Raw genomic sequence first — 108,492 nt, forward strand, 5'->3', positions numbered from 1 at the left:
ATGTCGGGGGGACGTCCAACGGCACCTTCACGCTTCTGGGCCACTTCACCTATGACGGCGACCCGGCGGTGGTTGGGGGCGCTTATGCCTACCGGCTCTACCAGGGCGGCGTGACCAATCCGAATGAAGCTGGCTGGAGACCTTCCTTGCCCACGGCAGCGGGATTACCGAGCCAGAACTGGTCGATGAGGACTATGAGGAGGAAAATCAAGCCTTTACGCAATGAAAGCCACTCCGGAGCGCCGAGAACTACACGCTCAGATATTTACCACTATTTCGCCGAGCGAAGACGGATAGTCCCTAGACGTTGCGACACTCGTGAACACCGCCATTGCGGCGCTCTTGCTTGTCGGCATGCTCATGTCCCTTGGTCAGCGGCGACACAATCGGTGAGAGCCGAATTTCGCTAGATTAGCGCGCAAGGCGCTTGCGGGCCGATCCGCGGCATCCATTTCGATCGTGTCGTCGCCACGTTTGAACGTGTAAGATCAGGCCTGCGGTGGTCAAGATTGCTGAGCGACTGGCCGCCAGAACGCCGATGCGAGCTTAGCCTGGTGAGATTCTTCGAACGCAAGAAACTGCCCCTCGCCACAGGCTACAATGAGGAGATTACCGCTGACACTGGGTCCGGCAGAGCACAGTCGGCCGCTGGGCTTTTGATAGGATAGTCACATGGTTTTCCTGCAAACGCCCACGAGCTTGGAGCAGGGGCATGCGGCGATGTTCGAACTGCTTGAGAGCCCGCGCCCGCCGGACGCGGTGTTCTTCCAAACGGACAATCTCGCTCCTGGCGCGACGATGGCCTTCCTCTCGCGCGGCGTTGCCGTGCCATCCGAGGTGGCGATCGCCGGCTTCGGCGATCTTGCCATGTCAGCCCTCCTGCCGGTACTGCTTACAACTGTGAAGGCGCGCCTTGAAGCGCATGGCCGTGAAGCGGCTTCGCTCATTCTTACGCAATTGCGGGCGAGAGGCCCATTTCACCAGTACACGACGTCGGTCACGAGTTGCTGGTCCGGGAGAGCACATGAACGCTTACGTGTGATCTTTGCCTGAACCGCTCTCTTATTCGTCATTCGCGTCAGGCTCGCCCCCTCTTTTTTCCATTTCTGGACATCTTCGATGCGCGATCCCTAAATCAGGCGGAGGTAAAATTTGGTTCACGGCCGTCGAGCTGCATTTACGGTCCTGGTCTGCCCCCAGAAAAGTGGTCCTCCTTGAAGTAGGCTGTTTAGCCTTAGAGAGGACTTTGGAATGCCCAGAAGGAGCACAAGCCGAAGAGAACGTTGCGAAGCTGCGCGAACTGCTTAACGGTAAGATCTTCTAGCCTCGCCGAAGCGAAGGTCATCGTCGAGGCATGGCGGCGCTATAACACCGAGAGAGCGCACTGGTCGCTCGGATATAAGCCACCGGCGCCGGAGGCAATCGTCATGCCCGCGGCACCACCCAGATCGCCTCCGGCATTGGCCCAGAAGCCGATAATGCACTAAGACTGAAACCGAACCACCTCATAGGGCGGGTCAACGAGCTGCTCCTGTGAGCCGAAATGATAGCTCACCGCAGACGCCGTTTTGCCGGCGACTTTAGCAACCCGGCGCGCGGTCAGCTCTTCGATGCTGCAGATCTCGCACAGGAGTTGCTCACATGCGTCTATGAGCCTGGTCTCCCATGGGGTTGACAGAGGACACCCAGGTGAAATTGTGACCTGAAGGTAAGTTGCAAACATTGCTGCTGGATGACACACGCGCCGGTCGAGTAGTCGGTCAAAACTATCCCGTAATCGCCATGTGTACGTGGCGCACGAAGTTCATCCTGCCTGGCATCCTGCCGCTCTTCCAGTCGGCAAGCTGGCTAGGCTGCGATAGCCACATTAAAACGTTTAACAAGCGGCTTGCTCGATGCAGCGGCGCGCATGCGCGGCTTGTATAGGTAACAGGCGAGGAAAACCGCACCTAGCGACGCAGAATGCGATACAAGCTGTGATACAGTTTCATGCGTGACGAAGAGAAAACACAATGAGTTCAGAGTTTATATAGGACATACCATTGCGTCTCGACCGCACCATCTAATCTCCACGCCATCGACATTGCTTCTCTTTTTTTTGGGCGTTTCCCCGCACCTGATGGTCAGGGTGCGGGCGTTGGGCGTTCTTGATCTTTTCAGAGGCGCCCTGCGAGCAGCATTCGGTCGCGCTGCGCGTGTACAGGCTGGCCATGTTCCCGTGGCCGACCGAAGCGCGTCCAGCTCCGTCAGTCGCCTCCGCTTCGGTGGCTTACGTTGCTCCGATCTTGGGGGCGCCATGGGCTGACTTGCCTCCTTTATTACCTGCGCGGCGAAGAAGTTCCCGTCGGCGGGCACCTATCCCCCAACGATGAAGGCGAGATCACCAGTAGGTTCCTTCGCGAAGAGTTTCCTCGAGCGCGGGAAAGATCAGGATGCTAACCTCTATCTTGTCTTCTCGCTTCGGGCCGTTCCCGCCGGTCAGAGGTATTGTCCAAGCGACTTGATGCAGAGGTCCGGACTGGACAGCACTGGAACAGGTGTCTCCTGCTGCAGGCGCTCGGCAAGATGCGCCAGGGAAGCCTGGGCAAGAACGATCACGTCGCATGTCTCCATCATGCGGCGCGCAGCATTGCTGGCGATGCGATCATGCTCATCCCTCTCTCCGCGCATGAGCGCATGGTATGCGTCCTGCTCCAGCGCCGTCACGATTTCCACCGTCCGCCCCAGGTCTTGCGCATGGGTGCGGATCAGCCCGGAGCTGGGCTCCACCGTGCTCGGCGTCGTGCAAAGCAGGCCGATGCGGTTGCCGCGGGCCGCGGCTTCACGCGCCATGGCGTCGTCGATCTTGACGATCGGTATGCCCACGGTCTTGCGGGCGGTGTCGATCGCCGGCGATGTCGAAGAGCAGGTGAAAAGAATCACCGTGGCGCCCGCCTTTTCCGCGAGCTGGGCATGTGCCGTGACGCGGGCGACCAGGCCAGGCGTCTGGCCGTGGCGGATCAGGTCCTGCAGAAGGCTCTCATCCAGCATGTGAAAGGCGTCGGCGCCCGGATAGGCCTCCGCCAGCTTCTGCTTGAAGAGGGGAAGAAGGGTGCCGACGGTGTGCACAACCGCCAGCCGCGTGGTCTTCTCAGTCATCGTGTCGAGCCTCGCTTCTTGCCACTATGATTTCGACGCCCGCCCGGCGGAAAGGCTGAAGCATCTCTTCCCTGGCGCCTTTGGATGTGACGAAAACGTCCACCTTCTCCGGTGTGGCGAAGGCCGCAAAGCCGCTGGTCGTGAGCTTCGTGTGATCCGCCACCACCACCACCCGGCGCGCGATCGCCATCATGCCGCGCTTCAGTTCGGATTCGAACGGGTCCGGGCTGGTGAACCCGCCGGTTGCCGACACTCCCGCCGCGCCGAGGAAGGCGATGTCAACCGCCACGTTCTGCAGCCCTTGCACGGCGCTGAGGCCGACAAGGCTCATGGACAGGGGCGAAAGCTCGCCGCCGATGACATGCACCCGCCAGCCCGGCCGGCGCCCGATCTCCTGCGCAACGAGAAGATTGTTCGTCACCACGGTCAGGTTGCGCCGGGGCTTCAAATGCCGGGCCACGGAAAGCGTCGTCGTGCCGCCGTCGAGAAGCACGACCTGGCCGTCGGCAACAAGCTCTGCCGCGTGCCGCCCGATCGCGTCCTTCTCCGCCTCATTGGAACGCACGCGGAACTCGACCGAGGGCAGCGCCTCGCCCTGCAGGGCGGGGGAGGTGCTGCTCCGGGCAAGGATCGCTCCGCCGCGTACGAGTTGCACCCTTCGGTCGGATGCGAGCAGCTTGAGGTCGCGGCGCACCGTCTCGGCCGAGACGCCGAAACGGGAAGCCGCGTCCGTCACCGTGATCCGCCCCTGCGTCTCGATCTCCGCCAGAACCGCGGCGAGCCGCTCGCTTTGCATGAGTGCTTTTGCGTCCAGGTTCACAGCGCCACCGTTCAACTTCCGTCAGCGGAAAAGATCTGCCTTGCCCGCGCTCAACAGGAAAGATTCGATCTTGTCCGCCACGACATCCTCCACCGCCTTTTCCGCTTTCCGGCGTTGCTCATCCGGGAGCGCGGAGCACTCGGCATTGCTCATCCGGCTCTCGCGGCCAAGCGCGGCGAGCAGGCCCGCCTCGAGATCGGTGGCAATGTTGACCTTGCTGATCCCGCCGCCGGGTAGCGCAATGGCGCGCCGGATCATCTCCGCCGGGACGCCCGAGCCGCCATGCAGCACGAGCTGGACCGGCGTCGCCTCCCGGATGCGCCGGAGGCGCTCGAAATCGATCTTCGGCTGGCGGACGATATAGTGCCCGTGCGCGGTGCCGACCGAGACGGCAAGCGCGTCGACCCCGGTCTGCTCTACGAAGTCGGCTGCCTCCTGAGGGTCCGTGTAGAGCTCGACATCGTCATCCGTCTCCACGTAATCCGTGGTCCCGATCTTTCCGAGTTCCGCCTCGATCGAGACGCCGCGGTCATGCGCCAGCTCCGCCGCTTCCCGAGAAACCGCGACATTCTCTTCGAACGGCTTGGCCGAGCCGTCCATCATCACGGATGTGAAGCCCGCGTCGATTGCCGCCGCGATGACGCTCAGCTCGAACGTATGGTCGAGATGGAGCACGACGGGAACGGTGGGTTGCACCTCGTCCATCCCGCGCCGGAAGGCCTCGCCGAATTCGTGTGGCGTTATCCCGTATCGCTCCATCTCCCGCTGCGAGATCTGGACGATTAGGGGCGAGTTGAGCTTTTCGCCGGCGCGCAGGATCGGGCGGATCATGCTCGTGTAGCGCGGGGCGAATGACCCGACCGCAAAGCCGTTCCTGCAGGCCGTGGCAAGGACCGGCGCCAGCGGAAGGACAGACGGTGCGGATGTGGCGGGAGTGGGCATGGAAAACCTTCTGGCGGCTAGAGGAGGAGGTCGGGCAGGATCGTCACGATCTGCGGGAACAGGACCAGCAGCAGATCGACGATCAGCAGCGGGATCAGGAAGGGCAGGGTCGAGCGCACGATGGCGTGGAGCGGCAGGCCGGAGATGCGCGCCATCACGAACAACACCATGCCAAAGGGCGGCGTGAGCAGACCGATCATCATGGTCAAGACGACGACGACGCCGAAAGCCAGCGGATCGATGCCCGCATTCAGCATGATCGGCAGGAGGACGGGCGTGAGGATGATAATGGCGGCGGTGCCCTCCAGAAAGCAGCCGACGATGAGGAGGAAGCCCACGATCAGCAGCCCGACGACCAGCGGGTCGCTTGAAATTGCGGCGATGCCGTCGACCATGGCATCCGTGAGGCCGGCGCGGGTGACCAGATAACCGTAGATCATGGCCATCGATACGATGAGCATGATCGTGCCGGTGTCGACGGCGGTCTCCCGCATGATGCTGAGCACCTCGCGCCAGGTCGTGATGCGGTAGACGATGACGGCGAGGAAGGTCGCGTAGATGCAGGCGACCGCGGAGGCTTCCGTCGGCGTCGCCACGCCTGAGACGATGCCGCCGATGATGATCACAGGCGTGAGCAGCGCCGGCAGACCGTACCAGAAGCTCTCGGCGAGTTCGCGCACCTGGAAGCGCGAGCCTTCTGGAAGGCCGCGGATACGGGCATAGACGGCGATGTAGACCATCAACGCGGCGCCCATCAGCAGGCCTGGCAGCAGCCCTGCCAGAAGCATTCCCCCGACGGAGACGCCCGTCATCAGCGCATAGATCACCAATGGCACTGAGGGCGGGATGATCGGCCCGATGGTCGAGGAGGCGGCGATGACGGCAACCGAGAAATCATCCTTGTAGCCATTGTCGCGCATGCCCTTCAGTTCGACGGGACCCATGCCCGCCGCATCGGACACGGCGGTTCCTGTCATGCCGGCAAAGATGATGCTGGATATCACGTTGACATGGGCGAGACCGCCTCGCACCTGGCCCACAAGCGCGTTGGCGAAGCGGAAGATCCGCAGCGTGATGCCTCCCGCATTCATGATCTTGCCGGTGTAGATGAAGAAGGGAACCGACAGCAGCAGGAAGTTGTCGAGCCCGGAGACCGCCCGCTGGACCATGAAGCCGGGATTGAAGTCGAAACCCCGCTCCATGAGGGTGACCAGGATCGACGTGCCGGCGATCGAGAAGGCGACCGGAACAGTAAGCGCGAACAAGATGAAGAGATAGCCGACATAGGCAAGGCTCATGATGCCGCCCTCCGGCCGATCAACCACAATGCCACATGCGCGCCGCTGTGCAGCAGCATCAATCCGAAGCTGATCGTGAAGGCCAGATAAGCCCAGCCATTCGAGATCCAGCTCACGGTGGGAAGCGAGGTGTTCCAGCTCGATGCCACCATCGGAATGCTGGCGTAGAAGAGGAAGGCGGTGACGAGGGCGGTTACCACGGACGAGATCAGCGCCAGCCCTCCCGCGGTGCCCGGCCAGAGCGACGGCACGGTGTCGATCACGATCATGGCCCGCTCGTGGAATGCAGCCGAAGCGCCGAGATAGACGACATAGATGAAGAGGAGCCGGCTCACGTCTTCCGTCCAGGGCACGGAGACCTGCAGCCCAAACCGGAAGAAGATCTGCGCGGTAACCAGGAGGAGCATTGCGCCGAAGAGGATACCGATCAGAGTCGATATCCAGCCGGCCACCGTGGCTATTCCGGCGGTGAGCGCATTGTGCGCCCTGCCTGCAGCCGCGCCGGCTCCGTTGATCCTGCCTGCGTCTGACAACCTGGTCCTCCCTCGCATAATAACCCGTCCAGTGACGCTAATCTCACAAAAAACCACATAAAACAACACACGCCCGCGATAATTTGCCTGTACATGAATGTAAATGTTGCCTTTCGTGGATTCAGCGCCTAGAAGAGGACAGGCGCCACGGGAGGTGGCGTGCAATGCCCACGGGCTATCGGGAGGTGAAATATGAAGAGAGGATTCCTCAGGACGATCGGCGCGATCTGCCTTGCCGCCACAGCACTGGCAAGCATTGCCCAGGTGCAAGCTGCAGACGTGACGATCCGTGTGGCCAGCGCCTTCAATGACGGCACGGACATGATCCGCGCAGCCATGCGTTTCGGCGAAATCGTCGAAGAAAAGAGCGGAGGCGCGATCGACGTCCAGTTCTTCGCGAACGGCCAGATGGGCGGCGAAAAGGACAATCTGGAAGCCCTGAAGATCGGCGAGATCGAGATGGGCGTCTTCGGCACTTATCCGATCGTCACGCTGGCGCCCGCCTATTCATTTTTCGACGCGCCCTTCGTTTTCCGCGACAAGGACCACTTCTACGCCGTCTACAAGGGTGAGCTCGGCGACGGGGTAAGAAAGATATTCAAGGAGCAGAACGGCATCCACGAGCTCGGCATCATGGGCCGCGGCTATCGCCACATAACATCGAACAAGCCGATCGAATTCGTTGACGACCTGGCCGGCGTGAAGATGCGCATGGGGCAATCGAAGCCATTCATTGAAGCCTTTGCCGAAACCGGCGCGGTGGTGGTGCCGATTGCCCTGCCGGAGCTCTTTACTTCTCTGAAGCTCGGCGTGGTCTCCGCCTCCGAGGGGCCGTACGATCAGATCTACACATTCAAGCTGCACGAGGCCCAGAGCCATCTGGCAATCACAGGTCACCTCTATGCAACGTCGCTCTGGCTGATGAACCAGGAATTCTATGACGGGCTCTCGGAGGAGCACCGCAAGATTGTCGATGAGGCGGCAGCGGAGGCGCTCGCGCTGGGCGACAAGATGTCCGAGGAGAGCGCGGAGCAATTGCTGGCAAAGCTCCAGGAGGAGGGCATGACCGTCACCAAGCCGGACTATGCTGCTTTCATGCAGAAGGTACGCCCCGCCATCGACAGGCTGTTCGCCCAGGACTGGACGGTCACGACTGCGGCCGCAATCGAGGCGGTGAAGTAACCCAAGGAGGCCGGTTGACGGGGATGGACGTGCTTTCCCGACGGGTCGCATGATGCTGCGACGGCCGCTGCATCCAGCCCGCATCATGTGCCTCGGAGGCATGACGCTCGATCGAGTCTTCCTCGTCGAGACGCTTCCTTCGGGACCCTCCAAAACGATTGCGCACGATTTCATCGAGCGTGGCGGGGGAATGGCTGCGACCGCCGCAGTGGCGGTCGCAGCTCTCGGGGGAGCCGTCAGGCTTCTGAGCCGGGTGGGCGAAGACCTGGCCGGCCAGGCGCTCGTGACCGAACTGGAACGGATTGGGGTCGACACGAGGGGTGTCCTGCGCGTTCAGGGGGGCAGGACCTCCACCTCCGCGGTTCACATCGATTCCGCCGGCGAAAGAATGCTGACGAATTTTCCCGGCGATCTCCCGAGGGATGCCGATTGGCTGCCGCTTTCGGACGTGGCCGCCCAGTCGGCCGTGCTCGCGGATATCCGCTGGCTTGAAGGCGCCGAAGCGCTGCTCGACGCGGCGCGGCGCTGCCGCGTCCCGAGCGTGCTCGATGCGGATGCGGGCGACCCCGCCAGCCTGCGCCGCCTTTGCGCGCGTGCAAACCACGCGGTCTTCTCCGAACAGGGGCTGCGGCAGCTTAGCGGATCGGACGATCCGGAAACGGGTCTCCGCAAGGTGCTGGCAGATGCAGAGCAGGTTATTGGCGTCACCCTCGGCGACCGGGGTTCGCTATGGGTTGCAGGCGGCGACCTGTTTCACGTTCCGGCGCTGAAAGTCGAGGCGATCAATTCCAACGGCGTTGGCGACGTCTTTCACGGCGCCTATACTCTCGCGATCGGGGAGGGCGCCACCGTGCGTGAAGCTGCACGTTTCGCCACTCTTGCCGCAGCGGTCAAGTGCCGGGACATCAGGGGGTGGAACGGAATGCCGAGCCGAGCCGACATCGAGGAACTGCAGGCTGCTCGCGCCGGTGTTGACTGGGCTTCCCCGTGATAGAGAGCTAAACCATGCTGCTTGGCTGCATCGGCGACGACTTCACCGGCTCTTCCGACCTCGCCAACACCTTGGCAAAGGGCGGTATGCGCACCGTGCAGTATACCCGGATTCCGACCGAAAGGGCTCTGCCCGGGGCGCAGGCCGCAGTCATTTCGCTGAAATCGCGCACATGCCCGCCCCCGGAGGCAGTGGCGATGTCGTTGGCAGCCTTGCAATGGCTGCAGGAGCAGGGCTGCCGCCAGTTCTTCTTCAAATATTGCTCCACCTTCGATTCGACGCCGGACGGCAATATCGGCCCGGTGGTCGAGGCGCTTGCGGACCGACTTGGCGTCGACCGCACCATCATCTGCCCCGCTTTTCCCGCGACCGGGCGGACGCTTTACCACGGTCACCTCTTCGTCGGTGACCGTCTGCTCAGCGAGTCGGGGATGGAGCGCCATCCGCTGACGCCGATGACGGATTCCGACATCAGGCGCTGGCTCGCGCGCCAATCCCGCAGCGGGGTTGGTCATATCGACCACAGCATTGTTTCCCAGGGCGCAGAGGCGATCGAGGCCGCACTCGAAGCGCAAGCGCGGAAGGGGCGTCGGCTGATTGTAGTGGACGCCCTTCAGGACAGCCACCTGATGGCCATCGGCGCGGCCTCCAGGAACCTGCGCCTGGTAACCGGCGGCTCAGGCGCGGCTCTGGGCTTGCCGATGAACTTCCGCCGAGCCGGGCTTTTAGGAGAGGGTGGCTCCCGCGCATGGGCAGGAACGCCCGGACCAGCCGCCGTCCTGTCGGGCTCCTGTTCGACGGCCACCCGCAAGCAGATCGCAAGTCACAAGGCCGCATGCCAGCCGACATTCGCGATCAGCGTAGACCAGATCATGGCCGGATCTCTCGAGGCCCAGCATCTGGCCTCCTGGTTCGCCCGCCACCAGGATGCGGTACCGCTTGCTTATTCTTCCGCTGAACCCGATGCGGTGGCCGAAGTGCAAGCCAGATATGGCAGGGAAGCTGCGGCCTCGAAGCTGGAGGCGTTCTTCGCCGACACGGCGAAGCATCTCGTCGCGCAGGGAATCAGGCGGCTCGTAGTGGCTGGCGGCGAAACCTCCGGAGCGGTGGTCGGCGCCATTGCCGGCGAGACGCTCGAGATCGGACCGGAAATCGATCCCGGCGTTCCCATCCTGAAAGTCAGCGGCGCCACCCTTTCCCTGGCGCTCAAGTCCGGGAACTTCGGCAGCGACGACTTCTTCATCAAGGCGGCGGAGATGATGGCGGGATGACGAGCGAAGTCACAAGGCTGCGGGAAGAGATCTGCCTTCTTGCACGATCCATGTTCGACCGCGGCCTGACGCACGGGTCTACCGGCAATATCAGCGCGCGGCTCGCAGACGGCGGCCTGTTGGTTACACCGACGGGGTCATCGTTCGGCAGGCTCGATCCGGCCCGCTTGTCCCGCTTTGACGCGAACGGCCGCCTCGTTGACGGCGACCCGCCGACCAAGGAGATGCCGCTTCACACCGCCTTCTACGAAACGACCGCCGCCGGCGCGGTCGTTCATCTCCACGCGACTCATTCCGTCGCGCTCTCGATCCTTCCCAATACCGATCCCGATGATGTCCTGCCGCCGCTGACGGCGTATTCGGTGATGAAGCTCGGCAAGGTCAAACTGCTGCCGTTCTTCGCGCCCGGCGATCCCCAGATGGGGGCCGCGATCCGCGAGCTCGCCGGCCGCCATCCGGCCGTGCTCCTTGCCCACCATGGCCCGGTCGTCGCCGCCGGCGATCTCAGCGCCGCAGTGGAGGCGATGGAGGAGCTGGAGGCTACCGCGCGTCTGGTCCTCCTGTGCCACGGCCTGAATCCGCGGCGGCTTGCACCCGAACAGATCGACGCCGTGCGCGCCAGGGCTTCGGGTCTCTAGGCGCGATCGGAGCGCGCCGTGGGTGCCTGAGGGAAAGGGACGCTGGCCGCAATGAGTACTGCGGCGGTCAGTAGAATGCGTAGCAGGATGCCTCTCATTGTCCCCTTCGCACTTGCTTTCTTCGGATCGTATCGCCCTGGACCCGGGCCGTACTGTGCAGTCACTTCCAACCGAATGTGGCCGCCTCGGAGGAGTGAGCCGATGTTGCCTCCCTAGGGGAAGCGCTCAGGGGACCGGCTGCGACAGAATTCGCCGCAGCCCAGCGTCGGCTGCGGCACCCCAGTCCTCTAGCTCTGGTGGCGCAGCCAGATCGGGTCGAACTTTCTCCTTGCCGGGAAGGAATTCATAATAGCGCGTCGAGACGCTGACGCCGAGGCCGGAATTGGGCAGGTGGAAACGGCGGACCTCCTGCCAATTGTTTGGCGCCGCGCCGGCTGCTTCGCCCACAAGCAGTGCATTGGTCGTGCGCATGAAGTCGACGGCATTCGTCATGGCCGCCGAGAAAGTCGACCGCCCGATGATGACATACAGAACGCCCCGTCTGTTGAGCCACGGTCGGCGCGCGATCTGATCTATGAAGGCCCGTCCCTTGCTGTAGTCGCCGCCGCTGTTGTCGCGAAGATCGATGATCAGCCGGCGCGGGTGTTCTCCGTCGAGGCCCCGCAACAAAGCTTCCGCCTCGCTCGCCAGATTGCCATAGGAGCGCCAGTTCACGTAGACGCTGCCGTCAGCGAGCCCCTCGGTCCAGAATCCCTGCCCAGCGTTGCGACGCCACAAGGGTAGTCGGGGCTGCGGCGTCGCCAACAGCTTGACTTGGGGTTTCAATTGCAGACGGGTGCTGGTGCCGCCGGGCTTTTCCAACGTGAGCCGCACCGGTCCCGTGCCGCCTGCTCGTACCCCCTCGAGAATCTCGGGGTTGCTCAGCAGACCGGGAATCTCGGCGCGGACATGCTGCCGCGTTTCACCCTGCGGGATGAACGCGCGCATGCGTTCGATCACCTGCGCGATAGGCACGCCGTTCACGGCGATCAAACGCGAGCCCAGCAGGCTTTGATGTGGCGCCGAGATGCCGACAATCCGCACCCCATCCTCGAACCAGTAGAATTCGACCGGCAGGCGTACCGTCCCACTTGGCAGCGCGACCGCGGTATGGCCATCCCCTATGAGGGCGCCGAGCTTGCGAAACTCCAATGCAACTTGGACGCCGCTGAGTCGCGGAATCGCGTTTCGAACGCGTTCCAGCTCGCGCTCGAACTCCTTGCGTGATATGCGGTGAAAGGGCGATCCGTGCTTAGATCGCAAAATTGCGGCCAGGCGATCCAGATCCTCCAGCCATTGCGCACTGGAAATCGTCAGGTTCTGTTCAGGAGCAGCAAAGAACGTTTTGGCGTCAACCGTGGTGAGCCGGGCGGAGATGGTCCCTGGCGCACCGTCCAAGTCGAACGTCCCGGTCAGCGTCGATCCATCGATCCGTAAGAATACCACGCCGCTGCCGCCAACCCCGCGGAACCGTCCTACAATAGTGTCGCCGCCCTGAGCCTCCAGCAGCTCGAACGTGGCATCGGGTATGGACAGCCTTCCAGTGACGGCTTCATCGGATTGGTGTAGCTCGACATGCAACGGCAATGGCGGCAGGGACAAGATTTGCGCTGTGCCCCCGAAGCGAGTGGTGCCGTTCATCTCACCCTGCGCGATAGCGGGATTCGTTACCTTCGAAACGAGCGCAAGAAGTGCCGTCACGGCAATGACGATACGCAAACAACCCTCCTACTTTGTGCTGTGGCATCGATCATCCGGCAACTGCCGCGATCATCGCCCTCCTGATTGATGGAAACTCGGTGCTCTTACCCGACCATTGCAGGGCGCCCTGCGGTTTGTGCAGCAGGGACTAAGGATTCGTGATGAGAGGCCCTGGTGGAGTAGATAATCCCTCAGGCTGGGATCATGCCTCCAGCCATTATTCGTGAATGGGCCAATGGGCGCGCACGAGCTGGCGAATGGACAGGCACGGTCGACTATGACGCGTCAAAGAATTGATCGCCTCAATTCTCTTCAGGGGTGGGCGGCCGACATGGCCGCGTGCATCGTGGCCGGCCTCGCATTTGGCATCGTGGGGCCGTTTGGCACGTTCTTGAACGGGTCTCTCCCAACAGTCATGGCCTATTGGACGGCTGTCCTGATGCTCAGCGGCATCGTGCTAGGTCTCTTCGTAAGGTTTGCCTGCGCGTGGGCTCATTACCGGCGGCTACCCCCCTGGATCTGGATGGCAGGCATACTGATCGTGTCCGCGCCGCCGCTGGCCATCATGAGCCGGACGCTGGCGGTCACGTTGTGGCCGGAAGTAGACACGTCGGTCGGTTGGATCGAGTGGCACGGACAGACCTTGGCCATAAGCGCAATCTGCCTGTTACTGTATGTCGCCTTTCGTTTCCGGACGTTATGGCCACTGCCCAGCCGAGAGGGAGTAGCAGTCGCCCCCCATTGGACCGCGCGCCTGTCGCCTCAACTGCGGCGTAGCGTAATCTGTCTTCAGATGGAGGATCACTACGTCCGCTTTCATACGCGAAGCGGTTCGAAATTGCTGCTCATGCCGCTCGGCCAGGCGATCGCTCAATTGGACGCGGTTGACGGCCTGCAAGTTCACCGATCATGGTGGGTGGCGCGCCATGCTGTCGAGGGCGTCATCCGTGACGGACGCAACCTGCGCCTCCGCCTGACGACAGGCATCGAAGCACCTGTCGCACGCGCGAAAGTTGCCACGCTGCGCTCGGCGGGCTGGCTCCCGCCTGTCCTTCCTATGAGCAACCACCAGGAACGTGACACGGCCTGACTGCTCATGCACGAGTGACCGCCAGCCGGGCAATCGAGAGACGATCCGCATCAATCTCCCGTCACCATAGTCCGAGCGAAGGTCTCGGCTATGGCGAGAACGGCCGCGTGAATGGGCCCTGCGGTGAGGCTGGGCATGACCGAAGCATCCACGACAAACAGATTGTCGAGCGCCTTTAGCCGCAGATTCGCATCCACGACGGCGTCTGCATCCCTACCCATCCTGCAGGTACCGCAGGGGTGATGGTGTGTGATGGCCGCCTGCGCGATGAAGTCGTCCATCTCGGCCGCGTTGTTGAGGGTTCCTGGCAGGAGTTCCCGCTCTCGCCAATCGGCGAGCTCGTCTCGATGCCCGATTGCCCGCGCCGCCTGGAGAGCTTGGCGAAACAGCTCGCGGTCCCGGCGGGTTTGCAAGTAGGCGGGATTGATAATCAGTCGGTCCCCGAGTTCCGGCCCACTTATGCGCACGCTGCCGCGGCTTGTGGGGTGGGTGATCCCAAATAGCAGCGAATAGGCCGAGCCGACAGCAGGGGCCTGAAAGCGCTCAGACACGATCGGGGCTATGCCGCAACCGACGACGATTTCAGGCTGCCCTGTAGCGGTGAAGTCGGCAGCGCGCATATAGGCCATCGACTCCGAGTGCTGGAGACGCGATGGAGGAACAGGCCTGCGGGCCGCATAAAGATTACCAGCGCCGAGCAAGTGGTCCTGAAGGTTGCTGCCTATGTCCGGTACATGAATCAGGCAATCAACGCCTGCCTTGCTCAGCACAACTTGCGGCCCGATGCCCGAGCGCATCAACAAGGCGGGACTTTCCAGCGCGCCTGCGGATAAGACAATCTGGTCTGCAAAGACATTGACCAAACCTTCTCGCCCCACGACTTCGACGCTGCGGACCCGACTGCCATCGAGCTTAACTCGTCGCGCCCGGGATCCCGTGACGATGCGCAGGTTATCGCGCGCCCGAACGGCCGGCGTCAGCCAGGCATCCGCTGCCGTTACGCGCCGCCCGTTGCTGATGTTCAGGGAATTGGGGGTGACGCCGATCATCTCTCCGCCGTTGTGACCTCCAAGGCGGGGCAGCCCCAGAGAAGCGCCTGCCTCCATGAAGGCTCGTGCGACCGGGCTTACTTCTTCCGCCGGCACATGAACGGGCATTGGCCCGCCCTTGCCGTAAAGGCCGTTGCCGCCAAGAGGGTGGTCTTCGATCGCCCGGAAAGCAGGCAGAAGTTCCTCCCAGCTCCATCGGGAATCGCCGGTTGCGTCGACCCAAGCCAGGAAGTCCGAAGGGTGGCCGCGCATATAACCCATCGCGTGCAGGCAACTCGATCCGCCGATCACCCGCCCGCGAGCCCAGTGATGCACCCGGCCCGCGGTTCCGGCTTGCGGCTCCGTGCGATAATCCCAATCGTAACTGCGGCCCTGAAGCGCCGGCCATGCAGCGGGCTTCCAGATGTCGGGGTCGCTCGCCTCTTCGCCTGCCTCGATCAACAGGACGCGACGAGCCGGCTCCTCGCTCAATCGCCCTGCAAGCAAAGCGCCAGCCGAGCCGCCGCCGATGATGACGACATCGGCAGTCATTTTGCTTTCAACCTCAGCCTTGGTCATCGCCACCCTATACGGCACGTGCCGGTTTCGATGTCCGGATGTTCGACACGGAAAGAAGCCCCGCGGTGATTTATGCTCGTCGGTCACCTCGTTCAAAACGTCATGAAGGATTTGGAACCCTTCAAACGAGCACCGCCTTCCGGAAAGACTAGGCGCCGCCTTCCATGGATTTCTTCGCCGCCGCTTTCGCCCTTAAGAGGTGCTTCTTCGAAGCTTTGCGCGCGGCCTTTTCGTCGCCAGCGGCGATGGCTTCGAAGATCTCCCTCATCTCAGCCAGGCTGCTTTGTGCTCTGCCTTCCAATGACATCGACCGTCCGCGAAAGAAGCTGATTCTGGCTACGAGACCGCGGTGGACTTCCTCCAGGACAGGGTTTCCGCAATTGCCGAGTATGGTCGAATAGAAGTCTGCGGCGGTCATGACTTGGGCCAGGCTGTCATTGCTGGATGCCGCCGCTTCGAACGCCAAAAGGGACTTCTCAAGTTCATGCAGCTGCTCCGCGGAAATCCTCAACGCGCATCGTCCAGCAGCCTCCACTTCCAGCAGCTCTCGAACCTCGTAGATGGCTGTTGCCTCCTCCCACGAAAGCGCCGGTATCGACGGACCGCGATTGGGTACAATTTCGATCAGGCGTTCAGCTTCAAGGCTACGCAGCGCCTCCCTTAATGAGGGGCGGCTGACGCCGAGTTGCGCACATAACTGACTTTCGACAAGGCGGCTTCCCGGCGGGAATATTCCAGAAAAGATGGCGAACCGTAGCTTGTCGACGGTCTCCTGCTGCACCGTTCTTGGTGAAATCCGCAAATTCAAACCTGGCGTCATCGGTCGAATCTCGTGGGCTCCCGCGTCGCAATCTATCGCATCTTACGCGACGCCGCAGCAAATGGACATCAGCGAACCAGTAGATTGTCAATTATCAAGATTGAAAGACTGTCAGACAATCCTGTTGACGCGCTGCGGGGAATGTGATCCCTTGGGATGAGAGGGGAAACGGTCTGGGGGGCGTTGAACTTGGCGGCAAATGCATCTTATGGCCAATTGAACTCGCGACGGATCGATACGGGTGGAATCACCTTGAACGTCCGCGAGGCCGGCAACGGCCCTTTGATGCTGTTCTTTCATGGCATCACCGCCAACTCCGCCGTCTTTGCACCCTTGATGACTCGGCTCTCGTATCGCTTCACCACCATAGCGGTTGATCAAAGGGGCCATGGCAAGAGCGGTAAGCCGGAAAGCGGCTACAACGCGGACGATTTCGCAAACGACATCGCTGCCCTGATACGCAGTCTCGACAAAGGTCCTGCCATTCTCGTGGGACATTCGCTGGGTGCGAGAAACTCGGTCACGGCTGCCGCGAAATACCCGGACCTGGTGCGGTCGGTCATAGCAATCGACTTCACGCCATATATCGAGCCTGAAGTGTTCGACGCGTTGGAGGCCCGTGTAAACGCTGGAGATCAGCTTTTCGAGAATTTACAGGCCGTCGAGGCATATCTGGCCAACCGGTATCCGAACATTCCCGCCGATGCCATCAGAATTCGGGCCGAAAGCGGATATCAGCCGGTCGATGGCGGGCTGCGTCCACTGGCGTCGCCCACTGCCATGGCTCAAACCGCCAAGGGCCTGCGATCAGACCTGACGCCTGCCTATCGCGAAGTGAAGAAGCCCGTCCTCATCATCCGCGGTGAACTCAGCAAGTTGGTTTCGGCCGCGGCGCTGGCAAAGACAAGCCGGCTGCGCCCGGACCTGCCTGTGGTCGTCGTCCCGAACGCTGATCACTACGTCAATGAGGTGTCTCCCGACATCACGCTGAAAGCGATCACGAATTTCATCGATGCCTGACGGCCGATCACGCCGTCTTCTTGTACGCAATAGGATCTGAAAATGGCCAATGTGAACAAAACATCCGGCAAGTCGCGTCGCGCGGAAGTCGCGGGTGGCGGCTTTGCGGGTCTGACAGCCGCCATCGCTCTGAGGCAGAACGGTTGGGATGTCAGGTTGCACGAGAAGAGCTCAGAACTGCGGGCATTCGGCGCAGGCATCTACCTCTGGCACAACGGGCTTCGCGTGCTCGAAGGCATAGGCGCCCTGGACGACGTTCTCCAGGGCTCCCACACGCCTCCAACCTATGAGACCTGGCTGCACAACAAGTCGATCTCGAAGGAGACGTTCAACGGTCTTCCCTGGCGCATCATGACCCGGAGTCACCTGCACAATGCATTGGTTGCTCGTGCCCGTGCCGTGGGTGTCGATATCCGCGTGAATTCGGAGGCCGTTGCCGCCGACCCGGAAGGGCGCCTGACCCTCCAGACTGGAGAGGTTCTCGAAGCCGATTTGATTGTCGGCGCCGACGGTGTTGGATCCAAGGTCAGGGATTCCATCGGTTTCGAGCAGGACCGGTGGATTTCCATAGACGGTCTGATCCGACTGATTGTCCCACGCAAGAAGAAGGAACTTGGCCATGGCGAGTGGGATAACACCATCGACATGTGGAACTTCTGGCCGCGCGTGCAGCGGATTCTCTATTCTCCCTGCAATGAGAACGAGCTCTATCTGGGCCTCATGGCCCCGGCCGCGGATCCACGCGGATCGCGGGTCCCGATCGACCTGGAAGTCTGGGTCGAGATGTTCCCCTTTCTGGAGCCGTGCCTGATCGAGGCGGCGAAGCTGGAAACTGCCAGATACGATAAGTACGAAACGACCAAGCTGGCTAGCTGGACGAGGGGCAAGGTCGCCCTTGTGGGAGATGCCGCACATGCAATGTGCCCGGCTCTTGCCCAAGGCGCCGGCTGCGCGATGGTGAACGCTTTCAGCCTGTCGCAAGACTTGGAAACAGGCTCCTCCGTCGAAGACGCGTTGGTCGATTGGGAAAAGCGCATTCGCCCGATCACGGATCGCTGCCAGGCCCTGTCTGGCGAATATGCGGCGAACCGTTCGCTCTCGAAGGGAAACATGTTCACGCCGGCAGCCTTGGAGGCTGCTCGTTACGATCCGCTGCGCCGCGTGTTCTCATGGCCCCAGTAGCGTCGGTCAGCCGCTCAACAAATGAATTGGCGCGCGCGGGAGCTGCGCTCTGCCTAGGAGATGAGAATGGACTATTCGGCTGAAGTTGAAAAACACTATGAGGTGCGCGGCTGGTATTCGACCGTTCATGAAATCCGGCATGACGGCGGACAACCTGGCGATACCCTCGTCAAGGCGGCGGTGGGCGTCGTCATACGCAATCCTTTTGCTGGCAAATTCGTCGCCGATTTGTCCCCTCTCATAGATCCCAGTCCGGCCATCGGTCATGCGCTCGGCCAGCGAGTCGTGGCCCTGCTCGGCAACAGGCCGGTCGAAAGCTATGGCAAGGGCGGTATCGCCGGCACAGCCGGTGAGCAGGAGCATGTCGTCGCCTGCATCACCACCGCGTTTGGAAACCCACTGCGGGAACAGGTAGGTGGCGGGAAGGCCTGGATCTCGTCGGCCAGCAAAGTGGCCGCCGCCGGCGCATCCATCGACATACCGCTCGCCCACAAGGATGAGCTCTACATCCGTTCCCACTATGACGCCGTCACCTTCTCCGTACCGGATAGCCCGCGCCCGAATGAGCTTTTGATCTGCGTCGCCGCCGCAACCGGCCCGCGCGTGCATCAGCGCGTCGGCGGCAAATCCGTCGCTGACCTAAGGCCGCCATCTAGTTCGATCGGAACCTATTAAAGGACCAATTCCATGCCTCTGAACATCAAGGACCTCAAGATTACATCCGCTGATTTCCAGCCGCTCGGGAAAATGCGGGATGAGCATGCCGGCGACAAGGGCAACGTCCTGCCCAAGCTGACGATAAGCGGCGTCCCGGCGGGTGCAAAAGAACTCGCGGTTATTTGCCATGACCCCGACGCGCCCTTGCCCAACGGCTTCACGCATTGGGTCGTCTACGGCATCGATCCGTCGACGACCGATCTTTCTGACGCGCAGGAGAAGTTTCGCGTGGGACCCAATGGCGTCGGCGACAAGCAGTACTACGGGCCTCAGCCGCCGGCCGGCCACGGAGTGCATCACTATTATTTCTGGGTCTACGCCCTGGACACAAAGGTCGAGGGAACGCCTACCCGCGAGGAATTCCTCCAGAAATATGCCGGAAACATCATCGAGCAGAACCGGATTGTCGGCACTTACGAGAACAAATGAAAGCAGCGGCCGCAGCGATCAATAACAAGAACAAGAACGAACGTGCTCGCTGTGCAATGGGAGAATTCGAGAGTGACAAACAGCAACTCCGCTCGCCAGACGATCTTCGAGGAGCTGGTGACAGCGACGAAGATCCTGCTAAACGAGGGCATCCTCGATACGTTCGGGCACATCAGTGCCCGTGACCCCGAGGATCCCCAGAGCTTCTATCTGGCGCAGAAGCTTGCTCCGAGCCTGATCACGGCCGATGACATCCTGCGTTTCAACCTCGATGGTGAGACGACGGACAATCGGCCGGCCTACCTGGAACGCTATATTCACAGCGAGATCTACAAGGCACGGCCGGACGTTCATTGCGTTCTGCACAGCCATTCTCCGGCCGTCCTGCCCTATTGTTTCACCGATCAGCCGCTGCGGCCCGTGACCCATATGGGCGCGTTTCTGGGCGAACGGGTTCCCGTGTACGAAATACGCGACAAGCACGGTGATGAGACCGACCTCTTCGGCGGTGGCCGCGATGTCTGCCGGGATATCGCCGAAAGCCTGGGCGATCAGGCCGTTGTTCTCATGGCGCGCCATGGCGTCGTGAATGTCGGGAAGTCGATCCGGGAAGTGGTCTTTCGCGCCTTCTACACGGAACAGAACGCTGCGGCGCAGACGGTTGGCCTGCAGATCGGCAACATCAAGTATTTGTCGCCGGGCGAGATCAAGACCGCAGGCAAGCTCGTCGGCGCCCAGATCGATCGGGGATGGGATCACTGGTCGCAACGCCTCAAGGAGGCAGGGTTGGCCTAGGGCCGAAGGACCATGAGAGACGCCGGAGAACGCCGGTTCGGCGCGAGGCGTTGGAGGAAGGCGGCCAAGCGTAACATGCAGCACGCGGAAAGCTACGACTACATCATCGTTGGGGCCGGATCGGCCGGCTGCGTGCTCGCCAACCGGCTGAGCGCGGATCCCAGATGTTCGGTGCTGCTGCTCGAGGCCGGCGGCTGGGACCGTGACCCCATGATCCATATTCCGCTCGGATGGGGCAAGATTCTGACCGAGCGTCGCCACGACTGGATGTATTTCTGCGAGCCTGAAGACAATGTCGGCGGACGCAGGGTCGAGTGCGCGCGCGGCAAGGTCATCGGCGGATCATCCTCGACCAACGCCATGGCCTATGTGCGGGGCAATCGCGGCGACTACGACCGCTGGGCAGCAAGCGGGCTCAGCGACTGGTCGTATGAGAAGGTCCTGCCCTATTTCCGCAAGCAGGAAAGCTGGGAGGGGGGCGAAAGCCACTATCGCGGCGGCTCCGGACCACTCAACACCCAGTTCTGCCGCTACAAGGACACGCTGATCGACGCCTTTGCGCAGGCCAGCGAGCAGGCGGGCTATCCGCAGACAAAGGACTACAACGGCGAGCAGCAGGAAGGCTTTGGGCGCCTGCAGATGACGATCTCGAAAGGCCGTCGGTGCTCAACCGCGTCCGCCTATCTGCGGCCGGTCCTGAAGCGGTCGAACCTGACCGTCCTGACGGGAGCGATGGCGACGAAGATCGTTATGGAGGGCACGCGCGCCACCGGCATCACGATGTGCCATCGCGGCGCCGAACGCACGGTTCTCGCCCGCAGGGAAGTTCTGCTCGCAGGCGGCGTGATCAACACGCCGCAACTCCTGATGCTCTCCGGCATAGGCGCGCCGGAGGAGCTTGCGGCCCATGGCATTCAGACGCGAGTCAATCTGCCGGCCGTCGGCAAGAACCTGCAGGATCACGTCTCGGTCATCCTCATGTACCGGCGCCGGAGTCCCGGCCCCTTCCTGCGCAAGATGCGTGCGGATCGGATCGCGTTCGATTTCCTGAAGACCTACCTTACCGGAACGGGGTTTTCGGCAGACGTCCCCGGCGGCGTGGTGGCATTCCTGAAAAGCGGGCCTGAGCGGCCGTTGCCGGATGTGCAGCTTCTCTTCACGGCTGCTCCGCTCGCTGCCTGGCCTTATTTCAAGCCCTTCAAGGAGCCCTTCCCGGATGGCTTTGCGACCCGGGTGGTGGCGACACAGCCCGAAAGCCGGGGGGCGGTGAAGCTCGCCTCGGCCGATCCTGCCGCCGCACCGCTGATCCATCAGAACTTCCTCGCCTCGCCCAAAGATTGGGAATCACTGCGGGCCGGCTTTCGGGTGGCAAGGGATCTCGCGGCCCAGCCCGCCATGCAGCCCTTCATCCAGGCGGAATTCTTTCCTGGCACAAAATGCCAGAGCGATGACGAGATCGACGAGCATATCCGCCAGACCTCCATCACCGTGCATCATCCGGCAGGGACCTGCCGGATGGGGGCGGACGCGGCCTCGGTCGTCGACCCGGAGCTGCGCGTTCGCGGCGTTGGCGGCCTCAGAGTGGTTGACGCCTCCGTCATGCCCGACCTGGTCTGCGGAAACATAAACGCGGCAGTCATCATGATTGCCGAGAAAGCCGCCGACCTCATCGCCACATCAAAAGCAAGCGGGGCAGCGTGATGATCCAGCGCATCGCCATTATCGGTCTGGGTACCATGGGGCCGGGCATGGCCGCCAGGCTCGCCAGAGGTGGCCTCCAGGTTACCGCCTGCGATGTCGCCCCGGCGGCCATCGAGCGCGCGAAAACGATGTTGAGCGCGGCAGAGACCGTTCTCGACGCGTTGGGGATCGCCACACCGGCAACGGGTGCAGGAACGGTGCGCTTCACCGGCGATATCGCCGAGGCGGTTGCCGGCGCCGACCTCGTCATCGAGAACGTTCCGGAAAACCTTTCGATCAAGGCCGATGTCTATCGCGCGATCGACGGCCTGATCGCGGCGGACACGATCGTTGCATCGGACACCTCGGGCATTCCGATCACGCAGCTGCAGGCGCACATCTCAAATCCTGCACGGATGGTCGGCATGCACTGGTCGAACCCGCCGCACATCATCCCGATGATCGAGGTCATCGGCGGCGAACAAACCGCTCCGGAGACGGTGCAGACCATTCGTGACCTCATTCGCTCGCTCGGTCTCCTGCCGGTCGTGGTGAAAAAGGACGTTCCGGGCTTCGTCGAGAACCGGGTGCTCTATGCGCTGCTTCGCGAGGTGGTCGACCTCGTCGAGCGCGGCGTGATCGAGCCTGAGGACATCGACACCTGTGTGTCCTGGGGCATCGGCTACAAGCTCGCCGTCGTCGGGCCGATGGCGCTGCTCGATATGGCCGGGCTCGACATCTACAACTCGGTTTCCTCGTTCCTCAATGCGGACCTTTCCGACCGCAAGGATGTCGCGCCTATGATTGGCCGGAAGATCGCGGCCGGCACGCTTGGGATCAAGTCGGGCGAAGGGATCTACGCCTACACGCCCGAGCGCATCGCCGAACTCCAGCGCGAACGCGCGCGCAAGCTGGTCGCCATCCGGCGCATCCTTGAGGGACGTGACTGACGCCATGGCGATCGAAGGCGAGCCTCTGAAGCAGACAGCACGGGAAACTGCCCCGTCGCGTTTGACCGGGTGGGCGATGAACTCGCTGCACACTTTGCTCGGCCTGACCCTGCTGTTCGTTGTTGGCGTCAACGTGGTGAATGCCGTCAGCCGCTACCTGTTCGGCATCTCGCCAGTAGGGGCCGACGAGCTGATGGTCTACGTGGTGATCTGGGCAGTCATGATTGCCGCCATCCTCTCGTTGATCCTGCGGTCCCACATCAACGTCAACCTGCTGCCTTTGTACACCAAGGGGCGGGTGCGCCACCTGCTTCACGTCATCCATGATGGCGCGGCGATCCTCGCCTGCGGATACGCGACCTACGCGTCCTGGCTCTTCATCGGCCGAATCGCGAAACTGGGTGTCACGAGCATGGGGCTCGGTCTGCCGATGACCGTCCCGCACGCGGCGCTGCTGATTGGCTTTGCAGGGCTCACTGCGGTGGGAGCCCTAATGCTGGCGCGCGATCTTATGGCGCTGATCCGCAATGCGCCGGATGCGGAGGCGGAGCAGTGATTGCGTCCCTCGCCCTCCTCCCGCTGCTTCTCCTCGCAGTTGGAACGCCGGTTTTCATCGTGTTCCTGACGGCGGCCGCGGTGACGATGATGTTCGTCACGCCTCTGCCGCCCGTAACCCTGCAGCAGGTCCTCTTTGGCGGCCTCGACAATTACGCGCTGCTGGCAATTCCCTTCTTCGTGTTCGCCGGCGAATTGATGAGCACAAGCGGCATCGCGCATCGATTGATCAACTGGACGATGGCAATGGTCGGCCGCGTGCCGGGCAGCCTGGGGGTCGCCACCGTCGGCGCCTCGACCGCGATCGGTGCGATCAGCGGATCGAGCGTGGCAGCGGTCGCAGCACTCGGCAAGACGCTTTACCCGAAGCTGGTGGCCTCGGGCTACGGCAAGGAGCGGGCTGGCGGGCTGCTTGCTTCTGCCGGAGCGATCGACATCGTCATTCCGCCCAGCATCGCCATGATCCTCTACGGCTTGGCGGCGGAGCAATCCATTCCGAGGCTCTTCATGGCCGGGGTGCTTCCCGGCGTTTTGATGGCCGCGATGATGGCAGGGTTCGTGGTCCTCGTTGCGGTGCGGCGCGGCATCCCGAGCGAAGGCCGCTTCGAACCCAGCCTCGCCTTGCGAGCGACAAAAGAGGCGTTCTGGGCGCTGCTGATGCCGATTTTCGTGCTTGGCGGCATCTATTTCGGCATGTTCTCTCCGACGGAGGCGGGCGGGTTCGCCTGCGTCTACGCGATTCTGATAGCGCTGTTTGTTTACCGGACGATGACAGTTCTCCAGGTCATCAAAGCGGCCGGCAATGCGGCGATCCTCTCGGGCCAGATCCTGATCATCGTGGCGGCCGCCAGCGTCATTACCTGGATGTTGACGACGCAAGGCGTGCCTCAGGCGATCACCGCGGGCATCAATGCAATGCAGCTCGACGCGCTGACCTTCCTGCTTGCCGTTAACGTCGTCCTGCTGGTGATCGGCTGCTTCCTCGACCCGACCTCCGCCATCCTTGTCTTCGCGCCGCTGCTGGTTCCGATTGCGATTTCGCTCGGGATCGATCCGATACACTTCGGCATCGTCATGACGGTAAACCTGGCCATCGGCATGTTCACACCACCCTTCGGCCTGAACATCTTCGTGGCGCAGTCCGTCACGGGCCTTCCGGCTCACTCGCTCTACCGCGGCGTAGCGCCCTTTGTCCTGGTGCTCGTGCTGGCGCTGCTCATCATCACCTACGTCCCGGCGTTGTCGCTCACGCTTGGTTCGCAACTCTAGAAAAGGGGAACCCGATGCTTTCCAGATTTCTCAAAGCCGCGGCGCTGACCACCGCACTCGTGCTGGCGCCATTCGCAGCCGCGCATGCGCAGTCGACAATGAAGCTCGCATCGGCAACGATCAATGACGTCCAGCATGAATGGCAGAAGGTATTTGCCAGGGAACTTGAGGCGCGTGTCGGCGGTGCGGTGAAAACTGAGATCTATCCCGCAAGCCAGCTCGGTGCGATTCCCCGTCTGGCGGAGGGTGTGTTGCTCGGCACCATCGAGGCCTTCACGACACCCACTTCCTTCATGACCAATGTCGACCCTCGCTTCCAGGCCTTCGATGTCCCTGGGCTCTTCAAGACGCCGCAGGATGTGCAAGCGGCCATTCACAATCCGGAATACCGCCAGCATCTGGAGGAAATGTTCCTGGACAAGGGCCTGCGCGTCATCGGCGCGATCTATAACAGTCCCACTGTCGTGTTCACGATGAAGGAAGTGACGACGCTTGCCGGCCTGCGCGGGCTGAAGATCCGCACCTTCGCCTCGCCATTGCAGATCAAGCCGATGGAACTGGTGGGCGCCACGCCTCTACCGCTGGCTCTGACCGAGGTCATCCCGCAGCTCGAATCCGGCGGCCTGGATGGAATGCTGGTGGGCATGCCGATCCTGACCGCCTTCAAATACTACGACGTCGGCAAGAACATCCTCGACCTGCGCTTCGCCGAGATCGTCTCCGTGACCGTTGTCAACGACGATTGGTTCCAGGCGCAGACCGACGAGGTCAAGGCCGCCATCATCGAAGCCGGCCGCGCCGCCGAGACGCAGGTTTTCCCTTGGGGCGTCGAGAACGTCGAGAAAACCTACAAGGTCTGGACCGACAATGGCGGCAAGGTGAACAAGCTGTCGCCCGAGGAGCAGGCCAAGATGGAAGCCGACTTCGCGAAGCTTGCCGCTGACCTGTTGGCGCAGGAGCCGGAGGTGAAGGCTGAGTACGACCGGCTGCTCGAATTGGTTGAAAAGGCGAAGCAGTGAGCGCGGTCGACCGTCTCGGCTCAGCGGCAGCTCAGTCCTGCGCTTTCGGCGCGGCAGTCAAGCTGTTGGGGCTGCGGGCGGGATCGGCCGAGCTTGAGATCCCAGCGCGTCTCATATGCGTGGCCTTCGACGCCGCACCATGCGCGCTCGACCGGAAGGGCCTCGCCCCGGGCGTTCATGGCCGCCCAGGTTCCGCTTTGCGTGTCGAAACGCAGATCGAGGCTGGCATTCTCGCCCGGTGGAATTCGGGCGAGATCGAGAGAGAACCAATGCGCGATCTCGGCCTGGCACAGGATCGGTGCGGAGCCCGAATTGCGGACATCTATGGGCATGGCAACCAGGCTGTCGGCATCGACGGTTTTTCCGCCAGCCGCCGGAACGGCAAGGCCCAGGAATATGGAAGTGCAGAGGAGGAATGATCTCATAAAGCAAGGACCCCAGAGCCAGTTCACGCTGAAAAGAACAACACTGGTGAAGACATATCGGGAATAATCAAGCAACGGGAGAAGTGAAATGACAGGTTTGATCAAACGCAGCATGCTGGCTGCGCTGGCTGCGACCTTCCTGGCAGGAGCCGCGGTTGCGGCCGAGGTGAAGTCGATTGCCATCCTGACGCCCGAGGAAGGCACCGACTTCGGCTGGAATCAGCAGGGCGTCGACGCGGCAAAGGCAGCCGCCGAGGCGGCCGGCATAGAGGTTATCGTGGCGTCCGGTCTTGGCTACGGTGACGTTCGCCCGGCCATGCGCGAGATCGCTGCCGACGGGGCGAGCTTGATCATCGCCCATGCCAGCGGCTACGCGACCTCGGCGCCGGAAATCGCCGCAGAAACGAACGTGCCGGTGGCGATCGTCGACTCTCCGCAGGCGCTGCAGGCGGGTCTCGTTGCCGATTACACGCTGAGCGGTCATGAAGGTGCCTATCTGGCCGGCCGCCTCGCAGCGAAGATGAGCCGCTCCAAACATGTGGGCATTGTGGTGTCGGGCGAGCCGCCGTCCTGGAACTCGCAGTCGGCCGGCTTCGCCGAGGGCGTAAAGGCCGAGAACCCGGATGTGAAGATCACCTACGCGGTGATCGGACCTGCCGCCTACAGCGACGCTGCCGGTGGCCGTCGCGTGACCGAAAGCGTCATCGCGGCGGGCGCCGATATCATCTTCGGCCAGGGCAACGGATCGAGCTTCGGCATGCTGCAGGCCGTCGAGACGACCAAGGCTGCCGATGGCGGCAAGGTGCTGTTCATCGACGTGATCGGCGACAAGACGTCCGTGGGCAAAGGGTTCCTGCTCAGCTCCGTCGTCTGGGACATCACGCCCGTCTACTCGGCCATGATCAAGGATCTGCAGGACGATACCTTCGGCACCAAGCGATACGCGATCGGCCTCGCCGACGACTCGGTGAAACTGCTCAAGACCGACCAGATCCCGGACAATGTGTGGGGCGAGGTCCAGAAGATTCGCGAGCAGATGATCTCCGGTGAGATCAAGGTGGAGCCCGTTTTCGAGGCCACCGCTGTGCGCGCGCTGATGACCGACGTCTCGGCGGCGGCCCAGTAGGGGGCCGACTCGCGGAAGGGGTCCGAAGACCCCTTCCGCCGTCCGGTGCCAGGTGGAGCGGAACGATGGAACCCATCAAGGATCATTCAGGACCGGCGATCGTGACGCTTGACGGCGTGACGAAGCGCTTCCCCGGCATCGTTGCCAACGACAGGATCGATCTTGAAATCCGCGCCGGCGAAGTGCACGTCCTCCTTGGTGAGAATGGTGCCGGCAAGTCGACGCTCATCGGCATGCTGTCAGGTCTCCAGCAGCCGGACGAAGGCCGCATCCTGGTTGACGGCAGGGAGATGCCGATCCGCTCGCCCAGCCATGCCTTGTCGCTCGGCATCGGTACCGTATTCCAGCACAACATGCTCGTGCCGACGCTCACCGTTGCGGAAAACCTCGCGCTGGGCGGCCGATGGTGGCAGCGGCCGAAGATTGCCGAGCTTGCCGCGCGTGTGGCCGACATCTCCCGGCCGCTCGGTATCGAGATCAATCTTGCCGCGCGGGTGTCCGAACTCTCGCTTGGCGAACAGCAGCAGGTGGAGATCGTCCGCGCGCTGCTGCGCGAAAGCCGCCTCCTGATCCTCGACGAAGCGACCTCCATGCTGACGCCCCAGGGTATCGCGGAACTCGGCGCGCTCATGCGGCGCCTGGTGGAACGCGGACTTGCCGTGGTCTTCATCACGCACAAGCTGGGCGAGGCAGCCGATTTTGGCGACCGTGTCTCGGTGCTCAAGCTTGGCCGCAAGGTGGGCGAGATCCCGCCGGAACACCTGCGCACCCGCGATCGAGCCGAGTTGATCGATGAGATCGTCGCCATGATGTTCGGGCGGCAGGCAGGTGACGACGCGGTTTCCGTTCCGCTGCGCGCCGCCAATGACGACGGTCTGCTTGAGGTGCGTAACCTCAGCGTGACGCCAACCGCAGATGCGCAGGGTCTCGACGCGGTCTCGCTCTCGGTCGGGTCCGGCGAGATCCTGGGCATCGCCGGCATCGATGGCAACGGCCAGAAGCAGCTGGCCGAAGCGCTTGCCGGACAGCGGCCTGCCACCGGCGGCAGCGTGATGCTCGCAGGACAGCCACTCGATGACCTGGACGTCGGCGGGCGCCGCAGGCAGGGACTGCGCTATCTCACCGACGACAGGCTGGGCGAAGGGACAGTGGGTGCCTTCCCCGTCTCGGTCAACTATTTCCTCAAGCAGATAGGCGAGCCGCCGCTCTGGCGCTCCGGCATCGAGCGCTCCGGCGAAATAGTAGCACGCGCCCAGGACCTGACGCGGCTCTATGATGTCCGCACACCGGCCGTCTCGACACCGGTTGGCAGGCTTTCCGGCGGCAATATCCAGAAGGTGCTCATCGCCCGCGAACTTGCCGACGGCGCTCGAGCCGTCATCTTCAACAAGCCGACCTATGGCCTCGACCTCGCCAACACGCTGGCCACGCGCCAGCGCATCCGTGACATCGCCGGGCAAGGCCTCGCGGTGCTCCTGATCTCAACCGACCTGGAGGAACTGCTCAGCATGTGCCACCGCATCGCCGTCATCTCGCAGGGGCGCCTGGTGGGCATCGTCCCGAACGGCGCCGGCGCGGGGGAACGGGTGGGCCGCCTCATGATCGGACTTGCAGCATGAGTGGGGAAGCCGTACGCGCTGCCACCCTCGACGGCTCCGGAAAAGATGCCAGCCGCCGCGACATCAGACGCCGGCTTGCGATCACGCTCGGACCTCTCCTGGTCTCGCTTGTGCTTGCCGGATGCGTGCTCCTCGTTCTGGGTGTCGATCCCCTCGCCTATTATGGGTTTGTCCTTGATCGGGGACTCCTGTCGCCGCTCGGCGTCCAGCAGACGTTGACGCGCATGGCGCCGCTGCTTTTCATCGCGGCCGGCCTCATCGTCGCCTTCCGCGCGGGCATGTGGAATCTTGGCGGCGACGGTCAGTTCCTGCTTGGCGCTGTCACCGCAGCCGCAAGCGCGCCGCTGCTCGTCCAGGCGCTGCCGCACTGGCTTGCGCTGCTCGTGGCATTCCTCATTGCAACATCCGTCGCCATGCTCTGGTCGCTCGTGCCGGCATTGCTGCGCGCATACCAGGGAGTCAATGAGATCATCACAACGCTGATGATGTCCTTCCTTGGGGTCTCGCTGGCGAACGTGCTCGTCAAGCTCCTCTTCCTGGACCCTGCCACGACTGTGCCGCAAACGCGGACGCTGGCGGTTCCCGACCGACTGCCGCGCCTGTTTGAGACGACCATCACCAGCGGCCTGGTTTTCGGGCTGGCGGCCATCGTCATCGTCCACTTTGTGATGACGCGGACGGCGTTCGGCTTGAAGCTGAGGACCGTTGGCGCCAATCCGCGCGCAGCGATTCATGCCGGTCTGAACGTGCCGCTGCTGACAGTCGCCGTTTTCGCCATTTCAGCCGGGCTGATCGGCATCGGCGGTGCGGTGGACATCATCGGTATCCAGGGCAATGTCCGGGCTGACTGGAATCCCGCCTACGGCCTGGCCGTGATCCCGGTCGTCTTCCTGGCGCGCATGAACGGCTTGGCCGCGATCGCCTTCGTCTTCCTTCTGTCGGTACTGTCGATCGGCGGCGAGAGCGCGGCGCGGCGGCTCGGCGTTCCACAGCATTTCACGATGGTTCTTGTCGCGATTGTCCTGATCACGCTGGCGATTGCCGAATATCTCGACCACCGGTTCAACCAGGCACGGAAGGTCTGATCGATGGGCGGCTTCCTCAGCGACACCTTCCTTGCAGCTCTGCTTTTCGGCGCGGTGACGGCGGCGGTTCCGCTGCTTCTGGCCGGACTCGGCGAGCAGATGTCGGAAAAAGCCGGGGTGCTCAACATCGGCATTGAAGGCATGATGATCACGGGTGCCTATCTCGGCTTCGTCGGAGCCTACTACTCCGGCTCTTTCTGGCTTGGCTTTCTCACCGGCGCTGCCGGCGGCATCGCGGTTGCTGCCCTGATGGCGCTGCTGTGCGTCCGTATCGGATTGAACCAGATCGTGATCGGCATAGCGTTGACCCTCGGGCTGGATGGCCTGACAGCGCTTCTGCACCATTTCCAGTTCTCGCGCAGCTATCCGCGGCTGCCGGCTGCCGAGGTCACGCCCATCCCGCTGCTGGCAGACATCCCGGTGCTCGGGCCGGCGCTGTTTCGCCATCACCTGATCGTCTACCTCGCGGTCGCGATGGTTGGCATCATGATCTGGGTCTACAGGCGTACACAGCTCGGCCTCAATCTGCAGGCGGCAGGCGACAAGCCGGCGGCTCTCGATGTGGCAGGCATCGACGTGATCCGCACCCGCACGGTGGCTGTGCTCTTTACCGGCGGCATGGCGGGTCTGGGCGGCGCTTATCTCGCCAATGTCGGCGCAGGGCTCTTCATTCCCTTCATCACCAATGGCGCCGGTTTCCTCGGCATCGTGCTGGCGATGCTGGCCCGCGGCCGGCCGCTCTGGGTACTCGTCGGCGCGCTTATTTTCGGCGGCTGCCTTTCGATGACGACGGCGGCGCAGGTGGCTGGTATCAATATTCCGACCGACGTCATCCAGATGCTGCCCTTCCTGGTGGTGATGGCAATGCTGGTCCTTTTCGGGCGCCGCGCCAGCCTGCCGGCCGCCCTTGGAATTCCCTACGAGCGCGGTGCGCGCTGAAGATCAAAACAGGAGGAGAAAATGGCCGATACTAAAGTCTACCTGCTCGACGGCGGCTCGCTCGTGATTGACGGGTTCCACGTCTTCTGGAACCGCGGCCCCGCTGGAGACGTGCGCTTCCCGGTCTACTCGATCCTGGTGGAGCATGCGGAGGGCCGCTTCCTTTTCGACACCGGCTTCGATTACGACCATGTCATGAAGGTGCTTCCCTTCGAGAAGCCGATGCAGACCAAGGAGCAGACGATCCCCGGCGCTCTCGGGCTGATTGGGCTCGAGCCGAAGGATGTGGGTGTGGTCTTCAACTCACACTTCCATTTCGACCATTGCGGCGGCAACAAATACTTCCCACACGCCAAGAAGATCTGCCACAAGCTGGAAGTGCCGCAGGCACGCAACCCGCAGCCTTTCGAGCATCTCGGCTATTCCGATCTCAGCTTCTCGGCCGAGGCGGCCGAAGCGCGCGGCGTAACCCACCAACTCCTCCCCGGCACCACGCGGGAGAACTCGACCTTCGAGGGGATCGAGGGTGATGTGGAGCTCGCCAAGGGTGTCCACCTGATCTTCACGCCGGGCCACTCGATCGGCCATTACAGCCTGCTGGTGGAGTTCCAGACCCGCCGGCCGATCCTGTTCACGATCGATGCCGCCTACACGCAGAAGAGCCTGGAAACGCTGTGCCAAGCCTCCTTCCATATTGACCCGGTCGCGGGTGTCGAATCCATGCGGAGGGTCAAGAAGCTGGCGGAGGAGAAGGATGCAGAGCTGATGTTCTCCCACGACATGGAGAACTACAGAAACTACCGCACCGGCACGCAGTTCTACAGTTGAGGATCGGGTGATGCGCTACACCGATAATATGGAGCCCGTTTTCACCCTGACCTCCGGGCCGGTCAACGCCTATCCCGACGTGCTGCGCGGTCTCGGCCGCACCGTTCTCTACGACTATGACCCCGCCTTTCAGCTCTTCTATGAAAGGATGGTCGAAAAGGCGCAGAAGGCCATGCGGCTCTCCACCCGCCCCGTCATCCTGCACGGTGAGCCGGTGCTGGGTCTGGAGGCAGCGGCAGCTTCGCTGATCACGCCCGAGGATACGGTGCTCAACCTGGCCTCCGGCGTCTACGGCAAGGGCTTCGGCTACTGGGCCAAGCGCTATTCGCCGAACCTGGTGGAGATCGAAACTGCCTACAACGAGGCGATCGATCCGCAAGCCGTCCGCGACATGCTGGCGAAGCATCCGGAAGTGACCGTTGTCTCCGTCTGCCACCACGACACGCCTTCGGGCACGATCAACCCGATCGATGAGATTGGTGCCGTGGTCGCCGCACACGGCGCGTACCTCATCGTCGATGCTGTATCTTCCTTCGGCGGAATGAAGACTCATCCGGAGGAATGCCGGGCCGATATCTATATCACGGGTCCGAACAAGTGCCTGGGAGCACCACCCGGTCTGACCATGGCCGCAATCAGCGACCGCGCGTGGGCAAAGATGAAGGCGAATCCGGCCGCGCCGCGTGCCTCGATGCTGTCCATCCTCGATTGGGAAGATGCCTGGTCGCGGTCACAGCCGTTCCCGTTCACGCCATCAGTCGCCGAGATGAACGGGCTCGACGTGGCGCTCGACCTCTATCTCGGCGAAGGACCGGAAGCGGTCTGGGCGCGGCATGCGCTGACCGCGAAGGCCGCGCGTGCGGGCATCAAGGCCATGGGTCTCGGCATCTGGGCAGCGCGCGAAGCGATCGCCTCGCCGACGACCACCGCGGTCCGGACGCCGGAAGGGATCGACGAGGCGAGGCTGCGGCGTGAGGTGCGCGCCCGTTACGGCGTCGTTTTCTCGTCGGGTCGCGGTGAGACGCTCGGGAAACTCACCCGCATCGGGCACATGGGCCCGACCGCTCAGCCAATCTACGCGGTCGCCGCGCTTTCGGCCCTCGGCGGAGCATTAAACACGATGGGCTTCCGTGGGGACACTGCCGCTGGCGTGGCGGCTGCCATGGCCGTGATTGATACAGACGCGTGAACCAATTTCGAAACATAGGAGGGGAAGAATGAGCGGAAGACTTTCGGGACGCACCGCACTGGTCACAGGCGCAGCGCAGGGCATCGGCAAAGCGATCGCCGGGCGGCTGGCGGCAGACGGAGCGACCGTCATCGTCAGCGATGTGAACGCCGACGGCGCGGCGGCGGCGGCCACGGCAATCAGCAAGGGCGCTTTCGCCATAGCCGCCGATATTTCGCAGCCGGACGCGGTCGCGTCGATGTTCAGGGAGATCGAAGAGAGGACGGGCGGTGTCGATATTCTCGTTAACAACGCCTCTATCGTACCCTTTGTGGCATGGGACAATGTGGATCTCGCCCACTGGCGCAAGATCATCGACGTCAATCTGACCGGCACTTTCATCGTCACCCGCGCCGCGACGGACCAGATGCGGGCGAAGAAGAAGGCCGGCCGGGTCATCTCGATTGCGTCCAACACCTTCTTTGCCGGCACGCCGAACATGGCCGCCTACGTGGCGGCCAAGGGCGGCGTCATCGGCTTCACCCGTGCGCTGGCGACAGAACTTGGCCAGTATGGCATCACCGCCAATGCGGTGACGCCCGGTCTTATCGAGAGCGACGGCGTCAAGGCGAGCCCGCACAACCAGGCGTTCGAGTTCGTGGAAATGCTGCAGGCCGTGAAGGGCAGGGGACAGCCGGAGCACATCGCCGACGTGGTGTCGTTCCTAGCCTCGGACGACGCACGCTGGATGACTGGCCAGACGATAAACGTCGATGCGGGGATGGTACGCCACTAGTTCGCAGTCGCGACACAAACGCGCAGGCGGGCTGGGAGGCGTAGCAAAAAGCGCCGCTCGGCTTCCGTAGGAAGTCCGGCGACAGGCGCGCGGAGGCGTTGACGCTTACGCGACGCTGATGCCGATTGCGCGCCCCCGTGCGCGGGTAGGCGCGACCTGTTCTGGAGAAGCAGCTGGACCTGCCGTGGCGGGCTCGATCGCGCGGCCCGATAGTTGCTGCCGGCGAGGGGCCGTCGTGCTTCGCATCTCTAGCGCCCTCCTCTGCGATGGCGGCGGGACCACTACAGGCCGAGACCTGCAACGGCCGCAACGATCATCTTGCGCAGCCAGATATGTCTCGGGGCGTCGTGATGGCGCGCATGCCAAGCGAGGCTTATGACTACGTTGCCCAAATCGAGTGGCGGCGGCGCCATCACAAAGCGCCGCATGTCGGCGGCTGTTCGAGCAAGGCTGGACGGCAGCGTCATAACCAGATCCGAGCGCGCGGCGATCTCGACTGCCGCGAAGAAGCTCGGCACCCGTACCTTGACCCGGCGTTGCCTGCCCGAACGAGCGAGGATTTCGTCGACCCACGCCCGGCCACTTCCAGTGATGCTGACGACGACATGATCCAGTTCAAGGAACCGTTCCAAGGTGAGTGCCTTGCGCGCGGCAGGATGTTCGGCGCGCATCAGGGTTACGAAGTCGTCCTGGTATAGGCTGCGTTTCCGGATTCCGGCGGGCGCGTCTTCGACGACGCCGATCAGAACATCCACGGCGTCGGCTTCAAGTGCCTCGAGGGGTCGCGGACCTGGCGGCACCACCTGAAGATCGACAGACGGCGCCTGCTCCGCAAGTCTGGCGATCAGCCGCGGGGCGAGGACGGCTGCCTCAAGGTCCAGCATCAAGAGGCGCACTGGTCCGTTCGCCCGCATCGGATCGAACGTCCTGCCTTCCAGAAGTTCGCTGACACCTGCCAGGGTGTTGCGCAGCAAGGGGCGCATCTCCTCGGCGCGCGCGGTAAGCAGGTATCCGCCGGTTCCGTCCACCAGAAGCGCATCGGAGAAAAGAACCCGCAGACGCGCAAGCGCCCGGCTGGCAGCGGGTTGGCTCATGCCGAGCCGTGTGGCAGCCCGCGTCACGCTCCTCTCGTCGAGCAGCGCATTGAGCACGACGAGCAGGTTGAGGTCGGCATTTCTCAAATCCACTTCACGCATGCTGGCAATATAGCTCATGCATTCGACGCATAACAATCCGCGCCGTAGTCTCCTGGGGTATCAACCAGAGAGAAGTGACATGTACGTAGTGCTTGGAGCAAACGGGCGAGCCGGGAGCGATACCGCTCATGCCTTGATCGAAATGCGCAAGCCTGTCCGTGTTGTCCTACGGCGACCGGAGCAGGCCGAAAAGTGGAGAAAGCTCGGCGCGGACGTCGCAATCGGAAGCATCGAAGATGTGCCTAGCCTCGCTGCGGCGTTGAAGGACGCGTCGGGTGCCTTCCTGCTATCCCCTCCGCCCGTGAGCGGCGATCCTTATAGACGCGCGGAGGAGGTCGGCAGAGCGCTTGCGGAGGCGGTGCATCAAGCCAGGGCGCCGAAGATCGTCGCCCTGTCCTCCGTCGGAGCCCAGCACGAAACGGGTACAGGCATTATCGCGACGCTCAAAAGGTTGGAGAAACATCTCGATGGAGCTGCGCCTTCAACCACCTTCCTGCGGCCAGGCTATTTCGTCGAGACCTGGGGCGAGGTAGCAGCGGCAGTCATCGCCGATGGCGTGCTTCCGAGCTTTCTCGATCCCTCGAAGAAGATCCCGATGGTGAGCACGATCGACGTCGGACGCACCGCTGCCCGTCTGCTCAGCGACGATTTCATCGGCAAGCGGGTCATTGAACTGCGGGGTCCGCAGGACTGGAGCGCGGACGATGTCGCGGCCGCATTCAGCTGGGTGCTCGACCGCCCTGTGGAGACGGCATTCGTTCCGCCGGAGGCTCGCGCTGCGGTGCTCGCAAAGGAAGGAGTGCCTGCGGAAGTCGCCGATGCGCTGCTCGGGATGTATGACGGCATTGCCAACGGCAGGGTCGAGCACGAAGAAGGGAACGAACAACGCCGCGGCTCCGTGGCATTGGCCGACGCGGTCGAAAGAATTGTGAGGAGAATGAAAAAGGATGCCGGCAACCTGGCTGCTTGAGCCCGCGCTGCCTCAACAAACATCGGATATCCTACCGAAATGCCGAAGACACGATCAAGCTCGTGAACGAAGCAGAAACCGCATATCGTTCCATCTCAGAAGCGGCCGGCGTGCAGAAGGCGTCGCAGTAGGCGAGACGACAGGGACGCGCTCCCCCATCCCGGCTCGACAGAAACGGCGGGCAAAGCCCGCCTTTTTTGCGCATAGCACACAAAAACGGCTCGATTGGAACCGAAAGCAGACGGGCGGCTCCCAGCTTCCGGAGAGCGATGACAGACATTCAGCCCGACGGTACTGAAGTCTCTGACCAATTGACACACATGGGCGCCCCGCCGAAGATGCCTGCACATCTGCCGAGTTATGCAGGCAGCAAGTCGTAGACAGGGGCTACAAGATGGGCCTGCAGCATTTCTCGACAGCCGATATCCCGGCCGAAGATGCCGTCGCTTCGGTTCAGGACACGTTCGAATCAATTATCAACATGTTCATTGACACGGTTGATGACAGCCCACTTACCGTCCACATGTCGGTGCGGGTTCTGCCGAATGCGGCGGCTGCTTCGAGCACATTTTCTCCGCTGAAAGGTACGCGCACACCTTCGCGGATCGCTGCCGATGGAAACGACGATTTCACGCTGATCATTCTGAACAGCGGGCGGATGCACTTTTCCCAGGCCGGCCGCCACGAGGTCGTGCTTCGTCCAGGCGAGGCCTATCTGTGGGACAACGACCGGCCGGGGACTGGTACCTCCGACCGACTCTCGTCGGCGGTGAACGTGGTGGTCCCCCGGAATGTGCTCTCCTCGGCGGTCTCTGATCTGGACCCGCTGCTGGAGAACGGTCTCCCCGCGACGGCCGGCCTGAAGCTGCTTGCCGGCTATGCACAGACCTTGTCGCGCGATGTAGGCGTTCTCTCGGCAGCCGAAGAGGCAATAGCCGCTGCTCACCTGTACGACCTCACCGCGCTTGCGCTGGGAGCAGCACGCGATATCGGAGCCGCCGCAGGACGAGGGCTGCGCGCCGCGCGACTCAGAGCGATCAAGGATGACATCATTGCCAACCTCGCCGACGAGAGCCTGTCGCTGGAGGTGATCGCGCGGCGGCACGGGATCTCGCCGCGCTACGTGCGGGCCCTCTTCGAGACGGAGGAGACCAGCTTTACCGAGTTTGTGCTGAACGCACGCCTTGCGCGGGCATACCGGATGCTAACCGACCATCGTTTGGCGCGGCACGCGATCAGCACTATCGCTTTCGATGCGGGGTTCAACGACCTGACCTATTTCGGGCGGACATTTCGCCGGCGCTACGGCATGACCCCTTCGGATGTAAGGGCGCAGGCGATCGGTGGCCGCGGCGGAGCATAGGACCCCGCACGCGTACACGCGTCGTTTGTACCTTTCCGTCCTAGAGTTTGTGGCGCTCAAGCCGAGCCGAGGAGCCGTTCTCACCGCTAGAAGGATGCCCAAGCTGGGGGATTCTTCGCGATGAGAGACAGTGTGACTTCGGCTGCACGCGCGGCACTTCAGATGAGTACATCCGTCGCGGTTGTTGCTTTGGCCGCCTCGACATCGCCTGCTCTGGCTCAGACGGTCTGGACCGGCGCTGTTTCGGAAAATTGGTTCGATAACAGCAACTGGACCAATGGAGTCCCAGTTAACATACAAGACGTGATCATAGACATTACTGATCCGGCTTTCCCTGTTCTGGACAATCAAAACGCCTCCGCCGGTGATCTAACCGTAGGGGAAAGCGGCTGGGGGCGATTGATCGTCCACAACACCAGCAATTTGCAAACCCAGACGATTAATCTTGGAGGCAACGAGGGCTCGCGCGGTGAACTCTACGTCAACTTCGGCTCGACCTTAAACGTCGACGTCTTGACTGTCGGGGAATCGGGTGAAGGAGTGCTCGGTTCCACCGACGGACACATTATTAGCGAGCAGTCGGTTCTTGGGTCGGACCCTGGTTCGATTGGGTTCTTCGGGCTTCACGATGGCGCCCTTTGGGAGAGTGGCTCGTACCTCGTGGTTGGCGAGAGAGGCCAAGGCAATCTGACGATCGAGGGCAGCAGCGTCGTTGTGACGGATGGCGACGCTACGTTGGCCGAATATGCTGGCTCCGCCGGCTCGGTTAACCTTTTTGGCCTCGGCTCAGCGTGGAATGTCTCGAATCTGCTGACGGTCGGCTACGGTGGGACTGCCTCGCTGAGGATCGGCTCCGGCGCCGAGGTGAACAGCGCCGCGGGCATCATAGGGACAGAAATCGGCTCTCTTGGACAGGCATATGTCCACGGCGGCGAATGGAACACGACCAGCCTCTTTAGGCTCGGTGTATTCGGACGGGGCGAGTTGTACATCTCGGGCGAAGGAACAGTCATTAGCGACGGCCTAGATATCGGCCTTCAAGGCGGGTCAGGATTTCTCAGGGTTCGGCATCTGGCATCTTCGTTGGAGAGCACCGCTGATCTGACAGTCGGCTTCGACGGAACGGGAACGATGGTCATTGACGAGGGTGGTCGTGTCCAAAACGTCAATGGGTATCTTGGCTACTCTGCTGGAAGCACGGGCCAGGTAACCATCGCCGGTATTGGCTCGCGCTGGGACAACTTCAACGAACTAACCGTTGGACGCGAAGGTAGCGGCCATCTTGAGGTCACGGGCGGCGGTCTTCTGAACAGCGCCTGGACGGCGCTTGGACACCTTGAAAGTGGCGTAGGCTCCCTCACAGTAAGCGGCGCCGGATCTACATGGAACACCGGCAGCGACGTCAGCGTAGGATACGAGGGCCTCGGCACCCTGACAGTCACAGACGGCGCTGAGATTAGTACATCTCATACATTCATTGGCCGGTCGGCACGTTCGCAAGGGCACGTCACCATTGATGGCCCGAATACCACCTGGACCAACATCTCAACCCTGACCGTCGGGAATGAAGGCAGAGGGAGCCTCCTGATAACCGGTGGCGCAACGGTTACGGATCAGGCAGCCATGATCGGCCGCCATCTCGGCTCGGAAGGCTCTGTTCTCGTCGGTGCTGGTTCGACCTGGAATACTGGCGATCTTCTCGTTGGGCAATTCGGGAGCGGCTCGCTGATCGTTGGCGCGGGGGGGATGGTCACAGCGAATGCAGTGTCGATTGCTGCTGAGCCTGGTTCCGCAGGGTGGCTGCTTCTGAACGGAACGCTTGCTGGTACTGGTGGATTGGCGGTTCAGGCAGGCGGCTGGCTTGGCGGCAACGGAACCGCGGCGGCAGATGCGGTCTTGTCCGGCGTGCTGGCACCCGGCGAGAACGGGATCGGCACTTTGCATGTAAATGGCAGCTTCACGGCCGAGGCTGGCTCCCGTTACCAGGTAGAACTAGGTGCGGGCGGATCCTCGGACCTCGTCCAGATAACGGACGCCGCAACTTTGAACGGTGGTACCGTCGCGGTGTTGCCGCTGCCAAACCTCTCCCCCTCCGCGACATACACCATCCTCACTGCGGCCGGCGGGGTCACAGGCAACTTCGATGAAGTTTTGGAGAATTTCTATTTCCTCTCGGCGGAACTTTCCTATCAGCCAACCAGCGTGCTTTTGTCCTTCCAATTGGATCACACTCTTGAGTCGGCCGCTCTCACGCCCAACCAAAAGGGGGCCGCGGCGGGAATTGAAAGCTTGGGGCCGGGGGCAGAGCTTTGGAACGCCGTCGCGCTGCTTGGCTCGCCAGAGGAGGCAAGGGAAGCCTTCGACGCGACCTCGGGTGAAATTCACGGTTCTGCCAAAACGGCATTGATCGAAGATGCGCGCTTTGTTCGGGAAGCAATGCTTGCCAGGGTCGCCGCGGCATTCGATGGGGATGTCGGCAACGGGCTCCCCGTGATGGGCTACGGGGCTGGGGGCCCGGAAAGAATTGGCGCGGAGACGGAACGTTTCGGCCTGTGGGCGCACGGTTTCGGAGCTTGGGGAAAGATCGACAGCGATGGCAATGCGGCTGAACTTGAGCGTTCGACGGGCGGCTTCCTTGTGGGTGGCGATGCACCCGTAGGTGAAAGCTGGCGCCTCGGCCTAGTCACGGGCTACAGCCGCTCGAGCTTCGACGTAGATGGACGCGCTTCGTCTGGCGACAGCAGCAATCTTCATTTTGGCCTATACGGTGGCGGTGATTTCGGCGCGATCGGCTTGCGGTTCGGTGCTGCACATAGCTGGCATGACATTGAAACCTCGCGGGCTGTCGCATTTACCGGTTTTGCGGACACGGTCACGTCAGAGTACGATGCCGCGACGGCACAGCTTTTTGGCGAGGTGGGCTACAAACTGTCGATGGGCTCCGTCGCGCTCGAGCCGTTTGCGGGCGTCGCATATGTGAACCTGGACACCGACGGATTCACTGAAAGGGGAGGCGCGGCAACGGTGTCGAGCCCGGGAGGAACGACAGAGGCGACCTTTTCCACGCTGGGACTGCGCGGCTCGGCTGACCTGGCACTTGGCGGGATAGATGCTACGGCTCGCGCGATGCTAGGCTGGCGCCACGCCTTCGGCGACATCACCCCGGAATCCATTCATGCCTTCGCCGGTGGCGAGCCGTTTACCATCTACGGTGTGCCAATCGCAGAGGATGCGATTTTGCTGGAGGCCGGGCTCGACTTCAGCCTTACCGAAGCGGCTACCCTTGCCATCTCGTACCATGGCCAGCTTGCATCCGAGGGCAACTATCACGGCGCCCGTGCCACGCTCGGACTAAGATTCTAGGGAAGGCGGAAGTTTGCAGCAGCTGTGCTATTCCGCAGGAAGCGCTCTCGGCGAGGGCTCTCGGCTGTAGACGATGACGGCGAACATCAGGACGCCAAGCAAAATAACCAGGGAGCTTATCGCAGTCAACGGTTCGAACGCGGTGTAGCCGAGATAGAGCAGGTACAACGACGGTACCATCACCACGACGCCTGCGGTATAGACCCAGTATTGAAGCTGTGCCAGCTTGCTTTCGGCCTTCGAAGGATTGAGCGCGTAGTAGCCGCCGAAGATCGCCATGGTCACCCAGCCCAGAAGATTTGCGTGAGTATGGGCGGCGATGACGTTGTGGTTGCCCGAGATTGCCATCTGCAGGCCCATCGCGATGCCGATGATCAGGATGACGATTGCAGTCTTGAAATAAAGCGAAGCTATGTGTGGCATTGTATTCCCCCAATGACCTCTTCCCCTCGAAGAGAGAGGACATTGTACTTCAAAACCCGGTCAGCGGAAAGCGCGTGGCTGCTCAAGCTCAGCACTTGATACGCGCAAGAGGGAAGCACGGTCACGCAAAAAAGGATGAGCCGCCTCAGGACTAACCGGGCGGCTTCATTTCTCATGCAGAAAGGCTCGGCTCTACTCGGGCCCATGCTGAACCTGGGAGTAGCTTAGCGTGCCTCGATTTGCCGCCGTCTAAGCGAATGCGGCATGAAGCGGAAGCCGAAGCGATCTTGAGCGGCTCACTAGTGACTCACCTCGAATGAGAGGGCCTTGCCTGTGTCGGGGTCCAATCGGCAGGTGAAGGTGAAGTCGTCCCAGTCACTTCCTACCCTCACCTGGCCCGAGCCGGTGAGCGTTTGGCTCGACGTCATCTCGAGCGTGCTTGGATCGTCCGTGCCGAGGAAAACCCGGTCAGCCTCCTTTTTCCACTTGCGGAGTTCCTGCAGCGCCAATGGCCGACAGATGAATTCCGCGACCTTCTTCGCGTCGCTCCAGGACGAGGCCATCTCTCGCTCCTCATTTGACCGAAGCTCGGCAATCTGCGCAGCGATGACGTCCTGTTGCGCCTTCGAGAGCAGGGTGGCGGCGACGGCGGATTGACCAGTAAGAATGAGCATCAGAAATATCGCCCAGCCGCAGCTGGCTCTAGATTGTCGATGCATATGGCCCTCCTTCGGGTGCTAGGGTGCGATGGTGAGGGCCAACTGTTAAGATTGGTTGATCGCGGGATGTAAAATCTTCGGGGCTGTTGATCGCTGGCCCGGAGAACTGGTTTGTCTCGCCTGCCTCGGGAGCAGGAAATCGGTCCTCAATCCGGCCACCGCAGCCGGATCGTTAGTGATGAAGGCGCTAGCGGACGGTGTCGAGGTTCCATTCCACAGTGGCCGGCATGCAACCGCCAGCGCTCAGCCACGTTGTAGCAGCATGTTCTTCTTTTTCTCCAATCGCCTCGGGTGCCTTGGCTCGGTCGTTGTTTCCATCGCCATCACGGTTGTCGTGCTTGCACTGCTCGGGGTGTTCTAACCAAAGACGACCGAGTGCATTATCCGCCCGGGAAGCAGTGTGAACAGTCCAGTCAGGATTAACGCCAGACCATACAGTTTGATCATCCCGGCGCGGTGCTTGTCCACGCGGTGCTGATGAGCGTTCCAAACGCCTATAGGCACGGCAACGAGCACGAGCATTGAGAGCAGGTGGATCGGGCTCCAAGGCCCGAGAAGGCGCCACTCGTGGATCCAAAGGCTACTGCCGGCGACGACGAGCATCAAAATAGCCCACGAATAACCGAAGAGCCGGTGGGACGCGGTCCCCTTGGTTCTGAAGAGCTGAATGGCGCCCAGCAATATTGCAGCCATCGCAGCGATGGCGTGAACGCGGATTACCAGTGGCGCATCGTATAGAGGCTCAAGCGACATGTACGTCGTCCCCCGCGGCCGGGGCATCTTTCCTTATGTTGCCCGAGCTGACAAGGCTTGAACAAGGAGATCGTGGGCGCGCTGCTGGCGGCAGGGAAGGGCGCAGTGGCGCAGTGTACTTACAATCCCCGGCACTTCAGGGGAGCAACACCGCGACGGGCTGTTAAGGCCCGAGACTGTCAGTGCAAACCGAAGCAGTGACAACCTGTCATCAGACATAAGCGAGCCGAGGTCATTCGGCGAGAATGACCTCGGGCTAGAGCTGATCCATCCGGGATGCGCTATCGACTATAGGGGGACACGCACTGCCGCCGCGGACCGTTGTTGGGCTGATATGTGTTGTCCGATGCGCGATACGACCGCCATCGATCATAGCACCACTGGACGTGAGCGTTGCCGGAAGGTCGGACTGCCTGCTGGCTCATGGTCCCGCCAATGATGGCCCCGAGGGCAAAGGCGGCAGGTGGAAACCACCAGCCGTCGTGGTAGCGGTATCCCGGGCGGCGATCGCGAAAGCCCCGATGACCGCGCCAATGCCTGCTGCCGGCTCGACGTTCAAAATGATCACGGTCCCGGTCCCGATCCCAGCCCCGATTGCCCCGGCGGTCGCGATCCCAGTGCCGCTCCAGATCGCGGCGATCAAAGTTCCGGTCGTTGTCGCGAAGCAACCGGCGCCACGCGTCTTCCTGTACGCGCAAGACTTGCGGTGTGGCTTCAGGCGCCTTGGGCGGAACCAATGGAGCGCTGGCCGCTGAACCCATGGTGGCCAAGGCGGTCGCAAGGGCAATAGCGGCGCAGAGCGGCTTACTTTTGCTGAGTTTCATTTTGGCGCCTCAAGTTGGACGGTTTACACGCAAACCAGCACCGTGCCCGTAATGTTCCGAAAACGGGGGCAGGCTCGGAGCCGATCCTGGCGTTCCTCCCGTCTGGTTGGCGAATGGTACGGCGTCCGCCTGCACACGCAATCTACATGGCGCTCGCCTTGGTGGTGTTCCGATCCTTCTTCCACTTCCGTCGTAGTGGTTGCCCCGTGGCATCATCGCTGGCGTTCTGCAAATTTGGTGGACAGGCAGACTCCAAGCTGGCCGCTGACATCGCTGATGAAGGTAACGCCCAAGCCTTCGAAGACAGACCTGAATGTCCGCACCACATCTTCGGGGCAGGATGTATTGCCGTTCTCAAAACGCGTGACGGTGAGGCCGGAAACTCCGGCCAACTTGGCGAACTCCCGGACCGACAGCCCCAAGCCCGCCCTTGCCATGCGGCATTGAACGGGCGAGATCAGTTTTGAGGTATGGATGGACGCCTTGCTATTGGGAGCACCTCTATCGAGAGCCATCGTCAAGCGCCCAACGCCGCAGGAGCCTCCCCCTCATCGTGGCGCAGCAGCGTCTTGCTGGCGATGAAGGTGTAGAACATCGGGACGACGAAGAGCGTGAACATTGTTCCAATCAGAATCCCCGAAAAGATGACGAGGCCCATGGAGTAGCGTGCGGCCGCACCGGCGCCGCCTGCAAGGATGAGCGGCACCACGCCAAGCGACATCGCCGCCGTGGTCATGAGGATGGGGCGAAGGCGGACTTTCGCCGAGGCGACAATCGCCTCGCGCCGCGAGAGATGGTGCAGTTCGCGCTGCTGGTTTGCGAACTCCACCAGCAGGATGCCGTGCTTCGTGATGAGGCCGATGAGCGTGATGAGGCCCACCTGCGTATAGATGTTCAGCGTGCCGAGCCCCAGATTGAGCGGAATTATTGCGCCGAAGATCGACAGTGGGACCGACATCATGATGATCAGCGGATCGCGGAAGCTCTCGAACTGCGCCGCCAGCACCAGATAAATCACGATCAACGCCATTGCGAAGGCGATGAGGATGGTGTTTCCCTGCTCCTTCTCAAGCCGCGACTGCCCCGAATAGTCGACGAAGAACCCCTCGGGCAGGGTCTGCCGGGCAATGTCCTCGATCGTCTGCAGGCCGGTGCCGGTGGTGACGCCTGGCAGCGGCAGCGCCGAGATCGTTGCCGCGTTCAGCTGGTTGAACTGCTCGATCGAGGCAGGTGAGGCAGCGGTCGAGATGGAGACCACCGCCGAGAGCGGCACCATGTCACCCGTGGTGCTGCGCACGAAATAATGCCCGAGGCTCTCCGGGTTGGCGCGATAGCGCTCCGGCACCTGGGTGATGATGTCGTAGCTGTTGGAGTCACGGTCGAATTGCGCAACGGCGCCGCCGCCCACCAATACGCCGAGCGTGGTGCCGATGTCGCGTGCGGGGATGTTCAGAGCCGCTGCGCGGTCGCGATCGACGGTGATGGTCACCTGCGGCGCGTCGAAGGCAAGTGAGTTCTGCACCACGATGAAGCGGCCGCTCGCCTGCGCCTTCTGCCTGATCTCCTCGGCGATCTCGTACACTTGGCTCGGATCGCCGGTCGACTGGATAACGACCGAGATTGGCAGCCCACCGCCGGCGCCTGGGAGCGAGGGCGGCGCAAAGACCAGCGCCTCAACGCCCGCCACCTTGGTCAGGCGTTGCTGGATATCGGCCTGGATCTCCTTTTGGGAGCGGTCGCGTTCGGCCCAGTCGTTGAAAGCCCAAAGCGCGATCGCGCTGTTGGTCTGGCCGCCGAAGCCGACGATGGAGAAGTTGGTGCGCAACTCAGGGAGGTCCAGCGTCAGTTCGCGCATCTGATCCGTATAGAGCTTCGTGTATTCGGAGGTTGCATAGCGCGGCGCGTTCACCAGCGAAAATAGCGCTCCCTGGTCCTCCTCTGGGGCCAATTCGCTTGACGTTTTCATGAAGAGAAAACCCGTCAGCGCAACCAGCGAAAGGACGACGAGCAGCGTGACTGGGCGGTAGTTGAGGGAGCCGGAAACCAGCCTCTCGTACCGGTTTTCGATACGCGTGAAGGTGCGGTCGACAGCGGTCTGGAACCTGCTGTGGACGCCGGCTTTCAGGATGCGCGCACTCATCATCGGCGTGATCGTGAGCGCCACGACGCCAGAGATGATCACCGCGCCGGCCAGGGTGAAGGCGAATTCGCGGAAAAGCGAGCCGGTAAGCCCGCCGGTGAAGGCAAGCGGCGCGAACACGGCTGCAAGCGTGATCGTCATTGCGATGACCGCTGTCGAGATTTCCGCCATTCCGGTGAACGCCGCCTGGCGCGGGGTCATCCCTTCCTCCATGTGGCGGTGGATGTTCTCCACCACCACGATCGCGTCGTCGACCACCAAGCCGATGGCAAGCACCATGGCCAGCAGCGACAGGAGGTTGATGGAGAAGCCCACCAGATAAAGCAGGAAGCACACTCCGATTAGCGAGAGGGGGATGGTCACGATCGGCATCAGGACCGAGCGGAACGAGCCCAGGAACAACAGGATGACCAGGACGACGATCACCACCGCCTCGGCGATGGTCTTAAAGACCTCCTCGATTGAAGCGCTGATGGAATCGGTCGCGTCATAGACCATCTCCATCGTCATCCCTTCCGGCAGCGTTGCCTGGATGGCGGGCATTTCGGCAAGCACGGCCGCAGAGGTGTCCAGCGGGTTTGCCGCCGGCGTCGGGAAAATGCCGATGAAGGTGCCCGGATTGCCGTCAAAAGTCACGATCGTGTCGGTGCTCTCCGCCGCAAGCTCGACATCCGCCACATCGCGCAGCCGCACCACCTCGTCACCTTCGGATTTGAGGGGCAGGGCGCCGAACGCTTCCGGCGTCTGCAGCGTCGTCTGCGTGGTGATCGCGTAGGCGACATATTCGTTCTTCGTCTTGCCGGGCGCCGAGAGGAAGTTCGAGGAGTTGATCGCGCTCACCAGTTCGGCCGCCGTGACGCCGCGCGCGGCGAGCCGCACAGGATCAACCCACACCCGCATGGCATAATTTGCGGCGCCCAGAACCTGGACTTCCGCCACGCCTTCGATCGTCGACATGCGCGGCCGGATCACGCGCTCGATATATTCGGTGAGCTGCTCGGCCGTCATGTTGGGGTTCTGCAAGGCGATGTACATGATCGCGAATTGCATGCCAGTGCCCTTGACGATCGTCGGGTCCTCGGCCTCGGAAGGAAGCTGCCCACGCACCTGCTGGACCTTGGACATGACCTCGGTTAAGGCGGTGTCAGGGTTGGAGCCGAGCTGCATCTGCACCGTCACCACGCTGGCCGAAGGGCGGCTCTGGGAAGACACATATTCAATATTCTCGGTCGTCGAGACGGCAGCGGCGATCGGAGACGTGATGAAGCCCTGGATCAGGTCAGCGCTTGCGCCGGGGTAGGTGGTGGTGATGGTGATGACCGTCTCCTCCACCTCCGGATATTGCCGGACAGGCAGATTGAACAGGCCCTGGAAGCCCAGCAGCAGGATCAGGAGGCCGAGAACGGTCGATAGGACGGGCCGCCGGATGAAAAGCGCCGAGATGCTCATGGTACGGTGCTCCCCACCTGTAGCGGCTGAACTGTGTTGTCGATCGTGACCTGCGCGCCATTCGTCAGGCGGTTCTGCCCTGCATTCACGACGAGGTCGCCCGCGGAGAGGCCCCTCTTGATCTCGACGGAGCCCTCGCTGCGCCTCCCAACCTCAACAAAGACCTGTTCGATCACATAAACCTTAGGGGCCGCGCCCGGCTGCGCCGCGGCTTTAGCGGCGGCTGAGCCCGGCTGTTTCTCCGCGGCAGGCTCGCTTCGCTGGGCCAGCTTTGGCGTGGCAGGCTCCGCTCCGGACTGGGACGCATCCGGTTCCTCCTGTGGCCCTGCGGAAGGCGCCGCCGCTTCAGCCGGCGCTGGGTTGGCTCCTTCCCCCTGGGGGCGGAGGCGATAGACATAGTCGCCGTAAAGGCTGGTCACGACGGCGGTCTGCGGCACCGCCAGGACATCCTGCTCGGCGGGAAGCTCGATCATCACCCGAACGAACTGTCCTGGGTTCAACCTGCCTTCCGGATTTGCGATCTCCGCCCGGACCGAGACCAGCCGTGTCGACGGGTTGACCTTGGGGTCGATGCCGATGATCGCGCCCGTGAAGGGCATATCGCTGTCCGTCAGTCCGGCCCGCACGGGCTGCCCGATCTTTAACGCCTGGAGCTCTTGCTCAGGAACGGTGAAATTGACCCGCATCCGTTCCAGATCCTGCAACGTGGCTACAATGGTGCCCGGCGTGAGATACTGGCCAAGCTCGACCTGTGGAATGCCGATCGTTCCGTTGAACGGCGCCCGCAGCTGTTTCTGGCTTAATGCTGCGCCGGCCTTCATGACCTGCGCGGCCGAAGCCGATGCCGCCGCTTCGGCCGATTCCAGATCAGATGTGGTGCCGACGCCGCGCCGCTGCAGCTCGCGCGCGCGCTCCAAGGTTTGCTGATCCAGCGCCGCCTGCGTTTGGGCCGCCGCAAGGTCGGCCTTCTGCATCTCGTCATCGAGCCGCACGAGCACATCTCCCTGCTTCACCCGCCCGTTCGGGGCGAAGGTGATCTCCTCCACGAGGCCGGACGTTTCGACGGCGAGATCGACGCCGTTGGCCGCGCTCACCGTACCGATCGCCGCAATGCTGGGCTTCCATTCGATCGGTTCAACGATGGTCGTGGAGACGGTGAGAGTCGGCGTCGGCATGTTCGCGAAATACTGTTCGATCATGCGATCGCGAAACATGTTGTAACCAACCAACCCCCCGGCGATTAAAGCAACGAGAACGAAGGCAATGATGAAGCGGACGATCATGGAGAATGGTTTTCCGTTGCGGACACAGGCCTATGCGCGTCCCCAGCCGCCGAATCCGCAGGTCCCGACCGGCATGTTGCGGGAACGAGGCAGTTACTGTACCGTCCGGACGGTTATGTCAATCCCGGCGACCAGGTCTGATGCCCCGCAGTGCGAACTCAAAGCAGAGAATACTAGATGCCGCTTCCGAGCTCGCACGAACGGAAGGTTCGGCGCACCTTTCTCTCGATGCCGTTGCGGCGCGGGCAGGTATCTCCAAAGGGGGCCTTCTCTATAATTTCCCGACAAAGACCGCACTGCTCAAAGCGCTGGTGCAGCAGTTCATTGAGCATTTCGAAGCGACATTGAACGCGGTCGGCAACGCTGCCGGCGGTGGTCCGCTGGCCAGGGACTATTTCGAGGTGGCCTTGGAGGATCTCCAGAATGCGAGACCGCCGTCCTCTGGCTTGCTCGCCGCGCTTTCGGAGGATCCAGAGCTGCTTTCGCCGGTACGACAGTTCAATCGCAAGCTGCTCGACAGGATGAAATCAGGATCGACGGACTACACCGCCGTCCTCATGCTCTTCATGGTCTTGGAGGGGATGCGCTGCCAAAAATTGCTCGGCACAGAAGTTCTCACCGCTGATGAACGCAATAACCTCCTAAAGAGGCTCGAGGCAATGCTGGGGTAAGTAGCGCTTCCCAAAGGTGGAGCAGCTGGACGCTCGCATAGAAGGCTACCGGTGGATTGGCAGAAGTTGCCGTATCTTTGTCATTTCTGCCGTAAGAACCGACTGCTAGGTTCAATCGTCCGTCGGAAGCGCGACGGGCTCTGCAAGCGCCATCAACTCCCAGGCACAAAACGGGCCGGTGCATATGACAAAGGCAATCGCAATCCTTGTGGCCCGCCTGATCTTTGGCGGCGCATTCCTCCTGGCGACCTCCATGAAATTCACCGGTATGGACGCAACAGCGGGCTATATCGCCTCCATCGGGCTTCCGTTCCCGCTCTTCTTCGCTTGGGCCGCCGCCGTGTTTGAGCTTGGCCTCGCGCTGGCATTCTTCACGGGAGCGTTCTTCGCCGAGGCAGCGATCCTCGCCATCGTCTACGTGTTCTTCTTGGCGTTTGCGTTTCATGGGCCGTCGCGATGGGAGGAAAACCCGATGGAGTTCGGCTTCTTCATCGACCACTTCACCCTCATTGCGGGACTTCTGTTTGCCGCGGTTCATGGACCTGGCGAGAAGCTGGCGCTCGACTGGCGCCTGTCTCGCGCTCGCCGCAGCGGCTGACGGAGGCGACGATGACGATGACTAGGATCGACGTCGCAGCGCTTGCGCCGGCGGTGGCAACCATTCACGAAGAAAGGACATGAACATGCCAAGCACTATCAAGCTGCACCGCGTTCTCGCCACGCGGCCCGAGAAGGTCTTTAGGGCCTTCGTCGAACCTGATGCCGTTGCGAGCTGGCTTCCGCCTAACGGGTTCACCTGCACTGTTCACGAGCTCGACGCCGCGGTCGGCGGCGCTCACCGGATGTCGTTCCGCAATTTCACGACCGGTGGCAGCCATTCCTTTGGGGGCACCTACACGGAGCTCGTTCCCGGCGAGCGGCTCGTCTACACGGACAGTTTCGACGATCCCAACCTGCCCGGGGAGATGACGACGACCGTGGTGCTGAAAGCCGTTTCGGTTGGCACCGAGGTAAGCATTGAGCAGCAGGGAATTCCAGACCTGATTCCGCCCGAGGCCTGCTACCTCGGCTGGCAGGAATCCCTTCGCAAGCTTGCGAAACTCGTCGAGCCGGAGATCAACCAGTAGGTCGGGAATGGCCTCGATCAACTTGCTCCACCAGCGCGGCATCGCCCCAAGGCAGTCCGTTACGCCAGAACCTTCCGCCGTGGAACTGGAGAGCCGCGCCGATGGCCGATCGGAGCGACCACCCGTCATCCATCCGATCCATCATCATCTCCAAGACTACCTCGCGACCGGCGGCAAACCGGAAAAATCGTCGCGATCTTCCCAATCACTGTCGAATTCGCTGGCTGTTGTTCGTCATAGAAGCAAGCGCGAAGGGCGCGCACTCTCAAAGGGGGGAATGATATGAACACATCCGCAATGCTCTGGACCGGCCGTGTCCTGACGGGTCTCTTTGCCCTATTCATGCTGGGCGCATCGATCGCGCCGAAGCTGCTCGGAATGCCCATAGCCGAAGAGACCATGGCGCAGCTCGGCTGGCCCGAAGGCTATGCTTTTCTGATTGGAGTCATCGAGCTGACGTGCCTCGTGCTCTACCTCATTACCCGCACCAGCTTGCTAGGGGCAATCCTAATGATGGGACTGCTCGGAGGCGCGATGGCGACGCAGATCCGAGTGGAGAACCCGCTCTTCAGCCATATTTTGTTCAGTGTCTATCTCGGGCTGTTCATGTGGGGCGGCCTGTGGCTTCGCGATCAGCGCCTTCGGGCGCTGTTTCCGGTCGCCCGCGAGAGCGGCGAAACGGGCAGCCAGCCGGCTGCACCCTAACAGGCAGTCCTAACCCGCGCAGATGCAGAAGCGGAATACTTTCCTTGTGAGGTACGGCGTTCCGAAAGAATATTCCAGACCGTTGTCATCTCCCGCTAGGGTGTACTGCGACTTTGCGCCCCGCGAGGAGTAGAACGAACGACAAAGGCTTTCCGCTGAAGCTCGACAATACAATAGGAGTCCATTCAATGCGCGTTGCGCCTCTGGCATTTTCGCTGTCCCTCCTGGCCGGGTCCGCACTTGCAGCCGATATTCGTCCCCTGGTCGATGCCGAGTGGGTGAAGGCAAATGCCGGAAAGGATAACGTCGTCGTGCTCGACATTCGCGACAAGATCGCGGAGACCGATCTCGGCGAAAAGCCCTACATCGAGGGTGCTGTCGTCGCGCCCTACGCCACGGCCGGCTGGCGTACCGAGTTGAACGGCGTGCCGGGTATGCTTCCGCCGCTCGAGCAGATCACAAAACTGATCGGTGATCTCGGCATCGATGATGACGATCACGTGGTCATCGTCCCGTGGGGCACTGACTCCAGCGAGGTGGGCGGCGCGACCCGCGTCTACTGGACTTTCAAATATCTCGGCCACGACGAGGTCTCGATCCTCGACGGCGGCTGGCGTCAGTATGACGCCGCCGGCGGACCGCGTTCGCTCGAGCCGGCCAAGCCGGAGCCCGCCAAGTTTACCGCGGCGCCGCGCGAGGAACTGCTCGCCACGACCGACGAAGTCGCCGAGGCGCTGAAATCCGGCGTGAAGCTGGTCGACGGCCGTCCCACCGACCAATACGAGGGCAGGGCGAAGAGCCCTGTCGTCGCCGCCCATGGAACTCTTCCGGGTTCGGTGAACATTGAGCATTCCAAGCTCTACAGTGCAGAGTACGCGCTCTTTGCCCGGCCCGAGACGGTGAAGGCGCTGACTGAGGCTGTCGGTCTCAGCGCTGACGAAAAGAACATCGCATTCTGCAACACTGGCCACTGGGCGTCGGTCGCATGGTTCGGCCTCTCCGAGGTGCTGGGCAACAAGAACACCAGCATGTATGACGGCTCAATGGCCGAGTGGACCGCCGATCCTTCGCGTCCCGTCGAGAACAAGTCGGGTACCTGATTTGCGCTGACGGGGTCCTGTTTTCCGGAGACCGAAGGGAAACAGGTGAATGTCCGGATCCTTCCGGACATTCGCCGTTTGAGAAGGGTCGCTGACAGCGGCCGGAATGAAAAATGAGTGACATCTCCTTTGACCGTCCCAAATACCTGCCGCTGGCGGTGATCGACCGTGCCCCGGCATTTGTTGCAGGCGGCGCCCTGCTGGTCGGATTCTTTGCAATCGCGCAACTGATCGACCTGCGGCAGGCTGCCTTGTTTCTTGTGGGCGGGCTGCTGGGCGCTGCTCTCTATCACGGCTCCTTCGGCTTCACGGGCGGCTGGCGCCGCTTGGTCGTCGAGCGCCGCGGGCGCGGAGTGCGCGCCCAGATGCTTATGATTGGCGTCGCGGCGGTGGCGATGATCCCGCTGCTCTCGGCCGGCAGCCTCGGCGGCCAGCCGCTGGTCGGCGCGCTGGCGCCGGTCGGCGTCTCCGTCCTTGTGGGTGCAGCCATGTTCGGGCTGGGCATGCAGCTCGGCGGCGGCTGCGGCTCTGGCACGCTGTTCACCGTGGGCGGCGGCTCCTCGCGCATGCTGGTAACCCTGGTCTTTTTCATCATTGGCGCGTTGGTCGGTACGGCCCATCTGCCCTGGTGGTTGGAGCTGCCGTCTTACGGGACGATTGACCTCGGCCGGCAGTTCGGCGTCGGCACCGCCATCCTCGCCACGGTTTGCGCGCTTGGCCTCGTCGCGCTGGTGACGGCGCTGATCGAACGTCGCGCGCATGGCGATATCGAGCGCGAGCCGGCGCCCTCGCGTCCGGGCTGGACCTGGTTGCTCTACGGCCCGTGGCCGCTGGTCGGGGCGGGGCTGCTGCTCGCTCTGCTCAACATTGCCACTCTGCTCCTTGCCGGCCACCCCTGGTCGGTTACCTTCGGCTTCGGCTTGTGGGGCGCCAAGGCCGCGCAGGCGGTCGGCGTGCCGGTCGAGACTTGGGCGTTTTGGAACTGGCCCGGCCCGCGGACGGCGCTGCAGTCGAGCGTGCTCGCAGACGTCACCTCGGTGATGAACTTCGGCATCATCTTGGGCGCCGCGCTAGCAGCCAGCCTTGCCGGCAAGTTCGCGCCGAAGGCAAAGATCCCGCTCGGCTCCTTCCTGGCGGCCGTCATAGGGGGCCTGCTGATGGGCTACGGCGCCCGGCTCTCCTTCGGCTGCAACATCGGCGCGCTGTTCTCCGGCATCGCCTCGGGCAGCCTGCACGGCTGGCTGTGGTTCGCCGCCGCCTTCGCCGGTTCCTTCATCGGCATCTGGGCACGCCGGCTTTTCGGTCTCGACGGGTTCGCGAAGAAATGAGCACCGCGCGCAACACACTCCTCTTCGGCGCCGCGCTTGCCGCCGCAACCGCCGCTGTCGCCGTCGATCACTACTCCAATCCGGTGCCGCGCGCAGGCACGGCGGCGGCTACCGCGTCGGTCTCCGCCGCACCCTGTTCGGCAGCGGCCCCGTGCTCTGCTGGAGCCCCTGCGGCGGCTCCGGCAACGAGCGAGGCCGCTCCAGTCGCGGCTCCCACGGCACCCTGCGCTGCCGGCGCGCCATGTTCGGCAGCGGCACCGAAGCTCGCGCCGCCGGCTCCCCCTGCAGCGCCGCCGGCCAGGCGGGCAAAGCTTGCTCCGCCTCCGCCGCCGGCTCCGCTTCCCTCCGAGACGAAAAAGCTCCCGCCGCCTCCGCCGCCGGCGCCACTGCCGGCAAAAGGCCAGGTGAATGGCTGAAAGTCATAAGGAAATCGCGCTGCGCGAGATCGCATTCTGCGAGAGCCTGCTCGCCAAGGGCGGGCTCAACATGCTCAGCGAGACGTTCCGCGGCACGGACGAGATCACCGCTTGGCAACACTATCCGCCAGGCGACGTCTTCGACCCGGTCAGCGGTGCGCAGTGGTTCTACCACTGCCATCCTTCCGATGAGGGCGCGGTGGAACATGGCCACTTCCACTGCTTTCTGCGCCCACAGGGGATCGAGGGCCCGATCCATCACCTAGCGGCGGTGGGAGTAGACGCTTATGGGCGCGTTCGGCGGATATTCACCGTGAACCAGTGGGTCGTCGGTGACGACTGGCTGGACGCCGAAGGTACAATCCCGCTGCTAGCGCGTTTCGACGTCCAGATGCCGCGTCCGTCCTATCTCGTTAATCGCTGGTTGACAGCAATCTTTACGGCTTATGAGGGAGAGATCGCCGGATTGGTCCGCAAGCGTGACACGGTGCTTGCAGCGCACCGTCCGCCGGACGGTGTTGATACGCGTCAGGACCGGGCACTCGAGGTCGTTTCCGAGTTCAGGTTCCCGGATTTATAGGTGCGACCGACGGGGCCGTGGCAGGCGAACACGAAGTTGGTATCGTAGATGAATGCGTAGTGGTATCCTATTTGGGTACGGCAACCGGGCGCCTGATGGCGGCACGAGACGTACTGGTTGAGTTCTAGTCATAGCGACGGGTGCCCAACCGATCATGGCTGTAGTCCTTGCCCGCGTGACGAGCGAGATCATGCCTACCACCAGCAGCCCCGCAGTTTAGCGGCGTCTCCCGCCGCGAGATCCGGCTGTCGGTTGGCCGCCTCACAGCCTCACAAATCTTTAAAAGATTGGCCTTCGTCTTGCTCGCTTCACAGAGAGGTTGAAGTAGGTTGGCGGCATCAGCCGCACCTCGTGGCCAGCTTTGTAGCCAGCACGCAGAATGAGGTGAATTGGGCGGCAGCGGTGACGTCACGCCGCCCTTTTCCGGCATGCAGCGTTCCACGCAGGTAACAATCCGCGCCAGTGCGCTCTCCGATGCTGCCTATTCGGCCGCCCGCAACGTGACAGGCCTCAGCGAAGCAAGTTCCCGCGCCTTGGCGAGGCTTGCGGGCAGTTCCCGGCGGTAGCGCCGGCCAATCTCCATCATGAGCACGGTATCGGGCAGGAAATCGAGCTCGGCAAAGATGTCGTCCCAGGCAATGTTCCCCCAACCAAGCGGCATGTGCAGATCCCCCAGCCCCAGCGCGGTCGCTTCCTGCGGGTAGTGGAATTTCGAATGGCCGGTCGGCAGGCCGAAGGAATCGTGCACATGGAGATGGCCTGTGACGGGCGCCATGGCGCGCAACTCCGCTTGGAAGTCGAGCCCGCGGAAGGTGCTCTCGATATAGGCGTGGCTGAAATCGATGAGCGCGACCAGATTGGGATGGTTCACCGCCTTCACCGTCGCCGCCACCTCGGTGGGCGTCTGCCGATATTGGCCGAAATCGGTGGTGAAGATGTTTTCCAGTGCAATCCGAACGCCATAGGGCCTTGCGAATTCGGCGAGCTCGAAGAGAGCGTCCCGTTCGCGCTTCTCCGCCTCGGCGCGGTCGGCGACCTGATCGGCGCGCAGGAAGCCGCTATGTTGCACGATGACGCGCGCATCGACGCGGTCGCAAAGCTCGACCAGAGCCTTGGCGGCGGCGAGCTGGTAGCGCACCGTAACAGGATCCATGAAGTTCGAGGAGACGAGCCCGTGCACCGTGTAACGGAAGGGGTATTTCTTGGTGAGCGCCACGAGCGTCTCGGCGCGCTCTTCGACGATGCGGCCGCCGGCAACGACATCAAGGCTGGTCAGGCCGAGTTCGACCGTATCGACCCCAATCTCGGCCAAATAGCGCAGGTCCGATTCAAAACTTTCCAGTTCTCCGTCCACCGACCCTGCGGTAAAGCCGACACCCGTAATATTGCTCATCTTCTTCTCCTCGATTGAGCTGGGAATTCTTGAATTCACGCATGCGCGTCGATGCGGCGGCCGTCCTCTGCTGAGAAGACGTGCAGGGCATCGTCGTTGAATTCCAGGTGCACCGGAGCGCCGGAAGGGATATCGACATTCTCGGTCTCGACGGCGACGATGCGCGTTCCGCTTGCATCGGCATGGATGAGCCGAGCAGCGCCGAGCTCCTCGATATACTCCACCAGAGCCGGAATTGCCCCCGGCTTTTGCTCGTTCGTCCGGCGCACGGCTTCCGGGCGTACGCCAAGCACGAGTTTGCGCCCTGGCCTGCGCTGGCCGTTGAGGGGCTCGGCGGCAAGCCGGCCGCCGCGGCCATAGACGAAGTGGCCCTGCTCATCGAACATGCCTTCGATGAGGTTCATGGCTGGTGAGCCGATGAAGTCCGCTACGAAGCGGCTGGCCGGACGGTTGTAGACCTCCGACGGCTTTCCGATCTGCTCAACGCGTCCGGCATTCATAATGATGAGCCGGTCCGCGAGCGTCATGGCCTCCGTCTGGTCGTGGGTGACGAAGACCGAGGTGACGCCGAGGTCGCGATGGAGCCTGCGCACCTCTGCCCGCATGGCGACGCGAAGCTTGGCATCGAGATTGGAGAATGGCTCGTCGAACAGGAAAACCTTGGGCTCGCGCACCATTGCGCGCGCCATGGCCACGCGCTGCCGCTGTCCGCCCGAAAGCTGTCCCGGTCGCCGGTCGAGATAATCTTCAAGGCCGACGGACTTCGCCACGGCGCGGACACGCTCGTCGCGCTGCGCCCGCGGCACGCCGGCCACTTTCAGCGAATAGCCGATATTCTGCGCCACCGTCATGTGCGGATAGAGCGCGTAGTTCTGGAACACCATGGCGCAGCCTCGGTCACGCGGCTCCACCTGGTTCACAAGCCGATCGCCGATATGGATCTCGCCTGCGGTGACTTCCTCCAGGCCGGCGATCATGCGCAGAAGCGTGGACTTGCCGCAGCCCGACGGGCCGAGGATGACGATGAACTCTCCAGCCTCGATCTCCACGTTCACACCGTGGATCACCGGCGTTTTGCCGTAGTTCTTCTTGACGGACTTCAGCGTGATAGCAGCCATTTTTCGATCCATTCACTTGTCGCGGGAGATGAGGCCGCGCACGAACCAGCGCTGCGCAAGCGCAACGATGACGAGCGGCGGCAGCATGATGATCAAGGCACCCGCCATGGTGACGTTCCAGTCCGGCGTGCCGTTCTGGGCCGGGATCAGCGCCTTCAACTGCATCACCACCGTGCCGTAGTTCTCACGGTCCGTAGTGACCAGGAGCGGCCATAAATACTGGTTCCAGGACGACACGAACATGATGGTGGCGAGCGCCAGCATGTTGGTCCGGGAAAGCGGGATGAGTACGTCGAAAAAGAAGCGCATCGGCCCGGAGCCGTCCATCTTCGAGGCCTCTACCAGTTCGTCGGGCACGGTCATGAAGAACTGGCGGTAGAGGAAGGTGCCGGTCGCCGTGGCCACCAGCGGCAGGATCAGCCCGGTATAGGAGTTGAGGAGGTTCCAGTTGAGGCTCACTTCCACACCAGTGAGCGCTGAGATGAGGCCCGTCAGGCCCAGCGTATCGAGCAGGGTCTGAAAGGGCGAGAGCGCGTTGGCGGCGATCGAGTAGGTCGGCACGATTCGCACTTCCAGCGGCAGCATCAAGGTGACGAAGATCATCCAGAAACAGACCATCCGCGCCCGATAGTTGAAGAAGACGATCGAGAAGGCGGAAAGGGCGGCAATGGTGATCTTGCCGAAGGTCACGCCCAGCGCCACGATCAGGCTGTTCAGCAGTTTCGGACCCAGATCCGCCCGGTTCCAAGCAGCCTCAATGTTCTCCCAAAGGTGGGCGCTCGGCCAGAGGCTCATCGGCACCCGGGCGATCTCGGAAAGCGACTGCGAAGCGGCCACCAGGACGACCCAGAAGGGGGTGACGACGATGAGAAAGCCGATCACCATCATCGCATAGCTGATCGCGTTGAAGAGGGGGGAGCGCTCGATCATCGTCTTCTCCTACGCGTAGTGGATCCGCCGCTCGATCCATTTGAACTGGACGAAAGTGAGCGCCATCACGAGCAGCATGAGCACGATGCTCTGAGCGGCGGCCCCCGAATAATCGAGGCCCCTGAACCCGTCGAAATAGATCTTGTAGACCATCACCTCCGTGCTTCCGACAGGACCGCCCTCAGTCATCACGTCGATCAGCCCGAAGCTGTCGGTGAAGCTCGAGATGATGTTCATGATCAGAAGGAAGAAGGTGGTGGGAGCTATCAGCGGCAGCTGCAGGTCGATCATGCGTCGCGCCGGGCCGGCGCCGTCCATGGCGCCTGCCTCGAACATCGAGCGCGGGATCATCTGCAGGGCGGCGAGGAAGAAGATGAAATTGTAGCCGATGCCGAGCCAGGCATGGCAGACGATGACCATCAGCAGGGCATGAGCGCCGTTGGTCGCCGGATTCCAGATGCCGGGCCACATTCCGTTGAGCGTTCCGACAAGGCCGGCCTCGGGCGAGAAGATGAACCGGAAGGCCACGCCCGCCGCCGGCGCCGCAATTGCGTAGGGCCAGATATACACGTCTTGGAATATCTTAGTGCCACGCAAAGACCGGTCGACAAAGAGCGCGAGGACGAGCGCCAGGGTCATGGAAATGCCGGTCGCCGCGAGCGCGTAGAGGCCGCTGCGCATAACCGTGTTCCAGTACCTGGCGTCGCCAAATACCTGGCGAAAATTATCGAAACCCACCCAGACATTGCCTCCGCCCCAGGCCTGTTCCAGCGTGAAGGCCCAATAGAGCGCCTGCGAGGCCGGCCAGTAGAAGAAGACGAAGATCAAGATGAGCTGTGGCGCGATCAGCAGCCAGGGCAAGAGCCGGTTCCGGTAGTATGCGCGTCGTTCCATAGGGCTGCGGTCCCGAACGTTCGATGATGAGCGAGGGGCATGGGCGGGAATGCAGCCATACCCCATCTTCGCTAGTTCAGCTGAGCGCCCTGATAGGTCTTCTCAAAACGGCGCAGCACCGCGTTGCTGCGTTCGGCAGCGCCGTCCAATGCCTCCTGCACAGGCACGTTCTGGAACAGCACCTGCTGGATCGTGTCCCCCATCTCCTTGCGGATGGCGGTGAAGTTGCCGAGACGGATGCCGCGCGTATATTCCGTCGGCGGTGTGTAGGTCAGGCTCTCGATCGCTAGCTCGCGGCCCTTGTAAGGAGCCTTGTCATAGAAGCCCTTGGCCTTCATCGCCTGGAAGCCGGTATTGGTGACCGGAATGTAACCGGTGACGGTGGACCACCATTCCACCTGGTCCGGCTGGGCGATGAAGTTGTAGAAGGCGGCCGCGCCCTTGTATTCCTCGTCCGATTTGCCCTTGAGCGTCCAGAGCGACGCGCCGCCCACCAGCGAGTTCTTCCGCTCGGTGCCGGCCCAGATGGGCAGCATCGCCACTTCCCAGTTCATGCCTTCGACCGCCTGCTTGGCGAAGGTGCCGTGGTCGGCGATCGAGCTGCTCACGATCTGGCACTTGGCGTTGACGAAGGCAGCGTTCGACGTCTCGCCCGTCGCCTTGCTCTTGTGGACCAACAGGCCTTCGTCATGCAGCTTCTTCAGCCAGGTGAGCTGGTCGACGAATTTTGTCTTGTTGAACACCACCTCGGCATCGAGGCCCTCATAGCCGTTGCCCTTGGTCGCGATCGGCTGGTTATGGATGGCGGAGAATTGCTCGAACCACTGCCAGACACCGGTGGGATCGAAAGCGATCGGGCAGTCATAGCCGGCGCCCTTCATGGCGCGCGCGACCTGTTCCACTTCTTCCCAGGTCTCCGGCAGGCCTTCGAAGCCGACCTTCTTCAGCGCGTCCGTGTTGTAATAGATCATCGCCGTCGAAGAGTTGAAGGGGAAGGAGAGCAGCTCTCCCTGGCTGGTCGAATAGTAGCTGGCGATGCCGGAGAAGTAATTGCTCCAGTCGATCTGGTGCCCATTCTTCTCCATCAGCTCGCGCGCCGGCACATAGGCACCCGAAAGCATCAGGTCCAGCGTCCCGCCGTCATAGATCTGGGCAATGGCCGGCTGCTTGTTGGCGCGGAAAGCGGCGATCGTGTTCTGGAGGGTCGCCTCATAGGTGTCATGGCCGACGCAGACGATCTCGTACTCGTTCTGGGAGTCGTTGAAGCGCTTGCACATCTCCTGGACCCGTTCGCCGAGATCGCCGCTCAGGCCGTACCAGAATTCGAACTTGGTGGAGGCCGCAAAGGCCGGTGATGCGGTGAGCGCCGAAACGCTTGCTGCTAGGGCCGCAGCGAGCAGCCTGGTAAATGTCATCTGCCGTTCTCCCGTGTGGACGTGAACGCCTTCCCTTCGAGGCAGGCACCCACTAGCGGGCGAAGATGACGTTTGCTTCACGTCCAGATGAAGCTCGGATGACATTTGTGGATGAGGCACGCTGCCAGCCGCGCGAAGCGCAGCGGGTGCCGCAGCACCAGCCGCGCTGATCGCACTACTCTGCGGCTTCTCTCATCGGGATCAGCCGCCGTTCCACCTGCTGGAGATGCAGGCGCATCGCCGTCGCGGCGCCGGAAAGGTCGCGCTCGGCAATTGCCTGCACGATGCGCTCGTGGTCCTCAAAGCTGTGATGGTCATCCGGCGGCCGCGCGCCTTCCGAGCGCAGGCGGCCCCACACAACTGTCCGGCGTACGGCATTGAGCACGTCGAAGAGACCAAGCAGCACGCTGTTTCGGCTTGCCTGCGCAATCTGCCGGTGCAGGAGGTTGTCGAAATTCTCGTATTGGCGCCAGGTCTCCGCCGCGCGCGTCTGTGCCATCGACTGCCGCATGGTGGCGATATCATCGAGCGTGGCGTGCAGCGCCGCCTCCCGCGCGATCTCCGGCTCGATGATGAGCCGCGCCCGCATCACGTCGGCGGGGCTGGTGCGGCCGGCAATCTCGGAAATGCCGATCGTCTCCTCGACGGGGCCGCTGCCCACGAACGTGCCTTTGCCGACATGGCGCCAAATGCGCCCGTCCTTCTCCAGCACCGCGAGCGCCTTGCGCAGGTCACCGCGCGAGACACCCAGGCCCTCGCACAGCTCGCGTTCTGGCGGCAGCCGCGTTTCGCCCGACAGGTCCATCTGCGCCAAATACGCCTGTAGCTGCACCAAGGCAGCGTGGCCGCCGCTTCCCAACCTGTCCATTGGTTTAACCAATCGCCACGTGATTTTCCTCATCTGCCTCTAGACGCAACCAGCCGCTTCGTCAATCTCACCACGGTTTTCGCCCTGCGAGGCACTTGCTTCAGATTTGCCGCTTGACCAATGCTGTTCGGAAGCCTAACCATTTTGAAGATTGGTTATAGGGAGGAGATACCATGACCATGATGTTCAAACGTGCCGTACTTGCTGGCGCTATTGCTGCCGTGGTGGGAAGCGTTTCTGCCGAGGCGGAAGCGGGGGATATGAGGATCGCCTTCGGCGACCTTCCGGGCATCGAGTCGATCCAGACGCTCGCCGCCATCGAGCGCGCCAAGGAGCGCGGCGTCAATGTCGAGCTAATCGTGCTCAATGATGAGGATCTCGCTGCGCAGGCCATCGTCGGCGGCCAGGCCGATGTCGGCATCGGCGCGCCCTACACACTCATCCAGAAGGTCGGGGTGCCGATCCGCATCTTTGCCCAGATTTCCACGCTGCGCTTCTTCCCCGTCGTCAACAGCGAGTTCTACAAGGACTGGAAGGATCTCGACGGCCAGGAGGTGGCCGTGCAGGCGCGCGGCTCCGGCACGGAGGCCGTCATGGTCATGATGGCCGAAAAGCACGGGATAAAGCTCGGCAATATCAGCTATGTCCCGGGTTCCGAGGTCCGCCGCAACGCGCTTCTGCAGGGCACGCTCAAGGCCTCGATCGTCGACGCCGCCAATCGCCGCGCGCTGGAAGCCGAGGCGCCTGGAAAGTTCATCGTCCTTCCGGTCGAGGACCTCGGCGCTTCGGACGAAGCTGTCTTTGCCACCGTCGAGTATCTGGAGAACAACGCGGCCGATGTCGACATGTTGGTGGAGGAACTGCTTAAGACCGGTCGCGAAATCACCGAGAATCCGGCCGCCGCGGTCGAGCTGCGCAATAAATACAAGCTCCTGCCTGACCTCGGCGCCGAAGCCGACAAGGAAATCGAGGAATATTACAAAGAGACCGCGGAGGCAGGAGCGCTGGCGCTCAATGGCGGCGGAGCGGAAGCGGCGGCCGACGATTTCGCGTTCTTCAGCCTCTCCGGACAGCTGGAGGGCGACCCAGCCTCCCTGAAAGTCGAGGACTTCTGGCATCTGGCGGCGCTCGACCGGGCGCTCGCCAAGCTCGGCAAGAAATAGGCGCGCGGCTGATGGCGACCAACATCAGACTTGAGGGGGAGGCAGGGGGGCTCGCTTTGCCTCTACGGCGCGATGCGGTGGGGTGGCAGGACCGCCCCATTCTTCTCCGCCTCATCTCCATCGCCCTTTTCGCCGCCATCTGGGAGATCGCAGGGCTCATTCCGGTGAGCTTTGCCTTCCCAACCTTCTCCGACACGCTTGTCGCCTTTTTCGGCCTGCTCGCCGACGGCAGCCTGCCCTCTGCTTATCTTTCGACGCTGCAGCCGCTCGTCGTCGGTGTCGTGCTCTCTGCCTTCCTGGGCGTCGGCATCGGCACGATCTGCGGCCTCTCGCGCACGGGAGAATGGCTGATCGTCCCGGTCTTCATCGTCCTCCAGTCGGCGCCTGTCGCGGCCTTCATTCCGCTCGTCACCTTCGTCTACGGCATCGGCATGACGGCAAAGGTGCTCGCGGTCATGATCCTGGCGCTGCCGGTCATCGTGCTCAACACCTACAAGGCCGTGCGCAACGTCAACGGATCGCTTCTGTCAATGTGCCGCTCCTTCCTGGGCACGCGCTGGCAGAGCATTTCCAAGATCATCCTTCCGGATGCGAGCCCAGTCATCTTCGCCGGCCTGCGCCTCGGCGTGGCGGCCGGCTTTGTGGGCGTCGTGCTCGCCGAGCTTCTGATCACGCCGACCGGCATCGGCGACGTCATCACCTTCCACCGCTCCCGCGCCGACTACGCCGAGATGTACGCAACCATCGCTTCAATCATCGCGCTTTCCACCCTCACTCTCGTCTTCCTGCAGTGGGTGGAGGTGCGCGTCTTCAGGCCCGAGAAGAGGGGACGCTGACATGGGCGCCACAGCACTGCGAAACAAACCCGCGCCCGTCTCAGCACCGAACGACGCGATCGTCGAGGTGAGGGGCATTTGCAAGACCTACGGCAATGTGGAAGCACTGCGGGGCGTGGACCTCGACTTCCCGCGCGGCAAGCTCACCTCGCTGCTCGGCCCCAGCGGCTGCGGCAAGACCACGCTCCTGAAGATCATCGCAGGGCTGATCGAGGCCGATGCGGGCACCGTCACCATTGACGGAAAGCCTGTGAAAGGGCCCGGTCCCGAGCGCGCCTTTGTCTTCCAGGATTTCGCGCTGATGCCCTGGGCGACCGTTCTGCGCAACGTGGCCTTCGGCCTGGAGCTGCGGAGAAGGGCAAGGGCGGAGCGCGAGGAAATCGCCCGGCGCTATATCGCCCAGGTCGGCCTCGCCGGCTTCGAGGACAAATACCCGCACGAACTTTCGGGCGGCATGCGCCAGCGCGTCGGGCTCGCCCGCGCGCTCTCGGTCGATGCCGAGGTGCTTCTGCTCGACGAACCCTTTTCGGCCGTCGACGAGCAGAACCGGCGGAAGTTCCAGGAGGACTTGATCCGCCTGCGCACGCAGGAAAACAAGACCTTCATCTTCGTCACCCATTCCATCGAGGAGGCGGTCTACATCTCCGACCGGATCGTGCTGCTTTCGCCGCGGCCTGGCCGTGTCTCACGCATTATCGAGCCGGAGATCGACCGCTCGGGCGACCCCGACCGTATCCATCGCGACAAGCACTATCTCGATACGGTCGAGGAGATCTGGCAGGGGCTCAAGCAATATGTGGAGTGACCGGCCATGACCATCTTAGGTTATCGCATCCCCATGATGGCATCGCTCGTCGTGTGGTGCCTCGTCTGGGAGGTTCTGGGCAGGACGGGGCTCATCTTCATTCTCCCGCCCTTTTCGGACGTGCTCGCAGCCGCCGTCCAACTGGTGCAGACAGCCTCATGGCAGAGCGCCACGGTCACCACGCTGCGCGCCTTTGCGATCGGGATGGTGCTCGCAATCCTCTGCGGCGTGCCTCTTGGCATCCTCATGGGCCGGGTGAAGCTTGCCGACGATCTCCTGGGCATGTGGGTGAACATCTTCTCCAGCGCGCCCCTTTCGGCCCTGGTGCCCGTGCTCATGATCCTCTTCGGCTTCGGCGAGAAGACCATAATCGCAGCGGTCTTCCTCTTCGCGATCTGGATCATCGTGCTGGACACGCGCGCAGGCGTGCGCCACATTTCGCCCTCGCTTATGGAGATGGCGCGCTCCTACGGCGCCTCGCAGCCGGCGCTCTACGGCAAGATCATCCTGTGGGCGGCACTTCCAGAGATCCTCGCCGGCATTCGCCTCGGCCTCATCCGCGGCGTCAAGGGCGTTGTGATCGGCCAGCTCCTCGTGGCAATCGTCGGCTACGGCGCGCTCTTCGAAACCTTCTCGCGCAACTTCCGCATGGCCGAATTCTGGGCCCTCACCATCATCCTTTTCGCCTTCGCTATGCTCATGGCCGAGCTGATCGAGCGGGTGGAAGCCAAAGTCGAATATTACGCAGGAGCAAGACAATGAACATCGCGGCCCCGGCCTATGTCATCGAGCCCACCGCCATCCCGACGCTGCCCGTGGCCGGGTCGGACAAGCTGTTTCCCGTGCGTCGGGTCTATTGTGTGGGCCGCAACTACGCGGCGCATGCGGTGGAGATGGGGCATGACCCGAACAAGGAGCCGCCCTTCTTCTTCCAGAAGAACCCGGACAACCTCGTCACCGACGGCAACTTCCCTTACCCGCCGGCCTCGAATGACGTCCACCACGAGATCGAGATGGTGGTCGCGCTGAAGAGTGGCGGCAAGGATATTCCGGTCGAACGGGCGCTCGACTGCGTCTATGGCTATGGCGTGGCGCTCGACATGACGCGGCGCGACCTGCAGGGCGTCGCCAAGGACATGGGTCGTCCATGGGAGGTCGGTAAGGCTTTCGAAGCCTCCGCCCCATGCTCCGCGCTCGTGCCCGCCGAAAGGATCGGCCACCCCAAAGACGGCGCCATCTGGCTCGACGTCAATGGCGAGCGGAAGCAGACCGGCGACCTCAACCAGATGATCTGGAAGGTGCCGGAGATGATCAGCTACCTTTCCGGCCTCTTCACGCTGAAGCCGGGCGACATCATCCTGTCCGGTACGCCCTCCGGTGTTGGCGCAGTGAAGCGCGGGGACGTGCTCAGGGGGCACGTGGACGGCGTGGGCGATATCGAGGTGCGGGTTGTCTGACAGGGGATGGGTGACCGCTGGGGCTGACGAAGCCTCGGCAATTGCCTCGGGCCTCGGCCGCGGGCACCGGGTCGCTATCGTTCTGCCCAACGCGCCGGAGATGGCGACCGCTTTTCCCTCCGTCGCCGCTGCCGCCACACCCCCTAAACTCAGCCTATCGGACCCTGCCGGCCGCTTCTGCCGCTCAACCATGCCGATCTTGCCGATTCGGCACGGCACGTTCGGCATCACCTAGAACTCACCGACGCCTCGTATCATACCGCCCTTCCACATCCATGGCTTGGTAGTGGCGGACGCTCCCCCTTAGAGCCTACGGCAGCGCCTAACACACGCCCGGCTTCAACGCGCTGCGCGCTCAAAAGAGCGGACCTGTCGCGTATGTCTGCGTATCATGTGTAAGTGTTGCCGGCGATTCGGTCCGGCCCGGCATTTCTGAACCCGGGCGGGGCGCGATATCCTGGCCGGGCGCAGCGGCCGAGCGCCGGTGCCTCCATGTTGTGCGTACCGGCCGCGGTTTTCCGGCAGAGATCCCACCCCAGCCTCTCGCTGGGGGCGTCGCGTTAACTATTCGTTAACCATACCACGCCTAGACCCGGGAAAGGGAAAATTAACGAAAATGACCGAAGCGTTAACCGAGACTCGACCGATCCGCCTCAAAGGTCGCTCCTTCCTCACGCTGGTGCTCACGCCGGAGCTGCCTCTGGACGGGTGGCTGCAGCGGCTCGATGATCTGGCGGCGCGCTCGGCTGGTTTTTTCCTGCGGCGGCCAGTGGTGCTCGATATTGACGGTCTCGATATCGACCGGCCGACATTGAAGGAACTGCTCGGCGCACTCGACAAGCGCAGCGTGCGAATCATGGGCATCGAGGGCGCGCGGGCGTCGCTACTGGGATTTGATATGCCGCCCGCCATGGCTGGCGGGCGACCCGCCCCTGATTTCGAGGCTCCGGACGCGGAAAGCGCGGCCGAAGCGCAGGCCGGCAAGGGCGCTGCTGCCGCGTCCGCCCATCATCCGGATCCGCAGGTGGCGAGGGCCATTCCTTCCATCATCGTCAACCAGCCCGTGCGCTCCGGACAGTCCGTCTCCTTCCCGGAGGGCGACGTGACCATCATCGGCTCGGTCGCATCGGGCGCGGAGGTTGTCGCCGGCGGCTCCATTCATGTCTACGGCGCGCTGCGCGGGCGGGCGATGGCGGGCTCCATGGGCAATTCGTCGGCGCGTATCTTCTGCCGCAAGTTGGAAGCGGAGCTGCTTGCGATCGACGGCTACTACAAGACTGCCGAGGACATGGAGCCTCAACTTCGCGGCCGGGCTGTCCAGCTCTGGCTCGAAGGCGATGCGATCAGGGCTGAAACACTCATTTGAGCCGGCGGGCGGCCATAGATAGGAGAGGGAAATGGGAAAAGTAATCGTGGTCACATCGGGCAAGGGCGGCGTCGGCAAGACGACCTCGTCGGCCGCGCTCGGTGCCGCGCTGGCCTTGCGGGGCGACAAGGTGGTCGTGGTGGATTTCGACGTGGGGCTGCGCAATCTCGATCTCGTCATGGGTGCCGAGCGTCGGGTCGTCTATGACCTCGTCAATGTCATACAGGGCGATGCCAAGCTGTCGCAGGCGCTGATCCGCGACAAGCGCGTCGAAACGCTCTACCTGCTGCCCGCCTCGCAGACCCGGGACAAGGACAATCTGACGGAGGAAGGGGTCGAACGGGTGATCGGCGCCTTGAGGAAGGCCTTTGACTGGGTCATCTGCGATAGCCCGGCCGGCATCGAGCGGGGCGCGACCCTGGCCATGCGTCACGCCGATGTGGCTGTGGTCGTGACCAACCCGGAAGTCTCCTCAGTGCGGGACTCCGACCGAATCATCGGCCTGCTCGATGCCAAGACCGCCAAGGCAGAGCGGGGCGAGCGAGTCGAAAAGCACCTGCTCCTCACCCGCTACGATCCCAACCGGGCAGAGCGCGGCGACATGCTGAAGGTGGACGATGTGCTGGAGATCCTGTCCATCCCGCTGCTCGGCATCATACCAGAGAGCATGGACGTCCTGCGCGCCTCCAATGTCGGCGCGCCGGTTACCCTGGCCGACAGCCGCAGCGCGCCGGCTGTTGCCTATCTGGACGCCGTCCGCCGCCTTACCGGCGAGACCGTGCCGATCACCATACCCGGTGAAAAGCGCAGCCTGCTCGGCAAGATATTCGGACGGAGGGCGGCATGAAGATATTCCGCATCTTTGCAAAGCAGGCTTCAGCCCCGGTGGCGCGTGAGCGCCTGCAGGTGCTTCTGGCCCACGAACGGGCGTCGGTGGGCAATTCCGACCTGGTGACGCTCCTGCGCGAGGAGATCCTGGCCGTCATTGCCAAGCATGTGCAGATCGACCGCGACAAGGTCAATGTGAAGATGGAGCGGGGCGCGAAGGTCTCGACCCTAGCGGTCGATCTGGAGATCCCGCTCGACACCGGTGCAAAGGCAGCTTGAGAAAGGCCGCCCGCGAAGCGGCGGCTCCTGCCGCCGCCTTCCGTAAAGGAGATGTCATGACCCGCGTCGCTCTTCTCGAACGGCTCAAGCAACTCCAACAGATGCCGAAATTCCAAAAGCGCGACATCACCACCGTCAGCGCGCTCCTATCCAACGAAGCCTTGGCCAGGCACGGCAGCTCTGCGAGGAGGCCGCGGGCGCGCAGGACCGGCCCGGCCCGCGAAGCAACTGATCAGGCATGCGGCCGACGGTGGCTGGGCAAGCGGTCTACGTACCTATCCATCCGCCCGCGGCGGTCCAGCATCCGCACCTCGCGCATGCTCGCCCTCTCAACCCCCGCGGCCGTCCGGTGGCATCGATTTTTTTAGCGAGATCGTCGGCTGCGTAAGGGAAGCTGTTAACCTTCATTTTCTATTGCCGGAAGGGCACTCAGGCTACTCTCGAGCTTCCGGCAAACCATGCGTTTTTCACGTACAAACCTTTCGGCGGCCGGCCCGCAGGACAGTCGTCGGACAGAACGATTCCACCACCCCGGACCTGGTGTTGAAGATGGCCCGCGCCCTGCTCGTCCGGCAAGTGAGCACCGCTCCGCTCCCTCTCGGTCCCTTCAGCAAAGCGGCGCGGCCCAGCAGGCGGTGAGCGGCATCGCGGCCCAGCCGGGGACGGCCAAGCGTGCCCTGCGGGATGCGGTGACCCGCAGCAAGCAGGCTAAAAGTGTTGCGCCGGCGCAGCCTCATCCCGCCAATCTTGAGAACGAAAAGGACGCGGACGGTAAGCCGCTGCAGAACTACTTCTTCCTTGCCCCCAATGTGCGCTTCACCCGCACGCCCGACACTTTCATCAAGAAGCAGCGCTCGTCGTCCGATCCTAACGGGGAGGGGCAGGGCGAGCCGTTGGACGCGGGTGGGAGACCTCCCGCAGCCGGGATTACGCAGAATGCCGCACCGCCTCCAGTTCAATCGCGCCATGCTCCTGCGCCTGCTCCGCAGTCCCGCGTACTCCCGCCGCCGGAAGCCGCTTCCCCGACCGATTCCGAGCGACCGGCGCGCCCCGGTGAGCGGAATGCACCATGGTCTCACCTCTCGGACCACGCCTTCTTTGAGGCCATGCCAGTCGGGCTGATGGACACCTTGGCGACAGTAAACGCTCCGGACGCCTCTGCGAGGCCGGTGAACCCGCCGGTGGCGGCGACTGCCGTTGCAGGCCCTCTCGGGCCTACAGACGAGATCACGGCGCATTTCCGCGTCATCGAGTGCCGCCCCGTGGTGCCGACCTCGAGAGCGGAGCCCAAGGCCGCCTCTCCTGCTCCCGGGCCCGCCCCTGCGCCGGAGGCGGGGGTCAACCTACCTGAAGAGGCGGCAATAACAGCGGAGCTGCAGCCCCCGCCCGTGACACGCCGCCCCGCGCATCGGACCAGGCCTTTCCGGCCTGTTGCAGAGCAGATCCCTGCGGAAGGGGCCTACGAATTTCCCCCGGAGGCCCTTTTGCAGGAGCCGCCCCAGGGCCGGGGTGTCTACATGTCGCAGGAGCAGCTGGAGCAGAATGCCGGGCTGCTGGAAAGCGTGCTGGAGGATTTCGGCGTGCGCGGCGAGATCATCCATGTGCGGCCTGGCCCCGTGGTCACGCTCTATGAGTTCGAGCCGGCGCCTGGCGTAAAATCCTCCCGCGTCATCAACCTCGCTGACGACATCGCCCGCTCCATGTCGGCGATCTCGGCCCGCGTCGCGGTCATCCCAGGTCGCAACGTCATCGGCATCGAGTTGCCCAATGCGGAGCGCGAGACGGTCTATCTGCGCGAGCTGATCGAATCGAGCGATTTCCGCCGCTCTGGCTGGAAACTGGCGCTCTGTCTGGGCAAGACGATCGGCGGCGAGCCGGTGATCGCCGAGCTGGCCAAGATGCCGCATCTGCTGGTCGCGGGCACCACCGGCTCCGGTAAATCCGTTGCCATCAACACCATGATCCTGTCGCTGCTCTATCGGCTGGCCCCGGAGGAGTGCCGGCTGATCATGGTCGATCCCAAGATGCTGGAGCTCTCCGTCTATGACGGCATCCCGCATCTTCTCACGCCGGTCGTCACCGACCCGAAAAAGGCAGTGACAGCGCTCAAATGGGCGGTGCGCGAGATGGAGGATCGCTATCGCAAGATGGCGCGGCTCGGCGTGCGCAACATCGACGGCTACAACCAGCGCGCTGCCGCCGCACGCGATAAGGGCGAGCCGGTGCTTATCTCTCTCCAGACCGGCTTCGACAGGTCAACGGGCGAGCCGATTTACGAAGAGCAGGAAATGGACCTCGCGCCCATGCCTTACATCGTCGTAATCGTCGACGAGATGGCCGACCTGATGATGGTCGCCGGCAAGGAGATCGAGGGCGCGATCCAGCGGCTCGCGCAGATGGCGCGCGCCGCCGGCATCCACCTCATCATGGCCACCCAGCGCCCCTCGGTCGATGTCATCACGGGCACGATCAAGGCCAATTTCCCGACCCGCATCTCCTTCCAGGTCACATCGAAGATCGACAGCCGCACGATTCTCGGCGAGCAGGGCGCGGAGCAGCTGCTCGGCCAGGGCGACATGCTGCACATGGCCGGCGGCGGCCGCATCTCCCGCGTGCACGGCCCCTTTGTCTCGGACGCGGAGGTGGAGCAGGTGGTGGCGCATCTGAAGGCGCAGGGCCGCCCCGAATATCTCGACACCGTCACCGCGGACGAGGAGGAAGAGGAGCCGGAACAGGAAGGGGCCGTTTTCGATAAGGGCGCAATCGCCTCCGAGGACGGGGACGACCTCTACGACCAGGCGATCAAGGTCGTGCTGCGCGACAAGCGCTGCTCCACCTCCTACATCCAGCGTCGCCTCGGCATTGGCTACAACCGCGCGGCTTCGCTGATCGAGCGGATGGAGCAGGAAGGCCTTGTCGGCCCGCCCAACCACGTCGGCAAGCGCGAGATCCTCCTCGGCAACCGCGACCGCGCCGGCCCGCAGGAGGACGAGTGAGCCCCTGGCCTGTGGAGACGCGCCGCGGCAAACATCTGTCAGTGAAGACAGTACCATCGCGCATGATGTGCGGTAGGCTATGCGCTGCCGTCTATCGCGCTACCGCTCGAGTGTCAGCAGGTGGCTTCGCCCGGCCTTTAACCGCGGCATGATCGTGACACCGCTTGACCGGTGACCGGCGCTTTTTAAGCCCGGAGGGTCTCCCATACCAAGTGGCCGCCGCCAATGTCGCGAGCTTCCTGCCGGGGCGGCACGTAGCCCAGCGGATGGATGGGACTAGGCAGGTCTTCCGCCTTTTCCACGAAGGCGCGGCGGGGCCGCGAGGGGTCGGCCACGGGCACCGCTTGCATCAGCTTGCGGGTGTAGGGGTGCTGCGGGTTTTCGAAGATCTGCGCGCGCGTGCCCATCTCCACGAAGCGGCCCATATACATCACCGCCACTCGGTGGCTGATCTGCTCAACCACGGCCATGTCGTGCGAGATGAAGAGATAGGAGATGCCGGTTTCGTCCTGGATGTCCTGCAGGAGGTCGAGCACCTGCGCCTGAATTGAGACGTCCAGCGCGGCCACGGATTCATCGGCCACGATCAGCTTGGGCGAGAGCGAGAGCGCCCGGGCGATGCAGATGCGCTGGCGCTGGCCGCCGGAGAATTCGTGCGGGTAGCGGCGCATCTGCTCCGGCGACAGGCCGACGCGGCGGAAGAGATAAGCCACCCTGTCGGTGAGCTCGCTGCCCTTGGCAAGGCCATGGATGACCAGCGGCTCGGCGACGAGGTCGCCGACGCGCATGCGCGGGTCGAGCGAGGCGTAGGGGTCCTGGAAGATCATCTGCACGTCGCGCAGGATGGGCCGCATAGCCGTCGGGCGGAGTCCCTTGGTCGAGCGGCCGGCGACGCGGATGTTGCCCTGCCAAGGGATGAGGTTGAGCAGTGCCTTGCCGGTGGTGGATTTTCCGCAGCCCGATTCCCCAACAAGCGACAGCGTCTCGCCGCGCCGGATGGTGAAGTAGATACCTTCCACCGCGTGCACGCGCCGCACCGCCCGCTGCAGGATTCCGCCCTTGATGTCGAAGCGTACCGTTAGGTTCTCCACCTCGACGAGCGGCCCATCCTCCTGCCGCGCCGGGCATGCCTCGGCCGGCCGCGCCAGCACCCGCTTGGGCTGAAGCGTTCCCTTCATCTCGCCGAGGCGGGGAACGGCGGCGAGCAGGCGCCGCGTGTATTCCTCGCGCGGGGCGGAGAAGATCACATCCACCGGGCTGCGCTCTACCATACGCCCGTGCTGCATGACGAGCACATCATCGGCCATCTCGGCCACCACGCCCATGTCGTGCGTGATCAAGATGACGGAGATGCCGCGGTCGGCCTGCAGCTTGCGGATGAGCGCCAGGATCTGCGCCTGCACGGTGACGTCAAGAGCGGTGGTGGGCTCGTCGGCGATCAGGATTTCCGGGTTCTGCGCCAGCGCCATGGCGATCACAACGCGCTGGCGCATGCCGCCGGAAAGCTCGTGAGGGTACTGCGAAAGCCGCCGCTCGGGCTCTGGGATCTGCACCTGATCGAGGAGTTCCAGCGCCCGGCGCCGGGTCTCCTTTTCCGAACCTGCGCCGTGGGCGATGATGGCATCGCCCAGTTGCCGGCCAATCGAGAGAACCGGGTTGAGCGAAGTCATCGGCTCCTGGAAGATCATGCCGATATGGCGTCCACGCACCCGCCGCATCTCGGCTTCGGGCAGGGCGAGGATGTCACGGCCGGCAAGGCGCGCGGTACCGGCGGTCACACGCGCCGTTGGCTTCGGCAGGAGTTGCATGAGCGAGAGCGCGGTCATGGACTTGCCCGATCCGCTCTCGCCCGCGATGCACAGCGTCTTGCCGCGCGCCAAGCGGAAGGAAAGACCATCCACCACCGTCTGCGCGCCGGCAGGTGTGGCGACCTGAACGGTCAGGCCATCCACCTCCAGAAGGCTGGGCGGGGTCTGCTCCGTCATGCGGCGCGTTTTCTCCGCAGGCGGCGGTTCACGAGAAGACCACCCGCGGGAAGTAGTACGAGACCACCCAGTTCGGCTGGTCGACGATCTCGCTGATGCGCAGGTCCGCGCAGACAGAGCAGAGCATGTATGCGTCTTCGGGCGAAAGCCCGCGTGTGGCGCAGAGAAGGTCGATCATGCCGCAAACAGCGGCCCTGGTCGCTTCCATGAGGTCGGAGCCGATGCCGGTCGTCACCTCGTAGCCGTCGCTATCCAGATGCCGCGTCACCGGCCCCGGCGTGGTGAAGCGCGGCATGGCGAGGTTCGCGTCCTTGACGAGGTCAAGCCGCACCACGACGTCCATGGCGCTCTCGATCGCCGTGCCGCAAACTTCGCCATCGCCCTGCGCGGCGTGGGTGTCGCCGATGGAGAAGAGCGCGCCTTCCACTTCGACCGGCAGATAGAGCGTTGTGCCGGCGGCAAGGTCGCGGATGTCGAGATTGCCGCCCACACGGCGCGGGGGCACGACGGAGTGCAGCCCCGGCTCGGCCGGCGCTAGGCCGATCGTGCCAGCGAATGGTTTTAGCGGCACCTTACCATGCTTACCGAAAAGGGCAGGGGCGAGGGTATCCGCATCATAGGTCCAGAGCGCCAGCGCCGGTTCCTTGAACTGGTCGGCTAGAAGCCCGAAGCCCGGGATGTTCGCCGTCCAGCCAAAGCCGCAGGGCTTGAAGGAAAGGATCTCCACCTTCAGCGCGTCGCCGGGCTTGGCCCCATCCACATGGATGGGGCCGCTCACCGGATTGACCTTGGTGAAGTCCAGCGTGGAGACGTCGGCCACCATGCTTTCGCGCGAAAAATGGCCGTTGCCCGAATCGAGGCATTTGAACTCCAGCGTTGATCCAGGCGCCACGTGCTCGGCCGGCGGGATCGAATTGTCCCACCCGAAATGGTGCTGGCGTCCGTGGATCGTATAGTCGCAGTTACTGCACATCTTTCGCATACACCTCGTCATAGTGGACGGGAATGTGCACCGGATCGACGAACAGCTTGTCGTCGCCACCAATGCGCTCGGAACGGATGGTGAAGCGCTCCTCGTTGAAGATCGGCGCCCAGGGAGCATCCTCCATGACCTTCAGGTAGATGTCGCTCCATTTGGCGATGCGCTCCTCCGCCCTTGCGGGGTCGACGATCGAGTCGGCCTCGGCCGCCGCCGCATCCAGTTCCTTGTTGCAGTACCAGGCCCAGTTCCAGCCGCCGGGCACGGCGCCGCCGCAGCCGAGGATCGGACCGTAGAAGTTGGACGGGTCGGGGAAGTCGGCAATCCAGGCCATGCCGCCCGACCATATCATCGGCGCCTGGCCTTCTTCGCCGCCGGCTGCGATCACATTGGCCTGCGCCAGCGACTTGATGGAGACGTTGATGCCGATCTCTTTCAAATCCTGCTGGATCGCCTGGGCGATGCGCGGCTGCGGATCCGTGTTCATGACGTAAAGCTCGGTCTCAAAACCGTCAGCGAGGCCGGCCTCGGCCAGGAGTGCCTTGGCGCCCTCAGGATCGTAGGCGTAGCCTTTGTAATCCTTCGCATAGCCGGGCATGGAGGGCGGCAGAGGCTGGTTCGCCGCCACGGCGCGGCCGTTGATGATGCGCAGGATACGATCCTTGTTGATGGCCATGTTCACGGCCTTGCGCACTTCGACCTCATCGAAGGGCGGCATCTTCACGTTCATGGTCACATAGCCGGTATGCAGCTGGCCGCCCTGGATGATGATATCCTTGAACTTGGGATCGTTCGTCACCTCGACGAATTTCGCCGGCGGGATGCCATCTCCAGGCACGTCGACCTCGCCGTTCTGCAGGCGCAGAAGCGCCACCACCGGCTCCTGGCCCACTTCAAAGACGATCTGGTCGAGCTTCGGCAGGCCCTTGTTCCAGTAGTCTTCGAAGCGTTCGAACACCAGGCGCTGGCCGAGCGTCCACTCGCCAAGCTTGAAGGCGCCGGTGCCGACCGGGTTCTTGCCGAAATCGGCGCCGTGCTTCTCTACCTCTTCCTTCGGCACCACATGGGCGAAGTTCAGCGCCAGCACGTGCAGGAAGGTGGCGTCTGGCCGCGAGAGGTCGAAGCGGATCGTATGGGGATCTTCGACGGTGATGCCGGAGAGCCCTTCGGCCGCGCCGGACGAAGCCTCCTCAAAGCCTTTGATCGAGCCGAAGAAGCCGGCGCCGGGGCTCTGGGTATTAGGGTTTACCGTGCGCTCGATGGAGTATTTCACGTCTTCGGCCGTCATCTCGCGGCCATTGTGGAATTTTACCCCCTGGCGCAGCTTGAAGGTGAAGACGGTGCCGTCCTCAGAGATCTCGTAGGATTCGGCAAGTTCCGGGCGCAGCTCCGTGGTGCCGGGCTGATAGTCCATCAGCCCGTCGAACAACGACTTGATCATCGACCAGTTCTGCCAGTCATAGCCGATGGCAGGATCCAGGGTGGAGACGTCGTCCTTGTAGGTGACGGTCATGGAGCCGCCCTGCTTGATCTCCTGTGCAAAGGAGGGAGCGGCGGCGGGGAAGGCGGAGAGGGTGATGGCGGCGACGCCCGCCAAAAGAAGCTTTCTCATCTCAAGTGTTCCTTTCTCTGGTTGCTGCACATCTTTTTTTCGAGCGCATCAGCGCAGCTTGATGCGGGGGTCGATCAATGGGGTGATGAGATCGGCAATGAGGTTGCCGAGCACGATGGCGCAGGCGGAGACCAGGGTGACGCCCATGATGATGGGGATGTCGACCCGCTGGATCGCCTGCCAGGCAAGCTGGCCGATGCCCGGCCAGCCGAACACGCTCTCCACCACGACGATGCCGGACATGAAGAGCCCGATATCGATGCCGATCATGGCGATGATCGGCAGGATGGCGTTGGGAAGCGCATGGCCGAGCAGCACCTTCGTGCGCGACATGCCGGTGGCGCGGGCAGTGCGGATATAGTCCTGGCGCAGCACATCGATCAGCGACGAGCGCATCATGCGCGCATACCAGCCCGCGCCCAGAAAGCCGAGCGTGATCGACGGCAGCACGAGATGGGCGAAGGTGCCGTAGCCGCCGATCGGGAACCAGCCGAGCTGCACCGCGAATACGTAGAGCAGCAGGATGCCGATGACGAACTGGGGCGCGGAGACGCCGATGAAAGAGGCGATCATCAGAGTGTCGTCGGTGCGCGTGCCGCGCTTCAGCGCCGCGATGACGCCCATGGTGAGGCCGAAGAGCAGCTCGCACAAGATCGCGCCGGCCATCAAAAGGAGGCTCGCGGGCAGCCGCGAGGCGATCAGCGTCGAGACCTCCGTCCTCTGCAGGTAGGAGCGGCCGAGATCGCCGTTGAGGAGCCCGCTGAGATAGCGCAGATACTGCTCGTGGAAGGGTAGGTTGAGCCCCAGCTGCTGGCGGATGTTCTCCACCGTCGCCGCCGTCGCGCTGCGGCCGGCGATCTGGCGCGCGGGATCGGCTGGCACGAGATAGAGCAGCACGAAGGTGACGAGGCTGATGCCGAGCAGGATCAGCACGGTCTGGATGAGGCGACGGGCGATGTAGGCGAGCATCAGTGCCGCCCCTGCTGCGTCGGGTCGAGGATATCGCGCAGCGCGTCGCCCACCAGGTTGAAGGCGAGCGCCAGCGCCAGGATCGCAGCGCCGGGAATGAAGACGAGCCAGGGCGCGGAGGTGAAATAGGTCTGGTTCTCGAAGATGATATTGCCCCAGGAGGGGGTCGGCGGCTGCACGCCGATACCGAGGAAGGAGAGCGTCGCCTCGAGGAGCACGGTGGTGGCGATGCCGAGCGTCGCCCAAACGATGATCGTGGACAGAAGATGCGGCAGGATATGGCGGAAGAGGATCCGTCCGGCGCCGGCGCCCATGGCGCGCTCGGCCACCACGAAATCGCGCTCGGCAATGGAGCGTGTCTCCGTATAGGTGACGCGGGCGATCTGCACCCAGTTCACCATGGCGATGACCAGCGCGACGATCCAGAGGCTCGGCCGGAAGGTGGCCGCCAGCACGATGGCGAGCAGTAGCGCTGGAAACGCCATCATCAGGTCCGTGAGCCGCATCAGCACCGTGTCGACCCAGCCGCGGAAATACCCCGCGGTGATACCGACCAGCGAGCCGATGATGACGGCGATACCGTTCGCCACCACACCGATGATCAGCGACGTCTGCGCGCCATAGATGAGCCGGCTCAGGAGGTCGCGGCCAACGAGGTCGGTCCCGAACCAGAACTGTGCGTTGGGCGGCAGCGGCGCGCCCTCAAGCGTCAGCCCCTCGAAGAACTGCTCGTAGGGGTCGTAGGGTGCAAGCCAGCGAGCAAAGACGGCCGCCACCACGACGACGGCGATGATCACGAGCCCGGTCAGCGCCAGCGGACGGCGCAGGAGCCGCGCCAAGACCGACGGCGTGCTGACCGGCGCTTCTGTCTCAACGGCCGTTTGTGACATTCTTCCGCCCGTCTGTGTCGAAGCCAGCAACGATGCCGGCCGCCGCATCTTCGATCGCGCGCCGCTCGGCCATGGCAGTCCGCCGCAACTCGTTGAAGGCTGTTCCGGCATCGCAATTGTGCTTCAGCATCAGTATGGCCGTGGCTTCAGCCACGACCTGACGCTTCGCGAGCCGCTCGCGGAGCCCGGCGATCTCCTCAGCATGCGCGCGCCGCTGTGCAAAGCCATGGCTCGCCACCACGAGGGCGCTGTAAAGGCCGGCGCTGCCGATCGGCTTCAGGAGCTGGGCGTCCGCACCCTGGCTTATCGTCCAGGCGATGCGGCCCGGCGCCTCCGAGCCGATGAGCGCGATGACCGGCATTGGAGCCAGCCCGGGCGACCAGGGGAACTGCTCGTCATGCCCCATGTCGGCATCGATGAGCAGCACGTCGTAGCCGTACATGGCTTGGCTGTCGTCGAGCGTCGGCCATGCCTGTTCGCCGGCAATGCCGATGCGTGCGCACTGCGCCAGAAGCGCATCCACGTTCTGGTGTGGCCGGTGTAGGATGAGGGCGCGCCAGCCGACGAAATTGGGCGTGTGATGCATCGCCGGGCTCACCGCACCACCCGCAATCTCTGCGTCCCGGCCATGCCGGCATAGGGGCGCTCGAGCACCGTCGCCGTCAGGAACGGGTCCGGCGCGATGGTGCTTTCGCTCAAATGGACGACGTCGAAATCTCCGTCCCGCCGTGCGCGGCCGATATGCGCGTGCAGGTTCACATGATTGGTCGCCCGGTCCACTTGAACCGGGCCGAGCGGCGTCGATGTGGTCTCAGTTCGCACATACTCCAGCACGGCCTGCGCACTGTCCGTGCCGATGTGCCGGATCGCCTCCGCGATCATGGTCACCGCCGTATAGGCCTGTACGAAGAAGGCGTCCGCCAGGAAACCCGGCTTCTCGGCCTTCACGCGCTCGGCGAAAAGGCTATTCTCGCTGCCCGCGAGCGAGCGGAAGTAGCTGGAAACTGTATAATGGCCGGCTGCGACCTCGCCCAGAAGCGCGGTCTCGCTTTCGCACAGGTTGCAGCTGATCACGGGGCAGTTTTCCGGCCGAAACGCCTCATCCTCCTCGCCCAGTGCGCGAAGGGCTGCGAGGAAAGTGTAGGAAGAGGGGCCGATCAGATTGTTGAGAATGAAGTCCGGCCGCTTGGCGCGGATCTCCTCGATCAGATGGGCGATGTCCTCGTCGCCGATCGGGACATACCGCTCCCCCAGCACGCTGCCGCCTGACCGGCAAAGGACATCGCGGGCAATGCGGTTCGTCTCCCAGCCCCAGATATAGTTCGATCCAGTCAGAAAGGCGCGGGCGCCGAAGCGCGGCACGATGTAGTCGAGCAGCGGCACCAGATGCTGGTTGGCGCAGGCAGCGATGTAGACAAGATTGTCGGATACCTCGAAACCCTCGTAGACGCAGGTGTACCAGAGCAGCGCGTCGAGCTTCTCCACGACGGGGATGACTTCCTTGCGGCTCCAGGAGGTCGTGCAGCCGACGACATGCTGCGCGCCCGTGTTGCGGATCAGGTTGCGGCAGAGCGTGGCGTAGCGATCGGCGTTGCCTTCCGGATCGGCGTGATGCGCCTCGAGCTTGAACGGGTAGCGCGGATCGGCATTGACGTCGGCGATCGCCGCCATGGCGCCAAAATAGCCTTGCCCGGCCGGCCGGCTGTAGCTGCCGCTGCGCGAAAACAGGATTCCGACCGGATACGCGGACAAACGCACCCCCAAAAACGCAATGAGCCCCGCGGGAACAGCGTCATTCCCGGCGAGGCCCATATGCCCAAAGCTCTACCACCTAGCCTAAACCCCAATCCGCAGCTGTCAAGATCGAAGCCGCGAGAGGTGGGAACGTTACCGTCTGAGTCGAGTTGTGCGATCAGGCGCGGTTCGCCCGGGCCGGCCACCGGCTCGGTTGACTTCACCTGTCCGCCGTCCACCAGAACATCCAAACGGCGCTACGCAGAGGTGGCATCGTGTATCGCATCCTTATTTCTGCTGTCCTTGTCCTTCTTGGAATTGTGCTAGCCGCAGGCGGCGTCTGGCTCGCCACCCTCGGCGGCTCCTTGTTCTATGTCCTTCTCGGCGTCCTGCTCGCTTTTTCGGGCGCACTGCTGATGGCGCGGCGCGCCATTGGGCTTGGTCTCTATGCCGCCACCATTCTCCTCACCTTGGCCTGGGGCCTGTGGGAAGTCGGGTTCGACTGGTGGGCGCTTGCACCGCGGGGAAGCCTGGTTCTCGTGCTCGGTGTGCTCCTGCTCCTGCCGCCAATGGTGCGCGCCATGCACGCACCGGGCAGGCCGAGAGCCGGCTATGGCGTTCACAGCATCGCCCTTGCCGCCGCCGTGGCCGCCGCCGCCGCCGTGGGCGTCTATTCCATGTTCCAGGAGCCGCACGAAATCTCAGGTGCCTTTCCTGAGGACCGGATGTCCGTGGATAACTCGGTGGATGCGGATGTGCCGCCCGGGGAATGGGTCGCCTACGGCCGTACGTCCCATGGCCGGCGCTATTCGCCGCTCGACCAGATCACGCCCGAGAATGTCGCCGATCTCGAAGTGGCCTGGACGTACCAGACTGGCGAGCTGCGCGACGAGAACGATCCCGAAGAGACGACCTATGAAGTGACGCCGCTGATGGTGGACGACACCGTCTACATCTGCACGCCCTTCAGTACCGTAATCGCGCTCGACCCGGTGACTGGCCAAGAGAAGTGGCGATTCGATCCGCAGTTGCGGCAGCCGCCGACCCAGACCACGCAGCACATGACCTGTCGCGGGGTATCATACCACGAAGCCTCTCCCGAGGATCTGCCTGCGGGGAACCCGGCGGCGGCGGTACCGGCAGGTACGGCGGGCGCGACGGCGCCGGGGGAGGGGGAAGCCCCTGCGGCTCCTGGCGGGCAGGAAGCCGGCGCACGAGAACCCGCGGCGCCTCAAGCCGGCCAGCAGCAGACCGGGACGGCCGCCGAAAGCGCGGCCGAGGTGACGACCCAGGCTGCACCCGTGCCGGAAAACATCGTGACGGGGCAGGCCGAGCCGAATGCGCCCGTTCCCATCGTGGAGAGGGAGGAGCCGCCTGCGACGGTCACTCTCAGCCCGGAATGCATGAACCGGCTATTCGTACCGACCTCCGACGGCCGGCTGATCACGATCAGCGCTCAGACAGGCGAGGTGTGTCCCGGCTTTGGCGGAGAGGACGGCACAATCAATTTGTGGGCCAACATGCCCAATGTCACACCCGGTTCATTCTACTCGACCTCGCCGCCGGTCGTGACCGAGACCGTTGTCATTGTGGGCGGGGCGGTGAACGACAATTCTGCCACCACTTCGCCGTCTGGTGTCATCCGCGCCTACGATGTCTATACGGGCGCCCTGGTCTGGAATTTTGACAGCAAGAATCCGGAAGCGACGGAGCCGATCGCGCCTGGCGAGACCTATTCGCAGAACGCGCCGAACTCCTGGAGCGTTGCGAGCTACGATCCGGAATTAGGGCTTGTCTATTTGCCGATGGGCAATGAATCGCCCGACCAGTTCGGCGGCAATCGCGGCGAGAACACGGAGCGGTTCTCCTCCTCGATCCTTGCGCTGCGCGCCGACTCAGGCGAGGTGGCGTGGGTCTTCCAGACCGTGCATCACGACATCTGGGACTACGACATGCCGGCGCAGCCGAGCCTCGTGGACCTCACCATCGATGGCCGGCCGGTGCCGGCATTGGTCGTGCCAACCAAGCAGGGCGATATTTTCGTGCTCAACCGCGCCACCGGGGAGCCGGTGCTGCCGGTCGAGGAGCAGCGCGTGCCCCAAGGCGCCGTCGAGGGGGATTTCACAGCGCCGACCCAGCCTCGCTCCGCCGTCTCCTTCCGCCCGGAACCGCTCACGGAGGCAGATATGTGGGGCGCGACACTGATCGATCAGCTCTACTGCCGGATCCGCTTCCATCAGCTCAGATACGAGGGCGCCTTCACACCGCCTTCCACCCAGGGCACCATCGTCTATCCCGGCAATTTCGGCACCTTCAATTGGGGCGCAGTCGCGGTCGATCCCAACCGAGATATCATGTTCGGCATGCCCGTCTACCTCGCCTTCGAGGTGAGGCTGATCCCGCGCCAGGACGAGCTTTCGCGGGTCGTCACCGAAGAGGGGGAACCTGTCTTCAACGAGAATCTCGGCGCACCGTACGCAGCGGAAATGGGCCCCTTCTACTCGCCGCTGAACCTGCCCTGCCAGCAGCCGCCATGGGGCTATGTCGCCGGCGTCGACCTTACCACTGGCGAGACTGTCTACAAGCGCGTCAACGGCACTGTCCGCGACCTCGCGCCCATTCCGCTGCCCTTCGAAATGGGGGTGCCGGGGATCGGCGGCCCGATCGTCACGGCTGGGGGCGTCGCCTTCCTGAGCGGCACGCTGGACTACTATGTGCGCGGCTACGACCTGCGCACCGGTGAGGAGGTCTGGCGCGCGCGCCTGCCCGCCGGCGGACAGGCGACGCCGTCCACCTATCTCGGCTCGGACGGCCGCCAATATCTCGTTGTCGTTGCCGGTGGCCACGGCTCGACCGGAACGAAGGCCGGCGACTCCATCATCGCCTACGCCTTGCCCAAATAGCCGGTCACCCGTGGCCTTTCGTACCGCAGCGGGTCGCTCCTCGCCCGCTGCCTTGTCGGTCGCGGGCTCGGCTATGCGCTGCTCTTCCAGCGGCCGGTACCGGCGATCACCTATAACGGTCACACCGTCGCGATCCTGGAACTCGACGAGCGTGTGCCGCGCAGGGTGGTCGGCCTCGCGCGGCCGGCAGGCGCGCCGCGGACGGCACGTTATACCGCCCTCTTTGACCATCTCGTTTCAACCTCCGCCCGTTGAAGCAAGAGGAGAGCTCCTAGGATTGGGCGAGGAGCCAATCCGTGAGCGCGCGTGCGGCTCCGCTTGTCTGCCGGTTCGCTACCAGCCAGTAGCCGCAATCGCCGCGCTGAACCTCCGGGCCGACGCGCACCAGTGTTCCGCTTGCGAGAAGCGCATCCACGAGGCCGATCCAACCAAGGGCGATGCCTTGCTCGGCAAGCGCTGCCTGGATGACGAAGCTGTAGGTGTTGAGGCCGAGATCGCCCTGGGCTGGCTCGCGCGCGATGCCGTGCGTGGCGAGCCAGGATGTCCAGGTGAACCAGCGCGGTTTGCCTGTCGTGTCGAGATGGAGAAGGGGCGCTTTGGAAAGGGCGGCGGCATGCTCGAACGGACCGAAGCGGGCGAGAAAAGCCGGGCTGCAGACAGGCACCACCCGTTCGGGCATCAAAAGCTGGGCGCCCTCGGGAAAGTCCTCTTTCCTGCCGAACAGGACGGCAGCGTCCATATTGCCCTCGCTCAAGTTGCCTAGCCCTTGCGAGGCGACGATATGCACCTCCACCTGCAGGTGCAGGCGGCGGAAATCGGCCACGCGCGGCATCAGCCAGAAGGCGGCAAAGCCGTAGTCGGTGAAGATGCGGATAGCGGGGGCGCTGGCGTCGCGGCGGATTTCGCGCGCCGCCTCGTCGATCCGTTCAAGCCCGGAATGGACGGCGCGATAGAGCGTCTCTCCCGCTTCCGAGAGCCGGCTGCCGCCATGCAGGCGGTGAAGGAGCCTGACCCCTAGCTGCTCCTCTATGCGCTTGATCTGATAGCTGACGGCGGGCTGCGACAGGCCGAGTTCCTCGGCCGCCCGCGTCAGGCTGCCGAGCCTCCCCACCGCATCGAAGATGCGCAGCCAGCCGACGTCGAGTATCCGCTCGGGCATAAAGGAACTCTATGGGGTCGATTAAAAATTACCGGCTTTAAAGATAGCCACATATGCGGATTTAATGGAAGCCGGCCTGGTGCATGCCGCACGCAAAACAAGGGGAACTCCGCCATGACACATCGTTGCTTCGGCCTGGCAATGGCCGCTTTCTTGCTTCTGGGCGCTTCGGCTTCCGCCGACGATGCGCAGAGCTGCAGGACCATCCGCCTTTCCGATCCCGGCTGGACCGACATCAGCTCTACCAATGCGATCGCCTCCGTCATTCTCGAGGGCCTTGGCTACGCGCCGGAGGTCCAGACGCTCTCTGTCCTGGTCGGCTACCAATCCTTGAAGAACAAGGACATTGACGTCTTCCTCGGTAACTGGATGCCGGCGCAACAGAGCTTTATCGACGACCTGAATGCGGCAAAGGCCGCCGAGGTGCTCACCAAGAACCTCACCGGGGCGAAATTCACCCTGGCCGTGCCGAACTATGTCGCAGAAATGGGCGTGAAGGACTTCAAGGATCTCGACGCGCATGCCGATGCCTTCGGCAAGGAGATATACGGTATCGAGCCCGGCGCTCCGGCCAATGAGAACATCCAGAAGATGATCGATGCGGACGATTTCGGACTGGGCGATTGGAGCCTGGTCGAGTCGAGCGAAACCGGCATGTTGGCCCAGGTGGCGCGCGCCGAACGGGCGAAGGAGGCAATCGTTTTCCTGGCCTGGGCGCCGCATCCGATGAACACCAAGTTCGACATCACCTATCTGTCCGGCGGCGACGCCTATTTCGGCCCCAATTTCGGCGGCGCCGAAGTCTTCACCCTGGCGCGTACCGGATGGTCCGAGCAATGTCCGAACGCGGCCCAGTTCTTCCGCAATCTCGTCTTCACCATCGAGATGGAAAACGAGATGATGGGCAAGATTCTGGATGACGGGCAGGCCCCGAACGACGCTGCAAGGGAGTTTCTCAAGGAGCACGCCGAGGCGCTTGACCCTTGGCTGAAGGATGTCACGACGCTGGACGGCCAGCCCGGCCTCGCGGCGGTGAAGGCCTCCCTGGGGCTCTAACCGATATGCATACAGCGGCCGCATCGCGCGGCCGCTGCCGGCTGGTCACATGCCTTCGAACTCGTAGCGAGAAGACCGCGCGTCATGAAGCGCCCCAACATACTCATCCTGATGGTGGACCAGCTGAACGGAACGCTGTTTCCCGACGGCCCCGCCGCATTCCTGCACGCGCCGCACCTTTCCGCCCTTGCGGCAAGGTCCGTCCGCTTCACCAATACCTATACGGCAAGCCCGCTTTGCGCCCCGGCGCGCGCGTCCTTCATGTCGGGCCAGCTCCCGAGCCGCACGCGGGTCTATGACAATGCGGCCGAGTTCGCTTCCGACATTCCCACCTACGCCCATCACCTGCGCCGCGCCGGCTATCAGACCTGCCTTTCGGGCAAGATGCATTTTGTCGGGCCCGATCAACTGCACGGGCTCGAGGAGCGCCTGACCACGGACATATATCCGGCCGATTTCGGTTGGACGCCGGACTACAGGCGCCCCGGCGAGCGCATCGACTGGTGGTATCACAACCTCGGCTCGGTCACGGGCGCGGGCGTCGCCGAGATCACGAACCAGCTCGAATATGACGACGAGGTCGCCTATCACGCCACACGCAAGATCTACGATCTGGCGCGCGGGCATGAGGCGCGCCCATGGTGCCTGACGGTGAGCTTCACGCACCCCCATGACCCTTATGTAGCGCGCCGCCGCTTTTGGGATCTTTATGAGGACTGTCCGGCGCTCGACCCCGCGGTTCCGCCCATCCCCTTCGATGAGCAGGATCCCCATTCGCAGCGCCTGATGCTGGCGAGCAACCATGCCGCCTACGCCATCAGTGACGAGGATGTGCGTCGCTCCCGGCGCGCCTATTTCGCAAACATCTCCTATATCGACGAGAAGGTCGGAGAAATCCTCGATGTCCTGGCGCGCACGCGCCAGGAGGAGAACACGATCATCGTTTTCCTGTCCGACCACGGCGACATGCTTGGCGAGCGCGGCATGTGGTTCAAGATGAGCTTCCTTGAAGGCTCCGCGCGCGTGCCCCTGATGATCGCAGCGCCGCAGCTTGCGGCCGGACGCATCGATGCGCCGGTGTCGACGCTTGACGTGGTGCCGACCCTTGCCGAACTCGCCGGGGTCAACCTCCAGGAGGTGCTGCCCTGGACCGACGGCGAGAGCCTGGTCGCGGTTGCATCGGGCGCGCGCCGCCATGCGGCAGTGCCGATGGAATATGCGGCGGAAGGATCCTATGCGCCCATGGTGGGGCTGCGCGAGGGCCGTTTCAAGCTGGTGCTCTGCGATCTCGATCCGCCGCAGCTCTTCGACCTGGAGGAGGATCCGCAGGAGCTGTCCAATCTCGCCCCGCACCCCGCATATGCCGAAATCCTCGCAGCCATGACGAAGGCGGCGAGGGCGCGCTGGGATCTCGGCCGGTTCGACGCCGAGGTGCGGGCGAGCCAGGCCCGCCGCCATGTCGTCTACGAGGCGCTGCGCAACGGCGCCTATTATCCATGGGACTACCAGCCTCTGCAGCGTGCTTCCGAGCGCTATATGCGCAACCACATGGATTTGAACGTGCTGGAGGAGGCTCAGCGCTTTCCGCGCGGCGAGTAGCGGAAGCAGGGGATCGAATGGCGCTGCGCCGACAGCCCGTTGCGCTGTCACCCCAGCCATGCATGAATGGTGCGGACGAGTATTCCTGCTGGCTACGGAGCGATTCCCATCAGATTGGCGCATTATCGGAAGGCAGGCCTCGACGGTCGGAGGAACAGATGAAGCTCGTCCTTGTGACCTTCGGATGCTTTCTGATCTTCGTCACGTTCCTCTCGCTTTCGCGTAGCCCGCGATGGTGGATTCGTGTGACGGATTTTCCGCGCCTGCAGATCGCCGTCTGCCTTGCTGCAGTTCTGCTTTGCTATGCGCTGCTCTACGGCTTTGACGGCGGCGGCAATGGCGTCTTCTTGGCCGCGGTCGCTGGTGCGCTTGGGTACCAGGGCTTCCGGATTTTTCCCTATACGATTCTGGCGCCGTGCCAGACGAAGAAAGCTGCAAAGGCGAGGCCGGACGCCTCGATCCGGCTATTGATCTCCAACGTGCTCATGGAGAACCGGCGTGCCGACGCATTCCTCGCCCTCGTGCGCGAGGCGGGGCCCGACCTCGTCCTGGCGGTGGAAACGGATGCCTGGTGGGGAGAGCAGCTGAAGGCGCTCGACCGCGACTACCCGCATTCGGTCAAGCAGCCGCAGGGCAATTATTACGGCATGCATCTGTTTTCGAAGCTGGAGCTTGAATCGCCGGAAGTCCGCTTCCTGGTCGAGAAGGATGTGCCCTCGGTCCGCACGGCGGTGCGTCTGCGCTCGGGGGATTGGATCGACTTCTTCGGCGTCCACCCGCAGCCGCCGGTGCCGCATGAGGACACCGAGGAGCGGGACGCCGAGATCCTGATCGTGGCAAAGGAGGTGAGGGCGGACGACCGGCCGGCGATCGTGGCCGGCGACCTCAACGATGTCGCCTGGTCACATACGACGCGGCTTTTCCAGCGGGTGAGCGGCACCCTCGATCCGCGGCGCGGCCGCGGCATGTTCAGCACCTTTCATACCAGATACCCGTTCTTCCGCTGGCCGCTCGACCACATCTTCCACGAGGCCTCGTTCACGCTGGTCCGGCTGCAGCGCCTCCGCAGTATCGGCTCGGATCATTTTCCCGTGCTGGCGGAACTGCACTACGAGCCCGGCGCGGCGAAGCGGCAGGAGGCTCCGGAAGCCGATCACGCGGATCGCAAGGAGGCGTGCGAGAAGGTAGCCGAGGGCAAGGAGACCGCAAGCTGAGCCGCCGAGCGCGGCCGCTGCGCCGGCCTGCTTTCCTGATCGGGACTGCCTCCTTTGTCGAACCGTAGCCCAGGCTATCGCCCGGCCTGAACGCCTCCCGCCTATACCCCTCTCGTCCACGCGCCACAGACCCTAGGAACCATGGCCGCTGGTCGCCGTTGTGACCCCAGTGCCAAAAGGCGTGGCCGCGGCCGCGCGTCGCCATCAATTCTGATACGGAGCGCCGATGCCGAAGATTGGCTTCCATGCCTCGCACGAACAGGTAGACCCGAGGTCGCTTCTCCTGGCCGTTGGCCAAGCGGAGGCTGCCGGCTTCCAGGCCGCCATGTGCTCCGACCACTTCGCGCCCTGGGGCAAAAGCCAGGGGCAGTCCGGGTTCGCATGGTCGTGGCTCGGGGCTGCGCTGCAGTCGACATCGCTCCCCTTCGGGGTGGTCACGGCCCCGGGGCAACGCTACCATCCGGCGATAATTGCGCAGGCTGCCGCCACGCTCCGCCAGATGTTTCCCGGGCGCTTCTGGATGGCGCTCGGCACCGGCGAAGCCGCCAACGAGCATATAACGGGCGACAGATGGCCGCCGAAAGACGTCCGCAACGCGCGGCTCGCCGAATGCGTCGATGTGATGCGCGGCCTCTTTTCCGGCGAGACGGTAAGCCATGACGGTCTCGTCAGGGTCGACCGGGCAAAGCTGTGGACGCTGCCCGACGATGCGCCGCGGATGATCGGCGCGGCGGTGAGCGTCGAAACTGCGCGCTGGGTCGGCGGGTGGGCGGACGGGCTGATCACCGTCAACCAGTCGCACGAGCATTTGCGGCGGATGATCGAAGCCTTCCGCGCGGGCGGTGGCGAGGGCAAGCCGCTTTATCTCCAGGTTCACCTTTCCTATGCGCCTAGCGAGGAGGCTGCGCTCGACGTCGCCTACAGCCAGTGGCGCACCAATCTCTTCGCTCCGCCGGTGTGCTGGGACCTGGAACTGCCGGAGCATTTCGACGAGGCCGCGCGCTTCGTGCGCAAGGAGGACATGCACCGCGCGGTGCTCATCTCTTCCGAACCGGCCCGCTTTGTCGACTGGATCGGCGGCTTCGCGGATTTGGGTTTCGATGGCATCTTCCTGCATCACGTCGGCGCTGAGCAGCAGGAATTCATCGAGGCTTTCGGTGCCCGCGTGTTGCCGGCCTTTGCGGAAGGGTGAGCCGATGGATATCAGCCGTACGAGCGACGTCTGGTGGAAGAACGCCGTCTTCTACTGCCTGGACGTCGAAACTTTCCGCGATGGCAATGGTGACGGGGTAGGTGACTTCCTTGGGCTTTCCCAGGAGGTCGACTACCTTGCGGGTCTGGGCGTCACTTGCATCTGGCTGATGCCCTTCTATCCCAGTCCGAACCGCGACGACGGATATGACATCACCGACTACTACTCGGTCGACCCGCTTCTGGGGACGCTCGGCGACTTCGTGGAATTCGTACGGATCGCCCGCGACAGGGGCATCCGGGTCATCGCGGACCTCGTGGTGAACCACACCTCCAAGGAGCATCCGTGGTTCAAGTCGGCTCGCTCGGACCGCAATTCGCCCTACCGGGACTGGTACATCTGGAGCGATGAGATTCCCGAGAGCGGGCCGGATGACCTCGTCTTTCCCGACAAGGAGAAGAGCAACTGGGAGTGGGACGAAGAGGCCGGCCAGTACTTCCTCCATCGTTTCTATAAGCACCAGCCGGACCTCAACATCACCAATCCCAAGGTCCGCGAGGAGATCCGCAGGATCGTCGGCTTCTGGTTGGAAATCGGCCTTGCCGGTTTCCGCGTTGATGCAGTGCCGTTCCTCCTAGAGACCGCTGGTATCACAGGATCGATGGAGATCGCGCCGCATGACTGGCTGCGCGACCTGCGCAGTTTTCTCGGCCGCCGCCGCGGCGATGCGGTTCTGATGGGCGAGGTCAATCTGGAATATGAGGAGGTGCGGCGCTTTTTTGGGGACGAGAGCGGCGACGAGCTCCATATGTGCCTCAACTTCAACCTCAACCAGGCGCTGGCGCTTGCGCTGGTGCGCGAGGATGCGGGAGCGTTGGTGCATAGCCTCAGGGCCATGCCCTCCCTACCGGCCGACGCCGCCTGGGCCAATTTCGTCCGCAATCACGACGAGTGGTCGCTCGACAAGCTCACGGAAGCAGAGCGGCAGGAGGTCTTTCGCGCTCTCGGTCCCAGGGAAGAAATGCAGCTGTTCGGGAGGGGCTTGCGCCGGCGCCTGCCAACCATGCTGGATGGAGACCAGGCGCGCATCCGCATGGTCTACAGCCTCATCTTCGCCTTGCCGGGAGCGCCGGTACTCTTCTATGGCGAAGAGATCGGAATGGCGGAAAACCTGGACATCCCGGGGCGCATGAGTGTGCGCGCGCCGATGCAGTGGTCGGATGGTCCCAGTGCCGGGTTTTCCTCCGCCCAGCCGGAAAAGATCTGCCGTCCCATTGTCGAGGGGAAGCGGTGGGGGCCTGCGGCAGTCAATGTCGCTGCCCAGCAGCGCGAGCGGGACTCGCTTCTCAACTGGATGGAGCAACTGATCCGCAAGCGGCGGGAGATGCCGGAGATCGTCTTTGGCAGCTGGAGCCTGGTGGCGGTTCCGGAGCCCTCTATTTTGGCGCTGCGCTATGATTGGGGCAGCCGTTCCGCCCTCGTCATTCACAATCTCGGCGAAAAACCCGCAACGACATCCTTCAAGCTGCGGCCTCAAGACCGGCCAGAGGCGACGGCCGACATCCTCGGTCATGGCAAATTCTCCGTCGGCAAGGACGGGACCATGACCGTCGAGCTGGAGCGCTACGGCTACCGATGGTTTCGCCTTGCTGCCTGACATCCAGGTAGTCCAAGCTCACCTCGGAACCTCAGGAAGGACGATCGAGAAAGCGCGACCAGCTGGTATGGCGGCCGGATTCCTCCCCGGCGTTTCTGATATCCAGGAATCCGACGTCGCGCTTCAGGTGGTCCGGCAGTGTGCGCGGATCGAGACGATAGGAGAGGGGTTGGACCAGATAGTGCGCCAGCCGGAGCATGAGAGCTGGGGAGAAAAGAGCGCGCGATCGCGCAAGAAGTGACGTCATGGCACCAGCCTTTGCATCATTCGCCTTGATGTTCCCCATTCAATTTGTGCCGGGAAAGCGCTAGATTCCAGTCGAATGTCGATTGGGTCGCATAAGGAGAGCTTATGCAGATGCGGATCCCGCCTCTCTCGGCGGTAAGGGTCTTCGAGGCTGCGGCGCGGCATCAGAGCTTCACCAAGGCAGCGGCTGAACTCGGCATGACGCAGGCGGCGGTAAGCTATCAGATCAAGGTACTTGAGGATCGGGTCGGGGCGCCCCTCTTTCTGCGGCGGCCGCGGCAGGTCGCTCTAGCGGAGACCGGGCAAAGGCTGGCGCCGGCGATCACGGAAGCGTTCGAGATGATCGGACAGGCCTTTGCCGCTGCGCGCGGCGGGGCACGGGGGACCCTGTCGATCACAACCGTCGCGACCTTCGCCACGAATTGGCTGGCGCAGCACCTCGGCTCGTTCCAGGTCGCCCATCCTTCGCTAGCGGTCCGCCTCGACCTGTCGCCTCACTTCGTCGACTTTGCGCGCGAGGAGATCGACCTGGCGATCCGCGCCGGCGACGGGAATTGGCCGGGTCTTGAGAGGCACATGCTGATGCGCGTGCATTTCACGCCGATGCTTAGCCCGCAGCTTGCGGCAAGCATAGGGGGTGTGAAGGAGCCGGCCGATCTCCTGCGCCTGCCCATCATCGGCCCCGACGATCCCTGGTGGGCGCAGTGGCTGACGGAAGCGGGGCTCTCGCCCGCCGCGCTCGTGGGCCGGCCGCGCAACAGCATGGGCTCCCAGTCGGTCGAAGGAGGCGCAGCCATTGCCGGACAGGGTGTGGCGATCCTCACGCCGGCTTTCTACAAGGCGGAACTGGCCTCCGGCCGCCTCATCCAGCCCTTCGACTTGGTGTGCAGCGATGGCAAAGCGTACTGGCTGGTCTACCCGCAGGCGCGGCGCAACTCCCCGAAGATCGCTGCCTTCCGCGCATGGATTCTCGCCGAAATGGCCGCCAGCACCGAACGGTAGTGACTCGGCCCGCATCTCGTTTGTATTGATGTCAAAGAACGCACGTGTGGTTGGGCGCTCCTCCTCGAGGGAGAGGCCGGCGGCGCATGCTTTCTTGATTGTCGCAATCGGAGCTATGTCCAGTGCTACAGTACCAGACGGTACGGATGGAAATTTCGGAGCACCCTGAAGCGGGGAAGCTCGCCACCGTCACCATCGACAACCCACCGGTGAATGCGGGCTCGCGGCAGGTCCGCGAAGATCTTCTCGGCGCCTTCGCGGCATTGCGTGAGGAGCCGTCACTCTCCGGCGTAATCCTGACGGGCGCGAACGGCAACTTCGTCGCCGGGGCCGATATCCGGGAGTTCGACGCCCCGCCCCAGGCGCCGCACCTGCCGGAGGTGATCGCTGCGATCGAAGCACTTCCGACCCCGGTCGTCGCGGCGATTGAGGGGGCTGCGCTGGGCGGCGGCTACGAGCTTGCGCTCGGCTGCGACGCGCGGGTGGCGACGCCGCGCGGCGTCCTCGGCCTGCCGGAAGTGACGCTCGGCCTGATCCCGGGCGCCGGCGGCACGCAGCGCCTGCCGCGGCTGGTCGGCATCGCCCGCGCCATCGAACTCGTCACCTCGGGCCGCCGAGTGAAGGCAGATGAGGCCCTGCGGCTCGGCATGCTCGACGCGGTCACGGCCAGCGACCTCCTGCCGGCAGCTGTGGAGCATTTGATGACGATGCGAGGGCGCAAGCGCGTCCTCATCGAAGCGAGCGTTCCCGCGGAGCCGGCGGATCGGATAGAGGCGGCCGAGAAGGAGGCACTCGCCGCTGCCAAGGGGGCGGACGCCGTCCCTGAAGCAATTGCGGCCGTTAAGTTCTCCGCCGAACTCCCGGTGGAAGAGGCGCTCCGCCGCGAGCGGGAGAGGTCGCTGCGCCTGCGCGTTGGGCCGCAGGCGAAGGCCCTGCGCCATCTCTTTTTCGCCGAGCGCGCGGCCGCGCGCATGCCGGATGGCGGGGAGCCGAGGTCTGTGCAGCGAGTGGGCGTGGTTGGGGCGGGGCGCATGGGGCAGGGGATCGCGCTCGCCTTTGCCCTGCGCGGCCTTCACGTCCGCCTGTTCGAGAGCGACCCTGCCGCCATGGAGCGAGCGATCGCCGCATTGCGGGAGGAGGCCGACAAGGTTGCGAAGCGGGGCCGGGCATCTTCCGGTGAGGAACTGATGGCGCGCATCAGCGCTAGCGCCTTGGAGGAAATGGCTGACCGGGATCTCGTCATCGAGGCGATCACCGAAGACATGGCGGCCAAGAAGAGCCTCTTTGCGCGCGTCGACGGGATCGTCGGTAGGGACGCCATCCTCGCCAGCAACACCTCCTATCTCGATCTGAACGAGATGGCAGCGGCCACGACGCGGCCGGAGCGGTTCGGCGGCCTGCACTTCTTCAATCCCGCGCATGTCATGCGCCTCGTGGAGGTGATCCGCACCGACAAGATGGCCCCGGAAACGCTGGCCACACTTTTATCGGTATCGAAGCGTCTCGGTAAAGTGGCGGTCGTCGCGCGCGTATGCGAGGGATTCATCGGCAACCGGATTTTCAGCGCCTATCGCCGCCAGTGCGAGTTCCTGCTGGAGGAAGGCGCTCTGCCGCAGGATATCGACCGGGCCATGGTGGATTTCGGCATGGCCATGGGGCCGTTTGCCGTCTTCGACCTGGCGGGCCTGGATATCGCCTGGGCCACGCGCAAGCGGCTCGCGCCCACCCGCGACCCGCGTGCCCGCTATGTCGAGATCCCGGATCGGCTTTGCGAGATGGGACGGTTCGGCAGGAAGACCGGAAAGGGCTGGTACGACTATACGGCATCCCCGCGCGGCGCACCCGATGCCGAGGTTGAGGCGATCATCCTCGACGCGTCCCGGCGGAAGGGGATCAAGCGGCGCAGGATCGGCGACGAGGAGATCCGGCGCCGGCTCCTTGCGGCAATGGTCAACGAGGCGGCGCTCCTGCTCTCCGAAGGCATTGCGGAGCGGCCGGGCGATGTCGACCTCGTCCTCGTCAACGGCTATGGCTTTCCCGCGCTGCGGGGAGGGCCGCTCCATTGGGCTTCGTGCCAGCCGCGCGGGCAGATCCTTGCCGATATCGATGCGATGGCGGAGGCAAGCGGTTTCGGCGTCGAGCGTGCGGGGAACCTGGAGGAAGTGCTCGCCCAGTCGGGGTGACGTTCGCAGGCAGGTTGGGGGAGGAGTTCGATGGCGGAGGGGCAACCGTCTGAAATCTACGACTATATCATCGCCGGAGGCGGCTCCGCGGGCTGTGTGCTGGCAAACCGCCTCTCCGCAGATCCAAGAAATCGCGTCCTGCTTCTGGAAGGCGGCGGGAAGGATAACTGGATCTGGTTTCATGTCCCGGTCGGCTATCTCTTTGCCATCGGCAATCCGCGCGCCGACTGGCTGTTCAAGACAGCCCCCGAGCCGGGACTGAACGGCCGCGCGCTCGCCTATCCCCGCGGCAAGGTGCTTGGCGGATCGTCGGCCATCAACGCGATGATCTATATGCGCGGACAGGCACGCGACTATGACGGCTGGCGCCAGATGGGTCTCACTGGTTGGGGCTGGGATGACGTGCTTCCCTTCTTCCTCAAGCATGAGGACCACGAAAACCCGCCAAACGAGTTCCACGCGGAGGGCGGCGAGTGGCGCGTCGAGCATCCGCGCATCCGCTGGGAGATCCTCGACAGGATAAGGGATGCCGCCGAGCAGGCCGGGATCCCGCGTATCGAGGATTTCAACTGCGGCGACAACACCGGCTCGTCCTATTTCCAGGTGAACCAAAAGCGCGGGCGTCGCTGGAGCGCCGCACGCGGCTTTCTGAAGCCCGTGCTGCACCGCCCCAATCTGAGGGTGATCACTGGCGCCGTGGTGGACCGCGTGGAGATCGCCGAAGGCCGGGCGCAGACCGTCCGCTACTTCATGGACGGCGCAGCCCATTTTGCCGCGGCGCGCGGCGAGATCATCCTCTCCGCCGGGGCAGTAGCATCGCCGGGCATCCTCGAACGGTCCGGGATCGGCGATGCCGATCTTCTGAAGGAGCGCGGGATCGAGCCGAGGCTGCATCTGCACGGCGTCGGCGCCAACCTGCAGGACCACCTGCAGATAAGGCCCGTTTACAAGGTGACCGGCATACGGACGCTCAACGGCGACTACGCCAATCTCTTGCGTCGCGCGCTGATGGGACTGGACTATCTGCTGCGCCGGCGCGGGCCGCTGACCATGGCACCCTCTCAGATGGGCGCCTTCGTGCGCTCCTCTCCGGAATACGAGACGGCCAATCTCGAGTTCCACTTCCAGCCGCTCTCGCTCGATGTATGGGGGGAAGGGCTCCATCCCTTCGACGCTTTCACTGCCAGCGTCTGCAATCTGCGCCCGACGAGCCGCGGCACGATCCACATCTCCGGCCCTGGCGTGGCCGATCAGCCCGACATCCGGGCGAACTATCTATCGACGGAGGAGGACCGGCGGGTGGCGGTGGAATCGCTCAAATGGGCTCGTCACATCGTCTCGCAGCCCGCGCTCGCTCCGTACAAGCCCGAGGAATACAAGCCCGGCCCGAATGTCACCTCGGACGAGGATCTGCTTCTTGCTGCTGGTGATCTCGGCACCACCATCTTCCATCCGGTCGGCACTGCCCGCATGGGAACGGCCGGAGATGCGGGCGCCGTAGTGGATGCCAGGCTGCGCGTCTTTGGAGTGGAGGGGTTGCGCGTCGTCGACGCATCGGTGATGCCGACGATCACCTCCGGCAACACCAACTCGCCGACCATCATGATTGCGGAAAAGGGCGCGCAGATGATCCTGGAGGATGCCTAGGCCGCACCGCTCAGCCTAGGGCCGGCTTCCTCTTGTGCTGAGGCGAACAACCAGGGGGACCAGCGATGCCGCGGCGAATACCAGCACGACGATTCGGATCGCGTGGTGGAGCGAGACCATCGCAACCTCCAATTGCAGGGCAAGGGCGAGAACGCCCATCTCCGCCACGCCGCCGGGAGAATATGCGAGCAGAAGCTCCGTCAGACCGACGCCGCTCATCCAGCTCAGCGTCCATGCGAAGCCGAGGCTGAGCAGCACGAGCAGGAAGGTGGCGCCGAGCGAGATCAGCAGGACGCGCAGGATCTCGCGTACTCTTCCGTCCTGGAAACCGCAGCCCAGGATCGTTCCGAGGATCACCTGCGCAGCGACGACAAATTCCCATGGCGTCTTGAAATCCGACCAACCTGCCAGATGGACCACAGCGCTCAGCACCATCGGCACGATCAGGAAGCGGGCAGGGAGCTTCACCAGATAGCCGAGCGCCAGGCCCGCGGCGGCGCACAACCCGAGCCAGAGAAAGGCCGAACCCTGCATATCCGCCAGGCCGACTGTCTGGCCGGCCACCCTGTTCAGCGGACCGTTCATGAATTCGATCAGGAAAGGGATCGAGTAGACGGTGAAGACGACCCGGCCAGCCTGTACCAGCGCTACATTACGGGGATCGGCTCCGGCCGAATCGCCGATGATCACCATCTCCGACAGTCCGCCAGGCATCGCCGAGAAGAAGGCTGTCCGGGCGTCGAATCCCGCCACCGCCCGGAAGTAGAGGAAACACATGGCGGTGGCTATGACCATATAGCCGAGCAGGCCAAGGATGGTGAGCCACCAGCCGGCCATCTGGCCGAGGACCTCCGGTGAGTAGGTTGCCCCCAGCATGACGCCGACAAAAGCCGAGATGGGGATGCGCAGCGGCGTGGGAGCTTCCACAGGCAACCGGAGGAGCGAAACGACGAGGCTGATGAAAAGCGGTCCCAAAAGCCAGGGAAGCGGAGTCGCCAGCCACCAGAATGCCACCCCGCCGAGCAGGCCCACCGCAAGGGCAAGCGCCATTCGCGCATATCGCGCCCATTGCGATCGGGTTGCTGCCATCCGGGGTTGCCTTGCGGGAGGTCAATGAGGAGGTCGGGTCAGCTCCTTTTACCCGACGCCGGCCGGATGAAAAGAACCAAGTTGCAGCCGTGAGCGTCACTTGCCGTCGCGGTTTCCTGCTATCCTGTGCCAACGGATTCTGCCCTTTCTTGTTCACTCTGGAGGCTTTGTATTCGGCGAAAGGCGCGCTAGAGGTGGCGCGGTCCGCGCGAGCGCGGCCGGGCATCTTGATGAGGAGGCGTCCTTGAGCGAACGGGAGACGCAGGAACACCATGGCGGCCCGGCCGAGGCGCCGGCGCACGGCATCTACAACGAGGATGGCTCGGTTTCCGCACATTTCCTGGCGCATGTCGGGGCGGCGATCGCCGACCGGGATACGCTTGCGCTGCGCGAGGATGTGGGCAGTCTGCACCAGTCCGAGATCGGTGATCTGCTGTCGGCGCTCATGCCCGAGCAGCGGCGGGCGCTTGTGCAGCTCATGGGCGCCGAGTTCGACTTCACGGCTTTGACCGAGGTCGATGAGGCCATCCGCCTCGACATAGTCGAAAGCTTGCCCAACGCGCAGATCGCGCAGGCCGTCCAGCAGCTCGATTCGGATGACGCGGTCTACATTCTCGAGGACCTTGATCCGGAGGATCAGGACGAGATCCTGGCGCAGCTACCCTTTACCGAACGGGTGCGCCTCCGCCGCTCGCTGGGCTATCCCGAAGAGTCCGCCGGCCGCCGCATGCAGACGGAATTTGTCGCGGTGCCGCCCTTTTGGACGGTCGGCCAGACTATCGACTATATGCGCGAGGACCAGAATCTGCCGGAGAGCTTCGCGCAGATATTCGTCATCGATCCGACCTTTCGCCTCGTTGGCACCGTCGACCTCGACCGCATCCTGCGCACCAAGCGTGCGGTCAAGATCGAGGAGATCATGCGCGAGACGCGCCATGCCATCCCGGCCACGATGGATCAGGAAGAAGCAGCGCGCATCTTCGAGCAGTACGACCTGCTCTCGGCGGCGGTGGTCGACGAGAACGAGCGGCTGGTGGGCGTACTCACCATCGATGACGTGGTGGACGTCATCACGCAGGAAGCGGAGGAGGACATCCTGCGCCTGGGTGGCGTCGGCGACGAGGAGCTGTCCGACTCGGTTATGGCCGCCGGGCGTTCGCGGGTGCCGTGGTTGATGGTCAATCTCGTCACGGCCTTCCTGGCCGCGTCGGTGATCAGCCTCTTTGACGCGACGATAGAACAGGTCGTTGCCCTTGCCGTGCTGATGCCCATCGTCGCCGGCATGGGCGGCAATGCCGGCTCGCAGACGATGACCGTGACGGTGCGCGCCCTCGCCACCGGCGACCTCGACATCTACAATGCAGGGCGCATCATCCGCCGCGAAATGGGTGTAGGCTGCCTCAACGGCATCATCTTCGCGGTCCTGATCGGGCTGGTAGCGGGCTTCTGGTTCCAGAGCGAGCAAATCGGCGGCATCATCGCCGCTGCGATGATCATCAACATGTTCGTCGCGGCGCTAGCCGGCATCCTCATTCCGCTCCTGCTCGATCGTCTGGGCGCGGATCCCGCCGTGGCCTCCGCGGTCTTCGTCACTGCGGTCACGGATGTGGTTGGGTTCTTTGGCTTCCTCGGCCTTGCGACCTGGTGGTTCGGCCTATGACGCGGCTGCCGCTGCGCGCGCCGGGCGCATCAGGATGAGCAGCATCACCGCGATGTTGAGCAGGTTCCAGGCAATGCCGTTCAAGAACGCGGCGCGGTAGGAACCGGTGAGATCGTAGAGCCAGCCCGACATCCATCCGCCAACGGCCATCCCGACGATCGTCGCCATGATGACGATCCCGACGCGCTGCCCGGCTTCCGCAGCCGGCAGATATTCGCGGACGATGATCGCATAGGACGGCACGATGCCGCCTTGCGACAGGCCGAAGATCAGCGAGACGATATAAAGCGAGGCGAGGCCGTCGAAGGGGATATAGAGCAGAAGCGACAGGCATTGCAGGACGGAGCCGATGAGCAGCGTCCGCACCCCGCCAATATAATCGGCGATGAAGCCGGAGGCGAGCCGGCTGACAATGCCACCCGCCAGCATCAGGGACAACATCTCCGCGCCCCGAGCGACCCCATAGCCAAGATCGACGCAGTAGGCCACGATATGGACCTGCGGCATGGACATGGCGATGCAGCAGCCGAGCCCAGCGACAGCGAGAAGGGCCTGAAGGGCTGCGGGCGAGAAGGATGTGCGGGCAAAGCCGCGCGACCCGGCCTTGATCTGCGCGGCTCCAGTTCGTGAGCCGGTTGGGGCGCGGGCGCGTAGAAGCAGCGCGAGGGGCAGGATGGTGAGGATGCAGAAGATGCCGGCGCAGAGGAACGTCGCGCGCCAGCCGATATTCCGGATGAGGAGCTGGATGACGATCGGCCAGATCACGCCGGCTAGATAGTTCCCGCTCGCCACGGTCGACACGGCAATTCCGCGCCGGCGCTCGAACCAATGCGAAATATCGGCGATCAGCGGCCCGAAGGTGGCCGAGGCGCCAAAGCCCACGAGCCCCTGCAGAATTGCGAACTGCCAGATCGTGTCGGAAAAGGACGAGAGGGCGAATCCGGCTCCGAGTGCCGCCCCGGCGACCATCACGGGAATCGCGATGCCGAAACGGTCCACGTACCGGCCGATCAGCACATTGCCGAGCGCAAACCCGATCATGGCCGCCGTATAGGGTAGGGATGCCTCGGCACGCTCAACGCCGAAATCCGCCTGAACCTGGGGGAGGGCCACAATGAAGGCCCACATTCCGATGCTGGCGACGGTGCCGAGCAGCAGGCAGGCCGCAAGGCGCATCCAGGAATGGATGTCGTCCGGGCTGCGCTGTTCGGCGGCCGGCACGGCTCTAAGCATTCGTAGACCTCCGCGGGGAGTTTAGTGAGCCGGTAACGTGCCGCGGCCGGTCTCGATAGGGCCAAACAACGGCGATCGGCTGGCCGCCGCGCGGAACCTCAAGCCGCTGCCAGCCAGCGGCGGGCTATGTAAAGCGAGACTGCGGCTGCGTTTGAGACATTGAGGGAGCGGATCGCTCCCGGCATATCAAGCCTTGCAAGCACGCGCACCGTCTCGCGCGTCTTCTGCCGCAGGCCTTTGCCTTCGGACCCCAGCACGAGGGCAAGCTTTCCGCCCTGAAATGCCTCCTCGAGCGGTTGCGGACCGTCGGAATCAAGGCCGACCGTGTGAAAGCCGGCCGTGTGCAATTCCTCCAGCGCATTGGCAAGGTTGCGCACCTCGATATGGTCGATGTGCTCCAACGCCCCAGAAGCTGCCTTGGCAAGAACGCCGGATTCGGCCGGGCTGTGGCGCGCGGTGGTGATCAGTGCATCGGCGCCGAAAGCGACAGCCGAGCGCATGATGGCGCCCACATTATGCGGGTCCGTGACCTGGTCGAGCACCAGGACGAGCGAGGCATCGCCGAGCGCCGAGAACGGTTTCGGCGCGCGGGCTTCCGCCTCCACGAGCACGCCCTGATGCACGGCGTCGGACCCGACCAGCGCGTCGATCGCCCTCGGCTCGACCAGTTCGGCTGGGAAGGCCAGTGAGGAAAGATCGGCGATATCGAGACGCTGTGCGGCATTGCGCGTCACCAGCATGCGCCGGATGGAGCGGCTGGGATTGTCGAGGGCCGCGCGCACGGTGTGGAGCCCGTAGAGGCGAACGAGGCCTTCCGGCAGGGGAGGCGCCCCCGCCTGCACCCGCGCGTTCCTGGCGGGCGCGCCGCTCTGTTCGCGGTGGGCCCTGCGCAGCCGCGCATAGTGGCTATCCTTGGGGGTTCCGGTCTTTTTCTGGTCATTCATGGCGCTCCTATAGCGCGCCCGGGCGGCTGCGCCTATGGCCGGGAACGAGCTTCGCCGATTTTCGCCAATGCTGGCGCTTCATCCTGTTGACACTGCCAAACGAGGTGGCCATAAGGCCCCTCACGGAACGGCGGTGCGCCATTGACGGGCGCGGCCGCTTTTCCCACATAGCTCTCGTTGCTCGGCAGCGGCGCGGAGGGGTGTCCGAGTGGTTAAAGGAGACGGACTGTAAATCCGTTGGCTTCGCCTACGCTGGTTCGAATCCAGCCCCCTCCACCATCGCTCACCGGATGCGGGTATAGCTCAATGGTAGAGCAGCAGCCTTCCAAGCTGAATATGCGGGTTCGATTCCCGCTACCCGCTCCAAGCGGCCCATCGCCGGCGCCCCCTCTTACCACTCGCTGAGCGGAATCAACTTTGGATTGATTCCGGTTTCGGTCCGGGAAGAGCGAAGGCTTTCCTACGATGTCGTTCGATCCCGCCGATCCGTCCTCTGCCGAGATTTGCTGAAGCGACCGAGGCGCTTGCCGCCGCCATCGACGCCTTCTGCCTGCCTTGTTGTCATCCCACATGAAATCGTCGTCGCTTCTTGCTTCCGAAGACTTGGTTCATCGACAACGGCTTGTAGCGGAAGTAAACGGCGCGTCTGCGGGGCGCTTTGACCGAATGAGATGCGAATCACCTTCGACTAGACCGAATCAGCAGGTGGGCAGAGCCGCGAAATGCAACTTCTGAGAAAATATAAAGTTCTTGTTGCTCTCATAGCGCGCACTTGGCAGCGTGTTGGTGTGGTTTTCCTGACAAAGAACGTCACAAAAAGCATACAACTCAGGCTTACTTTTCGAAATATCGTATTTTTTTGATAGGTGCTGATTTTTTTGAAATACACCGCTCCGTCTCTATGCCCATCTCGCGGCGGAATTCTCACGCTTGGGGGCGGGGGGCTTTCGTCAGAATAGCGGTTGGATACGGCTGCTCCGAATCCAAGCGGTGACTGGCGTCCTAGTACGGCCATGAGCAGGCCGTGGTGTCCCCATCGGGTGGTTTGACCTACGAGGGGGCTCGTCTATGCGCATTCCAGTCCTGCTGCTTAAGGCGGCACGGCTCGCCACGTCGCCGAAACCGCGGGCAGCAGGCTTTGGCCGAAGAGCAGCAGAGCCGAACAGGGCGACCGGCAGCTTCGGCCCAGGGGGGCTGGTGGCGCTTGCGCTGGCTTCGGTTGCGTTCTTCGCAGCGCCCGCCCCGGCGGCCGAGTACGCGACGGGAGGCAGTAGTCCGAACCGTGACGATGTTCTGTGGCTGACATGGGGTGCCCACGGCAACGTTCTTACCAATGGCTCGGAAAGCTCTGCCACCATTCCCGTTGCCGGCGGAATTACTCTGAACGTCGGCTGCAGTCTGGCAAACATCAATCACGTGACCAACGGAGGCACGGGCACGCCCGTGCTTACCGCCTATCGCCCTGGCAACTTCAGCGGCGACAGCCTTGACGATCTTTACAACAGAGGCGGCACAGGCACGAGCAATCAGCTGATCAACGGCATTATGCGAGGGAATGGCCAGACCACTTTCACCATCAACTGTAGCGCTACCCTCGGCGGGCAACCCTACGCCTTGAAGGGGCTCGTGATGGCCGATGCTGAATCGATCGACGCCAGCGGCAACGAGCACGTTCAGGCAACCGCAAGTGGCCAGTGGTTCGCGGTGGAAATGGTCAAGAACTCAGCCGCCGGCCCTTACACCGCGTTGAAGAGCAATGGTGGCCAGACAATTCGCTTCGGCCCTGGCAACAATCAGCGAACTGCAGCTGTCACTTTCCTTTCTTTCAATACGCCATCTCCGACCGTTAGCATGGACTTCGATATTGCCGGAACCGGCAATACCGCCATCGCAATCGGTTTGCTCGCGCCCTATGCGGATTTCAGCGACGCCCCGGGGGGTTATGGCGACGTCATGCATCTCGTAAACGACCTGCAATTCCAGCCCGACAACATTCCAGTTGGGACGCAGGTCAATCTAAACTCAGCCGGATATCAGCCGGGTGGGCTGCTCCCGCCGCGCAACGACTATCTCGGCACGGCCGGTCCCGATACCGAGGCGGAGCCGCCGCGCAATGGCGATGCGACGGGCGATGGTCCGGAAGAAGACGCCTGGCCTGCGAACTACACGATTTCCGTACTGCAGGCGGGCGAAACCCTGACTCAAGCCATCCCTTGCAGCGGCACCGGGTTTGTGGCGGGCTGGATCGATTTCGACCGCAGCGGAGTTTTCGATTTGGACGAGCGAGCGGAGGGCCGGTGCTCCGGCCCCAACGGGTCGGCGACGCTTACCTGGACGATCTCGCAGGACCTCACGCCCGGCGACAGTTTCGTGCGCCTGCGCTACTCGAACACTCAGGCCAGCATTGGCTCACCGACCGGCACCGCGCTCGACGGCGAGGTCGAGGATCACCTCGTGAGAGTCCTTGCCGTGCCCTACCAGTTCTGCGGCCCGGCAGCAGGTGCGGTGTTCAACATCGTCAACGGCGTCAACATCTGGCGCCTGAACCCGCCCGGCGGGCCAGACGTTCTTGTGTCCGAACTGAGCAAGCCTGTATCCGGCGAACTCAACGGGTTGATGGTCGATCCGGTACGCGACCGGCTGCTGTTTGTCTCTCCCAGCAGCGGTGGCGGTTCGACCCTGTGGGCCTATGACGCCGACAATGGTGGCTGGTATGAAGCAGCTTCGTTCGCCTCGACCGACATTCCTCGCGCGGGAATGACCCAAGCGGGTATCGGCTATTTCATCGAGAGCGCCGGTTCACCGCGCGTCTGGCGAGTCACGCCATCCGGCGAGTTCAACTACAGCGTCCAACACGTTGGCAACCTCACCTACGACTTTATCCCGACAAATCTTGGCTCGGGGGATATCGCCTTCGATCAAAACGGGGTGGCGTGGCTTGCCGCGGGCCAGGATCTTTATACCTGGAATCCCTCGTCGGGTTTCAATGCCGTTCGGCAGACCCGCCCGCTTCTTGGTGGCGAGCCGAGCAGCATCCAATGGGCCGGCATCGCATTCGGTGGTGACGGCCGGCTCTATGTCGCCAATAATGCGGGCGGCGGTGGCAGCGCATACTACGCGTATGATCCGGCCACTGGCACACTGTCCCGGATAGCTGCCACGGGTGCCGGCGCCGCGCGCGACCTTGCCTCTTGCGCCTTCCCGGCTATCGCGGAGCCCGAGCTTTCGGTCACCAAGGCGTTGGTCCAGGTAGACGGTCAGCCCTACACTACCGGCTCTGCAGTCGGTCCGGGCGATGTGCTCACCTACAGGATAACCGTCTCGAACTCAGGCGGCGCGGTCGGAACCCTGTTTCCGGGCGATGTCGACGAGACGGTACCCGCGAACACGAGTTTTGTCGCGGCGGGAAGCGACCTCACCTGCGCCAACACGGCCAGCGGCAGCGCTTGCTCGAACGAGGACGCCATAAACGTCCCGGCAAATGGTGCCGCTACGCTCGATTTCGTCGTGCAGATTGCAGATTCGATTCCAACCGGGACATCGAGCATCGACAATGCGGTGAGGGTGGCGGGCGTCGACTGCGCCGCGGCTGGCAACGATTGCGGCGAGACGACCCCGATCGCTGCCTCTGTAAGCGTTGCCAAGACGGCCAGCCCTGCACCCGGTTCCATCGTGCGCCCGGGCGACACGATCACCTATACGTTGACTGCCACGGTGGCAAACCGAGCGACGGCCGAGCCATTGACGCTGACGGACGTGCTCAGTTCGGGCCTCACCTTCGGGGCAGTCACCGCTCCCGGTCCCTTCGTCTGCACAGGCAGCCTGAGCTGCGTTCTTCCCGCTGGGACGGTCCCCGGCGACTATGCGGTGAGCTACACCGCGACCGTCGATGCCGCAGCCTCCGGCACGATAAGCAACACAGTAACACCAACGAATCCGCCGGGTGGCGACCCCGATCCTGTCTGTACGACCTGTTCGACATCCCATCCGGTGGCACCGCCGGTGATCAGCACGGTCAAGACCGCCGATCCGACGAGCGGTACGACGGTCACTCCGGGCCAGACAATCAACTTTACGGTGACAACCACGGTGTCGACCGCCGTAACCACGGCGCCGTTCCAGCTGACCGACACCGTCGGCGCCGGGCTGACGCTGGGCACGACAGTGACAAGCGATCCTGCCTTCGGCACCTCCTGCGCGCCTTCGGGCCAGATCCTTACCTGCTCATTGCCGGCAGGCACAGCGCCGGGCGAGTACACGGTGAGATATTCCGCGACGGTGAACCCGAACGCGACCGGTCCGCTGCGCAACCAGGTGACGACTTCGGGCGGCGGCGACCCCGATCCGGAGTGCACGGCTTGCGTAACCGAGCATCCCGTAGCGCCGCCCGCGATCAGCACGATCAAGACGTCCGTGCCAACGAACGGCACGACAGTGCTGCCGGGGCAGACGATCACCTATACAGTCACAACGACCGTGGCGACGTCTGCGACCGCGGAGGTGTTCCAACTGGCCGACACGATCGGCGCCGGCCTCACCCTGGGTACGGCGGTGACGAGCGATCCTGCCTTCGGCGGCTCCTGCGCAGTCTCGGGCCAGACGCTCACATGCTCGCTGCCGGCGGGAACCATGCCCGGCAGCTATGCCGTGACCTATACGGCGACGGTAAATCCGAATGCGACGGGATTGCTGCAGAACCAGGTGACCACCACAGGCGGCGGCGATCCGGATCCCGACTGCGCGCCCTGCAGGACGGAACATCCTGTCACACCGCCCGCCATCGAGGTCCGCAAGACCGCCAACCCGACCGCTGGGACGGCGGTGGAGCGGGGCGCGACCGTCGCTTATGCATTGACGGTAACGGTGGGGAGTTCGGCCACCACAGAGCCTGTGACGCTGGAGGACACCTTGTCTTCCGGGCTGACTTTCGCCGGCGTGACCAATGCCGGTCCATTCACCTGCACGGGGTCTCTCATCTGCGAGCTTCCTGCAGGCACGCTGCCGGGCAGCTACACAGTGGAATACACGGCAACCGTCAATGCCGACGCGACCGGCACTGTCGGTAACAGAGTGACGTCGCGCAATGAACCGGGAGGCGATCCCGACCCCGTCTGCTCGGCCTGCTCGATCGAGCATCCGGTGGCGCTGCCGGTCATCAGCACGATCAAGACCTCCGATCCGGACAGCGGAACCGAGGTTCCGCCGGGCCAGACGATCAACTACACGCTGACAACAACCGTGGCCGCCGCCTCGACCACGGCCGTGTTCCAGCTTACCGATACGATCGGGACGGGGCTGACGCTCGGGGCGGTAACGGCCGACCCGCAGTTCGGCGGCTCCTGCGCGGTTTCGGCGCAGGGCTTCACTTGTACCCTGCCGGCAGGCACGCCCCCCGGTACCTACTTGGTCTCCTATGCAGCGACCGTCGACCCGGACGCCGCCGGCACCCTGCGCAACCAGGTGACAATGTCAGGCGGCGGCGATCCCGATCCCGAATGCACTACCTGTTCGACCGAGCATCCGGTTGCGCCGCCGGCGATCAGTACGGAGAAGACCGCTGATCCGGCGAGCGGCGAGGATGTTCAGCGGGGCCAGTCGATCACCTTCACCGTGACGACTACGGTGGCGACGTCGGCGACCACGGCGGTTTTCCAGCTGACCGATACGGTTGGCGACGGGCTGACCCTCGGCACCCTGACGAGCACCGACCCGCAGTTCGGCGGCTCCTGTACGGTATTGGCTCAGACCCTGACTTGCGAGCTCCCCTCCGGCACAATGCCGGGCACCTATGCGGTCTCCTACACGGCGACGGTGGACGCGGATGCTTCGGGCTCCGTGGGAAACCAGGTGACGACGACAGGCGGCGGCGACCCCGATCCCGAGTGCACGACCTGCGCCACCGAGCATCCTGTGCTGCTGCCGGAAATCAGCACGGTCAAAAGCTCCGACCCGGCTACGGGCAGCGAGGTCCAGCCTGGGCAGACGATCACCTACACGGTGGCGACGACGGTGACAGTGGCCGATACCAGTGAGGTCACGACGCTGACCGACACGGCGGGTGCGGGACTGAGGCTCCAGGAGATATCCGAGCAGAACCCCCAATTCGGCGGCTCCTGCGCGATCTCAGGCCAAAACATCGAATGTGAGTTGCCCGCCGGCACGCCTCCCGGGAGCTATTCGGTGTCCTACACCGCAACGGTCAACCCGGACGCGCAGGGCACGCTCGACAACCGGGTCCAAGCGTCGGGCGGCGGCGATCCGGATCCGGAATGCGCTGCCTGCACCACCGGGCATCCGGTTGTTGCGCCGCGCCACATTTCAGTAACGAAGGTCGCCAATTTGCGCTTCATCCGTCGTGGTGAGGAGGCTCCGTTCACGATCCGTGTGAGGAACAATGCGGGGTCTGCTGCGAGCGGTTTGACGGTTGTGGACACGATCCCGTCGGGCTTTCGCTTCGTCGAGGGCTCGGCGCGGATCGGCGATACCGAAGTGGCCCCGGTGATCGCCGGGCGGCAGATCCGGTTCGAGAACGTGTCTGTGGCAGGCAATGCCGAGATCGAGATCCGGCTGCGGCTGACGGCGCTTTCCTCGGCTGGTCCGGGCGAGCATGTCAATCTGGCGCATGTCGAGGATGCCTCTGGCAGCCGCGTCTCGGCGGAGGCGCGGGCGGTGGTGGAGATCATCGTGGAGCCGGTCTTCGACTGCGGCGACATTGTCGGCAAGGTCTTTGATGACGTGAACCGCAACGGCTACCAGGACGATGGCGAGCCGGGCCTTGCGGGCGTGCGGCTTGCGACGGTCAAGGGCTGGCTGATCACCACCGACGAACATGGCCGCTTCCATGTTGCCTGCGCGGACCTTCCGGAGGCGCGCATCGGCTCGAACTTCATCATGAAGCTCGACACGCGCACCCTGCCGACGGGCTATCGCCTGACGACGGAGAACCCGCGCGTGGTGCGGCTGACGGCGGGCAAGCTGACCAAGCTGAACTTCGGCGCCTCGGTTGGCCGGGTGGTGCGGCTGGATCTCACCTCGGAAGCCTTCGTGCCGGGGCGGGTGGAACTCCTGCCGCAATGGGCCGAGGGCGTCGACCAGCTGATCACCGTGCTCGGCCAGGAGCAGTCGGTGCTGCGGCTCACCTATCTGGGTGCCGGCCTCGAGCTGGAACTCGCCGAAGAGCGTGTGAAGCGCATGAAGGAGCTGATCGCCGAGCGGTGGCGAGGGCGGCAGCGGTCCTATCCGCTCAACATCGAGACGCGTGTGGAGGCGGGGCAATGAGACTCCTTGTCACGAAGATGGGCTTGGACAAGCTGCATGAGCTCCCCTTCGGCAGGTTCAGGGCGCCGGCGCAGGATGCCGGTTGGCGAGGCGATCTGAAGCTGCTCCTGCTCGCCGGCACGGCGCTGGCGGGGCTGCTGGCTGGCCTGCCGCCGGCGGCGGCCGAGGAGAGTGCGGGCAAGGTGGTGGCCGCCCCTTCGACGGGCTCAGGAACCGTGCGCCCGCTTGCGGTGGGCGAGAATACGGAGCGGGAGAGGGCGGCCGACAGGCCGGCCATCCCCTTTATGATCAGCGTCGACGGGGAGACCGTCGACAAGAGCGGCGATCCTTCGGCAGGCTCGGGAGAGGGTCAAGGTGAGGGGGCGGCCGAGACACTTGCCCCGGGCGAGCCTGCCTCGGCCGGCGCGGCGGAAAGGCCTGTGGACCGGCAGCGGCAGACGGATGTCGACCTTGCCGCCGTCGACATCCAGGTGAAGTTCGACGGGCTGGACGCAAAAACCATGCTGAACGTCTCGACCATGCCGGTCGAGCGCACGTTCCAGGCGGGCGAGAAGGTGGAGTTTTTGGCCACGGCCAATTATCCGGCCTTCATCGAGCGGGCCGAGATCCGCATCTTCGCGGAGGGCGAGGAGGAGGAAGGCCCGGTGGCCGTCATCCCCACCGCCATAAACGGCACTGCCGCCTGGGTGATGCCGCAGGCGGAGGAGACCGATTTCGTCTATGTGCTGCGCGTCTATGACGCCAAGGGCCGGTTCGACGAGACGCTGCCCCTCACCATCGCCCGCTCTGAGCGCGATCTGCCGCGGCACGAGAGGCAAGAGGCGGCCGCGCCCGGCTGGGGCGAGGACCGCACGGCCTTCAAAAACATTCCCGTAAGAGGCGGGGCGGTGACGGTCCATGGCCGGCATGTGCCGCCCGGCTATTCGGTCCGCGTCCTCGGCGAGGCGATTCCCGTCGATCCTACCCAAGCCTTTGTGGTGCAGCGTATCCTGCCGGCCGGCGACCATGCGGTCGACGTGGCGGTGAGCGGTGTGTCGAAGTCGGGCGGGCTGTCGTTTTCCCGCGACATCAACATCCCCGACAATGACTGGTTCTATGTGGCGCTGGCGGACCTGACCATCGGCAAGCGCATGGGGGATTCGGGCATCGAGGCGGTGCGTCCCGGCGAATATGACGAAGTCTATTCCAAGGGCCGCTTCGCCTTCTATCTGAAGGGCAAGATCAAGGGCAAATATCTGCTCACGGCCGCCGCCGATACGGGCGAGGACGACCTTGACGAACTCTTCCGCAACCTCGACAGCCAGGACCCGCGGCAGATCCTGCGCCGCCTCGACCCGGACGACTACTACCCGGTCTATGGCGACGATTCCGCCTTTGCCGAGGATGCGCCGACAAAGGGCAAGTTCTATGTGCGGCTCGAGCGCGGCGACAGCCATGTGATGTGGGGCAACTACAAGACCGAGGTGACCGGCACCGAGTTCCTGCGCTCCGACCGGGCGCTCTACGGCGCCTCGGCCGTCTGGCGCTCGGAGGAGACGACCTCCTTCGGCGAGCGGCGGACGGAAGTGCAGGCCTATGCGGCCCAGCCTGACACGCTGCCCCAGCGCGAGGAGTTTCTGGGCACCGGCGGCTCGGCCTATTTCCTGAAGCGGCAGGACATCGTCGAGGGGTCGGAGACGGTGGCGGTGGAAGTGCGCGATCCGGTCACCGGCCGCGTCACCGAGCGGCGCGTCCTGTCCTATGGCGAGGACTATTCCTTCGACTATATGCAGGGCGTCATCATCCTGCGCCGGCCGCTCACCTCCATGACCGGCACGGCAAGCCCGGTGCG

88 protein-coding genes, 2 tRNA genes and 2 pseudogenes are annotated in these 108,492 nt (G+C 63.5%); 57 read left to right on the forward strand and 35 right to left on the reverse strand.

Going from position 1 to position 108,492, the window contains the following annotated elements; genetic code table 11:
• Window positions 1-672 precede the first annotated feature (672 nt).
• Window positions 673-1,053 carry a substrate-binding domain-containing protein gene (locus tag RIN79_RS12200; protein WP_309084937.1) on the forward strand — a complete coding sequence of 127 codons (381 nt, stop codon included), beginning with the start codon at window positions 673-675 and terminating at the stop codon, window positions 1,051-1,053.
• 229 nt (window positions 1,054-1,282) lie between these two features.
• A pseudogene (locus tag RIN79_RS12205) lies at window positions 1,283-1,487 on the forward strand (integrase core domain-containing protein); the annotation flags it as partial.
• A 991-nt stretch (window positions 1,488-2,478) separates the two neighbouring features.
• Here the strand turns inward: RIN79_RS12205 and RIN79_RS12210 are convergent.
• The 5 genes from RIN79_RS12210 to RIN79_RS12230 are packed head-to-tail and all read right to left on the reverse strand — an operon-like array spanning window position 2,479 to window position 6,731.
• Window positions 2,479-3,138, reverse strand: coding sequence for an aspartate/glutamate racemase family protein (locus RIN79_RS12210; RefSeq protein ID WP_309084938.1), 660 nt, complete (start codon window positions 3,136-3,138; stop codon window positions 2,479-2,481).
• Window positions 3,131-3,958 carry a DeoR/GlpR family DNA-binding transcription regulator gene (locus tag RIN79_RS12215; protein WP_309084939.1) on the reverse strand — a complete coding sequence of 276 codons (828 nt, stop codon included), beginning with the start codon at window positions 3,956-3,958 and terminating at the stop codon, window positions 3,131-3,133. The genes RIN79_RS12210 and RIN79_RS12215 overlap by 8 nt, the downstream gene beginning before the upstream one ends.
• A gap of 21 nt (window positions 3,959-3,979) precedes the next feature.
• On the reverse strand, window positions 3,980-4,900 hold the full coding sequence (locus tag RIN79_RS12220; protein WP_309084940.1) for a class II fructose-bisphosphate aldolase: 921 nt from the start codon (window positions 4,898-4,900) through the stop codon (window positions 3,980-3,982).
• A 17-nt stretch (window positions 4,901-4,917) separates the two neighbouring features.
• Window positions 4,918-6,198, reverse strand: a complete 1,281-nt coding sequence (locus tag RIN79_RS12225; RefSeq protein WP_309084941.1) for a TRAP transporter large permease — start codon at window positions 6,196-6,198, stop codon at window positions 4,918-4,920.
• Window positions 6,195-6,731 (reverse strand): TRAP transporter small permease subunit, encoded by a 537-nt coding sequence (locus tag RIN79_RS12230; protein ID WP_309084942.1) that lies wholly within the window; start codon window positions 6,729-6,731, stop codon window positions 6,195-6,197. The genes RIN79_RS12225 and RIN79_RS12230 overlap by 4 nt, the downstream gene beginning before the upstream one ends.
• Window positions 6,732-6,923: 192 nt before the next feature.
• Between RIN79_RS12230 and RIN79_RS12235 the strand changes: the two genes are divergently transcribed.
• From RIN79_RS12235 to otnC, 4 genes are all read left to right on the forward strand, one after another.
• Entirely contained in the window at window positions 6,924-7,913 is a 990-nt protein-coding gene (locus RIN79_RS12235; RefSeq protein WP_309084943.1) for a TRAP transporter substrate-binding protein, read from the forward strand.
• Window positions 7,914-7,998: 85 nt separating this feature from the next.
• On the forward strand, window positions 7,999-8,904 hold the full coding sequence (locus RIN79_RS12240; protein ID WP_309085021.1) for a PfkB family carbohydrate kinase: 906 nt from the start codon (window positions 7,999-8,001) through the stop codon (window positions 8,902-8,904).
• Window positions 8,905-8,918: 14 nt separating this feature from the next.
• Complete coding sequence (otnK, locus tag RIN79_RS12245; RefSeq protein ID WP_309084944.1) at window positions 8,919-10,175, forward strand: 3-oxo-tetronate kinase; 1,257 nt, start codon at window positions 8,919-8,921, stop codon at window positions 10,173-10,175.
• Window positions 10,172-10,813 carry a 3-oxo-tetronate 4-phosphate decarboxylase gene (otnC, locus tag RIN79_RS12250; protein ID WP_309084945.1) on the forward strand — a complete coding sequence of 214 codons (642 nt, stop codon included), beginning with the start codon at window positions 10,172-10,174 and terminating at the stop codon, window positions 10,811-10,813. The genes otnK and otnC overlap by 4 nt, the downstream gene beginning before the upstream one ends.
• Window positions 10,814-11,038: 225 nt before the next feature.
• Here otnC and RIN79_RS12255 read toward each other — a convergent pair whose 3' ends face one another.
• Window positions 11,039-12,571 (reverse strand): hypothetical protein, encoded by a 1,533-nt coding sequence (locus RIN79_RS12255; RefSeq protein WP_309084946.1) that lies wholly within the window; start codon window positions 12,569-12,571, stop codon window positions 11,039-11,041.
• A gap of 313 nt (window positions 12,572-12,884) precedes the next feature.
• Here RIN79_RS12255 and RIN79_RS12260 point away from each other — a divergent pair, with 313 nt between their 5' ends.
• On the forward strand, window positions 12,885-13,643 hold the full coding sequence (locus RIN79_RS12260) for a LytTR family DNA-binding domain-containing protein (protein ID WP_309084947.1): 759 nt from the start codon (window positions 12,885-12,887) through the stop codon (window positions 13,641-13,643).
• A 50-nt stretch (window positions 13,644-13,693) separates the two neighbouring features.
• Here RIN79_RS12260 and RIN79_RS12265 read toward each other — a convergent pair whose 3' ends face one another.
• On the reverse strand, window positions 13,694-15,250 hold the full coding sequence (locus tag RIN79_RS12265) for a GMC family oxidoreductase (protein WP_309084948.1): 1,557 nt from the start codon (window positions 15,248-15,250) through the stop codon (window positions 13,694-13,696).
• Window positions 15,251-15,398: 148 nt separating this feature from the next.
• Window positions 15,399-16,070: a GntR family transcriptional regulator gene (locus RIN79_RS12270; RefSeq protein WP_309084949.1), complete on the reverse strand. Its 672-nt coding sequence runs from the start codon at window positions 16,068-16,070 to the stop codon at window positions 15,399-15,401.
• 252 nt (window positions 16,071-16,322) lie between these two features.
• Here RIN79_RS12270 and RIN79_RS12275 point away from each other — a divergent pair, with 252 nt between their 5' ends.
• From RIN79_RS12275 to RIN79_RS12320, 10 genes are all read left to right on the forward strand, one after another.
• Window positions 16,323-17,090: an alpha/beta hydrolase gene (locus RIN79_RS12275; protein WP_309084950.1), complete on the forward strand. Its 768-nt coding sequence runs from the start codon at window positions 16,323-16,325 to the stop codon at window positions 17,088-17,090.
• 42 nt (window positions 17,091-17,132) lie between these two features.
• Window positions 17,133-18,272, forward strand: a complete 1,140-nt coding sequence (locus tag RIN79_RS12280) for an NAD(P)/FAD-dependent oxidoreductase (protein ID WP_309084951.1) — start codon at window positions 17,133-17,135, stop codon at window positions 18,270-18,272.
• Between the two features lie 66 nt (window positions 18,273-18,338).
• On the forward strand, window positions 18,339-18,947 hold the full coding sequence (locus tag RIN79_RS12285) for an amino acid synthesis family protein (RefSeq protein WP_309084952.1): 609 nt from the start codon (window positions 18,339-18,341) through the stop codon (window positions 18,945-18,947).
• Window positions 18,948-18,959: 12 nt separating this feature from the next.
• Window positions 18,960-19,418: a YbhB/YbcL family Raf kinase inhibitor-like protein gene (locus RIN79_RS12290; protein WP_309084953.1), complete on the forward strand. Its 459-nt coding sequence runs from the start codon at window positions 18,960-18,962 to the stop codon at window positions 19,416-19,418.
• Window positions 19,419-19,490: 72 nt separating this feature from the next.
• Entirely contained in the window at window positions 19,491-20,213 is a 723-nt protein-coding gene (locus RIN79_RS12295) for a class II aldolase/adducin family protein (RefSeq protein ID WP_309084954.1), read from the forward strand.
• A 75-nt stretch (window positions 20,214-20,288) separates the two neighbouring features.
• Entirely contained in the window at window positions 20,289-21,914 is a 1,626-nt protein-coding gene (locus tag RIN79_RS12300) for a choline dehydrogenase (protein WP_309084955.1), read from the forward strand.
• Window positions 21,914-22,843: a 5-formyl-3-hydroxy-2-methylpyridine 4-carboxylate 5-dehydrogenase gene (gene fhmpcd1 / locus RIN79_RS12305; RefSeq protein ID WP_309084956.1), complete on the forward strand. Its 930-nt coding sequence runs from the start codon at window positions 21,914-21,916 to the stop codon at window positions 22,841-22,843. Before RIN79_RS12300 ends, fhmpcd1 begins: the two co-directional genes overlap by 1 nt.
• A 4-nt stretch (window positions 22,844-22,847) precedes the next feature.
• On the forward strand, window positions 22,848-23,399 hold the full coding sequence (locus RIN79_RS12310) for a TRAP transporter small permease (RefSeq protein ID WP_309084957.1): 552 nt from the start codon (window positions 22,848-22,850) through the stop codon (window positions 23,397-23,399).
• Window positions 23,396-24,667 (forward strand): TRAP transporter large permease, encoded by a 1,272-nt coding sequence (locus RIN79_RS12315; protein ID WP_309084958.1) that lies wholly within the window; start codon window positions 23,396-23,398, stop codon window positions 24,665-24,667. Before RIN79_RS12310 ends, RIN79_RS12315 begins: the two co-directional genes overlap by 4 nt.
• A gap of 14 nt (window positions 24,668-24,681) precedes the next feature.
• The gene (locus RIN79_RS12320; RefSeq protein ID WP_309084959.1) at window positions 24,682-25,686 is read left to right on the forward strand and encodes a TRAP transporter substrate-binding protein; all 1,005 of its coding nucleotides are present in this window, start codon (window positions 24,682-24,684) and stop codon (window positions 25,684-25,686) included.
• Window positions 25,687-25,706: 20 nt separating this feature from the next.
• Here RIN79_RS12320 and RIN79_RS12325 read toward each other — a convergent pair whose 3' ends face one another.
• On the reverse strand, window positions 25,707-26,225 hold the full coding sequence (locus RIN79_RS12325) for a hypothetical protein (RefSeq protein WP_309084960.1): 519 nt from the start codon (window positions 26,223-26,225) through the stop codon (window positions 25,707-25,709).
• On the opposite strand from RIN79_RS12325, the gene RIN79_RS12330 reads away from it, so the two are divergent.
• The 7 genes from RIN79_RS12330 to RIN79_RS12360 all read left to right on the forward strand — a co-directional run bounded on the left by RIN79_RS12330 (window position 26,200) and on the right by RIN79_RS12360 (window position 33,672).
• Window positions 26,200-27,237 (forward strand): BMP family protein, encoded by a 1,038-nt coding sequence (locus tag RIN79_RS12330; protein ID WP_309084961.1) that lies wholly within the window; start codon window positions 26,200-26,202, stop codon window positions 27,235-27,237. The two genes, RIN79_RS12325 and RIN79_RS12330, sit on opposite strands and share 26 nt — an antisense overlap.
• Before the next feature lie 65 nt (window positions 27,238-27,302).
• Window positions 27,303-28,856 carry an ABC transporter ATP-binding protein gene (locus tag RIN79_RS12335; protein WP_309084962.1) on the forward strand — a complete coding sequence of 518 codons (1,554 nt, stop codon included), beginning with the start codon at window positions 27,303-27,305 and terminating at the stop codon, window positions 28,854-28,856.
• A complete protein-coding gene (locus tag RIN79_RS12340) occupies window positions 28,853-29,941 on the forward strand; it encodes an ABC transporter permease (RefSeq protein WP_309084963.1) in 1,089 nt (362 codons plus the stop codon). Before RIN79_RS12335 ends, RIN79_RS12340 begins: the two co-directional genes overlap by 4 nt.
• Window positions 29,942-29,944: 3 nt before the next feature.
• Window positions 29,945-30,880: an ABC transporter permease gene (locus RIN79_RS12345; RefSeq protein WP_309084964.1), complete on the forward strand. Its 936-nt coding sequence runs from the start codon at window positions 29,945-29,947 to the stop codon at window positions 30,878-30,880.
• 21 nt (window positions 30,881-30,901) lie between these two features.
• The gene (locus tag RIN79_RS12350) at window positions 30,902-31,708 is read left to right on the forward strand and encodes an N-acyl homoserine lactonase family protein (protein ID WP_309084965.1); all 807 of its coding nucleotides are present in this window, start codon (window positions 30,902-30,904) and stop codon (window positions 31,706-31,708) included.
• A gap of 10 nt (window positions 31,709-31,718) precedes the next feature.
• Window positions 31,719-32,897, forward strand: coding sequence for a pyridoxamine--pyruvate transaminase (ppaT, locus tag RIN79_RS12355; protein WP_309084966.1), 1,179 nt, complete (start codon window positions 31,719-31,721; stop codon window positions 32,895-32,897).
• A gap of 28 nt (window positions 32,898-32,925) precedes the next feature.
• On the forward strand, window positions 32,926-33,672 hold the full coding sequence (locus RIN79_RS12360) for an SDR family NAD(P)-dependent oxidoreductase (protein WP_309084967.1): 747 nt from the start codon (window positions 32,926-32,928) through the stop codon (window positions 33,670-33,672).
• 281 nt (window positions 33,673-33,953) lie between these two features.
• Here the strand turns inward: RIN79_RS12360 and RIN79_RS12365 are convergent, their stop codons facing one another.
• Window positions 33,954-34,868, reverse strand: coding sequence for a LysR family transcriptional regulator (locus RIN79_RS12365; RefSeq protein ID WP_309085022.1), 915 nt, complete (start codon window positions 34,866-34,868; stop codon window positions 33,954-33,956).
• Window positions 34,869-34,947: 79 nt separating this feature from the next.
• Between RIN79_RS12365 and RIN79_RS12370 the strand changes: the two genes are divergently transcribed.
• From RIN79_RS12370 to RIN79_RS12380, 3 genes are all read left to right on the forward strand, one after another.
• Entirely contained in the window at window positions 34,948-35,838 is an 891-nt protein-coding gene (locus RIN79_RS12370; protein WP_309085023.1) for an NAD(P)H-binding protein, read from the forward strand.
• 394 nt (window positions 35,839-36,232) lie between these two features.
• Entirely contained in the window at window positions 36,233-37,201 is a 969-nt protein-coding gene (locus RIN79_RS12375; RefSeq protein ID WP_309084968.1) for an AraC family transcriptional regulator, read from the forward strand.
• Window positions 37,202-37,363: 162 nt separating this feature from the next.
• Window positions 37,364-40,564: an autotransporter domain-containing protein gene (locus tag RIN79_RS12380; RefSeq protein WP_309084969.1), complete on the forward strand. Its 3,201-nt coding sequence runs from the start codon at window positions 37,364-37,366 to the stop codon at window positions 40,562-40,564.
• A gap of 27 nt (window positions 40,565-40,591) precedes the next feature.
• Here the strand turns inward: RIN79_RS12380 and RIN79_RS12385 are convergent, their stop codons facing one another.
• From RIN79_RS12385 to RIN79_RS12415, 7 genes are all read right to left on the reverse strand, one after another.
• Window positions 40,592-40,987 (reverse strand): hypothetical protein, encoded by a 396-nt coding sequence (locus RIN79_RS12385; RefSeq protein WP_309084970.1) that lies wholly within the window; start codon window positions 40,985-40,987, stop codon window positions 40,592-40,594.
• Between the two features lie 299 nt (window positions 40,988-41,286).
• The gene (locus tag RIN79_RS12390) at window positions 41,287-41,661 is read right to left on the reverse strand and encodes a DUF930 domain-containing protein (RefSeq protein WP_309084971.1); all 375 of its coding nucleotides are present in this window, start codon (window positions 41,659-41,661) and stop codon (window positions 41,287-41,289) included.
• A 402-nt stretch (window positions 41,662-42,063) separates the two neighbouring features.
• On the reverse strand, window positions 42,064-42,459 hold the full coding sequence (locus RIN79_RS12395) for a DUF2306 domain-containing protein (RefSeq protein ID WP_309084972.1): 396 nt from the start codon (window positions 42,457-42,459) through the stop codon (window positions 42,064-42,066).
• A 281-nt stretch (window positions 42,460-42,740) separates the two neighbouring features.
• On the reverse strand, window positions 42,741-43,283 hold the full coding sequence (locus tag RIN79_RS12400; protein ID WP_309084973.1) for a BA14K family protein: 543 nt from the start codon (window positions 43,281-43,283) through the stop codon (window positions 42,741-42,743).
• Between the two features lie 212 nt (window positions 43,284-43,495).
• Complete coding sequence (locus tag RIN79_RS12405) at window positions 43,496-43,798, reverse strand: helix-turn-helix domain-containing protein (RefSeq protein WP_309085024.1); 303 nt, start codon at window positions 43,796-43,798, stop codon at window positions 43,496-43,498.
• Between the two features lie 2 nt (window positions 43,799-43,800).
• Entirely contained in the window at window positions 43,801-46,872 is a 3,072-nt protein-coding gene (locus tag RIN79_RS12410) for an efflux RND transporter permease subunit (RefSeq protein WP_309084974.1), read from the reverse strand.
• The gene (locus RIN79_RS12415; protein ID WP_309084975.1) at window positions 46,869-48,155 is read right to left on the reverse strand and encodes an efflux RND transporter periplasmic adaptor subunit; all 1,287 of its coding nucleotides are present in this window, start codon (window positions 48,153-48,155) and stop codon (window positions 46,869-46,871) included. Before RIN79_RS12415 ends, RIN79_RS12410 begins: the two co-directional genes overlap by 4 nt.
• A gap of 140 nt (window positions 48,156-48,295) precedes the next feature.
• Here RIN79_RS12415 and RIN79_RS12420 point away from each other — a divergent pair, with 140 nt between their 5' ends.
• The 7 genes from RIN79_RS12420 to RIN79_RS12450 all read left to right on the forward strand — a co-directional run bounded on the left by RIN79_RS12420 (window position 48,296) and on the right by RIN79_RS12450 (window position 54,082).
• Window positions 48,296-48,826 carry a TetR/AcrR family transcriptional regulator gene (locus RIN79_RS12420; RefSeq protein WP_309084976.1) on the forward strand — a complete coding sequence of 177 codons (531 nt, stop codon included), beginning with the start codon at window positions 48,296-48,298 and terminating at the stop codon, window positions 48,824-48,826.
• 184 nt (window positions 48,827-49,010) lie between these two features.
• The gene (locus RIN79_RS12425; RefSeq protein WP_309084977.1) at window positions 49,011-49,424 is read left to right on the forward strand and encodes a DoxX family protein; all 414 of its coding nucleotides are present in this window, start codon (window positions 49,011-49,013) and stop codon (window positions 49,422-49,424) included.
• An 85-nt stretch (window positions 49,425-49,509) separates the two neighbouring features.
• Window positions 49,510-49,953: an SRPBCC family protein gene (locus RIN79_RS12430; RefSeq protein ID WP_309084978.1), complete on the forward strand. Its 444-nt coding sequence runs from the start codon at window positions 49,510-49,512 to the stop codon at window positions 49,951-49,953.
• A 282-nt stretch (window positions 49,954-50,235) separates the two neighbouring features.
• Complete coding sequence (locus RIN79_RS12435) at window positions 50,236-50,658, forward strand: DoxX family protein (protein WP_309084979.1); 423 nt, start codon at window positions 50,236-50,238, stop codon at window positions 50,656-50,658.
• 188 nt (window positions 50,659-50,846) lie between these two features.
• Complete coding sequence (locus RIN79_RS12440; RefSeq protein ID WP_309084980.1) at window positions 50,847-51,758, forward strand: sulfurtransferase; 912 nt, start codon at window positions 50,847-50,849, stop codon at window positions 51,756-51,758.
• Window positions 51,759-51,871: 113 nt separating this feature from the next.
• The gene (locus RIN79_RS12445) at window positions 51,872-53,086 is read left to right on the forward strand and encodes a YeeE/YedE family protein (RefSeq protein ID WP_309084981.1); all 1,215 of its coding nucleotides are present in this window, start codon (window positions 51,872-51,874) and stop codon (window positions 53,084-53,086) included.
• Between the two features lie 408 nt (window positions 53,087-53,494).
• On the forward strand, window positions 53,495-54,082 hold the full coding sequence (locus tag RIN79_RS12450; protein WP_309084982.1) for a DUF6969 family protein: 588 nt from the start codon (window positions 53,495-53,497) through the stop codon (window positions 54,080-54,082).
• A gap of 481 nt (window positions 54,083-54,563) precedes the next feature.
• Here RIN79_RS12450 and RIN79_RS12455 read toward each other — a convergent pair whose 3' ends face one another.
• The 6 genes from RIN79_RS12455 to RIN79_RS12480 all read right to left on the reverse strand — a co-directional run bounded on the left by RIN79_RS12455 (window position 54,564) and on the right by RIN79_RS12480 (window position 60,700).
• Window positions 54,564-55,475 carry a TIM barrel protein gene (locus RIN79_RS12455; RefSeq protein ID WP_309084983.1) on the reverse strand — a complete coding sequence of 304 codons (912 nt, stop codon included), beginning with the start codon at window positions 55,473-55,475 and terminating at the stop codon, window positions 54,564-54,566.
• Between the two features lie 35 nt (window positions 55,476-55,510).
• Window positions 55,511-56,593, reverse strand: coding sequence for a sn-glycerol-3-phosphate ABC transporter ATP-binding protein UgpC (locus RIN79_RS12460; RefSeq protein WP_309084984.1), 1,083 nt, complete (start codon window positions 56,591-56,593; stop codon window positions 55,511-55,513).
• A 12-nt stretch (window positions 56,594-56,605) separates the two neighbouring features.
• Window positions 56,606-57,523: an ABC transporter permease subunit gene (locus RIN79_RS12465; protein WP_309084985.1), complete on the reverse strand. Its 918-nt coding sequence runs from the start codon at window positions 57,521-57,523 to the stop codon at window positions 56,606-56,608.
• Window positions 57,524-57,532: 9 nt separating this feature from the next.
• A complete protein-coding gene (locus tag RIN79_RS12470) occupies window positions 57,533-58,417 on the reverse strand; it encodes an ABC transporter permease subunit (RefSeq protein ID WP_309084986.1) in 885 nt (294 codons plus the stop codon).
• Between the two features lie 71 nt (window positions 58,418-58,488).
• The gene (locus RIN79_RS12475) at window positions 58,489-59,832 is read right to left on the reverse strand and encodes an extracellular solute-binding protein (protein ID WP_309084987.1); all 1,344 of its coding nucleotides are present in this window, start codon (window positions 59,830-59,832) and stop codon (window positions 58,489-58,491) included.
• 175 nt (window positions 59,833-60,007) lie between these two features.
• Complete coding sequence (locus RIN79_RS12480; RefSeq protein WP_309084988.1) at window positions 60,008-60,700, reverse strand: FCD domain-containing protein; 693 nt, start codon at window positions 60,698-60,700, stop codon at window positions 60,008-60,010.
• Window positions 60,701-60,873: 173 nt separating this feature from the next.
• Here RIN79_RS12480 and RIN79_RS12485 point away from each other — a divergent pair, with 173 nt between their 5' ends.
• The 9 genes from RIN79_RS12485 (at window position 60,874) to RIN79_RS12525 (ending at window position 70,430) form a co-directional block, all read left to right on the forward strand.
• The gene (locus RIN79_RS12485) at window positions 60,874-61,863 is read left to right on the forward strand and encodes an ABC transporter substrate-binding protein (protein WP_309084989.1); all 990 of its coding nucleotides are present in this window, start codon (window positions 60,874-60,876) and stop codon (window positions 61,861-61,863) included.
• A gap of 11 nt (window positions 61,864-61,874) precedes the next feature.
• Window positions 61,875-62,699, forward strand: coding sequence for an ABC transporter permease (locus RIN79_RS12490; RefSeq protein ID WP_309084990.1), 825 nt, complete (start codon window positions 61,875-61,877; stop codon window positions 62,697-62,699).
• 1 nt (window position 62,700) lies between these two features.
• Window positions 62,701-63,504, forward strand: a complete 804-nt coding sequence (locus tag RIN79_RS12495) for an ABC transporter ATP-binding protein (RefSeq protein ID WP_309084991.1) — start codon at window positions 62,701-62,703, stop codon at window positions 63,502-63,504.
• Between the two features lie 6 nt (window positions 63,505-63,510).
• On the forward strand, window positions 63,511-64,266 hold the full coding sequence (locus RIN79_RS12500; protein WP_309084992.1) for an ABC transporter permease subunit: 756 nt from the start codon (window positions 63,511-63,513) through the stop codon (window positions 64,264-64,266).
• Window positions 64,263-64,961 carry a fumarylacetoacetate hydrolase family protein gene (locus RIN79_RS12505; RefSeq protein ID WP_309084993.1) on the forward strand — a complete coding sequence of 233 codons (699 nt, stop codon included), beginning with the start codon at window positions 64,263-64,265 and terminating at the stop codon, window positions 64,959-64,961. The genes RIN79_RS12500 and RIN79_RS12505 overlap by 4 nt, the downstream gene beginning before the upstream one ends.
• A 616-nt stretch (window positions 64,962-65,577) precedes the next feature.
• Window positions 65,578-66,327, forward strand: a complete 750-nt coding sequence (gene minC / locus RIN79_RS12510) for a septum site-determining protein MinC (protein WP_309084994.1) — start codon at window positions 65,578-65,580, stop codon at window positions 66,325-66,327.
• A 31-nt stretch (window positions 66,328-66,358) separates the two neighbouring features.
• Complete coding sequence (gene minD, locus RIN79_RS12515) at window positions 66,359-67,174, forward strand: septum site-determining protein MinD (protein WP_309084995.1); 816 nt, start codon at window positions 66,359-66,361, stop codon at window positions 67,172-67,174.
• Window positions 67,171-67,434, forward strand: a complete 264-nt coding sequence (gene minE, locus RIN79_RS12520; protein ID WP_309084996.1) for a cell division topological specificity factor MinE — start codon at window positions 67,171-67,173, stop codon at window positions 67,432-67,434. Before minD ends, minE begins: the two co-directional genes overlap by 4 nt.
• A 458-nt stretch (window positions 67,435-67,892) precedes the next feature.
• Window positions 67,893-70,430, forward strand: a complete 2,538-nt coding sequence (locus RIN79_RS12525; protein ID WP_309084997.1) for a DNA translocase FtsK — start codon at window positions 67,893-67,895, stop codon at window positions 70,428-70,430.
• A gap of 185 nt (window positions 70,431-70,615) precedes the next feature.
• On the opposite strand, the gene RIN79_RS12530 is transcribed toward RIN79_RS12525, so the two are convergent.
• The 7 genes from RIN79_RS12530 to RIN79_RS12560 are packed head-to-tail and all read right to left on the reverse strand — an operon-like array spanning window position 70,616 to window position 78,617.
• Window positions 70,616-72,415, reverse strand: coding sequence for an ABC transporter ATP-binding protein (locus RIN79_RS12530; RefSeq protein ID WP_309084998.1), 1,800 nt, complete (start codon window positions 72,413-72,415; stop codon window positions 70,616-70,618).
• A gap of 28 nt (window positions 72,416-72,443) precedes the next feature.
• On the reverse strand, window positions 72,444-73,388 hold the full coding sequence (locus RIN79_RS12535; RefSeq protein ID WP_309084999.1) for an acetamidase/formamidase family protein: 945 nt from the start codon (window positions 73,386-73,388) through the stop codon (window positions 72,444-72,446).
• The gene (locus RIN79_RS12540) at window positions 73,378-75,006 is read right to left on the reverse strand and encodes an ABC transporter substrate-binding protein (RefSeq protein WP_309085000.1); all 1,629 of its coding nucleotides are present in this window, start codon (window positions 75,004-75,006) and stop codon (window positions 73,378-73,380) included. Before RIN79_RS12540 ends, RIN79_RS12535 begins: the two co-directional genes overlap by 11 nt.
• A 48-nt stretch (window positions 75,007-75,054) precedes the next feature.
• Window positions 75,055-75,975 (reverse strand): ABC transporter permease, encoded by a 921-nt coding sequence (locus RIN79_RS12545; RefSeq protein ID WP_309085001.1) that lies wholly within the window; start codon window positions 75,973-75,975, stop codon window positions 75,055-75,057.
• The gene (locus tag RIN79_RS12550; protein ID WP_309085002.1) at window positions 75,975-76,865 is read right to left on the reverse strand and encodes an ABC transporter permease; all 891 of its coding nucleotides are present in this window, start codon (window positions 76,863-76,865) and stop codon (window positions 75,975-75,977) included. The genes RIN79_RS12545 and RIN79_RS12550 overlap by 1 nt, the downstream gene beginning before the upstream one ends.
• Window positions 76,846-77,451 carry an ANTAR domain-containing protein gene (locus RIN79_RS12555; protein ID WP_309085003.1) on the reverse strand — a complete coding sequence of 202 codons (606 nt, stop codon included), beginning with the start codon at window positions 77,449-77,451 and terminating at the stop codon, window positions 76,846-76,848. Before RIN79_RS12555 ends, RIN79_RS12550 begins: the two co-directional genes overlap by 20 nt.
• 8 nt (window positions 77,452-77,459) lie before the next feature.
• Window positions 77,460-78,617: a transporter substrate-binding domain-containing protein gene (locus RIN79_RS12560; protein WP_309085004.1), complete on the reverse strand. Its 1,158-nt coding sequence runs from the start codon at window positions 78,615-78,617 to the stop codon at window positions 77,460-77,462.
• A 257-nt stretch (window positions 78,618-78,874) separates the two neighbouring features.
• Here RIN79_RS12560 and RIN79_RS12565 point away from each other — a divergent pair, with 257 nt between their 5' ends.
• Complete coding sequence (locus RIN79_RS12565; RefSeq protein WP_309085005.1) at window positions 78,875-81,502, forward strand: PQQ-binding-like beta-propeller repeat protein; 2,628 nt, start codon at window positions 78,875-78,877, stop codon at window positions 81,500-81,502.
• A 271-nt stretch (window positions 81,503-81,773) separates the two neighbouring features.
• Here the strand turns inward: RIN79_RS12565 and RIN79_RS12570 are convergent, their stop codons facing one another.
• Window positions 81,774-82,661 (reverse strand): choline sulfate utilization transcriptional regulator, encoded by an 888-nt coding sequence (locus RIN79_RS12570; RefSeq protein ID WP_309085006.1) that lies wholly within the window; start codon window positions 82,659-82,661, stop codon window positions 81,774-81,776.
• A 114-nt stretch (window positions 82,662-82,775) separates the two neighbouring features.
• On the opposite strand from RIN79_RS12570, the gene RIN79_RS12575 reads away from it, so the two are divergent.
• The 5 genes from RIN79_RS12575 (at window position 82,776) to RIN79_RS12595 (ending at window position 89,379) form a co-directional block, all read left to right on the forward strand.
• Complete coding sequence (locus tag RIN79_RS12575; protein ID WP_309085007.1) at window positions 82,776-83,717, forward strand: choline ABC transporter substrate-binding protein; 942 nt, start codon at window positions 82,776-82,778, stop codon at window positions 83,715-83,717.
• 84 nt (window positions 83,718-83,801) lie between these two features.
• On the forward strand, window positions 83,802-85,316 hold the full coding sequence (gene betC / locus RIN79_RS12580; protein WP_309085008.1) for a choline-sulfatase: 1,515 nt from the start codon (window positions 83,802-83,804) through the stop codon (window positions 85,314-85,316).
• A gap of 158 nt (window positions 85,317-85,474) precedes the next feature.
• The gene (locus tag RIN79_RS12585; protein WP_309085009.1) at window positions 85,475-86,530 is read left to right on the forward strand and encodes an endonuclease/exonuclease/phosphatase family protein; all 1,056 of its coding nucleotides are present in this window, start codon (window positions 85,475-85,477) and stop codon (window positions 86,528-86,530) included.
• A gap of 226 nt (window positions 86,531-86,756) precedes the next feature.
• Complete coding sequence (locus tag RIN79_RS12590) at window positions 86,757-87,722, forward strand: TIGR03885 family FMN-dependent LLM class oxidoreductase (RefSeq protein WP_309085010.1); 966 nt, start codon at window positions 86,757-86,759, stop codon at window positions 87,720-87,722.
• Between the two features lie 4 nt (window positions 87,723-87,726).
• Window positions 87,727-89,379, forward strand: a complete 1,653-nt coding sequence (locus RIN79_RS12595; protein ID WP_309085011.1) for an alpha-amylase family protein — start codon at window positions 87,727-87,729, stop codon at window positions 89,377-89,379.
• A gap of 31 nt (window positions 89,380-89,410) precedes the next feature.
• Here the strand turns inward: RIN79_RS12595 and RIN79_RS12600 are convergent, their stop codons facing one another.
• The gene (locus RIN79_RS12600) at window positions 89,411-89,665 is read right to left on the reverse strand and encodes a hypothetical protein (protein WP_309085012.1); all 255 of its coding nucleotides are present in this window, start codon (window positions 89,663-89,665) and stop codon (window positions 89,411-89,413) included.
• 65 nt (window positions 89,666-89,730) lie between these two features.
• Between RIN79_RS12600 and RIN79_RS12605 the strand changes: the two genes are divergently transcribed.
• From RIN79_RS12605 to RIN79_RS12615, 3 genes are all read left to right on the forward strand, one after another.
• Window positions 89,731-90,627, forward strand: coding sequence for a LysR substrate-binding domain-containing protein (locus RIN79_RS12605; RefSeq protein ID WP_309085013.1), 897 nt, complete (start codon window positions 89,731-89,733; stop codon window positions 90,625-90,627).
• A 146-nt stretch (window positions 90,628-90,773) separates the two neighbouring features.
• On the forward strand, window positions 90,774-92,810 hold the full coding sequence (locus RIN79_RS12610; protein WP_309085014.1) for a 3-hydroxyacyl-CoA dehydrogenase NAD-binding domain-containing protein: 2,037 nt from the start codon (window positions 90,774-90,776) through the stop codon (window positions 92,808-92,810).
• A gap of 30 nt (window positions 92,811-92,840) precedes the next feature.
• Window positions 92,841-94,457, forward strand: coding sequence for a GMC family oxidoreductase N-terminal domain-containing protein (locus tag RIN79_RS12615; protein ID WP_309085015.1), 1,617 nt, complete (start codon window positions 92,841-92,843; stop codon window positions 94,455-94,457).
• Between the two features lie 15 nt (window positions 94,458-94,472).
• Here RIN79_RS12615 and RIN79_RS12620 read toward each other — a convergent pair whose 3' ends face one another.
• On the reverse strand, window positions 94,473-95,546 hold the full coding sequence (locus RIN79_RS12620) for an AbrB family transcriptional regulator (RefSeq protein WP_309085016.1): 1,074 nt from the start codon (window positions 95,544-95,546) through the stop codon (window positions 94,473-94,475).
• Between the two features lie 244 nt (window positions 95,547-95,790).
• On the opposite strand from RIN79_RS12620, the gene mgtE reads away from it, so the two are divergent.
• On the forward strand, window positions 95,791-97,206 hold the full coding sequence (gene mgtE, locus RIN79_RS12625; protein ID WP_309085017.1) for a magnesium transporter: 1,416 nt from the start codon (window positions 95,791-95,793) through the stop codon (window positions 97,204-97,206).
• Here the strand turns inward: mgtE and RIN79_RS12630 are convergent.
• Both RIN79_RS12630 and RIN79_RS12635 read right to left on the reverse strand, forming a co-directional pair.
• Entirely contained in the window at window positions 97,201-98,439 is a 1,239-nt protein-coding gene (locus RIN79_RS12630; protein WP_309085018.1) for an MFS transporter, read from the reverse strand. The two genes, mgtE and RIN79_RS12630, sit on opposite strands and share 6 nt — an antisense overlap.
• Before the next feature lie 98 nt (window positions 98,440-98,537).
• A complete protein-coding gene (locus RIN79_RS12635; protein ID WP_309085019.1) occupies window positions 98,538-99,383 on the reverse strand; it encodes an RNA methyltransferase in 846 nt (281 codons plus the stop codon).
• A 194-nt stretch (window positions 99,384-99,577) separates the two neighbouring features.
• On the opposite strand from RIN79_RS12635, the gene RIN79_RS12640 reads away from it, so the two are divergent.
• From RIN79_RS12640 to RIN79_RS12655, 4 genes and pseudogenes are all read left to right on the forward strand, one after another.
• Window positions 99,578-99,662 (forward strand) — tRNA-Tyr (locus RIN79_RS12640).
• Between the two features lie 13 nt (window positions 99,663-99,675).
• Window positions 99,676-99,749, forward strand: a tRNA-Gly gene (locus RIN79_RS12645).
• Window positions 99,750-100,451: 702 nt separating this feature from the next.
• Entirely contained in the window at window positions 100,452-106,661 is a 6,210-nt protein-coding gene (locus RIN79_RS12650) for a CshA/CshB family fibrillar adhesin-related protein (RefSeq protein WP_309085020.1), read from the forward strand.
• Window positions 106,658-108,492: pseudogene (locus RIN79_RS12655) on the forward strand (TonB-dependent receptor); the annotation flags it as partial. The gene RIN79_RS12650 and the pseudogene RIN79_RS12655, both read left to right, overlap by 4 nt.

Source organism: Chelativorans sp., assembly GCF_031180965.1.
Lineage (GTDB): Bacteria > Pseudomonadota > Alphaproteobacteria > Rhizobiales > Rhizobiaceae > Chelativorans.

What these genes read in the sequence shown, in the direction of transcription:
- ppaT (WP_309084966.1), top strand. Translation starts at nt 31,719, where the DNA reads ATGCGCTACACCGATAATATGGAGCCCGTTTTCACCCTGACCTCCGGG.
- RIN79_RS12210 (WP_309084938.1), bottom strand. Translation starts at nt 3,138, where the DNA reads ATGACTGAGAAGACCACGCGGCTGGCGGTTGTGCACACCGTCGGCACC.
- RIN79_RS12585 (WP_309085009.1), top strand. Translation starts at nt 85,475, where the DNA reads ATGAAGCTCGTCCTTGTGACCTTCGGATGCTTTCTGATCTTCGTCACG.
- RIN79_RS12615 (WP_309085015.1), top strand. Translation starts at nt 92,841, where the DNA reads ATGGCGGAGGGGCAACCGTCTGAAATCTACGACTATATCATCGCCGGA.
- minE (WP_309084996.1), top strand. Translation starts at nt 67,171, where the DNA reads ATGAAGATATTCCGCATCTTTGCAAAGCAGGCTTCAGCCCCGGTGGCG.
- RIN79_RS12550 (WP_309085002.1), bottom strand. Translation starts at nt 76,865, where the DNA reads ATGTCACAAACGGCCGTTGAGACAGAAGCGCCGGTCAGCACGCCGTCG.
- RIN79_RS12240 (WP_309085021.1), top strand. Translation starts at nt 7,999, where the DNA reads ATGTGCCTCGGAGGCATGACGCTCGATCGAGTCTTCCTCGTCGAGACG.
- RIN79_RS12505 (WP_309084993.1), top strand. Translation starts at nt 64,263, where the DNA reads ATGAACATCGCGGCCCCGGCCTATGTCATCGAGCCCACCGCCATCCCG.
- RIN79_RS12415 (WP_309084975.1), bottom strand. Translation starts at nt 48,155, where the DNA reads ATGATCGTCCGCTTCATCATTGCCTTCGTTCTCGTTGCTTTAATCGCC.
- RIN79_RS12470 (WP_309084986.1), bottom strand. Translation starts at nt 58,417, where the DNA reads ATGGAACGACGCGCATACTACCGGAACCGGCTCTTGCCCTGGCTGCTG.
- RIN79_RS12420 (WP_309084976.1), top strand. Translation starts at nt 48,296, where the DNA reads ATGCCCCGCAGTGCGAACTCAAAGCAGAGAATACTAGATGCCGCTTCC.
- RIN79_RS12380 (WP_309084969.1), top strand. Translation starts at nt 37,364, where the DNA reads ATGAGTACATCCGTCGCGGTTGTTGCTTTGGCCGCCTCGACATCGCCT.
- RIN79_RS12450 (WP_309084982.1), top strand. Translation starts at nt 53,495, where the DNA reads ATGGCTGAAAGTCATAAGGAAATCGCGCTGCGCGAGATCGCATTCTGC.
- RIN79_RS12460 (WP_309084984.1), bottom strand. Translation starts at nt 56,593, where the DNA reads ATGGCTGCTATCACGCTGAAGTCCGTCAAGAAGAACTACGGCAAAACG.
- RIN79_RS12480 (WP_309084988.1), bottom strand. Translation starts at nt 60,700, where the DNA reads ATGGACAGGTTGGGAAGCGGCGGCCACGCTGCCTTGGTGCAGCTACAG.
- RIN79_RS12340 (WP_309084963.1), top strand. Translation starts at nt 28,853, where the DNA reads ATGAGTGGGGAAGCCGTACGCGCTGCCACCCTCGACGGCTCCGGAAAA.
- RIN79_RS12575 (WP_309085007.1), top strand. Translation starts at nt 82,776, where the DNA reads ATGACACATCGTTGCTTCGGCCTGGCAATGGCCGCTTTCTTGCTTCTG.
- RIN79_RS12330 (WP_309084961.1), top strand. Translation starts at nt 26,200, where the DNA reads ATGACAGGTTTGATCAAACGCAGCATGCTGGCTGCGCTGGCTGCGACC.
- RIN79_RS12485 (WP_309084989.1), top strand. Translation starts at nt 60,874, where the DNA reads ATGACCATGATGTTCAAACGTGCCGTACTTGCTGGCGCTATTGCTGCC.
- RIN79_RS12610 (WP_309085014.1), top strand. Translation starts at nt 90,774, where the DNA reads ATGGAAATTTCGGAGCACCCTGAAGCGGGGAAGCTCGCCACCGTCACC.
- RIN79_RS12300 (WP_309084955.1), top strand. Translation starts at nt 20,289, where the DNA reads ATGCAGCACGCGGAAAGCTACGACTACATCATCGTTGGGGCCGGATCG.
- RIN79_RS12540 (WP_309085000.1), bottom strand. Translation starts at nt 75,006, where the DNA reads ATGAGAAAGCTTCTTTTGGCGGGCGTCGCCGCCATCACCCTCTCCGCC.
- minC (WP_309084994.1), top strand. Translation starts at nt 65,578, where the DNA reads ATGACCGAAGCGTTAACCGAGACTCGACCGATCCGCCTCAAAGGTCGC.
- RIN79_RS12445 (WP_309084981.1), top strand. Translation starts at nt 51,872, where the DNA reads ATGAGTGACATCTCCTTTGACCGTCCCAAATACCTGCCGCTGGCGGTG.
- RIN79_RS12475 (WP_309084987.1), bottom strand. Translation starts at nt 59,832, where the DNA reads ATGACATTTACCAGGCTGCTCGCTGCGGCCCTAGCAGCAAGCGTTTCG.
- RIN79_RS12435 (WP_309084979.1), top strand. Translation starts at nt 50,236, where the DNA reads ATGAACACATCCGCAATGCTCTGGACCGGCCGTGTCCTGACGGGTCTC.
- RIN79_RS12600 (WP_309085012.1), bottom strand. Translation starts at nt 89,665, where the DNA reads ATGGGGAACATCAAGGCGAATGATGCAAAGGCTGGTGCCATGACGTCA.
- RIN79_RS12395 (WP_309084972.1), bottom strand. Translation starts at nt 42,459, where the DNA reads ATGTCGCTTGAGCCTCTATACGATGCGCCACTGGTAATCCGCGTTCAC.
- betC (WP_309085008.1), top strand. Translation starts at nt 83,802, where the DNA reads ATGAAGCGCCCCAACATACTCATCCTGATGGTGGACCAGCTGAACGGA.
- RIN79_RS12310 (WP_309084957.1), top strand. Translation starts at nt 22,848, where the DNA reads ATGGCGATCGAAGGCGAGCCTCTGAAGCAGACAGCACGGGAAACTGCC.
- minD (WP_309084995.1), top strand. Translation starts at nt 66,359, where the DNA reads ATGGGAAAAGTAATCGTGGTCACATCGGGCAAGGGCGGCGTCGGCAAG.
- RIN79_RS12400 (WP_309084973.1), bottom strand. Translation starts at nt 43,283, where the DNA reads ATGAAACTCAGCAAAAGTAAGCCGCTCTGCGCCGCTATTGCCCTTGCG.
- RIN79_RS12635 (WP_309085019.1), bottom strand. Translation starts at nt 99,383, where the DNA reads ATGAATGACCAGAAAAAGACCGGAACCCCCAAGGATAGCCACTATGCG.
- RIN79_RS12595 (WP_309085011.1), top strand. Translation starts at nt 87,727, where the DNA reads ATGGATATCAGCCGTACGAGCGACGTCTGGTGGAAGAACGCCGTCTTC.
- RIN79_RS12350 (WP_309084965.1), top strand. Translation starts at nt 30,902, where the DNA reads ATGGCCGATACTAAAGTCTACCTGCTCGACGGCGGCTCGCTCGTGATT.
- RIN79_RS12360 (WP_309084967.1), top strand. Translation starts at nt 32,926, where the DNA reads ATGAGCGGAAGACTTTCGGGACGCACCGCACTGGTCACAGGCGCAGCG.
- RIN79_RS12385 (WP_309084970.1), bottom strand. Translation starts at nt 40,987, where the DNA reads ATGCCACACATAGCTTCGCTTTATTTCAAGACTGCAATCGTCATCCTG.
- RIN79_RS12405 (WP_309085024.1), bottom strand. Translation starts at nt 43,798, where the DNA reads ATGGCTCTCGATAGAGGTGCTCCCAATAGCAAGGCGTCCATCCATACC.
- RIN79_RS12440 (WP_309084980.1), top strand. Translation starts at nt 50,847, where the DNA reads ATGCGCGTTGCGCCTCTGGCATTTTCGCTGTCCCTCCTGGCCGGGTCC.
- RIN79_RS12335 (WP_309084962.1), top strand. Translation starts at nt 27,303, where the DNA reads ATGGAACCCATCAAGGATCATTCAGGACCGGCGATCGTGACGCTTGAC.
- otnK (WP_309084944.1), top strand. Translation starts at nt 8,919, where the DNA reads ATGCTGCTTGGCTGCATCGGCGACGACTTCACCGGCTCTTCCGACCTC.
- RIN79_RS12545 (WP_309085001.1), bottom strand. Translation starts at nt 75,975, where the DNA reads ATGCTCGCCTACATCGCCCGTCGCCTCATCCAGACCGTGCTGATCCTG.
- RIN79_RS12605 (WP_309085013.1), top strand. Translation starts at nt 89,731, where the DNA reads ATGCAGATGCGGATCCCGCCTCTCTCGGCGGTAAGGGTCTTCGAGGCT.
- RIN79_RS12320 (WP_309084959.1), top strand. Translation starts at nt 24,682, where the DNA reads ATGCTTTCCAGATTTCTCAAAGCCGCGGCGCTGACCACCGCACTCGTG.
- otnC (WP_309084945.1), top strand. Translation starts at nt 10,172, where the DNA reads ATGACGAGCGAAGTCACAAGGCTGCGGGAAGAGATCTGCCTTCTTGCA.
- RIN79_RS12260 (WP_309084947.1), top strand. Translation starts at nt 12,885, where the DNA reads ATGGCCGCGTGCATCGTGGCCGGCCTCGCATTTGGCATCGTGGGGCCG.
- RIN79_RS12365 (WP_309085022.1), bottom strand. Translation starts at nt 34,868, where the DNA reads ATGCGTGAAGTGGATTTGAGAAATGCCGACCTCAACCTGCTCGTCGTG.
- RIN79_RS12280 (WP_309084951.1), top strand. Translation starts at nt 17,133, where the DNA reads ATGGCCAATGTGAACAAAACATCCGGCAAGTCGCGTCGCGCGGAAGTC.
- RIN79_RS12490 (WP_309084990.1), top strand. Translation starts at nt 61,875, where the DNA reads ATGGCGACCAACATCAGACTTGAGGGGGAGGCAGGGGGGCTCGCTTTG.
- RIN79_RS12525 (WP_309084997.1), top strand. Translation starts at nt 67,893, where the DNA reads ATGCGTTTTTCACGTACAAACCTTTCGGCGGCCGGCCCGCAGGACAGT.
- RIN79_RS12410 (WP_309084974.1), bottom strand. Translation starts at nt 46,872, where the DNA reads ATGAGCATCTCGGCGCTTTTCATCCGGCGGCCCGTCCTATCGACCGTT.
- RIN79_RS12285 (WP_309084952.1), top strand. Translation starts at nt 18,339, where the DNA reads ATGGACTATTCGGCTGAAGTTGAAAAACACTATGAGGTGCGCGGCTGG.
- RIN79_RS12200 (WP_309084937.1), top strand. Translation starts at nt 673, where the DNA reads ATGGTTTTCCTGCAAACGCCCACGAGCTTGGAGCAGGGGCATGCGGCG.
- RIN79_RS12570 (WP_309085006.1), bottom strand. Translation starts at nt 82,661, where the DNA reads ATGCCCGAGCGGATACTCGACGTCGGCTGGCTGCGCATCTTCGATGCG.
- RIN79_RS12620 (WP_309085016.1), bottom strand. Translation starts at nt 95,546, where the DNA reads ATGGCAGCAACCCGATCGCAATGGGCGCGATATGCGCGAATGGCGCTT.
- RIN79_RS12370 (WP_309085023.1), top strand. Translation starts at nt 34,948, where the DNA reads ATGTACGTAGTGCTTGGAGCAAACGGGCGAGCCGGGAGCGATACCGCT.
- RIN79_RS12495 (WP_309084991.1), top strand. Translation starts at nt 62,701, where the DNA reads ATGGGCGCCACAGCACTGCGAAACAAACCCGCGCCCGTCTCAGCACCG.
- RIN79_RS12455 (WP_309084983.1), bottom strand. Translation starts at nt 55,475, where the DNA reads ATGAGCAATATTACGGGTGTCGGCTTTACCGCAGGGTCGGTGGACGGA.
- RIN79_RS12590 (WP_309085010.1), top strand. Translation starts at nt 86,757, where the DNA reads ATGCCGAAGATTGGCTTCCATGCCTCGCACGAACAGGTAGACCCGAGG.
- fhmpcd1 (WP_309084956.1), top strand. Translation starts at nt 21,914, where the DNA reads ATGATCCAGCGCATCGCCATTATCGGTCTGGGTACCATGGGGCCGGGC.
- RIN79_RS12465 (WP_309084985.1), bottom strand. Translation starts at nt 57,523, where the DNA reads ATGATCGAGCGCTCCCCCCTCTTCAACGCGATCAGCTATGCGATGATG.
- RIN79_RS12325 (WP_309084960.1), bottom strand. Translation starts at nt 26,225, where the DNA reads ATGCTGCGTTTGATCAAACCTGTCATTTCACTTCTCCCGTTGCTTGAT.
- RIN79_RS12555 (WP_309085003.1), bottom strand. Translation starts at nt 77,451, where the DNA reads ATGCATCACACGCCCAATTTCGTCGGCTGGCGCGCCCTCATCCTACAC.
- RIN79_RS12530 (WP_309084998.1), bottom strand. Translation starts at nt 72,415, where the DNA reads ATGACGGAGCAGACCCCGCCCAGCCTTCTGGAGGTGGATGGCCTGACC.
- RIN79_RS12425 (WP_309084977.1), top strand. Translation starts at nt 49,011, where the DNA reads ATGACAAAGGCAATCGCAATCCTTGTGGCCCGCCTGATCTTTGGCGGC.
- RIN79_RS12430 (WP_309084978.1), top strand. Translation starts at nt 49,510, where the DNA reads ATGCCAAGCACTATCAAGCTGCACCGCGTTCTCGCCACGCGGCCCGAG.
- RIN79_RS12630 (WP_309085018.1), bottom strand. Translation starts at nt 98,439, where the DNA reads ATGCTTAGAGCCGTGCCGGCCGCCGAACAGCGCAGCCCGGACGACATC.
- RIN79_RS12345 (WP_309084964.1), top strand. Translation starts at nt 29,945, where the DNA reads ATGGGCGGCTTCCTCAGCGACACCTTCCTTGCAGCTCTGCTTTTCGGC.
- RIN79_RS12375 (WP_309084968.1), top strand. Translation starts at nt 36,233, where the DNA reads ATGGGCCTGCAGCATTTCTCGACAGCCGATATCCCGGCCGAAGATGCC.
- RIN79_RS12220 (WP_309084940.1), bottom strand. Translation starts at nt 4,900, where the DNA reads ATGCCCACTCCCGCCACATCCGCACCGTCTGTCCTTCCGCTGGCGCCG.
- RIN79_RS12390 (WP_309084971.1), bottom strand. Translation starts at nt 41,661, where the DNA reads ATGCTCATTCTTACTGGTCAATCCGCCGTCGCCGCCACCCTGCTCTCG.
- RIN79_RS12265 (WP_309084948.1), bottom strand. Translation starts at nt 15,250, where the DNA reads ATGACCAAGGCTGAGGTTGAAAGCAAAATGACTGCCGATGTCGTCATC.
- RIN79_RS12650 (WP_309085020.1), top strand. Translation starts at nt 100,452, where the DNA reads ATGCGCATTCCAGTCCTGCTGCTTAAGGCGGCACGGCTCGCCACGTCG.
- RIN79_RS12500 (WP_309084992.1), top strand. Translation starts at nt 63,511, where the DNA reads ATGACCATCTTAGGTTATCGCATCCCCATGATGGCATCGCTCGTCGTG.
- RIN79_RS12290 (WP_309084953.1), top strand. Translation starts at nt 18,960, where the DNA reads ATGCCTCTGAACATCAAGGACCTCAAGATTACATCCGCTGATTTCCAG.
- RIN79_RS12535 (WP_309084999.1), bottom strand. Translation starts at nt 73,388, where the DNA reads ATGTGCAGTAACTGCGACTATACGATCCACGGACGCCAGCACCATTTC.
- RIN79_RS12270 (WP_309084949.1), bottom strand. Translation starts at nt 16,070, where the DNA reads ATGACGCCAGGTTTGAATTTGCGGATTTCACCAAGAACGGTGCAGCAG.
- RIN79_RS12225 (WP_309084941.1), bottom strand. Translation starts at nt 6,198, where the DNA reads ATGAGCCTTGCCTATGTCGGCTATCTCTTCATCTTGTTCGCGCTTACT.
- RIN79_RS12235 (WP_309084943.1), top strand. Translation starts at nt 6,924, where the DNA reads ATGAAGAGAGGATTCCTCAGGACGATCGGCGCGATCTGCCTTGCCGCC.